The sequence below is a fragment of the Aeromonas sp. WP2-W18-CRE-05 genome (assembly GCF_014168615.1).
GTDB lineage: Bacteria > Pseudomonadota > Gammaproteobacteria > Enterobacterales > Aeromonadaceae > Aeromonas > Aeromonas caviae.
This window is the reverse complement of the sequence record NZ_AP021917.1, coordinates 1,058,277-1,173,619: the sequence shown is the minus strand read 5'-3', so window position 1 is coordinate 1,173,619 and position 115,343 is coordinate 1,058,277. Positions and strand designations below refer to the sequence as shown.

The window sequence follows — 115,343 nt, the reverse complement described above, 5'->3', positions numbered from 1 at the left end:
ACGTCCACGGTGTTGAACACCATGCGGTTGTCGCCATCCAGATTGCCGTTGTAGACCTTCCAGAACTCGTCCACCTGTACATAGGGGTTGGGCTGGGAGAGTTTGTTGTTCTCGTAGCCCAGGCTGAAGTCGAGACGGTTGTTCTCGTTGACCGGGAAGCCGCTGGAGAGACGGAAACCGACGGTGGTGTTCTCGTAGTCCACGATGTTGGCGTCGGCCGCACTGAACTTGTTGTAGTAGAGACGGCCGCCCAGGCTCACCCCGTCCACGGTGAAGTAGGGGTCGTTATAGCTCAGGTCGACGCTCTTGGAGTAGTCGTTGGTGCTGGCGTTGATGCCGATCTTCTTGCCGGTCCCCATGAAGTTGTCCTGCTGCAGACCCGCCTGCAGGCTCAGACCCGACTCGGTGCCGTAGCCGATACCGGCGTTGATGGACCCCGCCGGCTGCTCCTTGACCTTGAAGTCCAGATCGACCTGGTCATCGCTGCCCGGCACCCGCTTGGTGTCCACTTCCGCGGTCTCGAAGAAGCCGAGGCGGTTGAGACGGGTCTTGGACTGCTCGACGTTGTCGGAGGAGAGCCAGGTGCCCTCCATCTGGCGCATCTCGCGACGCAGCACTTCGTCCTTGGTGGTGACGTTGCCGCTGAAGTTGATGTTGCGCACATAGACCCGGGGACCCGGCTCCACGTTGACGATGAGCTCCACTTCCTTGGTCTGGTCGTTGATCTGGGGGAAGGTAACCACTTTCGGATAGGCGTAGCCGTAACGGCCGAGGAACTTGGAGAGCACCTCTTCGGTATGGGTTACCTGGCTGGCGGAGTAGACGCTGCCCGCCTCGATGGGGATGAGGCCCTTCATCTCGCCGCCGCGGTCGATGAGGTCACCCTTGAGCTGGATACCGGAAACCTTGTACTGCTCCCCTTCCTTGACGTTGAGGGTGACGTAAACGCCCTTCTTGTCCGGGGTCATGGAGACCTGGGTGGACTCCTGGGTGAAGCGGATGTAGCCGCGGTCCATGTAGTAGGAGCGCAGCACTTCGATGTCACCGGCCAGTTTCTGCTTCTGGTAGCGCTGATCGCCGGTGAAGTTCCACCAGGGCACGTCGTCCTTGAGGGAGAGCTGGGCCAGCAGCTTCTCTTCCGGGAAGACGTTGTTGCCGACGATGTTGATCTGCTGGATCTTGGCCGCTTCCCCTTCCACGAAGGTGAACTTGAGGTCGACCCGGTTGCGCGGCAGCGGGGTGACGATGGCCTTGACCTTGGCGGAGTACTTGCCCACGCCGTAGTAGAAATCTTCCAGCCCTTTCTCGAGGGAGCTCAGCACGGTGCGATCCAGCGGATCACCCACGCGGATCCCGGAGGATTCCAGGCTCTGGGTCAGTTGCTCTTCCTTGATATCCTTGTTGCCGGAGAACTCGATGCTGGAGATGGTCGGGCGCTCCTTGACCACCACTTGCAGCACCTGACCGTCGCGATAGACCTTGACGTCCTCGAAGTTGCCGGAGGCATAGAGCTTCTTGATGGCGTTCGCCAGGGACACGGAGTCGACGGAATCACCGACCCGCACCGGCAGATTCAACAGGGCGGCACCCAGGGTCACCCGCTGCAGGCCCTCGACCTGAATGTCTTGCACCACAAAAGAGGCCGGGGCAGCCTGAGCCAGGAAGCTGGCCCCCAGCAGGCAACTCAACACCAATGCTTTTTTAACAGCCATTTTGTTCTTATGTGTCCTTGTTGATGCTCTGGCCTCAGAGGCGAGCGAAATCATTAAACAGCGCAATGCCCATCAGTAACATCAGAATGGCGGCGCCTATCCTGAACCCAACTTCCTGAATTTTTTCCGATACCGGCTTGCCGGTGATCGCCTCGATGAGGAAATAGACCAGATGGCCACCATCGAGCACCGGCAGGGGGAACAGGTTGATGATCCCCAGGTTGACGCTGATGAGCGCCAGGAACCCGAGGAAATAGACCAACCCGTAATCGGCGCTGCTGCCGGCCCCCTTGGCGATGGAGATGGGGCCGCTCAGGTTGTCCAAAGAGACGATGCCACCGATCAGCTTGCCTATCATGTCGAAGGTCAGGGTGATCAGGCTCCAGGTCTTCTGGACCCCATGCCACAGGGCTTGCAAAGGCCCATACTGTAACAGAGTTCGATACTCATCCGGTAATGGAACCAGTTGCGGCGACAAGCCCACAAAACCGACCAGCTGGCCCTTCACTTTCTTCCCGTCCGGGGTCAGGGTCAGGGTCATCTCGCTTCCCCCGCGCTCCACCGTCACCTGCAGCGGCTGCGCCGGTGACTGCTGGACACGCTCGACAAACTGGGCCCATTCGGTGATGGCCTCTCCATCGACCCCCTTGATGCGATCCCCTATCTGAAGGCCGGCCTTCTCGCTGGCGCTCGACGGCACCACGGCTTCCACCACGGGCAGCACCTTGCCACCGAGGGGCACTATCCCGAGGCTGCCAATGGGAGACTCCTTGTCGGGGTCAAACTTCCAGCCTGCCAGCTGCAGGGTCTTGTCCACTGCATAGCTGGTGTTGGCCGCCTTGAGCTTGAGCTGGACCGAGTCATCGCCAAGGTGGCTGATGAGGGCGTAGGTGACGCTCTCCCAGTCACCGGTCTCCTCGCCGCCGACGCCGACGATCTCCATGCCTGGCAGGATGCCGGCCTCTGCCACGATGGAGGCGGGACGCACCTCGCCCACCACGGGTTTGACGCTCGGCACCCCTATCATGAACATCAGCCAGAAGGCGAACAGGGCGAACACGAAGTTCGCCATGGGGCCGGCCGCCACGATGGCCATCCGGGCCCAGACGCTCTTGTGGTTGAAGGCCTGCGCCTCCTCCCCCGGTTTGAGTTCATCGACCCGGCCATCCAGCATCTTGACGTAACCGCCAAGGGGGATCAGGGCCAGCACGTATTCGGTGCCATCCTTGCCAAGGCGACGCCAGATGGCCTTGCCAAAGCCGATGGAGAAGCGCTCCACCTTGACGCCGCAACGACGAGCCACCCAGAAGTGGCCAAATTCATGCACCGCCACCAGCAGCCCGAGGGCCACGATGAAGGCGCCGATATTCCACAGAAGCCCGCCCATCAGCCGCGTACCTCGCGGTCATGTCCAGTCCTGCGCTCGAGAGCATGGAGAGGGGCTGGCTGCCACCACAGTCCGTTCATACGGCAAGCTCCTTTATCAGTTGCTGGGCACGGGCTCGAGCCGTACCGTCCAGGGCGATGAGATCCGCCAGAGAGCCGGCAGCACTGCTGCCCAGCTCGGCCATGACGGATTCGTTGACTCTGGCAATATCCATAAATCCGATCCGCTCTGCAAGAAAAGCCGCGACGGCCTCCTCGTTGGCGGCATTGAGGGAGGTGGTCGCCCCCTGCCCCTGCTGGCACGCGCTCATGGCCAGCGCCAGACAGGGATAGCGCTCATAGTCGGGCCGGATAAAGCTGAACTCTCCGACACTGAAGAAATCCAAAGGTTCCACACCGGACTCGATCCGTTCCGGATAGGCCAGAGCGTGGGCAATGGGAGTACACATGTCCGGGTTGCCGAGCTGGGCCAGCACGGAGCCATCCTTGTACTGCACCATGGAGTGAATGACGGACTGGGGGTGGATCACCACCTGGATCTGCTCGGGGGCCGCATTGAACAGCCAGCGCGCCTCGATGTACTCCAGCCCCTTGTTCATCATGGTGGCGGAGTCCACCGAGATCTTGGCCCCCATGGACCAGTTGGGATGGGCAATGGCTTGCGCCGGGGTGACATGATGCAGTTCACCCACATCGGCATAGCGGAAAGGTCCGCCGGAGCCGGTCAGCAGGATCTTGCTGATCCCCGCCCCGGCCAGATCGCAGAAACCGGGCTGGCGCTGCACGTCGACCGGCAGGCACTGGAAGATGGCGTTGTGTTCGCTGTCGATGGGCAGCAGCTCGGCGCCGTGCTCGCGCACCGCCTCCATGAAGAAGGCTCCGGACATCACCAGCGCCTCCTTGTTGGCCAGCAGAATGCGCTTGCCGGCGCGCACGGCAGCCATGGTGGGTGCCAGACCCGCCGCACCGACAATGGCCGCCATCACGCTGTGGGCATCGGGGTGAGCAGCCACGTCGCACAGGGCTGCCTGACCGGACAACACCCGGGTGGTGCTGCCGTGAGCCTTGAGTCGACCGGCCAGATCGCTGGCGGCGGTCTCATCCACCATGACGGCGAAACGGGGAGAGAATTCGAGACAGTCTCGCACCATGGCATCCACGCTGCGGGCTGCAGTCAGCGCCAGCACCTGCCAGCGCCCGGGGTTGTGGCGCAGTACCTTGAGGGTGCTCTGACCGATGGAGCCTGACGCTCCCAGGATCACCAGGTTTTGCATCAAGACTCCTGATTGGGTAACAGACTGATGGAGCGGGACGCTCCCGGGATCATCAGTGCGCGAAACATCAAAACTCCGGACCGAGCAACAGGTAGCTGAGCAGGAAGACGGGCAGCGCCGCCGTCAGGCTGTCGATGCGATCGAGAATGCCCCCATGACCCGGCAACAGGGTGCCGGAATCCTTGATGCCGGCTTCCCGCTTGAACATGCTCTCGGCCAGATCGCCGAGCACGGAGGCCAGCACCGCCAGCAGGGAACAGAGCAGCACGGTGCCCATCTTGGCAGGCACGAAGCCCATGAACCAGGTCACGCCGATGGCCAGCAGGCTGGCGGTAAACAGCCCACCCAGCATGCCTTCGATGGTTTTACCCGGGCTCACGGCCGGCGCCAGCTTGTGTTTGCCGAACGCCTTGCCGAAAAAATACGCGCCAGAATCTGCCGCCCAGACCAGTCCCATCACGAACAGCAGGATCCAGGCCCCCATCATGGGGTCGTGATAGAAGTTGTAACCGCGAATGGCCACCAGGGACCAGAAGAAGGGAACCAGAGTCACCAGACCGAACAGGGATTTGAGCCAGATGGATTCACGCCACAGCCTGGCGCTTTGCGGGTAGCGCAGCACCAGCAGCAGCCCCAGCAGCCACCAGCTGACGGCAGTCCAGAGCACGCCCATCACCAGCGGATGCAGTTGGGGGATCCAGAGTTGCTCCACGGGCACCCAGAACAGGCTGGCCCCCAGCAGCAGACAGAACACCAGCGGCAACCACTGTTGCGGCTGGGCAGTGACGAAGGCACTCCACTCACGGCTGGCCAGCAAAAAGACCAGGGCGGCGAGCAGGGCAAAGAATTTCAACGGCAGAAAAAACAGCGCCCCCAACACCAGGGGTACTAGCAGTAATGCGGTAATAATTCGTTGTTTTAGCAAAAGAAACCTCTCTCTTGGGAGCGGGGTTTAGCCGGTCTGTTGCGCGGCGATCAATTCCCGGATCTGTTCACCCGTACACCCGAAGCGACGCTCGCGAGCAACGAAGGAGGCAACTGCCCCACTGAACTCGGCCTCGTCAAAATCGGGCCACAGGACCGGGGTAAAATAGAGTTCGGCATAGGCGAGCTGCCAAAGGACAAAGTTGCTGATGCGATGATCCCCGCCGGTGCGGATCAACAGATCCACGGGGGGCAGATCAGCCATGCAGACATGACGACCCAATGCCGCCTCATCGACCGCCTCGGCATCCAGTTCACCCGCCGCCACGGCCCGTGCCAGGGTCCGGGCCGCCTGGGCGATGTCCCACTGACCGCCATAGTTGGCGGCGATATTGAGGGTCAATCCCTGATTGTTGGCGGTCAGGGCCTCGGCCTTGGCGATCTTGGCCTGCAGCCGCTCGCTGAAGCGGGCAGTGTCGCCAATCACCCGAAGGCGAATGCCGTTGCTGTGCAACTTGCTCACCTCGCGACCCAGCACCGTCATGAACAACTCCATCAGGGCGTTTACTTCCCCTTCCGGACGGCGCCAGTTCTCGCTGGAAAACGCAAACAGGGTCAGCGCCTCCATCTTGGCACGGGCGGCAAAGGCCACGGCCTCACGCACGGATTTCACGCCCGCCTTGTGCCCGGAAACCCGCATCTTGCCGCGGTTCTGGGCCCAGCGACCATTGCCATCCATGATGATGGCGACGTGACGGGGCAAGGACGAGCTGGCGCTATCGCCTAGCGCTGCCAAAAGCGACATTCATTTCTCCCACAAAGACAAAAGCGCCGTGCAGGGGCACTACACGGCGCTCGTAATATACCTGTCGGAGGCTTAGATTTCCATTAGCTCCTTTTCCTTCACAACCAGGGCGTCATCCACCAGCTTGATGAAGGTATCGGTCAGCTTCTGGATCTCTTCCTGGGCGCGACGGTCGTCGTCTTCGGAGATCTCTTTCTCTTTCAGCAGGGCTTTCAGATCGGCGTTGGCATCGCGACGGATGTTGCGAATGGCAACCCGGGCACCTTCGGCTTCGGCACGGACGATCTTGGTCAGATCACGGCGACGCTCTTCGGTCAGCGGCGGCAGCGGCACGCGCAGAGTCTGGCCGTTGCTGGACGGGTTCAGGCCCAGATCGGAGGTCAGGATGGCTTTTTCCACCGCCTGGATCATGGAGCGATCGAAGATGGAGATGGAGAGAGTACGGGCATCTTCTGCCACCACGTTGGCCAACTGCTTCAGAGGAGTGGCAGCACCGTAATACTCCACCTGGATGCCGTCGAGCAGGCTCGGGTGAGCACGGCCGGTACGGATCTTGGACATCTGGGTCTTCAGCGACTCTACGCTTTTGCCCATGCGGTCCTTGGCGTCGTTTTTAATCTCGTTGATCACAGTGGTTTTCCTTTTGGCGAACGAGCCGACAGGCGGCTCGTATCTATCTTGTTGACTGGCGTAATGGACAAGCGAGCCTGGGGCTCACACTTGCCTTACTTGCTGGCCTGGTGGATCAGGGTACCTTCCGGCTCACCCATGATCACGCGGCGCAGCGCGCCCGGTTTGTTCATGTTGAACACCCGGATCGGCAGATCGTGGTCGCGGGCCAGGGTAAAAGCAGCAAGATCCATCACTTTGAGTTCTTTTTCAAGAACTTCATCATAACTCAGTTCCTGATAGAGCACGGCATCCGGGTTCTTGACCGGGTCATCGGTGAACACGCCATCGACCTTGGTGGCTTTCAGCACGACGTCGGCTTCGATCTCGATACCGCGCAGGCAGGCTGCCGAGTCGGTGGTAAAGAAGGGGTTGCCGGTACCAGCAGAGAAGATCACCACCTTGCCGGCGCGCAGCTGGCTGATGGCTTCGGCCCAGCTGTAGGAGTCGCAGACCCCTTGCAGGGAGATGGCCGACATCAGGCGGGCATTCACATAAGCACGATGCAGGGCATCACGCATGGCCAGGCCGTTCATGACGGTCGCCAGCATGCCCATGTGGTCACCCACCACGCGATTCATGCCTGCCTTGGCAAGGCCGGCACCACGGAACAGGTTGCCGCCACCGATGACCAGACCGACCTGAACACCCAGCTCAACCAGCTCTTTGATCTCTTGGGCCATCCGTTCCAGCACCGCCGGATCAATGCCGAAACCCTCGGATCCTTGCAGGGCTTCACCACTCAACTTCAGAAGAACACGTCTGTATGCAGGCTTGGGATTGGTACTCATGTCACTGATTCCTGGTCATATAAAGACCGCGACATAAGTCGCGGTCTGGGGAAACGGAAAAACCGGTTCGATTAGGCCTTCTGAGCGGCCGCGATCTGGGCTGCTACTTCAGCAGCGAAGTCGGTCTCTTGCTTCTCGATGCCTTCGCCCACTTCGAAACGGGTGAAGGAAACAACGTCAGCGCCTTCTTTCTTCAGCAGCTCGGCAACGGTCATGGAAGGATCTTTCACGAACGGTTGACCAGTCAGGGAAACCTCACCGGTGAACTTCTTCATGCGGCCTTCAACCATCTTCTCGGCGATCTCTTTCGGCTTGCCGGAGTTGATGGCGATGTCGATCTGGATTTCGCGCTCTTTGGCAACGACTTCAGCAGACACGTCTTCCGGTTTGACGAATTGCGGGCTGTTGGCAGCAACGTGCATGGCCAGATCTTTGGCCAGCTCGTCGGTACCGCCAACCAGCTTGGTGATAACACCGATGCGGGAGCCGTGAACGTAGGTGCCCAGGTTGTCACCTTCAACCAGCATCACGCGACGCAGGTTCATGTTCTCACCGATCTTGGCGATCAGGTTGGTGATGGTCAGCTCGACGGACTCGCCGTTGCCGAAATCGGCGGCTTTCAGCGCGTCAACGTCAGCGATTTTCTGGGTAGCAGCGATCTCGACGATCTTCTGACCCATGGCCAGGAAACCGGCATCCTTGGAAACGAAGTCAGTCTCGCAGTTCAGCTCGATCATGACGGCAACGTTGCCTTCGGTACGGGCGAAGATCACACCTTCAGCGGCGATACGGCCAGCTTTCTTGGCGGCCTTGGCCTGACCGGATTTACGCATGTTCTCGATAGCCAGCTCGATATCACCGTTGGCTTCTTCCAGCGCTTTTTTGCAATCCATCATGCCAGCGGCGGTGCGCTCGCGCAGTTCTTTTACCAGGGCGGCAGAAATGTTTGCCATGTCCAGTATCCTCGGTCTTGAATTGACAAGAAACAGGGGCCACAAGGGCCCCTGCTAACCAATTACATCAGCTTGGTTAATAAGGGCTTTTCAGTCCTTATCAATTACTCAGCTTCAACGAAGCCATCTTGTTCGGCTTGAACAACGATGTCCTGCTCGCGGGCTTCCAGAACGGTGTCAGCAGCAGCGTTCAGGTACAGCTGTACGGCACGGATAGCGTCGTCGTTACCCGGGATGACATAGTCAACGCCGTCCGGGTTGGAGTTGGTATCAACGATGGAAACTACCGGGATACCCAGGTTGTTGGCTTCTTTGATAGCGATGTGCTCGTGGTCGGCATCGACAACGAACAGAACGTCAGGCAGGCCGCCCATGTTCTTGATACCACCCAGGCTCTTCTCCAGCTTTTCCATTTCGCGAGTACGCATCAGCGCCTCTTTCTTGGTCAGCTTGTCGAAGGTACCGTCTTCGCTCTGGGTTTCCAGATCTTTCAGGCGCTTGATGGACTGACGAACGGTTTTCCAGTTGGTCAGCATGCCGCCCAGCCAGCGGTGGTTAACATAGAACTGGTCGCAACGCTCAGCGGCTTCTTTGACGGCTTCAGACGCGGCACGCTTGGTACCTACGAACAGTACCTTGCCTTTCTTGGCAGCTACGGAGCTGATGAAGTTCATGGCATCGTCAAACATCGGAACGGTTTTTTCCAGGTTGATGATGTGAACTTTGCTGCGGGCGCCGAAGATGTAGGACTTCATTTTCGGGTTCCAGTAACGAGTCTGGTGACCGAAGTGAACGCCGGCTTGCAGCATGTCGCGCATAGAAACTTTAGCCATTTTATACCTCTGTATTGGGGTTAGGCCTCCACACATCCCATATAACCGACCCGTTAAGGCACCCCGGCATATGTGTCGATGTGTGTGTGTTGTTGAGTAAGGGTGATGGCATGAGGACACGAGTTCCCCATTCCGGCGCGCTTTATACCATAACTTTGGTCATGACACCACCAGCCCGGGTGCTAAAAATGGATCCCGGACCATGGTGCGACCGCCTGATGACGTTGCGATGACGATCACACTGGAAGTAAACGGGGGTTGGGGATAAAATTTCGCCCTGATTGCAAACGCATCTATTTTTCATTACCTGGTTGTTGGGCATCGGCAGGATGCGCAATCAGGCCCCAAGAGAGATCCCATGTCCATTAAAATCAAGACACCGGAAGAGATTGAAAAAATGCGTGTCGCCGGCCAGCTGGCCGCCGACGTGCTGGTCATGATCGCCCCCCACGTCAAGGCGGGCGTCACCACAGACGAACTGAATACCCTCTGCCACGATTACATCGTCGACGTGCAACAGGCCATCCCCGCGCCGCTCAATTACCACGGCTTCCCCAAGTCCATCTGTACTTCGGTGAACGATGTCATCTGCCATGGCATCCCGAACCACAAGAAACTGCGGGAAGGGGACATCATCAATCTGGATATCACCGTCATCAAGGATGGTTATCACGGCGATACCTCCGCCATGTTCATCGTGGGCCAGACCACCCCCCTGCGTCGCCAGCTCTGCAAGGTGGCCCAGGATAGCCTCTATGCCGCCATCAAGCGGGTGCGCCCGGGCATGTGCATCACCGAGATCGGCGCCGTCATCCAGCCCATCGTCGAGCAGGCAGGCTTCTCCGTGGTACGCGACTACTGCGGTCATGGCATCGGTGCCGAGTTCCACGAAGAGCCGCAGATCCTCCACTACCGCAACGGCGGCAAGCTGGAGCTGAAAGCGGGCATGTGCTTCACCATCGAGCCCATGGTCAACAGCAAGAAGTACCACTGCAAGGTCAATCCGAAGGATGGCTGGACCGTCACCACCAAGGACGGCGGCGACTCCGCCCAGTGGGAGCACACCCTGCTGGTGACCGAGGATGGCTGCGAGGTCCTGACCCTGCGCCCCGACGACACTATCGAGCGTTTTATCCGCCACGTTTGACATTCAACCCCGGCCGCGCGCCGGGGTTGCTCTTTACCCGGCCCGACCGAGAGTGTGACATGCCATGGATGCCAGCCTGCTTTCTCCCCATCTGCTCCCAGACGATCAGCTCACCCGTGACAACTGCAAGGAGTACCTGAGCCGCTTTCTCGCCTGGCTGCACGAGCGCTTCGACGCCGGTGACAACATCATCGAACTGGTGGCCACCCGCTCCGAATACATGGACGCGCTGCTGACCAGGCTCTGGCACAAGTTCGGCTTCGACAGGACCGAGCTCACCCTGATCGCGGTAGGCGGCTATGGCCGCGGCGAACTCCATCCCCACTCCGATATCGACCTGCTGATCCTCTACGAAGGAGATGCACTGGACGAGGTGCTGGGGCTTCGCATCGGCGAGTTCATCACCCTCTTGTGGGATCTCAAGCTGGAAGTGGGGCAGTCGGTGCGCAACGTGGCCGAGTGCATCGAGCAGGGCCGCAACGACATCACGGTTGCCACCAACCTCATCGAGGCCCGTTACATCACGGGTCGCCTGGCGGGATTCGAGCAGTTGCAGGCGGCCACCCAGCCCCAGCACTTCTGGCCGAGCGAAGCCTTTTTTCGTGCCAAACGCGAAGAGCAGGCTCTGCGCCACCAGCAGTTTCTCGGCACCGCCTACAAGCTGGAGCCGGATCTCAAGAACAATCCCGGGGGGCTTCGCGACATCCAGACCCTGGCCTGGGTCGCCCGCCGCCACTTCGGCGCCACCACCCTGTTCGAGATGACCAGCCACGGTTTTCTCAACCGGGCCGAGTACCGGGAATTGCTCGACTGCCAGAACTTCCTGTGGAAGGTGCGCTTCGCCCTGCACATGGCCATCAACAAGGGGGATAACCGCCTCTTGTTCGACCGCCAGCGTACCGTGGCCCAGATGCTGGGGTTCGAGGGGGAAGGAAACGGCCCGGTCGAGCAGATGATGAAGCGCTTCTACCAGACGGTGCGGCGGGTGGCCGAGCTCAACGAGATGCTGCTGCAACTGTTTGACGAGGCCATTCTCGGCAACACCGCCATGGACGTGCGCCGCATCAGCGACGAATTCCAGCTGCGCGGCCGCCTCATCGATGCGGTGGACTCCGAGCTGTTCGGCCGGGATCCTGCCGCCATCCTGCGACTCTTCTACCAGATAGCCCAGCACCCGGAGATTGCCGGCATCCACTCCGCCACCTTGCGCCAGTTGCGCGAGGCCAGACGCACCCTCAACTGCTGGCTGCAAGATCTACCCGAGTGCCGCCGTCTCTTCATGGCGCTCCTGCGCCACCCCAACGGCATCGGCCAGCCGCTCACCCTGATGCACAAGTACGGGATCCTCGCGGCCTACCTGCCCCAGTGGAACCTCATCGTCGGCCAGATGCAGTTCGACATGTTCCACGCCTACACGGTGGACGAGCACACCCATCGGCTGCTGCAGAACATCCATCGCTTCCCGAATCCAGCCAGCCGCCAGACTCACCCGCTCTGCCACGAGGTGTTCACCCAGTTGCGCAAGCCCGAGCTGCTCAGCATCGCCGCCCTCTTCCACGACATCGCCAAGGGCAGGCGCGGCGATCACTCCGAACTCGGGGCCGTGGATGCGCTGGAATTTTGCCAGTTGCACGGGCTGGATCGCTACGAGAGCCGACTGGTCGCCTGGCTGGTGCGCCACCATCTGCTGATGTCGGTCACCGCCCAGCGCCGCGACATCTACGACCCGGACGTGGTCACCGACTTCGCCCAGAAGGTGCGGGATGAATTGCACCTCGACCTGCTCTATTGCCTGACCGTGGCCGACATCTGTGCCACCAACGACAGTCTGTGGAACGACTGGAAGGGCACCCTGCTGCGCGAACTCTACTTCGCCACCCAGAAGGCCCTGCGCCAGGGGTTGGAAAACCCGCCGGACATGCGCCTCAAGATCCGTGAAAACCAGCGCCAGGCCAGGCAGATCCTGACCCAGCGCGAGGTGCCACAGGAGGCGGTCACCGCCCTCTGGAACGACTTCAAGGCCGATTACTTCCTGCGCCACAGCCCGGAGCAGATCGCCTGGCACTGCCGCAAGATCATCGCCCACGGTGACAACCCGGCCCCCCTGGTGCTCATCGGCAAGCATCCCATACGGGGCGGTAGCGAGGTGTTCATCTATTGCCGCGATACCCCCAACCTCTTTGCCACCGTGGCCTCGGCACTGGATCAGAAGAACCTCAGCATCCACGACGCCCAGATCATGAATTCGCGCAACGACTACGTGCTCGACACCTTCATCGTGCTGGAACCGAACGGCGAGCCAATCAGCCCCAATCGTACCGCCACCATCAAGAAGGCGCTGGAGAAAGCCCTTCAGGAGCCGGGCAAGCTGGTACTGCGCAGCAAGCCCCTGTCCAGACGCCACCGCCAGTTCAGCGTGCCGACCAGGGTGGTTTTCCTGCCCCACAAGGGGGAAAACCGCCACACCCTGCTGGAGCTGACAGCCCTGGATACCCCGGGCCTGCTGGCCCGTATCGGTGCCGTGTTCCAGCAGTGCGGCCTCTCCCTCCATGCCGCCAAGATCACCACCATCGGTGAGCGGGTGGAGGACTTCTTCAGCCTCACCACCCTGGCCGGAGAGCCGCTGAACCCGGAGGAGCAGCAGGCCCTCGAGGAGAGGCTGGTCAATCAGCTCAACCCCCAGGAACCGCTTGGCGAGAGTGCCTGACACGCTAGGATGAAGCCTCGAAAGAGGCTTTTTGACGTATTGATTCCTCAATCAGAACAAATGGTTGGACCACTCAAGTACAATAAATCGCTCTGATTCTGAAGAAATCGGCGAGAGCCCTTAAAAACGATTGGAAAAGTGTGATACAACAAACAGAATTTTATAAAGGAAACCTGTCATGACCCAGTTGCAACAGACCATCGAAGCGGCCTTCGAGCGCCGTGACTCCATCACCCCCGGCTCCGTCGATGCCGCCACCAAGGCAGCCATTCTGGAAGCCATCGACCTGCTGGACTCCGGCAAAGCCCGGGTTGCCGAGAAGATTGCCGGCGAGTGGGTCGTCCACCAGTGGCTGAAGAAGGCCGTGCTGCTCTCCTTCCGCATCAACGACAACGGCATCATCAAGGGCGACGATGCCCAGTACTACGACAAGGTTCCCCTGAAGTTCTCCAACTACACCGAAGAGCAGTTCAAGGCTGCCGGTGTACGCGTCGTGCCGCCCGCGACCGCGCGCAAAGGCTCCTTCATCGCCCCGAACACAGTGCTGATGCCCTCCTACGTCAACATCGGCGCCTTCGTCGATGAAGGCACCATGGTCGACACCTGGGCCACCGTGGGCTCCTGCGCCCAGATCGGCAAGAATGTGCACCTCTCCGGCGGCGTCGGCATCGGCGGCGTACTGGAGCCACTGCAGGCCAACCCGACCATCATCGAAGACAACTGCTTCATCGGTGCCCGTTCCGAGGTGGTTGAAGGGGTGATCGTCGAGGAGGGCTCCGTCATCTCCATGGGGGTCTTCATCGGCCAGTCCACCCGCATCTATGACCGCGAAACCGGTGAAATCCACTACGGCCGCGTCCCGGCCGGCTCCGTGGTCGTTTCCGGCTCCCTGCCCTCCAAGTGCGGCAAGTACAGCCTCTACGCCGCCGTCATCGTCAAGAAGGTGGATGCCAAGACCCGCGCCAAGGTCGGCATCAACGCCCTGCTGCGCTCCATTGACGAGTAATCCACGCCGATGTCATCAAGGGCACCTCTGGTGCCCTTTTTCATGCCCGCTCTCATGGGTGGGCGCCAACTCCCCCCTGCCCCACCAGCACTGCACACCCCCATGAGACGATACCGCTTATGGCAGTGCTGGCAAGGCGTTCACCCCTCCCCTTGGCTCATTGATTAAAGAAGACCTTTTTGACACCAATTTGAATTTGGCGCGCCTGTCACAGGCAAGGCGTCCGGACTCGGGTAAGATAGAGGGGTCAGGATCGTTTCAAACCAAGGAAGCCCGATGTACGAGAATCTCAAGAGCCTGGGGATCCAGGAACCCACCTCGGTGGACAGCTACACCCTGCGCCAGGAAGCCAACCACGACATCCTCAAGATCTATTTCAAGAAGCAGAAGGGTGAATTCTTCGCCAAGAGCGTCAAATTCAAATACCCTCGCCAGCGCAAGACCATGCTGGTCGACTCGGGGACCCATGAGTACAAGGATGTCACCGAGATCAACGCCAACCTCAAATACGTGGTGGATGAGCTGGACAATCTGACCCAGGGCGGCCAGCCTTCCGCCGATCCGGACATCAAGCAGAAAATACTGCGCGACTTGCGTCATCTGGAAAAAGTGGTGCAGAACAAGATCAGCGAGATAGAACGGGATCTCGAAAAGCTTTAAGCCGGTCTGATGCAGCAAAGGCGCCCAGGGGCGCCTTTTTCATTGGGTCACACCATGCTGGCGCCGTCAGGAAAGCCCCCGCACATGCCCCGCCACCAAACGCAACCCAGCAAAAAGGGAGGCTTGTGCCTCCCTTTTCGGAACTCGGGTATCGGAGCGACAATCAGTTGCTCTTCATCCAGATGTCCATTTCAGTTTTCAGGTTGTCGGACTTGGTGCCGAAGATGGCTTGTACACCGGAACCCGCCACCACCACACCGGCGGCACCCAGCTTCTTCAGACCAGCCTGGTCAACCTTGGCCACATCCTTCACACCGACACGCAGACGGGTGATGCAGGCGTCCAGAGAGGCGATGTTCTCTTTGCCACCGAAGGCGGAGACCAGTGCAGCAGACATCTCGTCCTTGCTTTGACCGGCAGAGGACTCTTGAGCGGCTTCGTCTTCACGACCCGGGGTTTTCAGGTTCATGGCACGGATGACCACGGTGAAGACCACGTAGTAGATGACCGCGTAGACCAGACCCAGACCCACCAGCAGCAGCATGTTGTCGGCACGCGGAGATTGCACCACGAAGTCGATGAAGCCGTTGGAGAAGGTGTGACCGTGAACGACACCCAGCATGTTGGTCAGGACATAGGCCAGACCTGCCAGCAGAGCGTGGATGGCGTACAGTACCGGGGCCACGAACAGGAAGGAGAATTCGATAGGCTCGGTGATACCGGTCAGGAAGGAGGTCAGGGCAGCAGAAGCCATGATACCTACGATCTTGGCGCGGTTTTCCGGCTTGGCGGAGTGCGCAATGGCAAACGCGGCAGCAGGCAGACCGAACATCTTGAACAGGTAGCCACCCGCCAGTTGACCGAAGCCGTTACCGGCAGCACGGGAAGCGTCATCAGCAGTCAGGAAGCAGGTCATGATGCCGTGTACGGTTTCACCGGCGGCGTTGACGCATGTACCAGCCTGATAGAAGAACGGCACGTTCCAGATGTGGTGCAGACCGAACGGGATCAGGGAGCGCTCAACCACGCCGTAGATGCCGAAGGCCAGGACCGGGTTCTGGTTGGCAGCCCAGTCGGAGAAGGCACCGATGGCACCACCAATCGGCGGCCAGATGAAGGAGAGCACGACACCCAGACCGATGGAAACAAAACCGGTGATGATGGGCACGGCGCGCTTGCCAGCGAAGAAGCCGAGGTACTCTGGCAGCTGGATCTTGTAGAAGCGGTTGAACGCCCAGGCAGCCACGCCACCGGCGAGGATACCACCCAGCACACCGGTATCGATCTTCTCGACACCCATCACAGGCGCCATCACAGTCAGGGTGGCGGTCATGATGCCGTAGCCGACGATGGCGGACAGGCCGGAAACACCGTCGTTATTGGTGAAGCCAAGGGCGACGCCCACGGCGAACAGCAGAGCCATCTGGCCGAATACGGAACCACCGGCCTGCTCCATCAGTTGGGAGACGATTTCCGGCAACCAGCTGAAGTGGGCAGCCCCCACCCCCAGCAGAATACCTGCAACGGGCAAGACCGATACGGGCAGCATCAGCGCCTTACCGACCTTTTGCAGATTAGAGAAAGCATTTTTTAACATGTGTGCGCTCCTGAATGGATTTTTTTCCGACAACGACTCAGGGCAGTTTATTGATGACGATGTGCTTCATCCGTCACTGCGCCAAATGCGTTTTCCGGGTTGCTTATTTTGACCAGCAGAATATAACCCAGCGGGGGTGGAAATGCCTCTGTCGGAAACAAGGGAATAATAAATTTGGAGGAGAGATCACAAGATAATAAATAAGCAGAGAGGGGACTATCTTGAATATTATTTCGTATTGTTATAGCTTCGCCGCAAAAAGAAATAAACCACTTCAAAATAAATCACAAAGAAACCAAATAATACTCAACGATACTTACTGTAACCAAATGTAACTTATTGCGGATTTATATTATCCAGTCCGCGAATTCAACTTCGAAGTGCGACACTCGCCTATGCCGCCTGACGGTACTCTTCGAATACCTTGACAGGCTGCCTGAATCCGAGACATTTCCGAGGTCGTAGGTTGAGCCACTGCTCCGCTCTCCTGACATCCTCGTCCGTGACCTCTCTCAGGTCTGTTCCCTTTGGGATAAACTGCCTCAACAGCCCATTGCTGTTCTCGTTCAGACCGCGCTCCCACGAAGAGTAAGGGTGCGCAAAGTAAGTCTCGGCACCCAGCGCTTCCTCTATCGCCTTGTGTTCGGCAAACTCGCCGCCGTTGTCAAAGGTGATGGTATGCACCTGCTCGATGTAGGGCGTTAACATCTCGATTATCGCATCCCGCACCACCCCAGCCTGTTTGCTCGCGACCCGCTTGACCAGATAGAGCCGGCTCTTGCGCTCCACCAGGGTGACCAGTGCACCTGTGCCTTGCTTGCCCAGCACCGTGTCCGCCTCCCAATCACCGAGCCGCTCCCGGCTATCGACGATAGCCGGCCGTTCATCAATAGAGCGGGCTTCCTTGATGGGAGAACGCAGGCTGCTCGCCCCCTTGCGGTAGCGCTTGTGGCCCTGGCGCAGATGGCGGTACAACTGGCCACCCCGGGCTTTGTCGGCGGCCACATGGCGGTATATCCACTCGTGACTCACCATGAGGCCTATCTGCTTGCCCACCGCGCTTATCTGCTCCGGGCTCCACCACCAGGCGAGTGTCAGCTCGACAAACTGGATGACATCGGCAGATAGCCGAGATTTGGCCGCACTGGCCCGTCGGTGGGTGGCGTGCTGATGCGCATTGTCTGGCTGGTAGCCCTGCGGCCCGGCGTTACGACGCAGCTCCCGGTAGAGGGTGGAGCGATGAACGCCAATGGCGCGTGCGGTGGCAAGGATGGACATCCCCTGTGCGCGAAGCACCGATAACTGGTATCGTTGCCCCTCGGTCAACTGCTGATAGCTCATGGTGATACTGCTTTTACTTTGGCGAGCAGAAGGGTACCACCAATCAGCAGTTGGCCACCTCTCGCCATTCATCCATGAGTGTCGCACTTATTATCTGAATTCCCGGTCTACCGATTAAAAAGGCCTCCAACAAGGGAGGCCTCCAATAAATATCGATTTTAATAAACCGAGATATTTAGTTCTTCTGTGAACGTTTCACTGCATCAATAAAGACCGATTTCGCCTTGGTTGAACCGGCACGCTCGGCTTCATTCACGAGTTGCATCGCCTTGTCGATGTCACCGGCCTTCACCGCTTTCTCGATCTGGGCGTTGTAGAAGCTCTCGGTCTCGCTCAGCATGGCGGGAGCCGGTTTGCTCGGCGCTGCGGCAACGGCTGCCGTGGTGGCCGCCGTCGCAGCCACGGCAGTGGTAGCAGGCTTGGCCTGGCTCATCGCCACCTTGTCGGCGTATTCAGGCTTGAACACGGCTTCCAGGCCTTGTCCCTTGGCCATGTCCGTGACCTTTATCTGTACCAGACCCCAGGGCGAATGCGGGATCACGGGGTCCTTGATATCCGGCTCGACCGTGCCGTTGGCACGGGCAAAGGCCTTCGCGGGGTGCAAGATGGTGGTGCTGCCCGCCGTCTCGTTGGCCGGCGCATAGACCACCATATAGGTTTCAGTGGCGGGATTGCCCGGCATGCTGCGGTCCACGAACACACGCCCCTCAATCCTGTCGTTGTCGAGCAGGTGGGCTGGTTGATAGGCAAAGACCGACTCACCCAGCACGCGAGTCACCTTGAACTGGGCATCCAGCATGATCACCTTGGGAACCAGGACCGTCTTGCTGACCTGGGAGGCCAGGGTGATGGCCAGATTGCCGGTATTGGCCGGCAGACGATAAGCGGCAAAATAGCTCATGCCCTCGTCAAACTGATAACTGGGCTGCTTGCCGTCGATGGCCAGCAGCGTCTCGCCTTCCGGCAGGGAGACATAATTGAATTCGTTGAACCCTGTGCAACAACTGGTTGCCTGGGAGAGCACCTGCTTGGCCTGATCGGCATTACTCAGAATGGAGGCGTGCTCCTGCACGGGCACTACCATGCTACCGGAACAACCGGCCAACAGCGCGGTAACCACGGCCGCGATAGACATCTTTACCAGTTTCATTCTTCTTATCTCCATAACCCGGTTGCCAAATCCTGCTAAACAAAACTGCCCCCATAAGGGGGCAGTGACTAACTTAACTGAAGATATTGCTTACCACCAGGCTTCTGCTTGTACGCCGAAGTTCCAAGTGTCATCGGATGTACCACCATTGAACGCATTACCCTTCATATCCTGCTTGTCTTGGGCAAGGTAAGAGGCAAACACGCGGATCTCCGGGCGAGCCCAGAAGCTGGAACCGGCAGACCAGGCCTGCGCCAGAGTCAGCTTGTAACCAGAATCCTCAAGGGAAGAACCATTGGTGGACTTGTTCTTGTCCTTGAAGTAACCGCCTTCAAAGATGGTCTTGTTGAAGTCATCCCACTTGTACATCGGGCGAGCAACGACGGACATGGTTTCCCATTTGTCATTGCCAACCCACATCTCGTTGCCTACCCCATAAACCAGCTGGTGACCCATTTCCCAGGAGTTGCCCATTGGGATCACACCGTGGTTGATGAAGCGGAAACCATCGGCACCATCCTTGGCCTCGGCACCGTACCAGGAGCCGTCACCCCAGAAGGCAAACGCCTTGGAATAGCCTTCGGTACCGTACTGCAGCACTGTCTTGTTGAAGCCACCGAAGATGCCTTGGGTAAGCTCGGCGGTGAGCATGACACCATCTTTGGCATTCTTATACTGAGGATTGGTCGAATCTTTTTGGGCGTCGGATGGATTGGCAATCGCATAATCTACGCCAACTTCCAGTGAACCGTCTTGCCACAGCGGGATGCCGGCATAACGCAGATCCAGCGTGTTGACATTCATTTCATCATTGTATGTCCAACCATCACCCGTACCACTGCGGTCGTTGCGAACCCAAGCAAAGGAAACCTTGCCAGGACCGGCCTGGATGCCTTCGATACCGGCACCGGCACCGGAGATGTTCCAGTAGTAGAAGTCAGATATGTGGACGTCATGGCGTTGGTAGTAGCGCTTACCGGCCCAGAGGGTGGCTTCCGGCGCGAAGCCCAGCAGCCCCTTGGCTTGTACGTTGAACTGACGCAGAGCAAAAGTAGCGTCTTCCTTATTTTCACATCCGTCCAATGTAGAGCCATCGGCAGAGGTGCATTGGAATCGAGACTCAGTGGACTCCCAGTCATTAGACCCATTGGATGTCATTGCAACCATGGAGTCCACATAGAAGGTTTTACCGTCTTTGTTGAAAACCTCAGAACCCAGCTGGATTTCGCCATAGGTATCCGCTTCATTACCCAGACGACCAACTTTCTGTTTTGCATTATCTGACAGACCAGTCTGCATGCTTCCATCCTCGGAAACACCGACACCGGAACGGAAGTAGCCGTGGAAATCAACGGCGAAGGCGGCTTGGGAAGCCAGGGCTGCGGTTACTGCTGCAGCGATCGGGAGCCACTTTGCTTTCATTTTCATTTTCCTTATTCCCGCTGAGAGGAGTGTGATCCTGATATTCAAGTTCTTATCACCGGAAAAACGTTTTGGTGATAACCGAGGTCGATTATAGGTACCCAAATTCCCTGCAAACGTGAGCTGATTCACAAAACGATGACAAATCGCACGCCGCCAACAATCACGGCAACAACAGCTCAGTAAACTTGAGTTTTCTGACCAAAATCTCCAGCAATGAGCAAAAACAAGAAAACAAACACCAAAGAAAGCGCTTTCAAATATTAATTTGCGACGAGAGTTAAGTGATAAATCCGTATCGCAGTAGCAAAAACATGACTGAAATCGCTTTCAATGCGGAACTTTTAATTTTTCAATTTGTCGTGGGTGATGATGAATATGGCCAACCGGTTATCATCATTGGCGAGAAAAATAACCAGACGAAAGAGAGGATATATTTGGGGGCTGAGGCGTGACGCCCCAAAAATAAAACACCCCCGTCAGCACACTCACGGAGGTGAATTTATTCTCGGGGAGAAGGGTCTGGCTACAGTCTATTTTCCCAGGTTTTCAACCAGGCCAGCGCCGCCACTTCAGGCTCATCTTCTACCGTCGCATCGATTTCTAGGTGCACAACCAGTGGCTCGGCAGCCAGCTCCTGCAACAGGGCATCCAGCGTTCGCCCCGCTCCGCAGAAGTGTTCATAGCTGCTGTCTCCCATGGCGATGAGGGCATAGCGCCATCCCTTCATATAAGGAGCACGATCGGCCAGGGCACTGGCAAAGGGCTGCAAATTGGGCGGTATATCCCCCTGCCCCGTGGTGGCGGTCACGATGAGCAGAAAGCGGGAGGCATCGATGTCGGTCAGCGCCGCGTCATCGAAGATCTGGCAGACATGGCCATTGGCTTGCAGGTGATCAGAGAGGGTCTCGGCCACCAGCATGGCAGAGCCGTAGACGGTGCCGACCAGGATGTCGATCTCGGCCATCAGCGACTCCTCAGGGACAGACATTGGGCCCGGCAAGACCGGGATGGGTAGGAAGAGCCCCCCTGAACGGACGGGGGGCACGCGATTGCGCAGGCGATATCTCGTTGAGCCATAAGTCATTCCTCTGACGTACCTGGGCTACAGCATGCCACAGCCCGGTCAGAGGCAACAGATGGAAAGAGGCTCAGGCGCCGTAGTCTTGCTCGCTGGCAGGCCAGCCCAGACGGGCGAACAGACCCAGCACCTCGGGGCCCAGGGGCGCCTGGATCCGCATCGGCACCTTGAGCACCGGATGCTCGAAGCTCAGACGGTGCGCGATGAGCAGCAGGCGGTCGCACCCGTAGTGCTCGCGAAAGAAGCGGTTGTGCCGGCCATCCCCGTGGGTGGTATCACCGACGATGGGGTGGAACAGGTGATCCAGATGGCGGCGCAGCTGGTGCTTGCGCCCCGTCTTGGGAAAGAGGCGGACCAGGCTGTAGCGACTGGTGGGATGCTTCTTGGAGACGGCGAAGGGCAGCTCGACCTGATGCAGACGACGAAACGCGGTCACCGCCTCCTGGGCGGGGCGATCCGGGTCGCTGAAGGCATCGGCAATCTTGTCCAGCTGCTCCTTGAGCGGATAGTCGATGAGCCCCTCTTCGGGGGCCCATCCCCGCACCAGTGCCAGGTACTCCTTGTGGACCTGACGGGCAGCAAAGGCCTCGGTCAGGGTACGGGCCACGGCAGGATCGAGAGCAAACAGCAGCACACCCGAAGTGGGCCTGTCCAGTCGGTGCACGGGGTAGACATGACGACCCCCGATCAGATCACGGGTCATCTGCATGGCGAAACGGGTCTCGGCCTTGTCGAGCCAACTGCGGTGCACCAGGAGACCGGACGGTTTGTTCACCGCCACCAGCCAGTCATCCTGATAGAGCAGAGTCGGCTGCAAGGCATCCGCTGTCCGGGTCTGCTCGTCCATCATTGTTCGACCACTTTGCCGGAGAGCAGCAGATCGAAACGGGCGATCAGACGAAGCAGGGCCTCGACCTCCGCCAGCTCCTCTTTATAGACCTCACTCGCCATGGGATAGAGGGAGACGCTGGTCGGCAGCGGAGCCTGCAGCAACACCAGCTGCTCCATGCGCGGGATCAGCACGAACTGCAGCCACTGATCGAAACTCAGGGTATCGACACAGAACGGCAGCTCGCTTGCCAGCGCCTCGCTCCCCGGATGATCGGCTTGCCAGCGTTCCAGACGTTGCAACTCGGCAGTCAGCTCTCCCAGCAGACCGGCAACCAGCAGATATTGATTCATCTCGCTCACTTCCTCATCGCGGGCCCGGTCTTCGACGGGGCCCCACTCAATACGGCCATCAAAAAGGGGCGCTACTATACACCGACCCCGCAATGGCTGCCATGATGCCGTCACCTTCATCCCCTGCATCACCGCCTCTGGCTATCTGGTGCAGCCCCCTTATAATCGCCCGCATTATCTTCAAGCGGGATCTCTTCATGTCTTCCATCAACACCCTGACCGAGTTTCTGACCCAGGCCGATACCCAGTTCCAGCTGTTCGATCTGGGCCGCCAGGTGCGCCCGCTCCCCAGCGACCTCTTCGTGCGCATCGAGCAGCAGCAGGAGCCCTACCCCTGGCCGTTGCAGCAGCACGCCTGGCTCGGCGTGCACTTCTTCCAGCCCACCGAATCCAGGCACTACCTCTGGTTCCTCAAGTTCGCCCTCGATGAACGCGGCCTGCTCATCTCCAGCGGCCCCAAGCATTTCATGGATCAGGTGGTAGAGACTCTGGGCTACAAGCTCACTGGTGAACTGGACGAAGAGAAGGCCAAGCGTCTGGCGGACAACCCCTACACCTTCCGTCCGGCCGAGGCCAAGATGGCCAGTGTGCACGCCAAACTGGCCCGCCAGCTGGAACAAGCCCCTTCCGCTTACTACGAGGCCCTCTGCCACTATCTGGCGGCGCCGGGGGAAGAGGGGTGGCAGGCCCTGGGACTGCAAGGGTTTGCAGATCTCGCGGAGCGGCTGCAGGTTGAACGCAACCTGGCACTGGTCTGCAAGGCCTTGCCCATGCTGCCGCAGGCCCCTCTTTACGCCCTGTGCCAGAGCCTGGAGAACGCCCCCCTGCCTCCTGCCCTGCAAGGCGCATTGCTGGAGCGCATCGGCAAGGAGCAGGAGTGCGCCGAGCCTGACCCCGAAACCCTGGCCTATCTGTGCCGGGCACTGGCCTCCTGCCCGGGCAACGGACTGCGCACCAACAAGCTGCTGACCCTGCTGCAAACCCGGCCAAGCCCGGCCCTGCTCCTCGCCATCGCTGGCCGCCTCTGGCCCGATCTGAAACACCCCGAACTGCTCGGCCTGTTTCTGGAGCAGCTCGCCCTGCAACCCACCCAGTTCTTCAACCAGGTATTTGCCGAGCTCGTCACGCTACCGGCCTTGCGCAATGATATGCTGGCAAAACTGCGTGACCCCGAACGCAGCGAGGCCCTGGGTCTGGCCATCGGTCGCCTGTTCGCTGCCACCTAGGCCCGGCACGACGGCCCTGTTGCCTGGGGTGAACAGGGCCCCACACACATCACAGAAGGAACCCGCTGATGGGAGAAATGCTTGGGATCTTGCTGCTCGGCCTCGTTGGCTGGGCCTTCTGGCAACAGCGCCGCCAGGCGGAGCTGGCCTGGCAATACATGCGCCGCTACTGCCAGCACCACGACCTGCAACTGCTGTCGCTGGCGCGGACACACCGCGCCCTGGGGCACAAGCCCCTGCGCCTGCTCACCTACTACCAGTTCGAGTTCTCCAGCGACGGAGAGAGCCATTATCAGGGACAGCTCTGCATGCAGGGGCTGCATGTCGCCGGTGTCGAGCTGCCACCCCATCGTCTCCCCTCCTAGATTTGAGAGCACGGGGGCTGGCTATACTCTTCCACAGCCCCCTTCCAAGGAGTACCAACATGGAATTGCTCACCCATGACATGGCCGCCCTGTTTGCCCAGCTGGGGCTGGCCAGTGACGACATCAGCCAGCAGCGTTTTATCCGCGACCATCCCATCGATCGCCATACCCAGTTGCCCGACGCGCCGTTCTGGACGCCTTCCCAGGCAGGCTTTCTGCGCGATGCCCTCAGCCACGACGCCGACTGGGCGGAAGCCATCGACCAGCTGGATGTGATGCTGCGCCAGGGGACCTGATCCCCGCACTCCCGGCGGCCAGCGTTGGGTAGACGCGGAGCCGCCAATCCCCTCCCTCTCGCCACCCACGCCCTTCGCTCCGCTTTCCTGATGGACAGGCTTTGATTAAGCTCTGTGCCACTATCCACCCGCAGCAAGACGGCCGTGCAGGAGCCAAGATGTCAGCCCAAGAGATCATCCAGATAGCCAACGAACTCAGTGCCAGGGGGATCACCCCCTCTACCGCCATGGTCAAGGCCCGCCTCAGCCATCCCGTGCCCATGGCCGAGCTGCTCAAGGTGTTGAGCCAGTGGAAGCAACAACCCCAGCCCGCGTCGACAGCGCCCGCCCCCGCCAGTGCCCCCGAGGCGTCCCCCTTGGCCATGGAAAGCGTCACTCTTCAGCAACTGAGCGAACAGCTCGCCCGGCTGGAGCAGAAGGTCGATCGCCTCACCGACCTGCTGCTCAACCAGAAGCCGGATTGACCCATCGCCATGTATATCCTCGAACTCACCTTTGAGTGCTACCGCGATACGTCCCTCGGGGAGGCCGAACGGGCCATCGTCCACTACCTCGACATGCTGCGCTATCAGGGTCAGATCCTGGGGCGAGAGTTTCCCACCAGCATGCACGAAGGCTATTTCGTCAGCCGGGTGGTCTGCCCGGAGCAGGACAGCCTGCACCCTGACAACCAGAGCGAGCTGGTCGCCCTTGCCGAGCAAGGTCTGCACCAGGCGGGCCTGCTCGCCCCCAAACTCCACCTGCAAGGGGCGGATCTGCTCTCGGACAGCACGGACCCGTGCGCAGAGCAGGGAGAGCGTCCCAGCTGGATGCTGCTCTACACCAGCTTCCTGCACAGTTGCTCTCCCCTGCGCTGTGGCGATCACTTCGCCCCCATCCCGCTCTATCGGCTGCCCGCCGTCGCCAACGGTGACCACAAGCAGATCATCAAGTGGCAGGAAGATTGGGAAGCCTGCGATCAGTTGCAGATGAACGGCTCCATCGCCGAGCACGCCGCCCTGCACGAAATCGGCGAGGTGGGCAGCCGCCTTCATCGCCGAGGCAGCGATCTCGCCAGACGACTGGAGCTCCTGAGCGGCATCCCCACCTTTTACTATCTCTACCGGGTAGGCGGCCTGAGCGCCGCCGAAGAGCGGACTCGCCCCTGCCCTGGCTGTGGTGGCCCATGGGCGCTGGCCGCCCCCCTGCACGAGATCTTCGACTTCAGGTGCGAGCCTTGCAGGCTGGTCTCCAACCTCTCCTGGGACTTCAAAGAGTAGGAGCCTACCGCGCACAATGGCGCATTAAAAAGAGAGGGCCTTGCCAGGTGGCAAGGCCCTCTCTTTTGGGGCATCACTGGGGCAAGGTTTCCAGTCGCGCCAGAAAGGCCGGCAACGAGGGGGCCAGCGTCAGGCGCCGTCCGGTGTCCAGCCACTCCAGCCACACTTGGCCGCTCTCGTTATCGAGGGAGACCAGCGTCATCTCGTTGCGGGTCGTGGCAATGAAGAGTGAAGGGGATCGCTTCAACTTGCGCAGCATCAGCAGGTGGCCAATGAGGTTCTCCTTGAGCAGATCCAGATCGGCGTCGTTCCACGGCAGGATGAGTTCGATGCGCAGCCCCTTGAAAGAGCAGGGCAGAGGGCGGCTGAACCAGTGACCAAACAGGGCGATGGCGCTGGGATGCAGGGTCAGCTCCAGGGCGTTCGCCATGGCCGTGAAGTCGGCTGCCTGCTCCCGCTGGAACGGACGCCAGGCGACCCGCCCCTCCCTGGGTTCATCCAGCTCGCAAGGAGAGCGCCAGTCGGCCTCCCAGTCACACAGGGGCAGCCCCCGCCTTCCTTCGCCATCGCGCTGCCAGCGTAAAAAGAACTGCTCCAGGGCAGACAGGACTTGATCCGACATCGATATTCCCCACAATAGCGGCCTCTGATGGCCGCAAGTACCTGATCGAAAAATCGGGCCATTGCACCATCAAACCCCTTATCAGACAAGCGTGAGCAAACCAGCATGAGCAAACAAGAGAGATACGCCGGCGCCAGTGCGCTGCAAGGCCTGAGCCTGGGGCAGCAGTCCGCCTACATCAGCCAGTACACCCCGAGTCTGCTGCAGCCCGTGCCACGCAGCCTGAACCGCGACGATCTTGGCCTGAGAGGTGAACTGCCCTTCCAGGGGTGCGACGTCTGGACCCTGTATGAACTCTCCTGGCTCAATGCCAAAGGCAAGCCCGTGGTTGCCATCGGGGAGGTCTTTGTGCCGGCCACCAGCCCGAATCTCATCGAGTCCAAGTCGTTCAAGCTTTACCTGAACTCCTTCAACCAGACCCGTTGCGACTCCCTGGAGGCAGTGCAGGCGCTGCTGGCTCAGGACCTGAGTGGCTGCGCTGGTGCCCCGGTGAGCGTCACCCTCTTCACGCTCGACCAGGCCCCCCACCAGATAGCCCAGTTGCCCGGTGAGTGCATCGACAGCCTGGATATCGAGGTGGACAGCTACGAGTTTGACGAGACCCTGCTGCAAGGGGCCGCCGGTCACGAGATCGTGGAGGAGACCCTGCACAGCCACCTGCTCAAGTCCAACTGCCTGGTGACCAGCCAGCCGGACTGGGGATCCGTGGTGATCCACTATCGCGGCCCGCGCCTCGACCGGGAGAAGCTGTTGCGCTACCTCATCTCGTTCCGCCAGCACAACGAGTTCCACGAGCAGTGCATCGAGCGCATCTTTACCGATCTCAAGCACTTCTGCGCCCCGGAACAACTGACCGTCCATGCCCGTTACACCCGCCGCGGCGGCCTGGACATCAACCCCTTCCGCAGCGACTGGGAGCCGGTTCCGGCGAACCTGCGCCTCATTCGCCAGTAATCACCGGCGCCGCCATCCTGCGGGCTGCGGCCCGCTGCGCATCACCTCAGTAAACTCTGGACGGGCGGGGGTGGGCTTGGATAACATGCCTGCACCTCCGTGCCGTTCTTAATCCAATGAATCAACTGTTTTTTCTGGCAATGATGATGTCCTCCCTGTCGGCTCCTGATCTGGATCTGGCCAAGGAGCAGTTGTCCATCGACCTGCAGCAGGCCCAGACCCTGGTGCTGACCGATCCCGCCAGATGTGCCCAGATTGCCACCTCCTTCCTCGAACGCACGGCCAACAATCCCAAGCAGATCATCAGCAACCGTCAGGAGTACGGCTATCGCGAGCCGATGCTGAACTACGGTACCGCCACCCAGACCACGGGCGCCTATCTGCTCAAGGGGGAGTGTCTGCAGCAGCTAGGGCAGTTCGCCCAGGCACAGGAGTCCTTCGAGCAGGGCATCGCCATGGCCGAGAAAGAGCAGCAGTTCGAGCTGCAGGCCCATGGGCTCTATCTGCTGGTTAGAAGCCGCAACCTGCAACAGCATACCCATGGCGCCGCGGCCCCCCTGCTCGACAAACTCGACAAACTGCTGGCCAATCCCGACCTCAAGGAGAGCCAGTTGCAGGTCTACAGCCGCTTGCTGCGCGTCAACGCCAGCATAGAGGAGCGGCAATTCGATCTCGCCAAACAGCAGCTGGCCGAGACCCGCAAATGGGCGGATCACGCCAAACAGCCTCTGGCCAGGGCCTGGACCAGCGCCGTGGGCGGGGATCTCTATCAGGCTCTGGGTCAGCCCCAGCTTGCACTGGGGGAGTACATCGAAGCACAACAGCAAGCCAAGCCCCTGCAGGATCCCCTCTTCCTCGGCCTGCTCTCGAACCAGATGGTCAGCCTCTATCAGGAAGAGCAGGAGCCACAAAAAGCGCTGCAATACGCCAGCGAGGCGGCCAACTATTTTCATGCTCTCGGCAATCCTTCCATGCTGAGCGACGCCCTGATCGTGCTCGCCCGCCTCAACCGGGATCAGGGCGAGATGAACATGGCGCTGGTCTATTTCTTCAATGCCCTCGACCTGCTGGACGAGAGCAGCCACCGTACCCGCATCGCCCATCTCAAGTTCGAGATAGGCAAGACCTACCTGCAGACCGGCAACCTCAACCTGGCGCGAAACTACCTGAACGCCGCACGCCAGTCCCATGAGCTGGGGGATGACAAGGAGTCGCTCATCGACACCCTGCTGTTGCTGGGAGAGCTGCACCTCAAGCAGCAGGAGGCGGGCATCGCCATCCTGCAGTTGGAGAACGCCCTCACCCTGGCCAACCGGATTGGGGACATCCGGCGCCAATTCGAGATCTTCCGCCTGCTCTCCGTCGCCTATGAGCAGAAGGGTTACCTCCAGCAGGCCCTGGAGAGCTACAAGAATTACCACCAGCGCAGCGAACTGGTTCGCCAGCAACAGCTGGCGCTGGAGCAGGAGGCGGTGCGCGACAACTACGCCCAGGTGGAGCGGGTGCAACAGGTCAAGGAGCTGGAGCAGCAACTCGACGTCAGCCAGCACCAGCAGGAGCGATACCTCTGGACCAGCGTCAGCACCGGGCTGCTGCTGGCACTCTTCATCTATCTGTTCTTCACCCTCTGGCTGAAACTGCGGGTCGCGCGCCTTCATGCCAAACAGCTGGGAGAAGCCCTGCTGGTAGAGCCGCGCAGCGGCCTGGCCAACTGGCAGCGACTGATGAGTCGCTGGCCGCGGGAGATGGCCAAGCGCCAGCAAAAATCCGAGCGCTGGTACCTGAGCGAACGCCCCACCAGCGAATTTGACGACAAGCTGCACTACCTGCTGTTCCGGGTTCCCTTCCTGATCAACAGCCTGGAGCAGCACGGCTATCAGGTCAGCCGCGAGATAGAGCAGGCCTTCGGCCGTTACGTCAACGAACTGACTCCGCAGGATGGCCGCATCTACGACCTGCGCGAAGGTCACCTGCTCTATGTGGTGCCCCAGCGCCACGTGGCCCAGTTGCATCAGCTGGCCCAGACCCTGCTCGACACCCTGGCAGCCTTCCCCTGCGAGCACCCGCTGGACAGGCGCATCAGCCTCGGCATCGTCAGTCATCCCTTCCTGCCCAAGGCGGCCATGGCCCTCGATCACCACGGCCTGTTCGATCTCTGCTACCTGGCCCTCTCGGGAGCCATTCAGCTCAGCGAAAAATGCCAGCAGAGCGTCTGGCTTGAGCTGGCTGCCATCGATTGCCAGCAGGCCGCATTTTTTAACGGAGATGTGTGGCAATGCTGCTTGATGGCAATTGACAAGGGACTGGTAAAAGTAAATTCTTCTCATGAAAAGCAATGGGTTAACTGGCTTGCGCTTTCACGGACGAAGGTTGCGGACAATCCGTGACAAAAAGGTACTCAACGGGGTCTTTGATTGGCTTTCTGTTGCTGGACGAAACAAAAACGATAATGACAACAGGGCGACCTGAAGAATGAATGATATGGCTGCCGTAACAGGACAACTGGCAAGACTCAGGGAATCCCTCCAGCAGAAACAGCAGGAGCTTGACGGCATGGCAAGCTTCTCCGATGCCGAACGCACCCGCAGTATCCAGTTCATCGGCAAGTTGATGCAAGCCTGTCGCGGCCACGATCGCGAGCTCGACAACCGGCTCGCCAAGCTCAAGCAGAAACTTGAAGGCAACCCTCCTCTTACCTCCATCGATGCCGATCTGATCGCCATCGAGAAGCTGTTGCAGCAGCACAGCCACACCATGGAAGAGTCCATCAGCCTGACCCGGGCAGCCATCGATCTCGGCAGCAAACAGCTCAAAACCATCAAGGGGTTTCCGGAAGATACCCGCCGCGCCCTCAAGGAGTTTCTCGCCAGCCCGGAGAGTTACGGCATCGGCGATCACCAGAAGAAGGTGATCCGGCTGCTGGAGTTCTACCAGCAGGCGATCAAGATCCAGCTGCTGCCGCGCAAGCCGCTGATCCCCCCTTCGGCGGAGATCCCCACCGAGCTTTCCAGCCCGGCCCCTACCGACTCCTTTGACATCAAGGCACATGCCCAGATTTCAGACGAGTTGCAGCGTCTCATCACCGAGCTCGACTTTGCCGGCGCCGTGGGCGAGAGCCTCGCAGACATCCGCCGCCAGTTGCTCGGGGGCATCACCCCTGCCCTGCTGGCCGAAGTCTGCCTGCAGATCATCGAACTCATCATCGAGGGTACCCGGGAAGAGCGCAAAGCCTCCCAGGCGTTTCTCAGCACCCTGAATGAGAGTCTCTCCTCGGTCCATTACAGCTTTACCGAATCCCTGGATGAAGGGCGGGCGCTGCAAAATGCCACCCATCTCAGCGGACAGGCGCTGGAGCGGGAACTCGCCGCCATCGATCGCGCCATGGCAGCCCATGACTCGCCACAAATACTCAGAGGCGCCATTTCTGGGCATCTGGACACCATCCGCCGGCTGCAGCAGGAGCGGGAGGAGATGGCCAACCGCGAGCGCCACCTGCTCACCCACCTCTCCAACATGGAAGCCAAGCTCAGGTTGATGAAGGACGAGACCGCCGAGTACAAGAAGCGGCTCACCATCCAGAAACACAAGCTCTTCCTCGACAGCCTGACCCAGGTACACAACCGGGCGGCCCTGGACGAGCGGCTCGAGCTCGAATACAAACGCTGGCTACGCTATGGCACCCCCCTGTGCCTGGCCATCATCGACATCGACCACTTCAAGCACATCAATGACAACTACGGCCACATGGCCGGCGACAAGGCATTGAAGGTAGTTGCCAAGGCCCTGCAGAACGCCTTGCGCGACACCGACTTCATCGCCCGCTTTGGCGGTGAGGAGTTCGTGGTCCTGCTGCCAAACATCAATCCGGACAAGTACCAGAAGCCGCTGGAGAACCTGCGTCAGACCATCAAGAGCATCCCGTTCCGCTTTCGCGATGCCAGGGTCGAGATCACCATCTCCATCGGTGCCACCCTGTTTCGGACCGGCGACCATACCACGGATGCGTTCGAGCGTGCCGACAAGGCGCTCTACAGTTCCAAGCACTCCGGCCGGGATCAGGTCAATCTCGCCTGAATCCGCTTTGAGGGGCGGCTAAAAAAGCGGCAAACGCACAGTCCCCCTATTCCCCTGCCCACCCCCTTGCCTCTACTATCGAACCCGAGGGATGCCAAAGCATCCCGTTTTCTCCCCAGGGAAAGCACAACGATAACAAGCGAGTGAAAGGGGAAATTATGATTACACACATCAATCCCGTGGGCAGCATGGACCTGCTGTCCCAGCTCGAGGTGGATCGCCTCAAGCAGACGGCCTCCAGCGATATCTATCAACTGTTTCGCAACTGCTCGCTGGCGGTCCTCAACTCCGGCAGCCATACCGACAGTTCCAAAGAGATACTGGAACGTTTCAAATCCTTCGATATTCACGTGATCCGGCGCGAGCGCGGGGTCAAGCTCGAGCTGTTCAACGCCCCCGAGCACGCCTTCGTCGACGGCGAGATCATCCGCGGCATCCAGGAGCACCTGTTCTCCGTGCTGCGGGACATTCTCTATGTGTCGACCCAGCTCGAGTCCAATCGTCTGGTCAACCTGACCAGCTCCACCCATATCTCCAACGTGGTGTTCGCCATCCTGCGCAACGCCAAGGCGATCCTGCCCGGCGCCGATCCCAACCTGGTGGTCTGCTGGGGCGGCCACTCCATCAACGAAGTGGAATACCAGTACACCCGGGCAGTGGGTAGCGAGCTGGGTCTGCGCGAGCTCAACATCTGTACCGGTTGCGGTCCGGGTGCCATGGAGGGCCCCATGAAAGGGGCCGCCGTCGGCCACGCCAAGCAGCGGGTGCGCAACGGCCGTTACATCGGTCTCACCGAGCCTTCCATCATCGCCGCCGAACCGCCGAACCCCATCGTCAACGAGCTGGTGATCCTGCCGGACATCGAGAAGCGGCTGGAAGCCTTCGTGCGTCTGGGTCACGGCATCATCATCTTCCCGGGCGGGGTCGGAACTGCCGAGGAGCTGCTCTACCTGCTCGGCATCATGATGCACCCGGCCAACGATCGCCAACCCATCCCCATCGTGCTGACCGGCCCGAAAGAGAGCGCCGACTACTTCCGCGCCATCGACGACTTCGTCAAGGCGACCCTGGGGGAAGCCGCCACCAGTCTCTACCGGATCATCATCGGCGATGCGCCCGAGGTGGCCCGCGTGATGAAGGAGGCGATGCCGAAGATCCGCGAATACCGCAAGTCGGTGGGAGATGCCTACTCCTTTAACTGGTCCCTGCGGATCGAGCCCGAGTTCCAGCTGCCGTTCGAGCCGGATCACGCCAGCATGGCCAGCCTGGATCTGCATCGCAACCAGCCGCCCCAGCTGCTGGCAGCCAACCTGCGCCGCGCCTTCTCAGGCATCGTCGCAGGCAACGTCAAGGAAGGGGGCATCAGGGCCATCGAGAAGAAGGGTCCCTTCAAGCTGCACGGCGACAAGGAGCTGATGCACCTGATGGACAGGTTGCTGGAGAGCTTCGTCAAGCAGCAGCGCATGAAGCTGCCGGGCAGCCAGTACGTTCCCTGCTACGAGATAGTCAAATAGCCGGGACACCACAATGCACCGGAGGGGCCCATGGGCCCCTCTTTCATTGACTGGTCTTCTACGGGGTTAGCAGGAGACGCCACCATTGTTACAATGGCACTCCCCGACGCCCGGAGTGCCCCATGCCACACCTGCTCATCATCGATGCCCTCAACCTCATCCGCCGACTGCACGCGGTGCAGAGCCAGCAGGGACTGACCCCGGCCCAGGCCCTGCTCGCCACCCGTGCCAACCTCATCAACACCTGCAAGAAGCTCCTGGCGGCCAGCGAGCCGACCCACGCCATCGCGGTCTTTGACGGTGAGGTCCACAGCTGGCGCAAGACGCTCTATCCCCCCTACAAGGAGGGCCGCACCCCCATGCCGGATGAGCTGAGAGAAGGGCTTGCCGACCTGCAGGACGCCTTCTGGGAGTGCGGTGTGGATGCCCTGCTCTCCCAGACCGACGAGGCGGACGATCTCATCGCCACCCTGGCAAGCGGCATTGCCCAGCACGGCGCCAGCGCCACCATCATCTCCACCGACAAGGGGTTCTGCCAGCTCATCTGCCCGCAGATCCGGGTGCGGGATTACTTCAACAAACGCTGGCTGGATGCCGCCTTCGTCCAGCAGCAGTACGGCGTTACACCGACCCAGCTTGTGGACTTCTGGGCCCTGACCGGTATCGGCGGCTCCAACATCAAGGGGGTGCCCGGCATTGGCCCCAAGACCGCCACCCAGTTGCTGCAGCAATACGGGGACCTGGCTGCCATGCTGGAGGCCTGTGAGCGGGAGGAGGCCACCAGACCCCTGCTCAAGCTGCGCCAGCACCGGGAAGAGGCCCTGCTGGCCCAACGCCTGGTCCGGCTGCAGCACGATATCCCGCTCGGGTTCAACCTGCGGGAGATCCGCTACCCTCCCGTCCCTGATGCCGGGGCGTGATCCCCAGCACACCATTTCCCAAGACAGGCCGTACCTGTTGACATAAATGGGTAAAATGTAAAGAAACATGGAGGATGTGGTGCAAAAATGGTATAAAGCCGACAAATCCTCCCCCTCTGTTCCCTAGAAGTGGATACGCCTCATGTCAAAAAGAAAGATTACCGTCATCCCGGGCGACGGCATCGGCCCCAGCATCATCGAATCCGCCATCCAGATCCTGACCCACGCGGGTTGTGACTTCGACTACGAATACGCAGACGCCGGTCTGGTAGCCCTGGAAAAACATGGCGAGCTGCTGCCCCAGGCCACCCTCGATCTGATCGAGAAGAACAAGGTCAGCCTGAAAGGCCCGCTCACCACTCCGGTCGGCGGCGGCTTCACCTCCATCAACGTCTCCCTGCGCAAGAAGTTCAATCTCTACGCCAACGTGCGCCCCGTCCTCTCCTTCAAGGGCACCAAGAGCCGTTACGACAACATCGACATCATCACGGTGCGCGAGAACACCGAAGGCATGTACTCCGGTGTCGGCCAGAAGCGCAGCGATGACAACCAGAGCGCCGAGGCGATGAGCATCATCACCCGGGAAGGGGCCGAGCGCATCGTCACCTTCGCCTTCGAGCTGGCGCGCCAGGAAGGACGCAAGAAGGTCACCATCATCCACAAGGCCAACATCCTCAAGTCCACCTCCGGCCTGTTCCTGGAAGTGGCCCGTCAGGTCGCGGCCCGCTACCCGGACATCCAGAACGAGGAGATGATCGTCGACGCCGCCTGCATGAACCTGGTGATGTACCCGGAGCGCTTCGATGTGATGGTCACCACCAACCTGTTCGGCGACATTCTCTCGGATCTCTGTGCCGGTCTGGTGGGGGGGCTGGGCATGGCGCCGGGCGCCAACATCGGTGAAGGGGCCGCCATCTTCGAAGCGGTGCACGGCTCTGCGCCGGACATCGCCGGCAAGAACATCGCCAACCCCACCTCGGTGATCCTCGCCTCCATCCAGATGCTGGAATATCTCGGCATGCAGGACAAGGCGGAGCGCATTCGCGAGGCCGTGCGGGCGACCATCGAGTCCGGTGATCGGGTGACCCGTGACCTGGGGGGCACAGCGTCTACCAGCGAATTCACCCAGGCCATCATCGACCGTCTATAAATAGAGTCCAACCATATGATTTTAAAAGGGAGCTTCGGCTCCCTTTGTTTTATGCCAACGCCTCCCTACCTCCCTCGCCAGATGAATACTATGTTGATATGAGGGATAAGGAGATCCACCATGCGTGCTACTTTCATCTTGCTGATTGTCAGCAGCAGTGCCCCGGCATTAGACAGGCCAGTCGACAATGCCTGGTTGACGCCGCCTCCCCAGCACGAGGCGCCAGCCAAGCAAACCTGGCAATCCACCCTGGATACCAACGATCTGCTCAAACAGCCCAAGCCGCTCTCTCTGGGGGTGGATATCACCACCGACAGCAACGGCAATCGGCAGGTCACCCCCTATCAGAAGCTGAACCTCACGGCAGAGAAGAGCGTCAGCCTCTCCTTCGAAAAGCAAAAGCCCAGGATCAAGTTCAACGCTGGCGGCATCAACACCTCGGTCAAGCTTCGCGGGGATGGCGTCAAGATGCAGTTCAACCCCAGTGACAAGACCATTCCCCTGCAAATTGAGCTGAAGATCACCGACGACGAGTCCATGATGCGTCTGGACTACCGATTCTGATGACCCAGACACAAAAAAACCGGACGTCGCCGTCCGGTTTTTTCATGCCCTGTTCCCGATGCTGCTTCAGGACTTGGGTGCCAGCTTGGAGACCCAGAACTTGTTGTAGACGTGCACCGTGATCTCTTCGCGATCGTGATAGAGCTGTTTGGCCTGAATGATGAAGCCGCTGTCGATCTCGGCCAGCAGTCCGCGCAGCACCTCGATGTTGTGCACCGCCTCGGCGTAGCGCTTCTTCATCGGCAGCTTGAGGTTGAACATGGCTTCCTGACAGTCGTTCTCCCTGAACCAGTCGGCCACCATGTGGGTCACTCGCGCCGGTTTGTCCACCATGTCGCACACCAGCCAGTAGGTATTCTTCTTGCTCGGCCGCCACACGAAACCATCGTCACGGATGTGCTTCACCTGGCCTGTGTCCATCAGGGATTGGGCCATCATGCCGTTGTCCACCGCCGTCACCATCATGCCGCGACGCACCAGCTGATAGGTCCAGCCACCCGGGCAGGCGCCAAGATCCACGGCCTTCAGGCCGGAGCACAGGCGCAAGTCCCACTCTTCCTTCGGCACGAAGACGTAGAAGGCCTCTTCCAGCTTGAGGCTGGAGCGGCTCGGGGCATCGGCCGGGAATCGCAGGCGCGGGATCCCCATGTGGAAGGCAGAGTTGTTGAAGGAGTAGGAGTACCCCAGCATCAGGTGGTCATTGGCCAGGAAGAAGGCGTGGAACACGGGACGGTTCGGGGTCTCCTTCTTGGTCAGGATCTCGTTGCTGCGCAGCGCCTGGCGAAGCGGCACGGTGAACTTGCGGCAGAAGGCGGAGAGCTCCTTCGCTTCGTTGGTGTCGGCCGTCTCCACCCGCAGATCCCCGCAGATGGCGTAGCCACTCGCCGCCTCCAGGATGGGAGAGACCCGATCGCTTATTTCCAGATCTTTCAGCTCGTGGGTTACCACCAGCATCTGGCGAATGAAGATGAGCTCGCGGAACGGCAGCTTGCGCGCCAGCAGATCGGCCTGCTCCTCGTCATACAACTCGAAGATCACATAGCCGCTGTCGTCCTTGACCCGGGCAAAGCCGTAGCACTGCATGTTGCCGGCACGCTCGGTGATCTCTGCCGCCGCCTCTTTCTCAAAACCCGGGCGGCAATAAAGCAGCAGATTATTCATTCTTTCCTCCAAGACGACAGCCGGCCCACATCAGAGCCGCCCATCCCAACATAAAACAGAGGCCACCGGCCGGGGTGATGAGCCCCAGCCCCTTGCTGCCAAGCAGCACCATGGCGTAAATACTGCCGGAGAATCCCAGGATCCCCAGCACAAAGACGGCGCCCGCGAAGGTGATCACCTTGCCGCGCACGCCGCACAACCCCAGTACCAGCAGGGCCAGGGCGTGGAAAAACTGGTATTGCACGGCGGTGTTGAACGCCGCCAGCAACGAAGGAGCGATGCCGGTCGCCGCCAGCCCGTGAGCGCCGTAGGCCCCGAGCATGGTGGCCGTCAGGCCGAAGAAGCCCGCCAGCACCAGCCAATGTCGTTGGATCTGCATCTTCTCTCCTTGCACGCTTCTTCTCTCGACCCGCTCGAGATGGTCAGGAGCGGCCCACCGCCGCGATAAAACCCTTGATCCGCTCCGCGGCCAGGCGCAGGTTCTCCTGCTCGCTCATGCCGCTCGCCTTTCTCGGTTTGAAACCATGATCCCCGTCGGTTAGCCAGTGGACCGATACGGCGGGTGAGAAGGGGAAATTGGCCAGCTCGGCGCGGGAACCGAAGGTATCGCGCTCCCCCTGCAGCAGCAGTGTGGGCGTCGTGATCTGCTTGAGCACCTCGCCCCGCCATGCGTCGGGCTTGGCCGGGGGGTGGAAAGGATACCCGAGAACGATCAATCCTGCAGCATCCATCTCGTCGCCCCCCTCGCAAAACAGCTCGGCCGCCATCCTTCCCCCCATGGACTTGCCCGCCAGAAACAGCCGGGGATGGGCAAACTGGCGCACCATCTCGCGCCAGTGAGCCAGCAGCACGGGTTGTCTGTCCGGCGGCCTGCGTTTGCCGTCCTGAGCCCGTTTGGTCATGTAGGGGAAGTTGAAGCGCACCACCTCGATCTCCGGCCCCGCCAGCAGTCGCGACAACTCGGCCAGGAAGCTGTGCTCCATGCCCGCCCCCGCGCCGTGGGCCAGCAGAATGCGAACGGGGGCGTCACTCGCCCCCTCTCTTGTCAGGTCAGTCACCAGGTCAACTCCTCAGGCATCGGCAAGGCGGGCACGCCTGCGGGCCTCTTCCTGCTCCACCAGTTCCAGCATCCAGTCGCGAAAAGCCACTATCTTGCCCTGATCGGATTGCTGCTCCTGACACACCAGATAGAAAGCGTTCTTGCTCACCAGCACCTGTTCGAACGGGCAGATGAGACGACCCGCCTCGATCTCCGGCTGGGCCAGCACGCTGTGGCCGAGCGCCACCCCCTGACCGTGGATCGCCGCCTGGATCACCATGGTGGAGTGGCTGAAGATGGGCCCCTGATTGACATTGGGGGCGTCGATGTCGAGCTGGCGGAACCAGGCCTTCCAGTCGCGCCGGGAGGTGTCGTGCAGCAGGGTGTGACGGGTCAGATCGTCCGGGGTGCGCAGGGGCTTGGGGCCGGTCAGCAACAGGGGCGAGCAGACCGGAATCAGGTACTCGGTGTGCAGTTTGTCCGAACGAAGACCCGGCCAGTTGCCGCGGCCGTAGTAGATGGCCACGTCCACATCGTCGGTCAGCGACCCCTCGTCCATGTCCACCGCCTTGATCCGCACATCGATGTCCGGGTGGCGTTCGCTGAACTTGACCAGGCGGGGCACCAGCCACTGGATGGCGAAGCTCGGCTGCAGGGAGACGGTGAGCGCCCCCTTGGCGCTGCGGGCCAGCAGCTTGTCGGTCGCCTCGGAGATGGAGGCGAAGATGTCCTTGATGTCGAGGAAGTAGCTCTGCCCCTCCTCGGTCAGTAGCAGGGAGCGATTCTTGCGGCGAAACAGCTTGATGCCGAGATACTCCTCCAGCGCCTTGATCTGGTGGCTGATGGCGGCCTGGGTCACGAACAGCTCTTCTGCTGCGCGGGTAAAGCTCAAGTGACGAGCCGCGGCTTCAAACGCTTTCAGTGCATTGAGCGGAGGTAAACGACGAGACATGGAATCGGCCGACGATGAATTTTTCTAATGGGGCGCATTATAAATTGTCGGTTGCGGGTCGACCAGTGAATAAACATAATTCGCCACGCAATTCGTTGTCATATGGCTCACACCTTCTCTTCCATGTTGGTTTACATGTGGTTTTTGTGAGTGAGTCGACAGTGATTGTGGTGTTGTGTTTCTTCCTCTGCGGGAAGAAGGGCTAAATCAGGTCGATTTAACCCAGTCTGTCATCTGAATGTGTTTGGCGCCTCCGGTTGGATGGCGCCTTTTTTCTTATCCTCCCCTACACCCGGAACTGGCCCACCAGTTGCTGCTGCTTGTCCGCCAGTTGCGACAGCTCGCGCCCGTTGTCAGCGGAGGTCGCCGCTTCCGCCCGAATGGTATGGCTCACATCGCGAATGTTGCTGACGTTGCGATTGATCTCGTCCGCTACTCCGCTCTGCTCCTGCGCGGCCCTCGCGATCTGCTCGTTCATCTGGTGGATGGTGCCGACAGCCTGGATGATCTGCTCCAGCACGCTGACCGACTGCTCCACCTTGGTGAGGGTCAGATCCGCCTGGTGATGACCGGTCAGGATCGCCTTCACCACCGCCTCCGTCCCCGACTGCAACTGGCCGATGAGGTTCTGGATCTCGACGATGGCGTTCTGGGTTCGTCCCGCCAGGTTGCGCACCTCGTCGGCGACCACCGCAAAACCGCGCCCCTGCTCACCGGCTCGGGCCGCCTCGATGGCCGCGTTCAGGGCCAGCAGGTTGGTCTGCTCGGCAATCCCCTGGATCACCACCAGGATGTCGTTGATGTTGTCGCTGTTGGCAGAGAGGTGCTCCACCACTGGCTTGGCATCGCTTATCACCGTCATCAGTCTGGACATGGCCTCCTGGGTCTGCGCCACCACGGACTTGCCCTCCTGGGCCGCCGTGTCGGCCTCATCGGCCGCCGCCACCGCCGCATTGGCATTGCCGGCGACCTGCAGGGCGGTAGCGCTCAACTCTTCAAACGCGGTCGCCACCAGATCCACCTCCTGATACTGGGACTGCATGCCGGCGCTGGTACGGGCTGCCCCTTGCGCCGCCAGGGCCGCACTGGCCCGAGTGCCCGCAACGGTGTCGATCACCTGGCTGATGGTGGATTGCAGCTTGTCCAGGAAGTTGTTGAACCACTTGGCCAGCTCGCCTATCTCGTCATCCCTGCGCAGATCGATGCGCTGAGTGAGATCCCCCTCCCCGCTGGCGATGTCCTTGAGGCGTGCCACCACGGCGCGGATGGGCGCCACGATGCGCTGGGCCATCAGCCAGATGCAGAGCAGGGCGAGCGCCGAAATCCCGCCACCTATGGTGAGCTGGGTGGCCACGCTGCGCTGGGCCTGATCCTCAAGCTCCCCTTGCAGTTGCAGGGCCGAGGCGAGCACCACGGCGCGGGGCAGCTCGATATAGATGCCCCACTTGCGATCCGTACCGCGCATGCTGACCGGCACGAAGGTCTGCAACAGTGCGCCATCCGGGCTCCAGCGCGTTACCACATCTCCCTTGGTCAGCCACCCCTTGAGATCCTGCGCCAGCCCTTGCTGCTCCAGCAGATTGCCAAGGGCGACCGGGAACCCTTCCACGCCGGCCACCCGCCCTTCACTGCTGAGCAGGAGCACCTTGCCCTGCCCCTTGTAGAGGGTCCGGCCCATCTCTTCCACCAGGCTCTGCAGGGTCCCCAGGGAGATGTCGACCCCCACCATGCCAAGCAGGGAGCCCTGGTCCAGCAGCGGCACGGTTACCGAGGTCATCAACACCTGCTGGGTCCCCACCTCGTCCACATAGGGTTCGAGCAGACAGAGCGCCTTGCTGCGGATGCTGCAACTGTACCAGTCGTTCTCAAGGCCGCCGTGTCCGGAGGGCTTGTCGTTGGCCAGCATCGCCTCGTCCATCACCTCCAGGTTGACCTTGCCGTCGACCCTGGCCCAATAGCTGGAAAAACGCCCCTTGTCGTTGGCGCCGAGCGCCGTCGACCCCTGATAGTTGTCATCCTCCCCGTCGAGCTGGTTGGGTTCGAATACCGCATAGACACCGAGCAGGTTCGCTGACGACTCCGCCGCATCCTGCAACTGCTGGTTGACGGCATTGCGCAGCGCCTCGGAGTGAACGAAGTTGTCGGCCGCGTTCTTGCGCTGGAACAAGATGCCCTCGGCAAGCAGGGTCGCCCTGAAGTAAGCCTCATCGAGGTAGCTGGTCACCCGGGCTGCCTGGGTCGCCCCCATGGCCTGCATCCAGTTTTCTGCCGCGTGCTGCCCCTCCAGGGTGGTGGAGGTGAGCACCTGCTCCTGCATGCGGGCCGCGTTGAAAAGAGAAGAAGCCACCAGCGCGACGGCACTGGCCAGCAGACAGCAACCGGCGATCAGGGTGATCCGTCCCTGAACAGAAAGAGAACTCATGCCACTATTTCCTAACGTCTACAGATGTGAACACTGTATCGGTTTTGGATACAAAAACTTAACTAAATCAGCAGAGATCCAGGCTTAATTGATTGATTTCACCCGCTCCGGGCAAACCAACGACCAGACCGAGCAGGCGAATGGGCTTTCCTTGAGCCCGTTGCAGTCCCTCGTGCAGCAGATCGTGGAAACGGGCCGCCTGATAACTCCCCTTGCGGTAGACGGTGGTCTGGTGAAAATCGGCAAACTTCAACTTGATCCCCTGCCCCATCAGCATCTCCGCAGGGCAGGCCTTGGCAAAACGCTGCTCCAGCTCGGGAATGAGCCGGCTGAGCACCTGCCAGCAGGCGTCCTCGTCCAGCACGTCGCTGGCGAGCGTCGTCTCCACACCGATGCTCTTGCGCACCCGCCTGGCCTGCACCGGCTGATCGTCATGCCCCCAGATGCGGCCGGCCAGCATCTCCCCGAGCTTGCCGAAACGGGCGATCAGCTCCTCGTTGCCGAGCTGGCGGGCATCTTCGCACGAATACAGCCCGAGGGACTCCAGCCGCTCTGCCGTCTTGCGGCCGATGCCGGGCAACTTGCCAAGGGGGAGCTGGCGCACGAACTCGTCCACCTCCTGGGGGCGGATGACGAACAGGCCATCAGGCTTGCGCTGCTCCGAGGCGAGCTTGGCCAGAAACTTGTTCGGCGCCACACCGGCCGAGGCAGTCAGCCCAAGCTCGGCGCTGATGGCGGCGCGGATCTCCGCCGCCATCAGGGTGGCGCTGCCACCGCAGCGGGGACTCTGGGTCACGTCGAGATAGGCTTCATCGAGGGAGAGCGGCTCCACCTGCTCGGTGTAGCGCAGGAAGATGGCGCGCAACTGGCGCGAAGTTTCTTTGTAGACGGCCATCCGCCCGGGGATCAGCACCAATGGCGGACAGAGCTTTCTGGCCAGGGCGCTCGGCATGGCGGAGCGCACCCCGAAGCGGCGCGCCACGTAGTTGCAGGTGGAGATGACCCCGCGTCGGTCGGCGGCGCCACCAATGGCGAGCGGCACCTCCCTAAGGGCCGGGTTGTCCCGCATCTCCACTGCGGCGAAGAAGCAGTCCATGTCGATGTGAATGATCTTGCGCATGGCCGTGTCTGTTGCTGTGTCGGTGCCGGTCGCGTGGCCACCAGGGGCAAGGCCTGCCGACGACACCACTGTATAGATAACCAGTCGATTGAATCATGCTACCCCACCCCTGTCATTTCTACCAGTCTGCGCGCGGGCGCGGCGGCATAGACTCTCAAGGCCACATCCACACGAGACTCAAGGAGGAGAAGCATGAGCATCATCCGGGCGGGGCTCTGCCTGCTGCTGTTGCCGCTAGCGACCATGGCCAAGGATCACCCGACAGCCGAATGCAGCTGGCTATACAAGCGCATCGAGATACTGGAAACCGCCATCAGGCAGGGGGATGAACTGGGCACCAGGGAGGAGCTGGCAAAGCGAAAGAAAGAGTTCAAGGAAAAGGCATGCAGCCAATATGACTACTGACCCCATGCCACATAAAAAACGAGCCGACCCAGGGGTCGACTCGTTTCGTTGCAAGGCTGCCTTCAGAGCGATATCCGCCGTTAGATGATGCGGTTGTCCACCAGCATCTTGCGACGGGCCTCTTCTTTGGCCATCTTCTTCTTGCGGTTGTCACAAGGCTCGGGGCAGTCGCACTCCTTCTCGATCCCGATGGAACCCAGGCCGCCACAGGAGCCGGAGATGGACTTGCGCTGGAAAATGTAGCCGATGGCCATGGCCACCACGACCATCAGAAACACCCCGAAGGTGATCAGAAAGATCTGCATGTAGTTACCCCTTACTTCTTGACCAGATATGGTTTGAAGGCATCCGAATAGGCCTCTTCGAACCCGTCATCCGTCTTGGTGATGGTGAAGATGGCCAGCCCCCGTTCCTTGGCATAGGCCAGGCTCTTCTCCGGCCCCATGACCATGAACACGGTCGCCAACCCGTCTGCAGTCATGCAGGAGGGGTGGATGACGGTCACCGACACCAGGCGGTGCTGGATGGGCTTGCCCGTCAGCGGATCCATGGTGTGGGAGAAGCGCTTGCCGTCCAGCTCGTAATAGTTGCGGTACTCGCCCGAGGTGGCCACCCCGTTGTCACCGGGCAGAATCACCTCCTGTACGGAACCGGCATTGACGGTCGGCTTCTCGATGGCGACACGCCAGGGATGCCCCTTGCCGTTGACGCCGTTGATGCGCAGCTCGCCGCCGATCTCCACCAGATAGTTGCGCGCCCCCTGGGACTCCAGGTACTCGGCCACCTTGTCTACGCCAAACCCCTTGGCAATGGCGGAGAGATCCACGTAGAGGTCCGGGATGTCCTTTTGCAGGGTATCGGCATCGGCAGAGGTTATCACATGCAGATTGCCAAGGCCCGTCTTCTGCCGGGTCTGGGCGATCAGCTCGTCGGACGGCACCTTGCTCGGTCTGGCATCCGGCCCAAAGCCCCACAGATTGACCAGAGGACCGACGGTGACGTCCAGCGCCCCACGGCTCTCGCGGCCAATGTGAATGGCCTCGGTCACCACCCGCGCGGTATCGCGGGAAACCACCACAGGGGTATTGCTCTTGTGCTGGTTGAAGCGTGACAGCTCGGAATCCGGGCGATAGGTCGACATCTGATCGTTGACCCGCTCCAGCAAGACGTCGACCTCGGCTTGCAGCCTGGCGGCATCCTGAACGGCGCTATCCGCCACCTTGATGGAGTAGTAGGTACCCATGGTGCTGCCGGTGATGTGGATCTCCGGCTTCGATTGGACCGTTTCCTGACCGCACCCAGTCAAGAAAAAGGCTAGCCCGAAGGCTAGCCAGGTCTTTACAACGCTGTGCATGGATTAACCACCGAAGTCATCCAGCAGGATGTTTTCGTCTTCAACACCGAGGTTTTTCAGCATGTTGATGACGGCGGCGTTCATCACGGGAGGCCCGCACATGTAGAACTCGCAATCCTCAGGCGCCTCGTGGTTCTTGAGGTAGTTCTCGAACAACACGTTGTGGATGAAGCCGGTGTAGCCATCCCAGTTGTCTTCCGGTTGCGGATCGGACAGGGCGACGTGCCACTGGAAGTTGTCGTTCTCGGCCTGCAGCATGTCGAAGTCTTCGACATAGAACATCTCGCGCTTGGAACGGGCACCGTACCAGAAGCTCATCTTGCGCTTGGTCTTCAGACGGCGCAGCTGGTCGAAGATGTGGGAGCGCATCGGCGCCATACCCGCACCACCACCGACGAACACCATTTCGGCGTCGGTGTCCTTGGCGAAGAACTCGCCAAACGGACCGGAGATGGTCACCTTGTCACCGGCCTTCAGGCTGAAGATGTAGGAAGACATCTGGCCGGGAGGGGCAGTCCAGTTGCTGGGCGGCGGGGTTGCGATCCGCACGTTCAGCATGATGATGCCGAACTCTTCCGGATAGTTCGCCATGGAGTAGGCACGGATGATCGGCTCGTTGACCTTGGACTCCAGCTCGAAGATCTTGAAGCGATCCCAGTCGCCACGATACTCCTCGGGAATATCGAAGTTCTTGTACTGCACGTGGTGGGCAGGCGCTTCGATCTGGATATAACCACCGGCGCGGAACGGCACGCTCTCGCCATCGGGGATCTGCAGCTTGAGCTCCTTGATGAAGGTGGCCTTGTTGTCATTGGAGATGACGGTACAGTCCCACTTCTTCACGCCGAAGATCTCTTCCGGCAGCTCGATGTCCATGTCGGAGCGCACGGTGACCTGACAGGCCAGACGCTCGCCATGACGGGCTTCGCCCTTGCTGATGTGATCCAGCTCGGTCGGCAGGATGTCGCCGCCGCCGGATTTCACACGCACCTTGCACTGACCACAGGAGCCACCGCCACCACAGGCGGAGGAGACGAAGATACCACTGCCGGCGAGCACGCCAAGCAGCTTGCCACCCGCCGGGCTGGTCACAGCCTTGGCCGGGTCGCCGTTGATGCTGATTGTCACGTCACCGGCGGTCACCAGCTTGGACTTGGCGAACAGAATGACTGCCACCAAGGCCAGCAGGATCACGGTGAACATGACCACACCCAGAATAATTTCCATCTATATTTCCTTTCCGATTACAGGGAAATACCAGAGAAGGACATGAAGCCCAGCGCCATCAGACCCGCGGTGATGAAGGTGATGCCGAGGCCGCGCAGGCCTTCCGGAACATCGGAATATTTCATCTTCTCGCGGATCCCTGCCATCGCGACGATGGCCAGCATCCAGCCTGCACCCGAACCCACGCCATAGACCACGGACTCAACGAAGTTGTAGTCACGCTGCACCATGAAGGAGACGCCACCGAAGATGGCGCAGTTCACTGTGATAAGCGGCAGGAAGATACCGAGGGCGTTGTAGAGGGCCGGGAAGTACTTGTCCAGGGCCATCTCCAGGATCTGTACCAGGGCCGCGATCACCCCGATGAAGGTGATGAAGCTCAGGAAACTCAGATCCAGACCGGATACCAGGGCACCGTCTTTGAGCACGTAGTTGTAGATCAGGTTGTTGGCCGGGACGGCAACGGTCTGAACCACGATAACGGCAATCCCCAGGCCCATGGCGGTCTTGACCTTCTTGGACACCGCCAGGAAGGTACACATCCCCAGGAAGAAGGAGAGCGCCAGGTTCTCGATGAAGATCGAGCGAATCAACAGACTGATATAGTGTTCCATACCTTAATCCTTCGCCTCCACCTGCTTGGGATCCTTGGTGCGCACGCCCCAGATGATCAGACCAATGATGAAGAACGCACTCGGCGGCAGCAGCAGCAGGCCGTTGGGCACATACCAGCCACCATTGTTCACCAGCGGCAGCAGCTCGATGCCGAACCAGGTGCCGGAACCCAGGATCTCGCGCACGGTGGCCACGGTCAGCAGCACGGCGCCATAACCCAGACCGTTGCCGATACCGTCCAGGAAGGAGGGCAGCGGGGCACTCTTCATGGCGTAGGCTTCGGCACGACCCATCACGATACAGTTGGTGATGATGAGGCCGACGAACACCGACAGCTGCTTGGAGATGTCGTAGGCATACGCCTTGAGCACCTGGTCAACCACGATAACCAGCGAGGCAATCACCGCCATCTGGGCGATGATCCGCACGCTGTTAGGGATCTGGTTGCGGATCAGAGAGATGAACAGGTTGGAGAAGGCGGTGACCGCGGTAACGGCCAGCGTCATCACGAACGCCGTCTTCATCTGGCTGGTAACGGCCAGCGCGGAACAGACACCCAGCACCTGCAGTGCGATGGGGTTGTTGCCGAGCACAGGCGTCAACAGCAACTTTTTCATTTCGCTCTTGTCAGCCATTGTTGATTTCTCCTGCACGTACCTTGGCCAGGAAGGGACCGAAGCCCTTGGGGCCCATCCAGAAGTCGAAGGTGTGCTGTACACCATTACCGGTCAGGGTTGCACCAGACAGGCCGTCGATTTCATGCTCGGAACCAGCCGGAGCATGGCCCTTGATCACACGCAGCGCAGGCTGACCGTTCTGGTCGAACAGCTTCTTGCCGACGAACAGCTCGCGCCAGGCCGGGTTCTCGATCTCGCCACCCAGACCCGGGGTTTCACCGTGGTCATAGTAGGTGATGCCCTTGATGGTCTGACCGTCGGCCGCGACCGCTACGAAGGCATACATGGTGGACCACAGACCCTGGCCGTAGATCGGCAGGATGATGTTGTCCACCTTGCCTTCGGCATCTTTCGCGAAGAACACGGGAACCAGCTTGGAGATCTGACGCAGGCCGGCCTTGTCGTCGGCCGGGGCCAGACGGATGCTCTTGGCCGGATCCTTGGCGGCAACCTTGGTGTCGAAGTTGTCGGCGTCGCCGTCAACGAACTCACCGCTGGTCAGATCCACCAGACGCGCTTCAATCTTGTCGCCATAGAGCTGGGCCAGATCACGCTTGGCCACGGCGCTGATGTCGACGCCGGCGACGGACAGGATGTTGCTTTGCTTGTCCAGTGCCTTGTTTTCCAGCTGGGCCGGACGCAGACCCACGGCAGCCACGGAGACCACGATGGAGCAGACCAGACACAGACCGGTCACTACGGCGAGGGTGCCGGTAGTAGAGTCTTTATTAAACGCCACGTGCGATCCTCCGCTTGATGTTCGCCTGCGCCACGAAATGGTCAAACAAGGGGGCAAACAGGTTGGCGAACAGAATGGCCAGCATCATGCCTTCCGGGAAGGCAGGGTTCACTACCCGGATCAGCACCACCATCACGCCGATCAGGGCGCCATACCACCACTTGCCCTTGTTGGTAAAGGCAGCGGAGACGGGGTCGGTCGCCATGAAGGCCATGCCGAACGCGAAGCCACCCAGCACCAGGTGCCAGTGCCACGGCATGCTGAACATGGGGTTGGTATCCGAACCGATGACGTTGAACAGCAGGGAGGTCGCGACCATACCGACCATGACGCCGGCGATGATGCGCCAGGAGGCGATGCGCATGTAGACGATCATGGCTGCGCCGATGAGGATCATCAGGGTGGAAACTTCACCGATGGAACCGGGCAGGTTGCCAAGGAAGGCGTCCATCCAGCTGATGGCTTCACCGGTGGCACCGTTGATCAGCGCCATCTGGCCGCCCTGGGCCCACTGGCTCAGTGCGGTTGCGCCGGAGAAGCCGTCAACGGCAACCCAGACCGCATCGCCGGAGATTTGACCCGGGTAGGCGAAGAACAGGAAGGCACGACCCGCCAGCGCCGGGTTCAGGAAGTTTTTGCCGGTACCACCGAACACTTCCTTGGCCAGCACCACACCGAAGGTGATACCCAGGGCAGCTTGCCACAGGGGCAGCTCGGGCGGCACGATCAGGGCGAACAGGATGGAGGTCACGAAGAAGCCTTCGTTGATCTCGTGCTTGCGCACCATGGCGAACAGCACTTCCCAGAAACCCCCGACGATAAAGACGGTGATGTAGATCGGGAAGAAGTGCGCCGCACCGATCAGCATCTTGCTGCCGATGCCGGCGACGGCCGGATCCAGCGAGGCACCGAACAGGGTGGCCAGGGCGTATTGCCAGGAATCGGCACCGGCCGCGCTGCCCATGTGGGCGATGGCGGCGATGGACTGGTTGCCGACGTTGTACATGCCCCAGAACATGGCCGGGAACACGGCCAGCCACACCATGATCATCATGCGCTTCAGATCGATCGCATCACGGACGTGGGCGGCATTGCGGGTCACGGAACCCGGGGTATAAAACAGGGTGTACGCCGCTTCGAACAGGGCATAGTACTTGGCGTACTTGCCACCCGGCTCGAAGTGATGTTCCATATTTTCAAGAAGTTGCTTGAAACTCATCGCTTAACCTTCCAGTTCGATCTTGGTCAGGCACTCACGCAAGACGGGGCCGTACTCTGTCTTGCCGGGGCAGACGAAGGTACAGAGCGCCAAATCTTCCTCATCCAGCTCCAGGCAGCCGAGCGCCTGCGCGCTGTCGGTGTCACCGGAGATCAGATCCCGCAGCAGCAGGGTCGGCAGGATGTCGAGCGGCATCACGCGCTCATAGTTGCCGATAGGCACCATGGAGCGATCACTACCGTTGGTGGTGGTAGTGAAGTTGATGAGTTTGCCCTTCATCAGGTGAGAGAGGGTGGTACGGGTGATGGAGAACTTGTTGGCACTGGGTTTGACCCAGCCCATGAACTCTTTCTCACGGCCTTCGCCCAGCACGCTCACCTGGTTGTGGAAGCGACCCAGGTAGTCATGGACCCCTTCGGCCTTGGCACCGCTCAGCAGGGAACCGGAGATGATGCGGTTTTCGTCCGCACGCAGCTCGTTGTTGGTCAGCTGGCTGAGGCTGGCACCCAGACGGGTACGCAGCAGACGCGGCTTGATGACGTTCGGGCCAGCCAGGGAGATCACCTTGTCGGTGAAGATCTGGCCGGTGGTGAACAGCTTGCCGTAAGCGATCACGTCCTGATAGTTGATGTGCCACTGCACCTTGTTGGCACCGACCGGATCCAGGAAGTGGATGTGGGTGCCCGGCAGACCGGCGGGATGCGGACCGACGAACACGGCTTCCTTGACCTGGGCCAGGGAGGAGTGCGGCAGGCTGGCTTCGCCCTTGCAGACGTGGACGGTACCATCGGTCAGGCGGGTCAGCACGGCCAGACCGTCGAGGAAGGCCTGGGCCTGTTCCTTGATGATCAGCTCCGCACTGGCGGCCAGCGGGTTGGTGTCCATGGCGGTCACGAAGATGGCGCGCGGGGTGGAACCCACGGCCGGCACCTTGCTGAACGGGCGGGTACGCAGCGCGGTCCATTGGCCTGATGCGACCAGGATCTCCTGCACCTTGCTGCGCTCGAGCTGTGCCAGCTCGGCGGAGGCAAAATGCTCAAAGGTCACCTGCTCGTCGGACCCATCGATGTCGATGACGACGGACTGGAGAACACGCTTGGCACCACGGTTGATCTCAGAAACCACACCGGTGGCAGGGGCCGTGAATTTAACGCCGGGATTCTTCTTATCTTCGAAGAGCTCCTGACCTTTAATGACGCGATCACCTACTTTGACAAACATAGTAGGACGCATCCCCACGAACTCTTCGCCGAGTGTAGCAACACGGGTGATGGCCGGGCCATCGTAGATTACTTGCTCCGGAGCACCCAGCACGGGGATGTCCAGTCCTCTTTTAATTGTAATCATACTCACTTGCACTACCGTTAAGGGAAGACAGGTTGGTTAGCGCCGAGAAATACATCACGACGAGTTGTTGAATGAGCCCGTCAACATCGCGGAAAGCTGTCGAAGAAATAAACAAATCAGCAACATACAGGATCATTCAAAAGCGCCTGAGTTTACCACCTTAGGCGAGTTAGCCGCCACGCCAAATGGGGAAAATCCCCGCCCTATCACAAAATTAACCTTCACTGAATATTTCGCGCACGTCCTTGCAAACCGTGGTTTTAAAGGACTTTTCGCAAAACTAACCATATAGGGGTATTTTTCAGGCGTAAGGAAAAGGATTAGAAAAAATAATGCTACACCCCTCATCCCTGGCGGCACACCATTCGTGATAGCGCTGTTAATGGCCCGAGGAAGGCGCCATCAGAAGGTCCAACGGCTCACGCAAAGGGGGATTTGCTGACGCAACCCGGCGTCTTTGGCGCCTGCTCCCTGGCCTGCCACTCGGATTCGGTATAGGTATGCAGCGCCAATGCATGAATGGCTCCCGCCAGCTCGTCGGCCAGCACCCCGTTCACCTGACGATGGCGACCCAGCAAACGCTGTCCCTCAAACGCCTGGCTCACCACAACTACCTTGAAGTGGCTTTCGGAGCCCGGTGCCACCCTGTGCATGTAGCTCTCATTGATCACTTCCAGGTGGCTCGGGGAGAGCGCGGCGGCCAGCTTGGCCTCTATCTGTTGTTGCATGCTCACGGTAAGGACTCCTCGTTGAATATCCGGCCATTGTAGCCAGGGTTGTGCGCCCGATGCATCAGGTACGAAGGATCCGCTCGCTCTCGCCGCACCGGACTGGTGAATTTCTCCGCCGCCGCTAGAATAGCGCCACTTTCACCGCTGCCGGGCAACACGGGGCAGACGGTCGCCATTCATCAATCACACGTTGGACTCTTGCCTATGCAAACCCTGCTCGACACGGCCCACTGCCGCCTGACCCTGTATCGTTACCCACGGCAGAGCCAGGACCCCCTGCAGGCCTGGGATGCGGCGGACGAGTACCTGATAAGCCACCTTGCCGAATCGCAGCAGGCACCTGACGGCCCCGTCATCATCATGAACGACGGCTTCGGCGCCCTGGCAGGCTACCTGCATGCCCACGCCCCCGTCTGCGTGACCGACTCCCACATCAGCGAGCGGGCCACCCTGGCCAATCTGGCGGAAAACGGGCTGGATCCCCACGCCATAACCCTGCAGGATGCCCTGGCCCCCCTGCCCGATGCCCCCGCCCTGGTGGTGATCAAGGTCTCCAAGTATCAGGCGCTGCTGGAGCAGCAACTGCTTGCCCTGCGCGGGGTCGTCACCCCCGCGACCCGCATCATTGCTGCCGGCAAGGCCAAGGACATCCACACCTCCACCCTCAAGCTGTTCGAAAAGTATCTGGGGGAGACCCGCACCTCGCTCGCCTGGAAGAAGGCACGCCTCATTCATTGCACCCCGGCCGCCGAGCGCCCGTCCCTGACCAGTCCCTTCCCGACCGTCTGGCCGCTGGAAGGCACCGACATGCTCATCCACAACCATGCCAACGTGTTCTCGCGCACGAGCCTGGATATCGGCGCCCGCTTCATGCTGGACAACCTGCCCATCCACAGTGCCCGCAGGGTGATCGATCTGGGATGTGGCAATGGCGTGCTCGGGCTCTCCCTGCTCGCGCGGGACAGCGAGGTGGAGGTGACCTTCATCGACGAATCCCGGATGGCGGTGGCGTCCGCACGGCTCAACGTCGAGCACAACCTGCCCGATGCCCTGCCCCGTGCCCACTTCATGGTCAACAACTGTCTCGATGACGTTCCCGTCGGGGCGGCAGACAGGATCCTCTGCAATCCCCCCTTCCATCAATTGCAGGCAATCACCGATCACATCGCCTGGCAGATGTTCAGCGATGCCCACCGGGTGTTGCCTCAGGGGGGCGAACTCTGGATAGTAGGCAACCGTCATCTGGACTATCACAACAAACTCAAGCGCCTGTTTGGCAACGCACAAGTCGTTGCGTCGAACAGTAAATTCGTTATTTTGAAAGCCATCAAACGCTAAAGATAAAGCTAAAGGAAACCCATGATGAAAAAGTCACTCTTGCTGCTGGCCGCTCTGGTATTGGGCGGTTGTGCTACTCACTGGCCCGAGAGCGCCCTGCTCAACCCGCAAGTCATCCCCTCCAACCAGCAGTACTACTCCGGCAACCGCATCACCATGGAAGGGGTGGACAAACGTGAAGCCGCCTATGTTTTCTCCATCAAGAAAAAAGAGAAGGCCCCTGTGCTGGTGAACAGCAGTCAGCCTCTCAACAGCCTGCTGGCTGAAAAACTGGCGGAAGGGCTGCGCAGCCAGGGCCTGGAAGTGGGCAACAGCGGCACCACCAACCTGACGCTGGCCATCTCCACTGCCGCCGTCACCGTGGAAGAGAAGACCTTCACCTATGTCACCAAGTCCCGCGTCAGCCTGCAGGTGATTGCCGACTTCCAGGGCAGCAAGCTGACCAAGCAGTTCAACATGTCCTCCAGCAAGGAGGGCCCGGGCGAACCGAGCATGGCCGATCTGGAATCCACTCTGAACCAGCAGCTGGGCAGCGTGCTGCAGCAGATCATGGCCGACGAGGCACTGCGCGGTTATCTCAAGGGCCAGCCGAGCTGAGCGAGGACATATAAATGAAGAAACTCTGGTTACTGGTCACCCTGATCGCCCCCCTGGCTTTTGCCGGTCAAAAAGTCCAGATGGAGACCAACCATGGCACCATCGTCGTGGAGCTGGCCCCCAAACAGGCGCCCCAGACCGTGAAGAACTTCCTGCGCTACGTGGCAGACGGCAGCTATGACGGCAGCCTGTTCCACCGAGTGATCCAGAACTTCGTGGTGCAGGGTGGGGGCTACAACCAGCAGTTCCAGCCCCTGCCGACCTTCGATCCCGTGGTCAACGAGTCCAGAGGCGGCCTGCCCAACAAGCGCGGCACTATCGCCATGGCCCGCACCCAGGCGGTCGACAGCGCCACTCGCCAGTTCTATTTCAATCTGGTGGACAACGACAACCTCAACGCCAATGCCGGCGCCGGTTACACCGTGTTCGGCCAGGTCGTGAAGGGGATGGAGGTGCTGGACAAACTGGCCCAGGTCCAGACCGGCTACAGCTCCATCCTGCGTGCCAACGACGTCCCCACCAGCCCCATCATCCTGAAGAAAGTGGTGCTGCTCGCGGACAAATAACGCGGCCCGGATCACATTCCACCGCGTCCCTGAACGGGTCACCGGTCTCTTTTTCTATACTCAGCTCCCCGATGTGTGCCACGCATCGGGGAGCAGAACCAGAAGGAGGAGCCGGTGACCTGTCATGATTACATAACCCAACACGCCGGCCCGCTGGCCCAGGCGGTTCGCCATTTTCTGGCACGTAAGATTCCCTATCAGCAGTTGGAAGACTTGAGTTGGCAGCTCCTCTCCCATTGGCAGGCGCTCTGCGTGATCCCCATGGACAAAACCCCCGCCAACGCACAGGAAGGGGTGTTCTGGCATCTGCTTCACAGCCTGCACCTGTGGGATGAGCAGCACCTCCTCTGTGATGACGCGCTGCGTCTGCAACTCATGGCCTGCGCCAATTTTCTCGCCGACGAGGGCCCCTGCCCGCACCACTGCATCGGCTCGCGCCCCTGAAACCTGCCGCGCGCCACTCGGCTTGCCTTGGCTACGCCTGCCGAACCTGACAAAATGACCCCCTTTTCCCCGAGGAGTCAGGCAGTTGAACAATCTCCGCCCGCCCAGCCACACACCGGGCCGCGCCACCCGCTGGCGAGATGCCCTCGCCGTCTATCTGGAAGCGCGGGTACTCATCCTGTTTGCCATGGGATTCTCCTCCGGCCTGCCTTTGCTGCTGGTCTTTGGCACCCTCTCGTTCTGGCTGCGCGAGGCGGATGTCAGCCTGACCGACATCGGCTACATGAGCTGGGTAGCGCTGGCCTACGGTTTCAAGTGGCTGTGGTCGCCCCTGGTGGATCGGCTGCCCCTGCCCCTGCTGTCACGGCTGCTTGGGCGGCGACGCAGCTGGATGCTGTTCTCCCAGGTGCTGATCGCCCTCTCCCTGGTGGGGATGGCCTATTGCGATCCCAAGACCCAGCTCGCCCAGTTGGCCCTCTTCGCCCTGCTGGTGGCCTTCTCCTCTGCCACCCAGGACATCGTCATCGACGCCTATCGCATCGAATCCGCTCCCGAGCGGCTGCAGGCGGCCATGGCCGCGTCCTATATGACGGGGTATCGACTCGCCATGATCATGGCGGGAGCGGGGGCGCTTGCGCTGGCGGCCTGGCTCGGCAGCAACAGCGGCTATGACTATCGCGGCTGGCAGCTCACCTATCTGCTGATGGGAGGGCTGATGTCTCTTGGCATCCTCACCACCCTGATGAGCCACGAGCCGCAGATCGATCTCAAGAGTCAGGACGAGCAGCAGATGGCGCGCAAGGCCACCCTGCTGGCACGGGGTTGGTCACCCACGCTGGCCGGGCTGGGGGCCTGGACCTACGAGGCCATCTGGTGTCCCTTCGCCGACTTCTTCCGCCGCTACGGCTCCTCGGCCCTGCTGATCCTGGGGCTTATCGCCTGCTATCGCATCTCGGACGTGGTGATGGGGGTGATGTCCAACAGCTTCTATGTGGATCTGCAGTTCAGCAAGACGGAAGTGGCCACCATCACCAAGGTCTATGGCGTCATCATGACGCTGGTGGGGGCCGCGCTCGGGGGCGTGCTGGTGATGCGCTTTGGCACCCTGCGCATCCTGTTCCTCGGCGCCGTGCTGACCGCCAGCACCAACCTGCTGTTCGCTCTCCTCAACGAAGTGGGCCACAACCTGGAGCTGCTGACCCTGATCATCTCGCTGGACAACCTCAGCGCCGGCATCGCCACGGCTGCGTTTGTGACCTATCTCTCGAGTCTCACCAACGTCGCCTTCTCCGCCACCCAGTACGCCCTGTTCAGCTCCATCATGCTGTTGCTGCCCAAGTTGCTGGCGGGGTTTTCCGGTCGGGTAGTGGAGCAGATCGGCTACAGCCACTTCTTCATCGGCACCAGTCTGCTCGGCATTCCGGTGATGATCCTGATCATCATGGTTGCCAAACGAGGCAGCACCTTGTCACCACAAACGCACAAATAGCAAGCGTTTGCGCATTTTAGGGGGTGATTAGATTCACAAATCCTGACAAAGTTCCCTGGTGCTTGTTTATCCGTTGAATTTATTTGGCTAGAATCCCTCCCGCTCCTTGTGGGCAGGCTACGGAAAACCTCAACTAACGCACAAGAGACCAATAAAATGGCCAAATTTACCAAGACTCTGATCGCTGCCGGTCTGCTGGCTGCCTCCGCCACTCCGGCCTTCGCTGCCGACTACAGCGGCGACATCCACAAGAACGACTACAAGTGGTTCCAGTTCAACGTGATGCACACCATCGATCAGCTGCCCTACGCTGAGTCCGAAGGTGGTTACAACGATACCTACTTCGAAATGGAGTTTGGTGGCCGTTCCGGTATCTTCGATCTGTACGGTTACGTCGACGTATTCGACATCTTCCAGAACCGTCACGACGACAAGCACAACCAGGACAACCTGTTCATCAAATTTGCACCGCGCATCTCCATCGATGCCATGACCGGCAAAGATCTCTCCTTCGGCCCGGTGCAGGAAGTCTACATCGCCAACCTGATCAACGTCGGTGGTCCGGATGGTCTGTTTGAAGCCATGACTGGTCTGGGTGCAGACGTCATGGTGCCCTGGTTCGGCAAAATGGGCATGAACCTGTATGCCCGTCACGTCAATGAAGGCGGTGGCGAGCAGGGCTGGAACGGCTATCAGTTCTCCATGAACTGGTTCAAGCCTTTCTACACCTTCTCCAACGGCAGCTTCGTAGCCTATCAGGGTTACCTGGATCACCTGTTTGATGCCAAGGACACTTCCACCGACGGTACCGCCATGTTCAACGGCCTGTACTGGCACTCCGACCGCTACGCCGTCGGTTACGGTCTGAAGTACTTCAACGACATCTACGGCATCCAGAACGGTTCCTACGGTCTGAAGACCACTGGTTTCGGCCACTACTTCTCCGTAACCTACAAGTTCTAATCGAACTCGTCACACGGACACAAAAAACCGGAGCAGCTGCTCCGGTTTTTTTTATGCCCTCATGCTGGCAGTGGGGGGAGAGCCGCGCCCTCCCCGTTCGCCATCAATCGCGGAAGTTCTGGAACTGCATCGGCTGGCCCAGTTCGGCGCCACGCACCAGCGCCATGGTCTCTTGCAGATCGTCGCGCTTCTTGCCGGTGACCCGCACCTCGTCGCCCTGGATGGCGGCCTGCACCTTGATCTTGGAATCCTTGATGAGCTTCACCAGCTTCTTGGCCACTTCCTTGTCGATCCCCTGCTTGAACTTCACGGTCAGGTGGAAACGCTTGCCGGAGTGGACGCTGTCACCCACGTCCATGGAACTGTTCTCGATCTGGCGCTTGAGCAGGGCGCCACGCAGGATCTCGACCATCTGCTTGAGCTGGAAATCGGCGTCGGCTTCCAGCTTCACTTCTTCCTTGTTCAATTCGAAGCTGGCTTCCACACCACGAAAATCGAAACGGGTCGCCAGTTCACGGTTGGCGTTATCAACGGCGTTCAACACCTCGTTCATTTTGACTTCAGAGACAATATCGAATGACGGCATAGCCGGGCTCCTCATGCTGTACTTCAGGTTGTGCTGACAGGTGGGCAAATCTACCAGAAAACGGGCAAATTTGCTGATTTCGATGGGATTGCTCTGCTAGAATCCCCTGCGCACAGGAATGGTGAGACCCGTTAGAACCCGTTCAGGAGCGGTCGCGAGAGGTCCGACACTCGGTGAAGTGCAGCCCAGACACCCGCATGTTCATGCATACATGAGGCTCCCTGGCTGCGCATGAACCTTGAGCACGACCCGGCAACCAGCTCATGCACCGGTTCCAGGTATTCACCAAGCGACATCTTCCCTTATCCCGGGTTGGCGGTTGACAGGATGGCAGCCCTTCCCATGATCGAGCCTCTTCATGCCAAGCGGATTACGCGACAACAACCTGAAAACACGCCGTCACCCTGTCTCTCCCGAGTGGACCTTGCTGGGCTGCGGCGCCCTGGGCGGCGTCTTCGCCTCCCTGTTGACCCAAAGCGGCCAAGCAACCCGCCTCCTGCTGCGCGAGCGCCATCGTGCCACCTTGCACCCCGGCGTCGACTTTACCTCCCTTGAGGGGCATACCCAGCTCCTGGCCATCGAACGCGCCTTCATCGACAAGCCGGGCAGCATCAAACGCCTGCTGGTGATGACGAAGGCGGGGCAGGTGATATCGGCCCTCACTCCCCTGGTCGGGCAACTGGCGGCAGGAGTGCCCATCGTGCTGCTGCACAACGGCATGGGGATCGCCGATCAGGTGGTCGCACTCTTCCCCGACAACCCGGTGATCGCCGGCGTCACCAGCCATGGCGCCATGCAGAGCGGCCACTTCGTGTTCCGCCACACCGGCAAGGGGGAGACCTGGCTGGGCCCAATCAACGAAGCGGCCCGTGCCCATGCTCACCTCGCCGACGAGCTGGCCAGCGCCCTGGGTCAGGCCGGTTGGGATGAGCAGATCCTGACACGTCAGTGGCAGAAACTCGCCGTCAACTGCGCCATCAATCCCCTCACCGCGCTCTACAAGCTCAAGAACGGCGAATTGGCCGGTCCGCGTTTTGCCGATGCCCTGCAGCAAATCTGCGTGGAAGTGGCTGACGTCATGCGGGCCGAAGGTCAGCCTACCGGCAGCGAAGAGCTGCTACGCCGTGTCATGATGGTGGTGGAGCTCACCGCCGACAATTACTCTTCCATGTATCAGGATATGGAACAGGGCCGCGAGACCGAGATCGAGGCCATCACCGGCTTCCTGCTGGGCAAGGCCGCCCTTCACGGTATCGCGGTGCCGGTCAATCAGGGTCTCTATCAGGCCGTCAAAGAGAAGCGCTGAGCAGAGCAGCTGGCAAGCAAGGAGTGCAAGATGAGTGTACTGGTACTGGTGGCCCCCGGGTCGGAAGAGATAGAGACGGTTGCCATCGTCGATACCCTGGTTCGGGGTGGCATCGATGTGGTGCTGGCCTCCTGTTGCCCCACCGGAGCGCGCCAGATCCGCGCCTCTCGCGGGGTGCAACTGGTGGCGGATTGCCATCTCGACGAGCTGACCACCCGTGACTTCGATGCCATGGTCGTGCCGGGCGGTCTGCCCGGCAGCGAAGTGATCCGCGATACCCCCCTCGCCATCGACCTGCTACGGGAGCAGGCAGGCCTCGGCCGCTGGCGCGCCGCCATCTGCGCCGCACCCGCCGTGGTACTGCACCATCACGGCTTGCTGGGGGATGCGAGCACCACCTGCCATCCGGGCTTTCAGGCCCGTCTGCCCGAGACACAATTGAGCACGGCGCGGGTAGTGACCGATGAGGCCCATCGCCTGATCACCAGCCAGGGCCCGGGTACCGCCATCGAGTTCGCTCTCGAGATAATACGGGTACTGCGAGGTGACGAGGCCGCTCACGCGGTGGCCGGTCCCATGATCCTCCCCCCTTCGGTATCGCCATAACCACATCGGGCACTCCGATGAAAGCGACAGAGCCCCCTTGTCAGTGGCAAGGGGGCTCTGCTTTGGAGGCTCAGACGGCATGGAGATGGTCTTCACCTGACAGCTACGATATAAAAAATCAAATCATTGGATGGCCTCATGTACAGGATCTTTAGCTACAACCAATTGAAATAGATAGAAAAAAGGCTTCGTTTGTGATCTGATTTAATCGCAAAAAAAAACCGACACGCCCGAAGCCATGACTATTATCAATGCAACCCAGTACCTCAAGCAACTTCTTAGCTCTTCTGAACTCAACCGGATCGGTAAATTTACCGGTTTTTGTCAGCGACTCCGGGATATCCAGCCTGCGAGACTACTCCCGGCTCTGCTCTCAGGGCTTGGTTGCGACAAGGTGGATGGTATTGCTGGTTTGCATCGCCATTTCAATGCGTTGCAGCTCCATGATACTGACCAAATAGCGTATAAACCCTTTCACAACCAGTTACGCAAGCAGGGTTTTCCCTTGTTCATGCGCGCACTGGTTGAACGAGCCATCGCCTTACGCCTCAAGGAGTGTCTACCGGACGCCCACGGACTGGCAGGCTTTGAGCAGGTACTGCTGCAGGACGGGTCGTCATTCGCGTTACATCCGCAATTGGCAGAACATTTCCCGGGCCGATTCAATAAGCACAGCCCCGCTGCGGTAGAGTGTCATATGACCATGTCCTTGCTGGACCAGTCGCCGATATCGATGAGTATCACGGCGGATACCGAATCGGAGCGCAAGCATCTTCCGGCCGCAAATTCGTTAAATAACAAACTGTTATTGGCGGATGCCGGTTACATCAGCCGCGAGTACTTTGCTGATGTGACCAAAGCCAAAGGAAGCTATCTGGTCAGAGGGAGTCAAAATCTCAATCCCAAAGTACAGGCAGCTTACCGACAGGACGGCAGGGAAATGCCCAAGTTACTCGGAAAAAAGCTCAAGGATATCGATCGGAGAAGCTGCAGAGCCGAGGTTCTGGATCTGGATGTGAGTTCGGGAAAGTATAAATATCGACTCATAAGACGTTGGTTTGCAGAGGAAAAACGGTTCTGTATATGGATGACCAATCTTCCGCGTGAGCGATGGCCAGCCGAGAAGGTGATGGCATTGTATCGTTGCCGTTGGCAGATCGAACTGTTGTTCAAAGAGCTGAAATCACATAACCGGTTGAAGGCGTTCGCGACACGACAAAAAGCGATAGCGGAAGGCTTGATCTGGGCTAGTTTGCTGGCCTTGCTGGTCAAACGTCGGCTGGCGCTGACGCTGATTGGCAGCGCGGAGTTATCGATGCTGAAGATTGCCAAAAACAGCGCGCTTTGGTTAATGCCGATATTGGCGAGCATCATCCATGGTGCGTGGCAGGAAATAACAGAGAAGTTGGAGTGGGCAATGGTGTATTTATCCAAAAACGGCAAAAAGAGTAGGCAGAGAAAATCCAAGCAAAACAACACGTTAGACGGTATTATTAATTCGCTTGCCGCTTAAGGTTCTGTACATGTGGATGGCCTTTTATATATTTTATATCGACACATCTAATCTGCTCTTTGATCAGACCGACAACTTTTTCAAAATCTTCAGATTTACAATATAAATTATCGCTATATGAAATTTTAAATGGCGTTGATTCAAACCTTAATGCTTTCTTTTTATTGGAGATGATTAACGTATAGTCCCAATCTTTTTTAAACATGGTTTCATGCTCTGTTACTTCACTTTTAAAGTCAGTGAAAAATATCGCAAGGAGTGCCATCCCACCAGCCCCCACCAGAGAAAATGGTCCCAATACAGCCACTGCAAATACACAGACCACCACGCCAAGCCAAGCCAAACCACGGACTATCGTATAAGCTACTTCTGGAATAACATCCTGATAAGTGACAATAACGCCTTCTGTTGTAAGACGGTAATGATAGTTTTTATCTGCCATCACTAAATAACGAAAATAAGGGATCATTGCTATAGCAACACCGAATGCTAGATAAGCAAACCCCCAATCAACATCACCTGTAAGTAATACACAACCTACAGCAAATAACGTCATAACTGCAGTGACTAGAAAAATAATAAGCCAAGCAAATGGTGTAGAAACCCGAATATTCCACTCCTGAAGAATTGGGGCCTCACGCACTTTTTTTTGATTGGCATCGAGAATACGTTGTTGCTCTTCCTGTGGTAATAGACGAAAAGGAATCACCTGCTCATTCACATCAACTTCCTCGTTCGACTTATCCATTATTTATTCCCTTGCTTGCCGACCACCAACGCGGGTATTGTACCCAGATCGCCGCAGCAGCTATTCAATGTCACAGGGCCGCCACTACTACTGTTACCCTTGAAAATAAACTCCCGCTGAACCATGCCCCCGAGATACCCCAGTTCCAGTTTGATGGCCGAGTTGGTATCAACCTCCAGCGGCAGGGAATAGACTATGTCCTCCCAGCTCCCGCGATATGTCTCCAGCGTTCTGGGTTGCATGGCGGTCTGATAGCTGGCCAAGTCCTCTTTCGTGTGTACCGGCACCATTTGACCGACCAGAGCCAGAGGTTGGCCGATAACGCTTAGCCCAATGGTCAACCCCCGTAAGACGTTAGCCACCAAGTGTTGAAATTTGATCAACCAGGAAGATGGCTTGCCCCTGATGGATTACAACGGTAGAAATTTCACTACGTAAAAATTGACGACCAGCTCTATTTAACATAGCTGGTCGAATAAAGAATTTAATTTGTTTCGTTAAATCCCAGGGTGACCTTTGATATATTTTACACTTTCAATAAAGATATGAGACTTTATTAAGTTGAGAATAACGTCTATATCCTCGACTCTACAATAAAGTGTACGACTGAACGCAGACTTAAACGGTACAGATTCAAACCGCAATGCTCTATGTCTCTTCGAGATGGTAAAGACGTGTGGCCATTTTTTGTTAAATAGAGTGAATTCCTCACAGACTTCACTCTTAAAGTCAGTGAAAAATACAGCAAAGAGAGCCATGCCACCTGCACCAACCAGTGCTAACGGACCCAATACAGCCACAGCCATCACGCAAACCACCACCCCAAGCCAAGCCAACCCACGGACTATGGTATAGGCCATTTCGGGAATGGTATCTTGATAAGTGGTGATTAAACCTTCTGTCGTTAGCCGATAATGGTAGTGTTTATCCGCCATCACCAAGTAACGTAAATAGAGCGTCATTACTATCGACATACCGATCATCATATAAACAAAAGTCCAATCATTATCTCCAGCAAACCATACCGCCGCACCTCCAAATAGCATCATTGAACCAACGACTATTAATATCATTGGCCATGCAAATGCTGTAGACACCCGGATATCCCATTCATGAAGAGTTTGTGCCTCACGCACCCTTTTCTGATTGGCATCTATTATGCGTTGTTGCTCTTCCTGCGGTAGCTGCTGGAAAAGAGTCTCCTGCTCATTGCCCTCAATAACTTCGTTTTTCTTTTCCATTATTTATTCCCTTGCTTTCCGATTACCAGCGTCAAAAACACCATGGCGGCGAACCAATGTAACAGGACCGATGCTAAGGTTGAGCCAAGAGCAATAAACATGAAAGTCTCTCAGAATGATTATTTTAGCTCATCCAGTGTTCTTGGTACGCCTACATCCAGAGAACTGTGAGGAGCTCTATTTAATGACAATATAGTTTTAAATTCCCTATACTCCCGGCAATTTAATATTGGTAACAAGGATGCCAATATTTTTTTCAATTCGTTTTTATAGCAGTAAAAATTTGCAAAGCCTGAATAACCAAACGGGATGGTTTCGAATTGAACGAAGGCTGCGTTATTGACAACCTTAATCACATTGGCTTTATTTTTATTGAACAATGTATATTCTATATGTTCTTCCTTTTTGAAATCAGTGAAGAAAATTGCAAAAAGAGCCATACCACCAGCACCGACCAAGGATAATGGCCCTAATACGGCTACTGAAATAATACATACAAGCGGGAATTCAGATAATAAGTGCGACACTCATGGATGAATGGCGAGAGGTGGCCAACTGCTGATTGGTGGTACCCTTCTGCTCGCCAAAGTAAAAGCAGTATCACCATGAGCTATCAGCAGTTGACCGAGGGGCAACGATACCAGTTATCGGTGCTTCGCGCACAGGGGATGTCCATCCTTGCCACCGCACGCGCCATTGGCGTTCATCGCTCCACCCTCTACCGGGAGCTGCGTCGTAACGCCGGGCCGCAGGGCTACCAGCCAGACAATGCGCATCAGCACGCCACCCACCGACGGGCCAGTGCGGCCAAATCTCGGCTATCTGCCGATGTCATCCAGTTTGTCGAGCTGACACTCGCCTGGTGGTGGAGCCCGGAGCAGATAAGCGCGGTGGGCAAGCAGATAGGCCTCATGGTGAGTCACGAGTGGATATACCGCCATGTGGCCGCCGACAAAGCCCGGGGTGGCCAGTTGTACCGCCATCTGCGCCAGGGCCACAAGCGCTACCGCAAGGGGGCGAGCAGCCTGCGTTCTCCCATCAAGGAAGCCCGCTCTATTGATGAACGGCCGGCTATCGTCGATAGCCGGGAGCGGCTCGGTGATTGGGAGGCGGACACGGTGCTGGGCAAGCAAGGCACAGGTGCACTGGTCACCCTGGTGGAGCGCAAGAGCCGGCTCTATCTGGTCAAGCGGGTCGCGAGCAAACAGGCTGGGGTGGTGCGGGATGCGATAATCGAGATGTTAACGCCCTACATCGAGCAGGTGCATACCATCACCTTTGACAACGGCGGCGAGTTTGCCGAACACAAGGCGATAGAGGAAGCGCTGGGTGCCGAGACTTACTTTGCGCACCCTTACTCTTCGTGGGAGCGCGGTCTGAACGAGAACAGCAATGGGCTGTTGAGGCAGTTTATCCCAAAGGGAACAGACCTGAGAGAGGTCACGGACGAGGATGTCAGGAGAGCGGAGCAGTGGCTCAACCTACGACCTCGGAAATGTCTCGGATTCAGGCAGCCTGTCAAGGTATTCGAAGAGTACCGTCAGGCGGCATAGGCGAGTGTCGCACTTCGAAGTTGAATTCGCGAAGTACACCCAACCAAGCCAAACCCCTGACTATTTTATAAGCTATATTGGGAATGGAATCTTGATAAATAGCAATAAGACCTTCGCTAGTAAGGCGGTAATGATAATCTTTATCAGCCATTACCAAATAACGAAAATAGAGGGCTAGCCCCCCCATAATAATAAACCCCCAGCCTATAGAGGCCATGTTATCTCCTAACGCTAACCAAGCGCCAATCAAGATCAATATCCCTATTGGTATTGATATGATCAGCCAAGCGTGGGGATTTCTAACTCTAATATTCCACTCATGTAGCGTAGGAGCCTCACGCACCCTTTTTTGATTAGCATCGATAATACGTTGTTGCTCCTCATGCGCTAGAAGATGGAAAGGGGTTTCCTGCTCACCCACCTCGATTGCCTCGTTCACCTTGTCCATTATTTATTTTCCCTATTGCCAACTACCAACGTAGACATTGTGTCTAGTTCGCCGTTGTAGCCATTTAATGTAACAGGACCGCTACTGCTACAGCTGCCCTTGAAAATAAACTCCCGCTGAATCATGCCCCCGAGATAGCCCAGTTCCAGCTTGATGGCCGAATTGGTATCCACACCCAGCGGCAGGGAATAGACCATATCATCCCAACGCCCTCGTAGCGTCTCTATCACCTTGGGTTTCATTGCAGCCAGATAACGGTCCAGCTCCTGTTTGGAGCGCGCGGAGATCATTTGGCCAGCACTGGCAAGTGGTTGCAAAGTGACATTTAACCCTATGGGTTGTCCTCGTAAATGGGCAGGGAGTGAGAGTTCCAACTGTCACTAGGAACGACCTGTGTCCATCCAGCCCTAAGGTGCGGTGCGTACCACAGTCAAACTGCCCCCTGGCTTATTGACCAGCATTTCAAAAGGAACCAGATCATCTACGATAGACTGATTGCACCAGAGTTGATTGAAATCACCACTTTTTTGACACCAATAATTTCTCTATAACTGTCACATCTGACAAAAGTATTACTCGAAGGATTTACTTATTGATCTCATCCATCCTTCTTGGCGTGCCAACATCCAATACACCAACGGGAGCTCTGCGAAGAGATAATTCGCTTTTAAACTCTCTATATTCATTACACCCAAGTTCTTTCATTAAGCTTGATAAGATTTTATATAGTTCACCTTCATTACAATATAAATAAGAGAACTCGAACCAACTGAATGGAATGATATCAAAGCGAATAAGGCTTCTATTTTTCACAACTTTCACAACATATTTTTTATCTTTATTAAAAACCGTGTATTCAACTGATACTTTCTTTTCGAAGTTAGTAAAAAAAACAGCAAAAAGTGCCATGCCACCTGCACCAACCAGTGCTAACGGTCCCAATACAGCCATAGCCATCACGCAAACCACCACCCCAAGCCAAGCCAAGCCACGCACTATGGTGTAGGCCATTTCGGGAATGGCATCTTGATAAGTGGTGATTAAACCTTCTGTCGTTAGCCGATAATGGTAATGCTTATCAGCCATAACCAAATAGCGCAAATAGGGGAACATAATCACCCCCACTATAATAAAAACCCAGCCATTGGATGAACTATTCCATAACATTCCCGCACCGATAAGTATAGGTGTACCGATCAACAAAAATATAAAAACAGGAACAAAAGACTCTCTAACCCTTATTTCCCATTCATGTATCGTCGGTGCCTCGCGTACTCTTTTCTGATTGTTAGTGTTTATTTCATGCTGCTCTTCCTGCGATAGTTGATGAAGAGGGGTTTCCTGCTCACTTACCTCAGCCATTGCATTCACCTTATTCATTATTTATTTCCTTGGTTGCCAACTACCAAAGCCGGCATTTTTTCCAGTTCACCACTACTTGTATCCAATGTGATGGGGCCGTTGTTATTTCCGCTGCCCTTGAAGATAATTTCCCGCTGGACCATACCGCCCATATATCCCAGTTCCAACTTGATGGCACTATTGGTAGCGATACCCAAAGGTAGGGTATAGACCATGTCATCCCAGCGGCCTCGTTGTGTTTCCAGCGTCTTGGGCTGCATCGCAGCCTGATAGCGCGCCAGATCCTCTTTGGAGCGTACCGGCACCATCTGGCCAGCTCTGGCAAGTGGTTGAGAAGTGACATTTAACCCTATTGTTTGCCCTCGCAAATGGGCGGGGAGCGAGAGTTGCAACTGCCACTGGGGGCGACCGGTATCCATCCAGCCCTGAGGCCTGGAGCGAACTACAGTCAGGCTAGCTCCAGGCTTATTGACCAACATTTCAAAGCGAGCCAGTTCGTCTTCCGAGGACCTATTGGCAGGCTGCTTACCCCAGGTAGATTGTAATAACCACTTCTCCAGATCCGAGCGTTTAAAAATATTGAGCAGCACGGTCAACACCAGATAGGCGGCACCTAAATAACTGATCCCAATAGTGCTACACCTTCGCTGTGCCATAGCCATTCCCCGGGAAAGGAGACACGGTATCCATGAAGTGTTTCACTCGGGCCAGCAGGTTTGCCATCCCTCTGCATTGATGATTGCGCGTGATGGTTTCATGTAACTTGTGCCATAGCCGTTCTATGTGATTAACCCAAGGGCTGTAAACTGGCTGGAACACCAGGCAGAACTTGGGATTCTTCTTCAACCATCGCTCGGTCTGTTTGCTTTTGTGAATGATGTAGTTATCGAGGATCAACGTGATGGTTTTGGCTCGTCGGTAGTGGTGGCGCAGCTTTTCCAGCATGGCAATAAACAGCGATGAGTTTTTCTTGATCCCGCTGACGTAAAGTACCCTTCCGTTGCCTGCGTGGAGAACGCCTGCCAGATAATGCTTGGCATTCTGCCCCGGTGTGACAACCCGCTTTTGCTGCGCTCTGAACATCCAGTCGGCTCCTAATTTGGGATTGAGGTCTATATCGACTTCATCCTCATAAAACACCGGATTATCGGCATCACAGCGGGCCAGCGCGGCGTCGATATTCGCCATTTTTTCCTGATAGGCTGGGTCTTTTATCCGCAAGGTCGGCACGGGCCTGCGCCAGACAATGCCCATACGAGGTAACCATCGGCGGAGCGTGGAGGCTGCCACATTTAGCCCTGTTAACCGATTGATTTTTATAGCCAATAGTTCAGTACACCAACGGCTGCGCTGATAACCAAAATCTTGCGGAGAAAACTGCATGAGCAGCACCAGTAAGGTGACAATCTTGGCGATAGGTAAGACTGGGGCACGGCCAGCCGGTAAGGCTTCTAGCGCATCTATGCCTTCATCTCGATACCACCGAAGCCAACGACCGATGGTCGAGCGCGCAGCGCCGGTAAGGTGATGAACATCGGTGATCGTGCGTCCTTCATGTAACAGCAAGATGGCCATCAAGCGACGAGCATGTCCTTTATCACGGGTGGCATGGATGATTTTGTGAATGCGGCGCCGTTGTGGTCGTGGCAGAGGTGGTAGGATAGGCATCAACTCAGTCCTTTGGGTGTGGCTTGTTTTGTTTAGCGACTAATCAGATCGCACAAACTGGACTGAGTTCCCTTCCTCCGGTGATCTACTATTCGGAACAGCTATTTAGCACAAAGAGTCCAACCAGCATCCAGGGCGCAAAGATCGCTGCGATTGATGAGAAACCCAATCCATTCCCCAGCAGATAGAAGAGCTGTGCGCCAAAGATGATTCCTTGCCCCAGCAATACTCCTGCTTTCATCTGCAAGAGCGTCTTTTCCATATCACTTATCAGGGGATCCTTGCTGGCCTGGAAGGTGTCCCACATCTCTGCCCCGGCAGCCACCATTCCCAATCCAGCAAAAGCTAACATCCGCATAGAGAATGACTTAATCAAAGCTCCACTCTTACTTCCCAGCACATCACCATGTACAGGATCTTTAGCTACAACCAATTGAAATAGATAGAAAAAAGGCTTCGTTTGTGATCTGATTTAATCGCAAAAAAAAACCGACACGCCCGAAGCCATGACTATTATCAATGCAACCCAGTACCTCAAGCAACTTCTTAGCTCTTCTGAACTCAACCGGATCGGTAAATTTACCGGTTTTTGTCAGCGACTCCGGGATATCCAGCCTGCGAGACTACTCCCGGCTCTGCTCTCAGGGCTTGGTTGCGACAAGGTGGATGGTATTGCTGGTTTGCATCGCCATTTCAATGCGTTGCAGCTCCATGATACTGACCAAATAGCGTATAAACCCTTTCACAACCAGTTACGCAAGCAGGGTTTTCCCTTGTTCATGCGCGCACTGGTTGAACGAGCCATCGCCTTACGCCTCAAGGAGTGTCTACCGGACGCCCACGGACTGGCAGGCTTTGAGCAGGTACTGCTGCAGGACGGGTCGTCATTCGCGTTACATCCGCAATTGGCAGAACATTTCCCGGGCCGATTCAATAAGCACAGCCCCGCTGCGGTAGAGTGTCATATGACCATGTCCTTGCTGGACCAGTCGCCGATATCGATGAGTATCACGGCGGATACCGAATCGGAGCGCAAGCATCTTCCGGCCGCAAATTCGTTAAATAACAAACTGTTATTGGCGGATGCCGGTTACATCAGCCGCGAGTACTTTGCTGATGTGACCAAAGCCAAAGGAAGCTATCTGGTCAGAGGGAGTCAAAATCTCAATCCCAAAGTACAGGCAGCTTACCGACAGGACGGCAGGGAAATGCCCAAGTTACTCGGAAAAAAGCTCAAGGATATCGATCGGAGAAGCTGCAGAGCCGAGGTTCTGGATCTGGATGTGAGTTCGGGAAAGTATAAATATCGACTCATAAGACGTTGGTTTGCAGAGGAAAAACGGTTCTGTATATGGATGACCAATCTTCCGCGTGAGCGATGGCCAGCCGAGAAGGTGATGGCATTGTATCGTTGCCGTTGGCAGATCGAACTGTTGTTCAAAGAGCTGAAATCACATAACCGGTTGAAGGCGTTCGCGACACGACAAAAAGCGATAGCGGAAGGCTTGATCTGGGCTAGTTTGCTGGCCTTGCTGGTCAAACGTCGGCTGGCGCTGACGCTGATTGGCAGCGCGGAGTTATCGATGCTGAAGATTGCCAAAAACAGCGCGCTTTGGTTAATGCCGATATTGGCGAGCATCATCCATGGTGCGTGGCAGGAAATAACAGAGAAGTTGGAGTGGGCAATGGTGTATTTATCCAAAAACGGCAAAAAGAGTAGGCAGAGAAAATCCAAGCAAAACAACACGTTAGACGGTATTATTAATTCGCTTGCCGCTTAAGGTTCTGTACATGAGCACATCACTAATAGGCAATGATGTCAGTGTTTTACCGTTAATTACTAGAGGTTTTAGCTTCTCCCATGCAGCCCCCTGATAGAGCGCGGCGATGGCATTGCCCGTCCAGGCGAAGGCAGAGCCCAACTGCATATTTGCCCGTTCCCGGCCGATGGACTGGGCGTTTTGCGCCGTCCCTGCGATGACCACAGTCAGATTCCAGAGGTTGAGCAGGGCAACCAGCCCGCCAAAGGTCGCCAGATTGGGAATTCTCTCGTTCATGGCCGTGATGCGTTGATTCACGCCGCTACGCACGCTCGCCAGATAGTCACCAACATATTGTCTGGCTTGTTGCTGGTAGAGATCGCCTTTCAGTTTCACCAGCAGGGGCATTTCGCTGGCAATCAGGGTATCAAGCTGTTGTTGCAAGGTTTTTAGCTGACCGTTGATGGCCTTCACCGTGGTGCTGCGCCCGGGAGGGGGGGAGCTGATAGCCGACATCTCTTTGACAATGATCCAGATCTTCTGCTGGAAGCGGTTGTGGAGCATCCGATAGTCTCGGTTGACCTGCAGCGGCTGGTCGCCGAGCAGGGATTCCAGCAGTACCAGTCTGAGGTTGCCCGCCAGGTTGTTCTTCCAGGCGTGGGGCAAGATGGCTGCCATGATCTGGGCGTGAGCCCCCTTGGCCATGGACTTTCCAGCCATTTTCATGGCTTCAATGACGGCTTCGAGCGTCTGGAACCAGGACTTTTGCTTGAATCTCTCGTCCCCCAATAGCGTCTCCAGATCAGCCGTTCTGCCATAGAGGGCTGTCATATCCCCAGAGGAGGTGCTGAGCCAAGCATTGTCTACCGTCAGCTCGCTCAATCCCTTGTGCAACGCGGCATCAAAGCCATAAGGGGCTAGCGCCAGCAAGTTGTCGCGGCTCTTTTCGCCCAGCAGTTTCTCCAGCGCTTTCTTCCTCTCCTCCGTGTGGCAGCTAAGAGAGAGTACCGGCCCGACCTCGGCAAACAAGGTCTGCAGATAGGCTTGTCCCTTGGGTGTTCTGTTGTCCAGACCAAAGGGCAGCGGATCGGCCTTGAGGCGGGTCACACCGTTGAACAGGTCTTCATGAGCCCGCGTCAGGGCCAGCTCCAGCTCATTGAGTGGCACCTGGTACTGCTTGATAAAGGCATTGAGCCCGCTCCAGTTGACCTCATCCTGGAAGGCGGCGCGCTCTTTCCATTGGGAAACCTGTTTTTGGGATGGATTGAAACCATATTGTTCCCGCAAGATTTTCAGCTTCTCATCAGCCCGTTTCTCCATAGGGGAACTGAACATCGCCATCCCTGGCTCTGCCGTCATGCTCTCCATGTCGGCGAGGTAGCGATCCCCAAGATAATCATCCAGCGCCTCTTCAAAGGCCTGGGTCCTGGCGACATTTCCCCTGACGGAGGCGGGCAACTCCTTCTCGTCGAACCGCACCCTGGCCAGGTTGCGCGTGACCTCCGCCATCATCAGCTTGTGGCTGTTGACCTTGATGGTGGCATCATCTTTCCCCAGCAGAGCTTCGCGCTTGGCGAGCAGTTGATTGACCTTCATGGAAAGGTCGGCAAGATCGGCCAGCGGGTCCTCCAGAGCGACCACCATGGCGCTCTTGGGATCCGGTATGCCCGCCTTGTAGGCAGTCGGCGAACTCGCCGGTTTGTGAGCCAGCAACTTGATCCCCTGCTTGTCCTCTTCGGCAGGCTTGGCAAGAGGGGTAGAAGAGAGCACAAATCCCTTGTTGGACATCCCCAGGTCCGCAACCTTGTCGAGCACATCTGGCAGACCGCAATGAGGGGCCTTCATGGTGCTGGCAAAACTGCCCACTTTCACCTGCCGCATCCAGGTGGTGCGCAAACCGCCGCTCTTTTCCATCTCATGCTTGATGCGCCCCGTCCAGCGCTGGGGAGAATAAGCGAGGGAGAGGGTATGGCTCGCCGGGTAGAGCAGATGCCCCTTGCTTCCCTTGCTCTGGCTGATGAAGGTCGCTCCCTTTATCTCGTACTCATCAAATGTCTTGGTCTTTTCGTCATAGACATAGAGCCAGCCATCGCGCAGTTGGCGCAAGGCATAACCGCTCTCTTTCAACTTGAAAGGCACCACAAAGCCTGCTCCGGCGGGGACTGGGTGAGGCTGCTTTTGTAGCGGGGAGAACGGCTCATCCAGGGCATAACGCACCGGGATGATGGCAATCTTCTTGTTCTTGAGCGGACAGACTCCTGCCGGGCTCTTGCTGTCGGTCGTACTTGCACACTGGGCGGTTTGATTGGGCGTACTCATGCGTCTTGATCCTTGTTGCTCAATGCGGCAGCAAGCTCGGCGGCCTGCTCGATACGTTGCGAAGGGGTCTGAGGCGAACGCTGGGTAATCAACGCCTTGATCCGGGGATGCTCATCTTCATCAAACCAGCCACTACCGAGATACCCCATCACATTGAAAAACAGCAGCAGATCCCGCTTGCTCTCGAATCCCTGGGCATAGGCGTAATCAGCCCAATGGGCAATCCAGGCCATGGGTTCTGGCAGCGTCTGCATGCGAGCCCCAAACCAGGTGTGCATGTGTGCTCTTATCCCATCGAGGGTGTGCAACCAGCTCACCTCTCCCAGACGGCGCCACTGCACGTCGGAAAGTCGCAGGCGATCCCCCATGGGGGACCCCATTCCAGGCGCGGCAACCTTGTGCTGCCACACCTGCTCCTCCCCCTGCCGGGTCGGGATCCAGACTTGAGCCACCCCCTGCCAAAGCCAGGGTTCATCATCCATAAACAGCCGCCACATGGTCTCCGGCATGGCCAGCTTGAGCAAAATTCTGCTGCCATAGGGACTCTCCACCTCGATAAGCCCACGCAGTCGCTCGGCCAACGGCAACAGAGAAAGAGGGGACGATAACAGGTAACCCCATGATGCATCGCGGTTTTGCATAAACCAATCCAGCAAATTGGGCGTTGCACAGACCAGACAGGGGCTCACTTCTCGCAAGCTGTCCCAGGGGGCGTGAAGGTAAACAGGCTGATAGGAAGGCAATGGGTCCTGCTCGAACAACGCGCGCTCCAGCGCGGGAATGCGCGCCCCATCGAGCAACAGATAGAGTTGCTCACCGCTGTTCAGCTCGATGTCGGGACGCTCTGCGACGAAAGCCATGGCCATCAGCCACCACCCTCCTGTCTGGCCAGTTGCTCACAGATCTCGCACACAGGTTCGGCAGACTTGAGCGTCGCAATCTGACGTGCGGGGTCCATGGGAGGTGGTGGCGCCACCACCTCAACCGCACCGGGCTGGATCGGCATCTGGCCACCCCAGCCAGAGCCAGACCCCGGGCTGCCGCCTGAGTTCATCTTGATGGAGCCGCCCGAGAGGGTGACACCGCTCGGGTCGATTTTGACAAAACTCCCCCCCACCTTGAGGGTCAGCTCGGCACCCGCCTCCATCACGATCTTCATGCCCGCCTTGTGGTGTACCTCGCTTCCCGCTTCCACCAGCAGGGATTGCCCCAGCTTCTGGTGCAAGCTGGCATCCACGGTCAGGGAATAGTCGGCCTTGATGTGATCGCGCTTCTCTCCATTGACGGTGAGATGGTCATTGGTCTTGATGCGGGTCACCCGCTCATTGTCGATGTCCCTGTGTTCGTCGTGCTTGATATGCCAGGCGGCATCATTTTCGATAAGCACGTTCAGGTCTTTCTGACCGTGGATATAAACCTCTTCCTGCCCCGCCTGGTCTTCAAAGCGCAGCTCGTTGAAACCCTCCCCCTGGTGGGTCTCGGTGCGCAGCACTGTGCGGGTCTTGTTGGCAGGCAGCTCATACGGCGACCGGTTGGTGGCGTGGAAGGTGCGACCGGTCACGATGGGCTGGTCAGGGTCGCCTTCCAAAAAGGAGACGATGACCTCGTGGCCGATGCGCGGGATGGCCATCATGCCGTACTGACCACCGGCCCAGCCCTGGGAGACTCGCACCCAGCAGGAGCTCTGGTCGTTGGAGCTGCCGTAGCGGTCCCACGGGAATTGCAGCTTCACCCGGCCGTGTTCGTCGCAGTAAATCTCCTCCCCTTCGGGACCCACCACCATGGCGATTTGCGGGCCATCCACCATGGGCCTGTGGGGGGCTTCCGGGCTGCCAATACGGGCCCGCCAGGTGGTGCTGGCTTTCACCACGCCGAACTCATTGTGATAGACGGTGGGGCCACTGCCCCCCTCCTCTTCCAGCGCCTGGGGCTGCAAGCCGGTATGCTGGATGCGCACGACTTGCCAGTCGGTGTTGAGGCTGCCGTTGGGATGTTCGGTGAGTGCAAACGTCTGCCCCGGCTGCAAGGCGGCGTAGTTGGACTTAGCCTGGCCCGCCACGGCATCGCTGCGCAGCGCATCGAGCCGGTGCTGGGCAAAGGCCTTGCCGCTCGGGTCCGCTTTGTAGCGACCCGGATAGTCGAAGTGCTGGTAGGTGTCGCGCTGGTGGGTCAGCTCCGCTCCCACCTTTTTGTGGGAGAGACCGTAGGCCGGGGTCTTGAAGCTGTAGTCCTTGAGCTCCACATCCGAGGGGCGCACCGCCTCCCGGTAGTGGAACTGCCGCACATAGGGGCCTTGCTCAAGGGAACGATTGCCGAGGTTGAAGAAGAGCTCGGGGCCTTGAGTCAATGCCGCCGCGTCGTCGGCAAAGACGATGCGGTGCTTGCCCGCTTCAAACTCGTGGAAGTAGAACATCCCCTCTTCGGCGGCGAGGCGGTTCACAAAGTCGAGGTCGGTTTCCCGGTACTGAACACAGTATTCCCGCTGGGCATGCTCGTTTTTGAGCGCAAAGGCGTAATCGGTGATGCCGTGCTCTTGCAAGAGGATACTGAGGATTTCATCGGGCTTCTGCGCCTGGAAGATGCGGGAGTTGTGGCGAAGCGACAGCCGCCACAGGGCCGGCTGCACCATGAGCTGATAGCGGGTGCGGCGAAAACCGCTGTTACCCTGCGCAAAATCACTGACCACCCCGCACACCCGGCGCTGCGGCTCGCCGTTGTACCAGACCAGCAGCTCGCACGGCTGGTCAAGCACGGCGCCAACGTCGATGTCGGGCTGGGCACTCGCCAGCTCAAGGCGCAGGTTGAATGGCCGATTGAGCGCTTCATCCAGCGCAAACTCGGCCACCACGAAAGAACTCTCGGGCAGAGCCCCCACCTTGACGGTGAATTGTAATCCTGTGCTGTCTGCCATGAGGGCTCCTTAACCTGCCAGTTCGCAGCCCTGGGAGCTGCACGGATGACGTCTGAGATCAGGCGCGTCGCAAGATGGGTCACCATCGCCATCAGCATCGCGAGGGAAGGCACGGTGCAAACTGAGAAGCGCCGCTTTCATCTGACAAGGCAATCGTGGGAGATGGCGCGACCGGCCTTCGTTGTGCTTTGCCATCCAGCCGCCATGCAGCCGGATGGCAAAACACAAAAGCTCCGACCACATCCGGTTGAATGGGTCGGAGAAAGCTTGCACGGGTCTGGTGACGGCTGACACGGCAGTCATCAGGCCCTGGGGTGCACTACAAGGAACAACGGCAATCAATAAATCGGTGATCAGGCCTCGATCGGCGCGCGCCAGTCATCCGCACCAGAGGTACCGGCAACGGTGTGCTCCCAGTCGATCTTGCGGTAGGCCATGGAGACCTGGATCAGCTGGGTGAAGTCGGACTTCGCCGGATCCTGGCAGTGGGGCATCTGGCAGTCGATGTCAACGATGGTGGCATCGGTCAGCACAGTGCTGAAGAAGTGCTCCTGCTTGCCCTCGACGGAGGTGCGGTACCACTTCAGGGTCACTTTCGGCAGCATCTCGCCGGAGGCCAGGGAGTTGTACATCAGCGGCACGGCCTTGTTCAGGGCAACGGTGAACTTGAACGGCTTGTGGACGCGCTGACCCGCCGGCTGACCGGATTGCGGATCGGTCGGCACGGTGACGACGTGCTGGAACTCTTGTACCAGCATCTCGTCTTCGTGGCCCTGCACGAAGATGTTGCCGACGGAATCGGAGGTGAAGGCACCGGCGGTGATGTTGCCCTGGGTTTTACCTTCGATGCTGATATAACATGGGGTTGGCATGGAATTGCTCCTGATGGTTGAACGGTTATGACACTCGCCCGAATCCGTTAGCAGCGTCCATGCCACTCTTTTTACCCATTACATTTCAATCAGTTATAAAAAATCTCCCCATAAGGCAGTACGCTCGGCGCAATAAGTTGTACTTTTCAACACGTTTGACCATCAGTCATTGCACTGGCAGTTCAATATTCTGGTATGCGCGCAATTTTTTGCGCCAATCCGACGGGAACACTACTGTTCGTCCACATTGGCGACGGCGGCCAGCTCTACATTCAACCTCACCACCCCCTGTTTCAGCGCCCAGGAGATCGCCTGGCACTTGCTGCTGGCCCCCAGCTTGGTGACCACATTGTTCAGATGAAAGGTCACCGTGCGCGGGGTGATCCCCAGGATCTGCGCAATATCGCTCGTCTGCTTCCCTTCCGCCGCCCAACGGCACACCTCCAGCTCGCGCAGGCTCAGGGCATCATGAGAGGACTCCCCTACCAGGCAGACTCTCACCACCGCCTCGAAGATATGCATGGATAGCCAGCTGAGAAAAGGCACCGCAGAGAGCCACTGCGCTCTGGTGCGAGGTGTGCTGGTGATCAGGGAGAGCAGGCCCACATGACCGTTGGCCCCGTGCCAGGGAAACGTAATGCCGTCGCGCAATCCCGCCTGCTGCGCGAGCGTCATCACCGCAAGGCGCTCATCGTCACAGACCCCCTGCACCATGAGATCCGCCCACAGGATGGGGGTGCTCTGCTCCATGCCGCGCTGGACGACGGGATCGATGGCAAAGAAGTTGGCCTGGGTATAGGCGTCAACCCACTCCTGAGGACAACCATTGAAGATGGTGACATCCGGTCGCTGTATGGTGCTGGGAGACATCAGGGCCAATCTGAAGTAGTCAAATCCCGCCTGTGTCGTCAACTGGCGCAGCAACGCCACTATGGTGTGCTCATCGTCGGCCTGTTCGAACCGGGAGATGAGATCTAACGCGTAGCTTGTATCCATGTTGTCGAATTGTTTTCAAATGGTGTCGGCATTGTTTTTCATGAAACCCAATGGGAGCTGAATCACGTGCCAACAAATAGAAACGGAACCCGTGAAACCCTGATCTCAGGGCCCGCCACGAGCATCAAGGGGCTCGCTCTCGGCGGGATGGAGGGCATGACGCAGAGCGAAATACCAATAACCAGAACTTAACTGCATTAAAATCACGAGTTTTTGCAAAAAACATCGCAATCATATAACAGCACTCGACGGGGAAGGGATAATAAACTTTCCAGATGAGACCTTGGTCACTGACAGGCCGATCGTTTTGTGTCCCGTCCCCCGTTTCTGGCCCTTTACGGGCTTCCCCGGCCTGGCACCGGCTGTTAACATGCGCCCCTTATGCCTGTTATGTGCTCTGGGGTGGCCGTCACGCCGCCCTGACCCTGCCCTGTGCAGCCTCTGCCGCCTGACTCCGGTTATGCCGACCGGTCGGTTTACCCGGCCACCAACAGCCAATGCAACCCTGTGATCCCCGCCATTTCCCCTGATTTGCGGGCCTGTGGCCATGGACCCTCAACGAGCGAGAAAATCCCCATGCTGGAACGTGCAAGACAAGAGTGGTTCTCCAACATACGGGGCGATCTGCTGTCGGGTATCGTCGTCGCCCTGGCGCTGATCCCGGAGGCCATCGCCTTCTCCATCATTGCGGGCGTCGACCCCAAGGTCGGCCTCTATGCCTCCTTCTGCATCGCCGTGGTCATCGCCTTCGTCGGCGGTCGTCCCGGCATGATTTCCGCCGCCACCGGCGCCATGGCGCTCCTGATGGTGACCCTGGTCAGGGAACATGGCCTGCAGTATCTGCTGGCGGCCACCCTGCTCACCGGCCTCTTCCAGATAGCGGCGGGCTACCTCAGGCTCGGCAGCCTGATGCGATTCGTCTCCCGCTCCGTGGTGACCGGCTTCGTCAACGCCCTGGCCATCCTTATCTTCATGGCCCAGCTGCCCGAACTCACCAACGTCACCTGGCTGGTCTACGCCATGACCGCGGCCGGGCTTGGCATCATCTATCTGTTCCCCCTCGTTCCCGTGGTGGGCAAACTGCTCCCCTCCCCCCTGCTGTGCATCGTCATCCTGACGGCGGTGGCCATCACCCTGGGCATCGACATCCGTACCGTGGGCGACATGGGCGAGCTGCCCGATACCCTGCCGGTCTTCCTCTGGCCCGACGTGCCCCTCAATCTGGAGACCCTGGCCATCATCTTCCCCTACTCAGCGGGGCTGGCGGTGGTGGGACTGCTCGAGTCCATGATGACGGCAACCATCGTCGACGAGATGACCGACACCCCAAGCGATCGCAACCGCGAGTGCAAGGGTCAGGGGATCGCCAACATCGGCGCCGGTCTGCTGGGAGGCATGGCGGGGTGCGCCATGATTGGCCAGTCCGTCATCAACATCAAATCCGGTGGCCGCGGCCGCCTCTCCACCTTCGTGGCGGGGACCCTGCTCATCCTGATGGTGGTCTTCATGGATGAGTGGATCCGTCAGATCCCCATGGCAGCCCTGGTAGCCGTGATGAGCATGGTCTCCATCGGCACGTTTTCCTGGGAGTCGGTACGCAACCTGAAGAGCCACCCCCTCTCCACCAATCTGGTGATGGTGACCACCGTCGCCGTGGTGGTCGCGACCCACAACCTGGCACTCGGGGTTTTCGTGGGGGGGCTGCTCGCCTCCCTCTTCTTCGCCCACAAGGTTGCCCGCGTCATGCTGGTCAAGAGCAACAGCGAGCGCAGCGGCGCCGTGCGTACCTATCTGGTGCGGGGCCAGGTCTTCTTTGCCAGCGCCGAGCAGTTCCTGGCCAGTTTCGATTTCAGGGAGGAAGTGGAGAAGGTGGTCATCGACCTGACGCACGCCCACTTCTGGGACATCACCGCCATCACGGCCCTCGACAAGGTGGTCATCAAGTTCCGCCGCGAGGGGAAAGAGGTGGCGGTCATCGGCCTGAACGACGCCAGTGCCACCCTGGTCGATCGCTTTGCCATCCACGACAAACGCCAGGAGGGAGAGCCCCTGCTGGCCGAGCATTGATCCCGGCGCCCCCATGAGGGCGCTGCCTGCAAGCCATAAAAAAAGCCCGTCTCTCACCATGAGATGGGCTTTTTTTGGGCTGTTGGATCACAGTCAACACACGCGCCTCGGCGCGCCCATCCCGAGCCGATGCGGCAACGCGGGGTCATGACCTGCCGTCAGGGTGCAAGAGGGGCCATGAAAGCAGGAACAGGGTGCCGCCCCGCCCGCCGGGTTGGCAAACAGCACTGCCGCCGTGGGCCTCGGCAATGGCCTTGACCACGGCCAGCCCGAGCCCGCTGCCGCCACTCTTGCGTGAGCGTGACGGATCCCCCCGGCGAAACGCCTCGAAGATATGGGCGGCGACCTCCTCGCTGATGCCAGGCCCTTCGTCTTCCACGCTCAGGATGCACTGGGTGCCCGAACGATGCAGGCGCACGGTCAGCATGCCCGGCATCGCGTGCTTCTGGGCATTTTCCAGCAGCGCCATCAGGGCCTGACGGATGCGAAGTGCATCGCAACAGACACAGAGTTCGGCATCGAGCTCCCGTTTGAGGGTGAAACCGCTCGCAGCCAGAGGGGTGGCAAACGCCTCGAGCACCACTGCAAGCTCATCAGCCAGCCTGACCTCTGTTCGTTGCAACTCCAGGTGGCCGCTGTCGTTGAGGCTCAATACCCGCAAGTCTTCGATCAGGTGGGTCAATCCCTCCACCTGGCGCAACAAACCTTCAAAGAGCGCACGCTCTGGCGGAAATACCCCTTCGGCCAGCCCCTGCAATCGGCCACGCAAGATGGTCACCGGGGTGCGCAATTCGTGGGCGATGGCGGCATTCCAGAACTCCCGCTCGCGGGTCATGCTCTGCAGTCGCTCGGCCATGGTGTTGAAGTCCCGCACCAGTTGCGCCGTCTCCCCGATCGCCTGTTCATCCAGCGGCACGCGCGCATCGAGTTTGCCCTCTGCCACCTCTCGCAGGCTGTTCGCCACCGAATTGAGCGGGGTCAGGATGCGCCGAGAGAGGCGCACCGCCACGTACAGCGCCATCCCCAATGCAATAAGAATGGTCGAGCCGATCCAGATCATCTCGACCCTGGATGGCATCCAGCTCTCGGAGATGCTGCCAGGCACATAGGTCACGGCAATGGCGTAGAACACATAGGTGCCGATCACCGCGAGGCAGATGATGCCGAGTGCCATCAGCCCCAGGGAGCGGATGATCTGCCTGCGCAGGCCGGGTGCCGATCTCACGCATCGCCCCCGAAGCGATAGCCGACGCCCCAGACACTGGCGGGCACCCCCTGGATGCCCTGTGCCTCCAGCTTCTTGCGCAGCTTGCTGATGTGGCTGTCCACCGTGCGCTCCTGGGTATCCCCCTCCGGCAGGCAGTGGGTCAGCAGTTCGGCGCGGCTGAACACCCGCTTGGGTGCCCGCATCAGGGAGGCGAGCAACTTGAACTCGGTCAGGGTCAGATCCAGCATCTGCTGCCCCTCATCGCGGCAAATGCTGGCCTCGTGGCTCTCCAGATCGATCTGGAAGGGGCCGACCCGCAGCACCCGGGCCGTGGTCTGCTTCGCAGCCTGGCTGCGTCTGAGCACCGCCTGTACCCGAGCCACCACTTCGGCCGGGTTGAAGGGTTTGACCACATAGTCATCCGCCCCCATGCGCAGCCCCATCAGCTTGTCGAGGTCCTGATCCAGAGCGGTCAGCATGATCACCGGCGTGTCGCCACGGGCCCGGATCTCGCTGAGCACCTGCCAGCCATCGAGCTGCGGCATCTGCACATCCAGCAACAGGAGATCGGGTTTGCATGTCTGGTGCATGGCCAGGGCTTCGCGGCCATCGGCGGCATGCAGGGTGCGCAATCCGTGGCGTTGCAGGTAAGCGGCGAGGATGTCGGCTATCTCGGCTTCATCCTCTGCAATCAGTACCAGTGACTGGGCCGCCGGGTTGGCGGAAGCAGGAAGATACGACATGGTCGGCCTCGAAAATGGTGGGTTTGAACTTTATCACCGCCTCCATGGATTCTCCACAAAGCCTCGAATCATTCGCAATAGCCCCTCTCCATAATGCCCGCTCGATGTGCTCTCGCGGCAACACCATGCCCGGGAGGCGGTTTAACGAGGTGAATATGATGTTTGTCAAACAGCGGTATGCGGGCGCTTTGCTCGCCGTCATTGCCGCATTCGGATTGGCAGGTTGCGATGGGGTGACGCAAGCGCAAGATGCGCCGACCCTTCCTCAGGTGTCGGTGATGACGCTGGCAGGTCAGGACCTGGTCATCAGCGAGGAGCTGCCCGCCCGGGTGGCTGCGGTGCGCAGCGCCGAGATTCGCGCCCAGATCAGCGGCATCGTGCAGCGCCGCCTGTTCGAGCAGGGCGACGAAATCGGCGCAGGCACCGTGCTGTTCCAGATAAATCCGGCCCCCTTCAAGGCAGATGTCGACAGCGCCGCCGCAGCATTGCAGCGCGCGGAGGCCGTGCTGGCCCGCGCCCGTATCCAGATTGACCGTCTGGTGCCGCTGCTGCGCACCGAGGCCATCAGCCGCCAGACCTATGACGATGCTGTCTCCCAGCGTGATCAGGCGGCCGCCGACGTGGCTCAGGCCAGGGCGACCCTGGCCCGGCACCAGCTGAACCTGCAATTTGCCAGCGTGGAAGCCCCCATCGCCGGGCGCATCGATCAGGCGCTGGTGAGTGAAGGGGCCCTAGTGTCCCCCACCGACGCCACTCCCATGGCCAGGATCCAGCAGATCGATCAGGTCTACGTCGATGTGCGTCAACCGGCCTCTGTGCTGGACACCCTGCGCCAGCAAGCTGGCTCGACGACACCGGAACTGGCGGTGGACATCCTCGGCAGCGACGGCAAGCCGCTCGGCATGCAGGGGCACATCCTCTTCTCCGGCATCGAGGTGGATGCCGGGACCGGTGACGTACTGCTGCGGGTACTGGTGGACAACCCGGAGCGGCGGCTCTTGCCCGGCCTCTACGTACAGGCGCGCATTCCCCGTGCCCGCTATGCCAACGCCCTGAGCGTGCCTCAGCAGGCGGTGGTGCGCACATCGGGCCAGACCAGCGTGTGGGTGGTGGATGGCCAGGGGCAGGCACAACTGGTTCCGGTCAACACCGCTGAACTGGTGAATAGCCAGTACCGCATCACGTCCGGGCTCAACGCCGGACAGCGGGTGGTGATCGAGGGGATCGACCGCCTGACCCCGGGGACGCAAGTCATTGCCCATCCCTGGCAATCCCCCGCAGTCAGCCAGCAGGCTGACGCCGGTAACCGTTGAATCGGAGACATTTCATGCCGCAGTTTTTCATTCATCGCCCGGTGTTTGCCTGGGTGATCGCCCTCTTCATCGTGCTGGCGGGGGTCATCGCCATCCCCAAGCTGCCCATCTCCCGCTATCCCTCGGTGGCGCCGGTTTCGGTGACCCTCTATGCCACCTATCCGGGCGCCACGCCGCAGACCCTGAACGATGCGGTGGTGAGCCTTATCGAGCGCGAGCTGTCTGGGGTGAAGAACCTGCTCTACTTCGAGTCGTCGGTAGATGCCTCCGGCAGCGCGCAGATCACCGCCACCTTCAAGCCGGGCACCGATCCGGAGCTGGCCCAGATGGACGTGCAAAACCGCATCAAGGCGGTCGAGCCTCGCTTGCCACAGGCGGTGCGGCAAACCGGCCTGCAGGTGGAGTCCGCCTCGTCCGGCTTTCTGATGATGGTCGGCATGACTTCACCGGATGGCCGCTTCGATGAGGTCGCGCTGAACGACTACATGGCCCGCAATATCGTGCAGGAGCTGCGCCGCATCGACGGCGTGGGGCGAGTGCAACTGTTTGGCGCCGAGCAGGCCATGCGCATCTGGGTGAATCCGGGCAAGCTCGCCGCCTACGGGTTGACCATCAGCGAGGTGGCGCAGGCCATCGAGCAGCAGAACGTGCAGATTGCACCGGGGCGCCTCGGCGACGAACCCGCCCTGCCTGGCCAGCGACTGACGGTTCCCCTCACGGTAGAGGGGCAACTGACCACTCCCGAGGCGTTCGCCGCCATCGTGCTGCGGGCCGGAAGTGATGGCGCCAAGCTGGTGCTGGGTGACGTGGCCCGGGTCGAGCTGGGGGCGCAATCCTACGCCTTTTCCAACCGCGAGAACGGGGTGGCTGCCACCAGCGCCGCCATCCAGCTCTCCCCCGGCGCCAACGCCGTGCGCACCGCCGATGCGGTGCGCACCCGTCTCGCTCAGCTCGCCCCCACTCTGCCGGCGGGCATGGCCTATTCGATCCCGTTCGACTCGGCCCCCTTCGTCAAGGTCTCCATCGACAAGGTGATCCACACCCTGCTGGAAGCCATGGTGCTGGTGTTCCTGGTGATGTTCCTCTTCCTGCAGAACCTGCGCTACACCCTGATCCCGGCCATCGTCGCCCCCATCGCCCTGCTTGGCACCTTCGCGGTGATGCTGCTGGCCGGCTTTTCCATCAACTCCCTGACCATGTTCGGCATGGTGCTGGCCATCGGCATCATCGTCGACGACGCCATCGTGGTGGTGGAGAACGTCGAGCGCCTGATGGCCACCCAGGGGCTATCGCCCCGAGAGGCGACATCGCGGGCCATGAAGGAGATCAGCGGGGCGGTGATCGGCATCACTCTGGTGCTCACGGCGGTGTTCATCCCCATGGCGTTCGGCAGCGGCTCCGTGGGGGTCATCTACCAGCAGTTCACCCTGTCGATGGCGGTCTCGATCCTGATTTCCGCCTTCCTCGCCCTGACCCTGACGCCGGCGCTCTGCGCCACCCTGCTGCGTCCGGTCAGCCCGAGTCACCATGAGAAGCGCGGTTTCTTCGGCGCCTTCAACCGGGGCGTCGAGCGGCTCACCACAGGCTACGGCGTTCGGGTCACCCGGCTGGTCGGGCGCAGCGGACGCGTGATGGCTACCTTCGCCGCCCTCTGCGCCGTGCTGGCCATTGCGGCCACCCAGCTGCCCTCCTCTTTCCTGCCGGACGAGGATCAGGGCTACTTCATGACTTCCATCCAGTTGCCGACCGGCGCCACCAGCGAGCGCACCCTGGCCGTCATCAAGGAGTTCGAGGCCCATGTGGCCTCTCGCGAGGCGCTCGACACCAATCTGGTGGTGCAAGGCTTCAGCTTCTCCGGCGCCGGCCCCAATGCGGCCATGGCCTTCACCATGCTCAAAGACTGGGACCAGCGTCATGGCGCCACGGCCGCCGAAGAGGCAGAGCTGGCACAGGCCGCCATGGCCAACAGCAAGGAAGGCACAGTGATGAGTCTGCTGCCGCCCGCCATCGACGAACTGGGCACCTCTTCGGGTTTCACGCTCTTCCTGCAAGACAGGGCCAACCAGGGGGAAGCCGCGCTGCTGGCCGCCCAGGCGCAACTGCTGGCACTGGCGGCCCAAAGCGAAGTGGTGAGCGATGTCTATCCCGACAGCCTGCCCCCCGGCCAGAGCATTCACCTCGAGATCAACCGGCAGAAGGCCGAGGCCATGGGACTCTCGTTCACCAGCGTGAGCAGCACCCTGTCGGCGGCGATGGGGTCGCTCTACATCAACGACTTTCCCAACGGCGGGCACATGCAGCAGGTCATCCTGCAGGCCGACGCATCGGCGCGCATGCAGCTCGATGACGTACTCGGCCTGCGGGTGCGCAATGCCAGCGGCGGCATGGTGCCCCTGCGGGAGGTGGTGACGCCGACCTGGCGCCAGTCGCCGCAACAGATGATGCGCTTCGAGGGCTTCCCCGCCGTGCGTCTCTCCGGGAGTGCCGCCCCCGGGGTGTCCAGTGGCGCCGCGATGGCGGAAATGGATCGCCTGGTGGCGCAATTGCCGCCAGGCTTCGCCCTGGCCTGGACGGGACAGTCGCTGCAGGAGCGCCAGTCGGCGGCCGAGGCCCCCCTGCTGATGCTGCTGTCGGCGCTGGTGGTCTTCCTGGTGCTGGCCGCGCTCTACGAGAGCTGGTCCATTCCGCTCTCCGTGATGCTGGTGGTCCCCCTGGGCCTGCTCGGCGCCGTGGCGGCGGTGATGCTGCGCGGCATGCCCAACGACGTCTTCTTCAAGGTGGGCATGATCACCATCATCGGTCTGTCGGCCAAGAACGCCATCCTCATCGTGGAGTTTGCCCGCCAGTTGCACGGCGAAGGGCGCTCGCTGCTTGACGCTGCGGTGACCGCCGCCCGCCTGCGCCTGCGCCCCATCCTGATGACGTCGCTCGCCTTCACCCTCGGCGTGGTGCCGCTGATGCTTGCCAGTGGTGCCAGCGCGGAGACCCAGCATGCCATCGGCACCGGCGTGTTCGGCGGCATGATCAGCGGCACCCTGCTGGCCATCTTCTTCGTGCCGGTCTTTTTTGTCTTCGTCATCGGCACCCAGGCGCGCATTCAGGCCTGGCGGGCACAGCGAGCACAGCACCGATCATGCTGACCGCTGTGCGGGTTTGCTGGCCCTGGGGAGGCGATGATCATGCAATGCATGCCTGGCACCATTCTGCGTTCCTTCGAAGAGGATGAGCGCGCCATGGTGCCGGACCTGTGGTTCATGGCCGATGCTGCGGGGGTGGCCTTATCGCGGGTTACCTCTCCAGGGTTTGTGACCAGCCCTCCGTCGCCGGTGCATCCTTGGTCTTCTCCAAGATGGCGATCTGCTATCTGGCACAGGGGGCTTGCATCATCCAGGGTCGGTGCCGACCCTGCAGGAACCCGGCCTCAACATCGCTCTGACGGCCGACTCCCTTGGCCTCATCGACTGCATGCTGTCTGCCATCACCAGTCAAGGCTGGACACTCCTGGTGCCTGAACCGCTGGAGAGGCCCCCGCAAGGTTGATGACACCCTGGTTCTCATGCAATACACCATGAAATCGAAGTCAATTTAAGTGTTACTCAGAAATCGACACATCGCAATCACCTCAGATACATTGCAGATCTACTCCGAAACTTTCCCTCTGATCGTCAGTCTCAAGAGAAAAATAAAATAAATCATTAAAAACAACATCATAAACTCTTTTCATTTAAAGATAACTCTTTCTTGCACATCCCATCAGCTGGTCGTCAGGACACGTTTTCTGTGATTTGAAACACAAACTTTGATCATCACAGGGGATAAGCATTGCATTGGAAATCGATTTCAAGAAAATGAAGCCAGCATGATTTGTCTTGGCATCGATTGCATAGCGTCTGTTTGAGTCTTGACGGTTCATCGCGGTGGATATTTTTCCCATTGATTGGAGTGGTCAGTATGAATGCATCAAAAAAAGGACTTTTGGCGTCGTTGATCGCCGCTGCCCTGCTTGGCGGGTGTGGTGGGGCCGATAATATCGACTCGAATAGTGGCAACACCGGTGGTAATAACGGTGGCGACAACGGTGGCACCACGCCCCCTGGCGACAGCACCCTGATCCTGTTCGGGGTCGGTGCCAATGGGGGTACAACCCCCAGCATCCAGTCAGAGAAGGACAACTGGAGCTTGCAACCGGTCACCGCTTCTCCCGTCGCCATGACCAGCATCAGCGCCGTGCTCATCAACAATGCCGGTACCGATGACACCGCCGATGTGCAGGTAGCCGGTGACGGAGATGGCACCTTCATGCTCAAATCCGCCACCCCTCTGAACCTGAGCAAATACGCCTCCGGTTTCATCGAGTTCCAGCTGCGGACCAAGAGCAAGGTGCCGGAAGTGCTCAATGCCTCCATCGACAACGAGTATCCCAACCGCAGCAGCCTGCCCATTGCCAGCGCCCTGACCGGTTCCGGCGACTGGGAAACGCTCACGCTGCCCATCAACTGCATGAAGCCCTTCCCCGGTGCCACGGCCATCAACCTCGCCACTGTGGGCACACCGTTCCACCTGGCCACCAAGGAAGCCTTCAACTACGAAATCACCAACATCAAGTACCTGCTCACCACCTCGGCCAAGCCCGTTGTCGACCCGGTCACCTGTGAAGCGCCTGGCGGCGCTACCGACCCGGGCACAGACCCAGGCACCGACCCGGGAACCGATCCCGGTACCGATCCAGGTACCAATCCGGACACAGGCTCCGGCGTCAACAATGCCCCCGCGCTGGTGGCCACCGATGCCGCACTCTACTACTCCGGTGACAAGAGCCAGGCCTTGGACCGCAGCGCCGATTACCCGGCAGCCAGCTTCGGCGGCACCCTGACCGATGAAAACCAGGTCATCACCATGGACCTGCCAGGCAATGGCGCCGCCTTCCTCGGGACCGACAGCACCAATGGGGATCTCTCCGCCTATCAGGACGGCGCCATGCTGCTCGACCTGAAAGTCTCCAGCTACGGTGACTCCCCCAACATCCAGATCCGCATGGACGGTACCGCAGGCCCGGACTTTGGCACCTTCTTCACCATGGACAGCAACATCGTGCCCGATGACGACACCTGGTACCGCTGCATCCTGCCGGTCGCCTCTCTCATTCCGGCGGCCAACACAGGCTCGGTGCAAAAGGCGCTCTACCTGAGCGGGGCCTGGGACTCCATGGCCGGTCTGCGCTTCGCCTTCACCAACGTGGCCCTGAAAACAGCCATCCCGGCAGACTTTGACAGCAATCAGCCCTGCCAGCAGATCAAGTGACAAGGCATTGAATCTTCGAGAAATCGATTGAAAATAATTTTCTACGGATTGGAGCAATAAGATGAAATTGAAGTCACTCGCCTTGTTTGTCGGGGCATGTTGCGGGCTGGCAGTGCCCGCAGTATCGAATGCCGCCGAGAGTTTTGGCTTCCACGGTTATATTCGTGCCGGCTCGATGTTTGACGCCAAGGACAACTTCGCCAAGGCGGGGTACGAATATGAGATGGACAAGACCATGGGGCGCCTGGGCTCCGAGCTGGACAACAGCTGGGAAGCGGGCCTGAACAAGTTGTGGGATCTGGGCAGCAACAAGTCGGTCAACATCCACTTCAAGGTGGAGTCCGATGCCGATGGCCTGCAAACCCGTGCCGCGCCTCGCGAAAGCGGTGTATCAGAAACCTATGTGGAGCTGGGTGGCATCACCCCGACCGGGACCATGTGGGGTGGCCTGCGCTATTACGACCGCGAGAACTACATCTGGACCACCGACTATTTCTACACGGACTACTCGGGAACCGGCGTCGGCATCAAAGCCATGGAGATGGCGGGTGGCAAGTGGGATTTTGCCTATATCAACAGCAACGACACCAGCCACTCCGACCGCGCCAATGGCACTGAAGCCACCATGCACACCCTCCACACCAGCGCCCTCTACGGTGCCTGGGACATGGAGATCGCACTCAAGCAGATGCCCAGCAACGAGTTCACCGGCGACAACAAGCAATATGCGACCAAGGGGGCAGAAGGAACCGTCATCTATTCCCGCGACGACTTCTTCTTCATGCCGGGGGGCTTCTCCAAGTTCATCGCCCAGGCAGGACGTGGGCTGGGTTCAGGGGACTTGCTGGGTGCCAACCTGACCAATACCGCCATGTATCGCAAGGGCTCCCTGTATCAGAAGACACTGCAGGACAAGGCGGATGGCTATAAACCCTACCAGTCCAAGGTGATGGAAGGCGATCAATCCTACCGCCTCTTCCTCTGGGGTGGCTGGTATGGCGCCAATATTCATCTGCTGCCGACCCTCTCCTACCAGTACAACGACTACGAGCTGGGTGGCCATGATTCCTGGTATGCCGCATCTCTGCGCCCGGTATTCCCGATCAATGAGTTCTTCTCCATCCAGACGGAAGTCGGATATGTGAAAAACAACCTGATCATCGACAACGTCGAACGGGGTGGCACCTCTCACAAGGTCAGCATAGTGCCGACCTTCACCGTCAATACCGGCATGGGGCCCTCACCGGAGATCCGCATTCTGACGACCTATGTCGATCACAACAACGAGACCCCCTGGCAGGAAGACCGGGAAGATTTCCTGGTCGGTGTACAGGCGGACATGTGGTGGTAGGTTAGGTCGCGATACTTATCTGCACTATAATCTCGGGTCCCTTGGGGGACCCGCATTGCATACGAGGAAACACGATGAAGGGAACGAAGCAGTGTCTGCCTTTCCTGGTCAGTCTGCTGATGGCCGGATGCGCCGGCATGGGCCCGGAGCATTCGCCAGGATCGGCAGTCTCCGCCCTGCAGCAACAGGTTGAACAAGGTCGGGAACAATTGTCGAACAAGGTGGCGGTCGAGTCGTTCAAGGAACTTCGCTTCCAGTCCCTCGGGCAGGAGAGCCGCTGGGTCGATGTGAGCACCGACAGCCAGGTCTATGCATTTGATTCAGGCAAAAGCTATGTAATGGCCTTCTCGCTGCCCGAAGTCAGCCAGGCGACTCGCGTCAAAATAACCATTCCGGTCGACTATACCGTCTTCCTGCCTAGCATCCTGTTGCTGGACGAGCAATACAACGCCGTTCAAACCATTCCCGGTTCCACATTCAGTTATGACGGTCGTTCGTTAATTTCAGGGCAGAACATTCAGGGGGAATTCACCATTCCAGCCCCCATCGGCAGCGCTCGGGCCGCCTATATGGTGATCTATTCCACGGCGAAGGACATGCAGGGCAGTACCCGGCTCAACCCGGACGATCTCCAGCGCGCCATGCAATATGATCGCACCACGGATGTCGCCCGCCTCATCAATGTGGAAGTGCCTCACTCTGCTACCGGACGCCTATATTTGACGCTGGACGCAGAGCCTGCTGCAAATGCGACGCAGATCGCAAAAACCATATCGCCCGTGATGGTCTCACCCGATAAATCGTTGGGTGAACTGGATTATTATCAGCATATTCGCACTGCCGTTCAGAGCAAAAACTATGAGCAGGCGCTCGCCTGGGTCAAAGCCGCCGAGCAAGCCGGTTTTACCAAGGCAAAAGAGGTCTTTTTTGCCGCCCAGCAGTAGCATTCCCTCCCCTGGCAAGGCGCATCATCGCTTGTCACCACCAGGGGAAACGGGTATCCTAACTTGCTGATTTATTAAGAAGATATTCATATAACACTGGCCATGACCAGGGGTTTTCACAGTCGAGTACGGAGGGGGGATGTCGAAGTCAGCTCAGGAGAAAAAAGCCACTGTCTATGATATCGCCCGCCGAGCCGGTGTCTCGGCAAGCACTGTATCCCGGATATTGAACGGCTCGGCCAAAGTGGCCGCAGATAAACGTCAGGCGGTGGAAGATGCCATTCAGGAATTGAATTTTCGTCCCAACCTGATGGCGCAATATTTGAAAACGGGTCAGTCCATGACCCTGGGTGTTTTGACCCAACATGTGGAGAGTCCATTTTCCAACGAAATGTTGCGGGGTGTTGAACACACTCTTCAGGGCATGGAGTATGTGCCGCTGATTGTCAGCGGTCACTGGAATGCGGAAGAAGAAGTTGAGCGGTTGCGTCTGCTGGTGGCCCGACGGGTTGATGGCCTTATTATTTTGACCGGCCACGTCAATCAGCAAACACTGCTCGAGTTTTCCCAGCAAATACCGATTGTGGCCACAGGTCACAATATCATGACCGAGCGGGTACACTCCTTCAGCATCAATAACCGGCTGGGTGGCTACATGGCGACTCGCTATTTATTGGATCTGGGTCATCGTGACATCGCCCATATCGTCGGTTTACCGGATCATAACGATGCCATCGAGCGTCATCATGGCTATCGCCAGGCCCTGGTGAGCGCAGGTATCGAATATGACCCCTCCCTGGTCATCCAGGGGGATTTCGCCGAGGTCGGCGGGCTCAATGCCGTCAAGAAGCTGGTGGAGAGCGGCCGGAAATTCTCCGCCATCTTCTGCGCCAACGATCAGACCTGTTACGGGGCCATTCTGGGGCTCAAGCAGTGCGGCTTGCGGGTGCCTGAGGATGTCTCTCTCATCGGTTTTGACGACCTACCCTTCTCTACTTATTCCAACCCGCCATTGACCACGGTACGCCAGCCCATCTACGAGATGGGGGTCAAGATGGTCAAGACTCTGTTGGGTTTGATCGAGAACACGGAGCTGAACTCGGACGAACTGCCCGAGTTGAGCATTGTGGTGCGTGATACCACACTGCCGTACAAGGGGTGAACACAGACCGGGGCGGTTCCCTGCGCAGCATCAGATCCCAGCACAGCATCAGCGCAAAGCGGCCTTCGGGCCGTTTTCTTTTGTCAGCCGCCAGCCCAGCGAATGACTTGCCCCTGCTGTGTCCTCCACCTTGACTCTCTGACATAGCACAGACACCACACACAACCTGGCGTCCCTCTTCTGCGGGCCCTCAATCCGGCCTGGCCCCATGACACCAGCCAAAGCCTGGCAATCACAACCCGATGAACCCGGTCGACCTGAATGAAACAAGGCGCCTGAAGGCGCCTTGGGGAGTGTGCAGATCCCTGCGGGAGCGTGGCCACTGTCAAGGCGCTGCGAAGGGGGATTCCGTCCCGGTGGGCGCGCTGGTTGCCAGCGTGGGGAGAGGCTCGTCCGCTTCACACAGACTGGCTCTTCTCGTGGCCGCCTTCTGGGGGGGATACCAGCTTGCCAACCCCTGCTGGATGCGCGCGGCGGCCGCTTCCGGCGTCATGGTGCCGAGCACCACGGATTGCGACACCTCCGCAAGCTCTGTGGTAAGCGATGGCTCACCCCGGGTGAGGAACTGCGCCCCCAGACGCAAGGTGGAATCGCAGGTATCCCGCCAGCCCATCATGGTGCTCGCCACCGGATCCTTGAGCTCGAAGAAGTGATTGGAGAGGGAGAAAAAGCCGGGCACCGAATTGGAGAAACGCTCGGCAAAGTCGGCGCTAGCCATCCACTCCACCAGTTTCAGGGCGGCCTCCTTGTTCGGGCTGGCGGCATTGATGCCGATCCCCATGTCGGTGTGATCGGTGAAATAGCAGGTGTCCCCCTCCCGCGCGACAGGGGGCGGGAAGGCACCAAAATTGACCTTGCCGGTGAACTGGGCAAGCGACCAGGAGCCCGCCACTATCATGGCGGCCTTGCCCGCGGCAAAGTCATCCACCGCCTGTGCTTCGGTGGCATCGGCTGGATGATCCCCTATATAGGGCCGCCAGCTCGCCAGCTCACGAAACGCCGCCACATAAGGGGCATCGGTCACTCGCGCCTGACCGTTGATCAGCGCCAGGCGGCCATCTTCCCCATGCCAGTAATTGGGACCGATATTCTGATAACCAAGCTCGGAGACCACCCAGCTGTCGTGAGCCGCCAGCGCCAGCGGCAGATAGCGGCCATCCTGCTTCACCTTCTCCAGCACGGCGAAGAAGTCGGCACGGGTTCGCGGCGGTGTCAGCCCAAGGGCGTTGAAGATATCGACATTGAAGTAGAAACCCTGGATCACGGAGGCAATGGGCAGGCAGAAGGTCTGGGCCCCGGAGTCGGTCTGCCAGGCGGCCTTGGCAAAGCTCGGGAAGCTCTCCATCCCAGGCAGGTCCGTCAGATCCAGCAGATGCCCCTGCTGGAACAGCCGCAGGGACTGATCATAAGGACGGCAAGTGATGAGATCCCCTGCCTTCCCCGCCGCCAGCCGCTCGGCAAGCTCCCGATCGTAATCCGCCGAGCGCTGCGAATGCAGCTTAAGGGTGATCTCGGGATGGATCGCCTGAAAACGGGGCAGAAACTGCTCCTTCCAGAGCGCCTCGTCATCCACGCGCCAGGTTTCCAGCACCAGCTCCTGGGATACCGCCGCCGTACTCAGCCCCCAGACCAGCAGGGCACTCACAGATTTCCACATCGCCTCTCTCCTACACCTTGAAACGGGCCACCAGACTCTGCTGCTGGCTGGCCAGCCCCGACAACACCTCACCACTGCTCGCCGATACCCGGGACGCCAGCTCGGTCTCGTGAGCCACGTCTGCGATGGCCGCCACGTGCTGGGCCACTCCCTGACTCACCGAAATCTGCTCCGCTGCGGCATAAGCCATGTGATCCGCAATCTCCTTGATGGCCTCCATGCGCGAGGCGATCCCCGCCAGGGCACTTTCGACATCCCGGGTCTGCTGCACACTCTGCTGGGTCTGCTCATGGCTCTGGGCCATCACGCTCGCCACATCGCGGGCGCATCCCTGCAGGTTGTCGATCATCACCTGGATCTCCTGGGTCGCCCCTTGTGAACGGGTAGCCAGCGCCCGCACCTCCTCGGCCACCACGGCAAAGCCCCGCCCGGCCTCCCCGGCACGGGCCGCTTCGATGGCCGCATTGAGGGCCAGCAGGTTGGTCTGTTCAGCCATGCCACGGATCACCTCGAGAATGTTGCCAATGTTGCTGCTGTAGCCTTCGAGCTTGCGGGTGATCGCCATGGCCCCGGCGATGTCGGTCGCCAGTTGCTCGATGCCATCCCGATTGGCCTGCATCAGATGACGTCCGCGCCGGCTCTCGTCATTGGCCTCCCCCACCTCCCGACGAACATGATCGCTCGAGCGCGCCACTTCGGTCGCACTGGTCTCCAGCTCGAAGATGGCGGCCGCCACCTGATCGGTCTGGGCCTTCTGCGCCTGCACCTGCGACATCACCTGCTCGCCGATCTCCGCGGTCTTGCGCGTCTCGCTCACCAGGTACTCAGAGCCGGTCTGGACCTCCATCAGGAGCGTCTTGGTATGGTGGGCCAGCTGGTCGATGGAGTTCGCAACCTCACCAAGCTCGTTCCTGGCGGGGTAGCGAACCCGCAGCGTCATGTCCCCTTGTGCCATCAGACCGAGAACCCGATTGATCCGCACCAGCGGCACCTGGATGCTGCGGGCTGAACTCCAGGCAACAATGAGGGCGATGAGCACGGAACACAGGGCCACCATCACGATCCAGGTGCGGGCGCTGTCAACCGCGACGTCGGCACTCAGCCTGTCCTCCTGCATGCTCTGGTTGCTGATGGCGATAAGCCTGTCCAGGACCTCCCCCAGTTGCTGGCTCTGCGCCTCCTGCTGTTCACGCAAGCCATGGAGTTGCTGGCTGATTTGCTGACGGCGCACCAGGGTGGCAATCAGCCCCTTGTCGCCAAATACCAGTTGGGGAATGCGCGCCACATGGCGGGTGAACCTGGCCTTGACGTCATCGGGGACAACAATCCGCTCCAGACGCTGGTTCGCAATGTCGATGTCTTTGGCCAGCACCCCCTGTAGCGCCACCAGATCCGTGTTGCCGTCGGCACGCAGGATCAGCTTGAGATCCCGTGCAATACCGCTGGTGATGAGCTCCGCCTTGTTCTGCAAAGAGCGCCGACCCGCCGTGTAACGCACCAGCAGGTCTGCCGCCGAACGGTAGTTGTCGTCCAGGTGCAGCAGCTCGCTCCGCATCCGTGCGAGCAACCGTTCCAGCTCGACCGACTCTTCGTGCAGGCTCATCAACTGCTCAGAGAGGGTAAACAGCCGGGGGGCCTGGTCGGTGACCCGGGCGAGTTGCCGCTCACTCTCGGTATCGAGTGTCAGGGCCGCGAATGCCTTGATGTGCTGCTCATAGCGGACCTTGTCATGGGCAACACGCTGACGGGACTCGGGGAACGCCGACGTATCCCGGATGGCGAGATGCGCCAGGCTGTCCCTGTCAGCCATCAGCAACGCGGCGCGCAGCCGGCTGGCGGTCAGGGCCTGAGGCGTCGCCTCCTCGGTCACCTGCTGGAAACGACCGTGAATGGAGGTCGTCTTCAGGTAACTAATGGCCCCGAGCAATAGCAACAGGACCAGCAGCAGCGTAAAGCCCAATCTGATCCGCTGTACGATCGACATCCTTCTCTCCCACCTCTCCCTCCGCATCGGGGCGGAGCCGGTTATCAAGGCACCAGGAGCCCGACAGGCATCCTGGTGCATCTGGCTGACGGCTTATCGGCTCAACCTGCCCTGGCAATCGAGCCTGACCACTTCCCCTGAGGCCCCCAGCAGAGAAGCCGGTACCCAGCGTACGGTCGCCATGTCGATGCGTGCCTGTCCACTGGTGCCCAGGATGAAGGGGGTATTGACCTTCGCGAAGTCCATGCCCTCTTCGAGGCAGCGCAGGGGCAGACTCAGGGTCACCCACTTCTGCGGGGGCAACTGGCGCAAGGCCGGAGCAATCTCGATGGACTTGCCGCAGGGCCAGCCACACTGCAGCCCCAGCGTCATGTCACCCGCTGGCGCCTGCTGCACCCGCAGCGTCACCTGCAGCTCGCTCTCGCCCTTCAGGTAGGTGCGACGATCCGCCCCCTTGACCTGGGTGGTCTGCAACTGGATCGTGGCCCCGGAGTCGATACCCGGCTTGTCCGTCCCGAGGAAGGTGACCGCTCGCGCATCCTGCTGACGCAGGTAGTCGATGGGCTGAACCTTGATGAAGGTCATCTCGGTCACGCTGTTGCCGGAGACTTCAGTCCCCGTCCAGTTGCTGGCATCCCCCATGCGCAGACGGTGTTCTTCACCCGCTTTTGGCCCGAACAGCTCGAGCACCTTGTCAGCGGCGCTCAGTTTGGCGGGGTCGCTCTCGTTGCAGCCGAAGGTACGTTTATCCAGGGTCAGGGTATTGAGGTTGCTGACCCGGGCCGCCACAGGGGAAGGCTTGCCGTAGCTGAGCCCGTAGCCATAGGGGAAGAGCGGTGCGTACTCACCCGATGGATCCTGCTCGAAGGCTGGACGCTGCCAGCCCGGGATGTGGGTGGGCGTGCGATTGATGGTGGTGGCGCACTTGCTGAAGGGCCACGAGAAGGAGAGGCGTCCCTGGAAGTCATGGGCCACCTTGCCCTTGGCATCCCTGAACAGCAGATCGGTGATCCCCTCCCCCTCGGTGCCCGGCAGCCAGGCGGCGACAAAGGCGGAAGAGAGATTGAGCTCCTCATTGACGTAGAGCGGACGTCCGGAGAAAAGCACGGTCACCACGGGGATGCCGGCCGCCTTCAGCCGCTTGAGGGTCAACAGGTCCTCGTGATAGCTGCTCTTGAGATCCCCATAGGCAAGGGTCTTGTTGTCAGGAATGTCGCCGAACCACTCGGCATAGGGATCCTCCCCCATGACCAGGATGGCGACATCGGGCTTGGCTCCCGCAAACTCACCGGATCCCGTGCTCACCTGCACATGATCCGCACCGACGGTGGCGGTCACCGCATCCAGCACGCTCTGGGCACCGGGAAAATCACCGCGCCCGTTTTCGCTGCCTTGCCAGGTCAGGCTCCAGCCCCCCACCTGCTTGCCCAGATCGTTGGCGGCGCTCCCAGTCACCAGCACCCGGCTCTGCCGGCTCAGGGGCAGGATCCTGCCCTCGTTCTTGAGCAGCACCAGCGACTTGCGTACCGCCTCCCGGGCCAGCGCCTTGTGCGTCACGGCACCAAGTTCACCCTGCTTGCCCGCCAGCTCACGGGCCGATGGCATGGGTTTCTCCCACAGCCCGGCCCGCATCTTGACCCGCAGGATACGCGTCACGGCATCGTCGATCCGGCTTATCGGGATCTGCCGGCTCGCCACGCCATCGAGCAGGCTCTGGCGAAACTCCATCCAGTCCTTGCGCGCCGTGACCATGAAGATGTCGACCCCGGCCAGCACCGCAGGCAGGCAGCTCCCCATGGTGCAACCGGCGATCTCGCTGTGACCGTTCCAATCAGAGACGACAAGGCCATCAAAGCCCATCTTGCCCTTGAGCACGTCGGTCAGCAGATAGCGGCTGCCGTGCAGCTTGCCGTTGTACTCTACCCCGTCTTCTGGCAGCACGTCGCGGTTGAGCTCGTTGTGCCAGCTGTTGAACGAAGCCATGACCACCTGGGCACCGGCATCCAGCCCCGAGAAGTAGCCCACCGCGTGCAGGTTGCGCAGGTCCTCTTCCGAATAGAAGTTCTGACCCCGGTCGACCCCGTTCAGGGTACCGCCGTCCCCCACGAAGTGTTTCACGTTCGAGATGACATGGCGCTGGCCGCGCAGATCCGTCGCGGAACCTTGCAGGCCACGCACCATCTCGCCGGCATAGTGATAGACGATGGCGGGATCTTCGGAATAGCCCTCATAGGTCCGGCCCCAGCGATCATCCCTGGGCACCGCCACCGTCGGGGCGAAGGTCCAATCCAGCCCGGTGGCGGCCACTTCCCGCGCCGTCACCTGGCCGATACGGTAGATGAGATCCGGATCCCGCGCCGCCCCCAGGCCGATATTGTGCGGGAAGAGGGTCGCCGCGAAGACGTTGTTGTGGCCGTGCACCGCATCGGTCGCCCACATGAAGGGGATGCGATACCCCCTGCCCTCGAAGCCCGCTTCCGCCGCCTGCCAATAGGTGTCTGCCTGGTGTGCCCAGTCCTGGGCCGACGCGTGTTTGTTGTTGCCGGGCCAACCCCCCCCTCCGTTGAGGACGGAGCCAATCTTGTAGCGCGTCACCTCCACAGGTGTCACTTCACGAAAGTCGGGCTGGATCATCTGGCCCACCTTCTCCTCCAGGGTCATCCGGGAGAGCAGAGCCTGGATCTGGCGCTCCATCCCCTCGTCCCTGGCAATGGCGCTGTGGATCTGCGGCCAGGTGGAAAAATAGGGCATGGTCGACAACTCATCCGCCATCCCGGCACTCCAGATGCCGCACCCCACGAATAGGCAGGTCATAGACCTGGTGAGACCTGTAGTTTTACGCATTTTCCTTATGACTCTCCGGATGTTCTCGTTCATCGCCTGGACTCATCGTTCATGGCGAGTCGTCTTGAAAAACAGTCGAATTTGAAATCGATTGCAAGAATATTAAATGGTAAACAGAAATCTCTTCGTCATTCCAGCAGTATCTTTGTCATGCCATGACAAAGATCCCGCTGAAAGAGAAAATAGTGATGCAACTCACAAACTCGGGGGCGTGTCTCATCAGCAGAATACCCAGGAAGGAACAGAGAGAACAGGTAGACTCATGGCAGGAAGATCAACAAAATAAAATCAAAACAATAATTTAAATGCAGTCAATCACGTTGATTTGCCGCATGAGCTGCCTGGAACGACACCGATATGGCCAAACGACTGGGGAGTCAGAGGAATGTTGAAAGGATTCAATGGAATTCAATTCAAGTGCATGAATATATCAATAAACGAAAATTTGCCGTCTCCATCACATTTCATAAAAGCAAACTTGATCTGCCAAAAAATTTACTGTTACCTGAATCGTGAAATCGATTTCCACTCAAGGATTGTGTGTGAATCTTGACAGTGAAATGCGGGCCGCAGGATGACTCGGTCATTTTCTGCGTGAGTGCGAAAATCGACGCCATTATTTCCGTCTGTGATCAAAGGGGTAACAATGAAAACATCTCGGCTTAGTGCCCTGACGCTTGCCATGTCTTGCGTCATTGGCTTGCATGGCTGCTCCCTGCCCAGTGCAGGAGCATCTGGTTCAGCGACCTCCTCGGCATCTGCCGGACCTGTGGGTGAATTGCTGACCAATGGGGGCTTCCAGGGAACCGATGGATGGTGGACGGCCGGGGGGACCCTGAACGCCGAGAACCAGATGGGCTGTATCACCTTCACCGAATCGGGCTCCAATCCCTGGGATGTCATCCTGGGTCAGTCCAATCTCGGCCTGGTGCAGGGGCAAACCTACAAACTCCATTTCACTGCCATGGCCAAGAGCGACATCAACGTCAAGGCCCTGATCCAGCATGATGGCGCCCCCTACACCAACTACATGGTGCAGGACCTCGCCCTCGGCAGCACGCCCAAACCGTTCGATATCCAGTTCACACCTTCTGCCACTGACGAGAAGACCCAGTTCCAACTTCAGATGGGCACCCAGACACCGACCACTGTCTGTATCAGTGAAGCCACGCTATCGGGCCCCTCCTTGATCAAGAAATCGGAGCTGGGCAGCGTGCGCGTCAACCAGGTCGGCTATCTGAGCAAGGCTCTGAAACGGGCGACCATCGCCACCGACAGCAAGGACGCGCTCCCCTGGACCCTGCGCAATGCCCAGGGTGAGACCATCGCGGAAGGCAAGACCACGCCCTTTGGCCTGAATGCCGCATCCGGCGAGAACGTACAGATTGCCGACTTCAGTCAGGTCACCACCCCGGGCTCCGGCCTGGTACTGGAGGTCGCCGGCCAGAAGAGTCATCCGTTCAGCATCGGCGATGACATCTATCACACCATGAAATTCGATGCCCTCTCCTTCTTCTATCAACAGCGTAGCGGCATCGACATCGAAGCCAAATATGTCCAGCGCCCCGACCTTGCTCGCCCGGCAGGACACAAGCCCGAGAACGTAACCTGCTTCAACAAGCAGGACGCCAAGGGCAACCAGTGGCCTGGCTGTGACTTCACGCTGGATGTGACCGGCGGCTGGTACGACGCCGGCGATCAGGGCAAGTACGTGGTCAACGGGGGGATCTCGGTATGGACCTTGATGAACCTTTATGAACGGGAGCAGCTGGCGAAAGAGGGTGACAAGAGCGCCTTTGCCGACGGCAAGGTCAAGATCCCGGAACAGCACAACGGCTACAACGATCTGCTGGACGAGTCCCGCTGGATGATGGAGTTCTTCCTCGCCATGCAGGTGCCCGAAGGCAAGAAGGCCTGGGTGCCGGTAGGCGATCAGTCCAAGCAGCTCGACAGCCTGAAACTGACCGAGATCGATGCCTCCGGCATGGTATTCCACAAGGTCGCCGACGAAGCCTGGACCGGGATGCCGCTCCCGCCCCACAAGGATCCACAACCCCGTTTCCTGAGCCACCCCAGCACGGCTGCGACTCTGAACCTGGCGGCCACCGCCGCCCAGTCTGCTCGCGTATGGAAAGATCTGGATCCGGCCTTCGCACAGCGCAGCCTGCAGGCAGCAGAACGAGCCTGGAAGGCGGCCAACCGCCATCCGGACGTCTATGCCTATGACAACTTTGTGGGATCCGGTCCCTATGATGACACCAACCTGAAGGACGAATTCTACTGGGCTGCCGCCGAGCTGTTTGCCACCACCGGCAAAGCCGAGTACAAGCAGGCCGTCCAGCAGTCCCCTCTCTATCTGGCCGCCCCCAAGGGGGATCGCAGCGCAAGCGGTGATCTCTACTGGCAGGATCTCAGCAGCGCAGGGACCATCACGCTGGCCATGGTGCCCAACAAACTGGGCAAACAGGAAGTGGAGAAGGCGCGCGCCGCTATCATCGCCGCAGCTGACGGCTACCAGAAGAGCGTGGCGACGGAGGGTTACCTTATCCCCTATCAGGCTACCGAATACCCCTGGGGCTCCAACTCCAACCTGATGAACCGCAGCATCTTCCTCGGGTTGGCCCATGACTTCACGGGAGAGCGCAAATACCTGCAGGCCATGTCCGATGCCATGGACTATGTGCTCGGCCGCAACCCCCTCGACCAGTCCTATGTGTCGGGCTACGGCAGCCGTCCGCTGAAGAATCCGCACCACAGGTTCTGGGCTCACCCCATCGACCCCGCGTCTCCCCTGGTTCCGCCAGGTGTACTCTCGGGCGGGCCGAACTCCATCAACTTCAGCGATCCCGTTGCCTCCACCCTCAAGGGCAAGTGTACCGGCCAGACCTGCTGGAAAGATGAGATTGGTGCCTGGACGCTGAACGAGGTCACCGTCAACTGGAATGCCCCCTTCTTCTGGACGGTCAGCGTACTGGATGAAGGTGGATTGACCCGCTGATCACCCTTCCAATGCTCCGTCCCCGTGACGGAGCATTGTTTTACTCTCCTGCCGTTCTTTCCCAGGACAGCTCCCGCACCTGTCGCCGCCCTCCACTCTACGTTTTCCGTTTCCCTTTTCCGTCATCATTCAGAGGCTGACGGCAGCAGAACCCTCTCTTATCGATCATTTCATTGCATCTGACCGCACCTTCGCAACCCTGCCTTTACATGTCCGTCTCTTGGCCACCTTATTTGCGCATCCACTTGATCCCTCATTTGCCATCAGATTTGCTGACGCCATCTGGGCATCACCGGCTCCCCGCCTCTTCTACAGTGCCCCCCGCGCGAAGAAGGCGGGACAGCAGGATACCCGGCTCCTGAATCGGGTTTCGTGACCCTCAGCGAGAACCACAAGGCAACCCCAGGCTGAGCCCGCCATCTGAGCAAGACACTGTACAGAGCCCCTTAGCCGCCACCATGACCCCCTGCCACCAGGGGGTGAAGGAGCACGGCGATGGGCTCGGTTATCCAGGATTGCTGGCATGGGCGCCGGATCGGCACCATGCAGAAAGCGCCCCCTGCATCATGCAGGGGGGAGGGGCAGCATGAAAACCACGACAGATTTGAAATCGATATTTCAAAATGCCAAGTCGAACAAACATGGCGTAAACCACATCATAAAAACAATTACAATTAACTGATAAATAACGATATTTTATTTTATCGACCTTATATCAGATATCCATCAAGTGATCGCGATCACAATTACAAAACTCGATTTATGAAATCGATTTCCCACTTTGTTGCATCGATCTATAGTGAGCCCAGCTTAATAACTGAGGAATGATCATGAAAAAAATCATGTTGTGCTGCTCTGCCGGGATGTCCACCAGCCTGCTGGTGAAAAAAATGCTGGTAGAAGCCGAAAAACGGGGCCTGGCTGCCGAGATCAAGGCTTTTGGCGCATCGGAGTTCGATGACCAGATGCCCCATTACCAGGTGGTCTTGCTGGGACCGCAGATCAAGTACATGCAACCGGAGTTGCAAGCCAAGGCGGCGGCTCACGGCATCAAGGTACAACCTATCGACATGATGGATTACGGCATGCAGCGCGGCGACAAGGTGCTGGACTACGCCCTCTCCCTGATTGGTTAAGCGTGCTCACAAGGAAGGACACACACTATGAGTTCACTCTATGGGATGCTGGTCAAGTTGATCGAACAACGGATCGGCCCATTGGCAGGAAAACTGGGCCAGCAACGCTATGTTCTGGCCATCCGTGACGGTTTTATTGCCGCACTGCCGTTCATGATCGTCGGCAGCTTCATGCTGGTCTTCATTTTCCCACCCATCTCCAGCGAAACCACCTGGGGCTTTGCCAGAGCCTGGCTCGATTTTTCCAACACCTATCGTGCCGAACTCATGTTGCCCTTCAACATGAGCATGGGGCTGATGACGGTCTTCATTTCGGTGGGCGTCGCATCCAGCCTGGCCAAACAATACTCCCTGGACCCCATCACCACGGGCCTGCTGTCGCTGATGTCGTTCATGCTGGTGGCGGCGCAATATAAAGACGGCACCATCTCCACCCAGTATTTCTCCGGTCAGGGCATCTTTACCGCTCTCATTTGCGCCATCTATTCGACCGAGGTCTATGCCTGGCTCAAGCGCAACAACATCACCATCCGTCTGCCCGAGCAGGTGCCGATGGGAGTGGCGCGCTCCTTCGAGGTGCTGATCCCGGTCCTGGCGATTATCCTGACCCTGCACCCCTTCAACATGCTGCTGCAGGAATCCACTGGCATGATCCTGCCCGAGGCGATCATGTCCATGCTCAAACCGCTGGTGGCGGCTTCCGACAGCCTGCCTGCCGTCTTGCTGGCGGTGCTGTTGTGCCAGATCCTCTGGTTTGCCGGCATCCACGGCACCATGATCGTCACCGGCATCATGAACCCCTTCTGGATGGCAAACCTGGCCAGCAACCAGGCCGCATTGGCCGCCGGCCAAGCTATTCCCCACACCTTCCTGCCCGGTTTCTGGGATCATTTCCTCTTTATCGGCGGCGTGGGCTCCACCTTGCCACTGGCATTCCTGCTGATGCGCAGCCGTGCCGTGCACCTGCGCACCATAGGGCGAATGGGCGTGGTCCCCGGGTTCTTCAACATCAACGAGCCGATCCTGTTTGGTGCTCCCATCATCATGAACCCGGTCTTCTTCCTGCCGTTCATCCTGGTGCCGGTGATCAACGCCATCCTGGCCTGGTTCGCGGTGGATCTGGGTCTGGTTGAGAAGGTCGTGATGCTGACCGCATGGACCACACCGGCCCCCATCGGCGCCTCCTGGGCGACCAACTGGGCCTTCAGTCCGGTCATCATGTGCTTCATCTGCATGGGGATCTCCGCCCTGATGTATTACCCCTTCGTGCGGGCTTACGAACGCACCCTGCTCAAGCAGGAAGCCGAGACGGCTGAAGCGGAAGAAGCCGCCAGATCAGAAAAAGCAGACACAATCACACCGATTCAGAGTCAGGCGTAAGCGCCAGGCGTGCGGGCGCCACGCCGCCTGCACGCCGGTTATCAAGAGGAAACTGCAATGCAATATACATTCCCCGAAGGCTTCTGGTGGGGTAGCGCCTCGTCGGCCGCACAATCGGAAGGGGCTGCCAATGTGGGCGGCAAGGCACCGACCATCTGGGATCACTGGTTCGAGACGGAGCCACACCGTTTCCATGGTCAGGTTGGCCCGGCCAACACCTCCACCTTCTACGATCGTTATCGTGAAGACATCGCATTGATGGAACAGATTGGCCACAACAGCTTCCGCACATCCATCTCCTGGGCCCGGTTGCTGCCGGATGGCCACACCGTCAACCAGGAGGCCGTCGACTTCTACAACAAGGTTATCGATGAGCTGCTGGCCAAGGGGATCAAACCCTTCATCGGCCTGTTCCACTTCGACATGCCGATGTACTGGCAGGAGCAGGGGGGCTGGGAGAGCCGCGAAACCGTGGCGGCCTATGCCGAGTACGCAGCGCTCTGCTTCAAACTGTTCGGTGATCGCGTCGCCTGCTGGATGACCTTCAATGAGCCCGTTGTGGTAGTGGAAGGAGGGTATCTGTATGACTTCCATTACCCGAACCAGATGGACTTCAAACGGGCAGCCCAGGTGGCCTATCACATGATGCTGGCCCACAGTCTGGCGGTGAAGCGTTATCGCACACTCTCCCTGCCCGGCCAGATCGGCATCGTCCTGAACCTGACCCCCTCCTATCCGCGCTCTTCAAACCCGGCAGACTTGAAGGCCTCGTTCATTGCCGACCTGTTCTTCAACCGCGCCTTCCTCGATCCTGCGGTGAAGGGGGTTTATCCCCAGGAGCTGATCGATATCCTGCGCGAGCACGATCAGATGCCCGTGGTGCAAAGCGGCGACTGCGAACTGCTGGCCGCCGGCAAGATCGATCTGCTCGGCATCAACTACTACCAGCCGCGGCGAGTGAAGGCACGCATGACGGCCATCAATCCGGACTCCCCTTTCCTGCCTGACTGGTTCTTCGAGAATTACGAGATGCCAGGCCGCAAAATGAACCCTTATCGCGGCTGGGAAATATATGAGCGCGGTATTTATGACATATTGATCAACCTGCGCGACAACTATGGAAATATCCCAAGCTATATCTCTGAAAATGGTATGGGTGTCGAAGGGGAACACAGATTCATTGGTGAAGATGGTCAGGTAAAAGACGATTATCGTATCGACTTCATTCGCGGCCACCTCCAATGGATTCATACCGCCATTGCCGAAGGAAGTAATTGCCGTGGTTATCACCTGTGGACCTTTATTGACAACTGGTCCTGGATGAATGCCTACAAGAACCGTTATGGATTCATCAGCCTTGATTTGGAAAGCCAGCAGCGCACCGTCAAGAAAAGTGGTGAATGGTTCGCCAACGTCTCTCGTAATAATGGATTTTAAGGAGTCATAAATGATGGATCTTGAAGAAGCAGTCATGGGCATCATCGTCAATGCCGGCCAATCTCGCAGTCTCTGTTTCGAAGCCCTGCGTCAGGCTCGTGCTGGCCAGTTCAGCGAAGCGGATGCCTTGCTGCTCCAGGCCACCGACGCGGGGAAGGCTGCCCATGCCGTACAAACCAAACTGATTGAAGCCGATGAGGGCGAAGGCAAGACCAAGATGACACTGGTCATGGTACATGCCCAGGATCACCTGATGACCTCCATTCTGTGCCGCGAACTGGCCACCGAACTGGTCGAGATCTATCGCCGCCAAGCCAGCTGATTTTAACTCATCGGATCGGGAGTCCGTGCTTTTGCCACCGTTATATACGGTGGCTTTTTTTATTCTGGTTATACCAGCCAGCCGTCATGTCTTTCATACCTTTTTCAGGCAATTTCAAAAATATGAAACTGTCATGACGCGATACCAGTATAAGTTTCAACATCTGTTTATGGCTATTCTGATGCTGCTTGTAGTCATCAATAAAACACTCATTAATAAACACACAGGAATGTGGATAATATGCGTAAACTTGGACTGATGTCAGTATTGCTGATGGCGGGAGGATTATATTCCACTCAGGCATCGGCATGGTGGTGGAGCAATCAGGATTGGCAGGTCTCTGATGGTTGGCGCAATGGCGGGTCAGAATTTGACTGCACCTGGCGTGCCGCCAACGTCTGGATGGAGTCCGGCACGGCCATCCTCCATGCGAAATCCGACAAAGGAAACAAGAGCTGCGCTGAGCTGCGAACCTACAACTACACCCGTAAGGGTCGTTATGAGGTGCAGATGCAGGCAGGATCGGTGCCCGGCACCATCAGCTCCTTCTTTACCTATACCGGAGATGCAGGCACCAGCTCTCACTATGAAGTCGACATCGAGCTGATGGGCGGCACCAACCTGCTCCATACCAACGTCTGGATCCAGGGGCGTCAGTATCCCCAGGACATCGACCTGGGCAAGTACGGTATCTCCATCTGGAACATGGAGCGCTACGCCTTCAACATCGACGAGGCGGGAGTCACCTGGCAGGTCTTCAGCCGCACCCAGAACAAATGGGTGAGCGTGCGCCGCGAGAGCCGCCCCGTCACCAGCTGGATGCAAACGTTTGTGAATAACTGGATCAGCGCCAACCCGAGCTTCCCGCCCAGCTCCTACAACGGCCAGCCCGTCTATGCCAAATACAAGTACGCCAATGTGACGCCCTGGGAGTGATCGCGATGGTCAACTAAATCCGGGCACACGGTGGCATACCCAAAACCGAAGACACAAAAAAGCCCAACTGAATAAATCAGTTGGGCTATATGGATGGCGGAGGAGGTGGGATTTGAACCCACGGATGGTCGCCCATCGCCGGTTTTCAAGACCGGTGCATTCAGCCGCTCTGCCACCCCTCCGCAGCAGTGCGACGCATATTACCCATGCCCCCAGCCCTTGTAAATCCCCACTCCGTTTGTTTGCCCATTTATTGGGCTATCTGGCGCACAAAACCGGCAAAACCGCTGCAAACCGTGCTTTTTCAAGCGGATGGCTTGACTTGAAAACAGACTCACCCACTATAGGGGCCACTACCACATCCCCAGCAAGATGGACTTATGAGAATCAAACATGCCCTGTTCGCCGCCCTGACCGGCGCGACCCTGCTTGTGGCGCCCGTGCAGGCGAGCGAGCTGACCAAGAGCGATGTCGAGCAGATCGTGCGCGACTATCTGGTCAGGAATCCGGAGATCCTGGTCGAGATGTCCAACGCCCTGCGTGCCAAGCAGGAGAGCCAGCAGGCCGAGAACGACAAGACGCTGATAGAAGCCCATGCCAAGCAGCTCTTCGCCAACCAGGATCCCGAGAGCGGCAATCCCAAGGGCAGCCTGACGGTGGTGGAGTTCTTCGACTACAACTGCGGCTACTGCAAGCGCGCTCATCCCCTCATTCAGCAACTGCTCTCTGAGGACAAGGAGATCCGCTACATCTACAAGCAGTTCCCCATCCTGAGCGAAACCTCCTACTACGCCGCCCGCGCGGCGCTGGCGGTGAAGCTCGGCCAGCCCGACAAATACCAGGCCTTCCACGACAAGCTGTACGCCCATCAGGGACCCCTCTCCGACGAAGCCCAGGTGAAAGACGTCGCCAGGGCCGCCGGCGTGGACTGGAGCAAGGTAGAGGCGAAGATCAAGGACGGCAGCATCGATCAGAATCTGGGTACCAACCGGGCGCTGGCCGAAGCCATGGCCATTTCCGGTACCCCGGCCTTCATCATCGGCGATCAGATCCTGCGCGGCGCACCGCGGGATCTGGCCAGCCTCAAGGCCATCATCAAGGATGTACGCGCCGGCAAGAGCATTCAGTAACCCGCGCGTTGTTCATGAAAAAACGCCCCGGCATGCCGGGGCGTTTTGCTATTCAGGCTGCAAACCATCAGGCCTGATGGGCCGTCGCGAGAAGCTGTCAGCAAGGCGAAGAGCAGCGCAGGGACCCGAGTTTATATGAATAAATGAGGTTCCTGAGCAGCCCATGACCCTTGATCACGGCTTCGCAGCAGGGCCATAACCGTTCGGATTCTGGCTTTGCCAGCGCCAGGTATCCACCATCATCTGCTCCAGACCCCGTTCGGCCTGCCAGCCCAGCTCGTCACGGGCCAGAGCAGGTTCAGCCCAGCACTCGGCAATGTCGCCGGGGCGACGGGGCTTGATCTGGTAGGGAATGGCACGGCCACTGGCTGCCTCGAACGCCTTGACCATCTCCAGCACGGAATAGCCCTGACCGGTGCCGAGGTTATAAGTGAAGACGCCGGTATCACTCTTGATGCGGGCCAACGCTTTGAGGTGACCGATGGCGAGATCCACCACGTGGATATAGTCGCGCACCCCGGTGCCGTCCGGCGTCGGGTAGTCGTTGCCAAAGACCCCCAGCTCCTTGAGCTTGCCCACGCCGACCTGACTGATGTAAGGCAGCAGGTTGTTGGGGATGCCGTTGGGATCTTCACCGATGAGGCCGCTCTCGTGAGCCCCCACCGGGTTGAAGTAGCGCAGCAGCACGATGGCCCAGCGAGGATCGGATTTGGAGAGGTCACGCAGGATCTCTTCGACCATCAGCTTGGAGCGGCCATAGGGATTGGTGGCGCTGGTGGGGAAATCTTCCCGCAGCGGTACCGAGGCCGGATCCCCATAGACGGTGGCCGAGGAGCTGAACACCAGCCGGAACACGCCGGCCCTGGCCATCTCTTCGCACAGCACCAGGGTGCCGGTCACGTTGTTCTGATAGTAGGTAAGCGGGATCTGGCCGGATTCCCCCACCGCCTTGAGGCCGGCGAAGTGGATCACGGATGCTATCCTGTGCTCGGCAAACAGCCGCTGCAGGCAGGCTCTGTCCAGAATGTCCCCTTCCACGAAGGTGACCGGCTTGCCGGTGATCCGCTCGACCCGCTTGAGAGACTCGGGGGAAGCGTTGGAGAGGTTGTCCAGTACTACGACCTGCTGCCCGGTACCAAGCAGCTCGACCAGGGTGTGGGAACCGATGTAACCGGCTCCCCCCGTCACCAGAATTGTCATTTTTTATCCCGTACTTTGCTGAAACTGGGGTTGAGTCTACCCGCACGACCCGCCCGGGAAAAGCTCGGGATACCAATGACCCCCGTCAATACTCCAGGCTCACATCCCCTCTGGCGGTGCAGGAACAGGCCAGCGCCACCCCGTTCTCGAGGTCCTGCGCGCTCAGGGTCATCACGCTCTGGCGCTCGATTTCGCCTTGCGTGGTGCAGCGACAGGCGCCGCACACCCCGGCGCGGCAAGCGGCCATCATGGTCTCCCCCGCCCCCTCCAGTGCCGCCAGCAGGGTCTGGCCAGGCAGTATCTTCACCTTCTTGCCGCTCTTTTTGAGGGTCAGCCAGAAGTGGTCGCTATCGGCCGCAACTGGCGCCGCGCCCGATGTAGCAGCAGGCAGGCCGAACGACTCCTGATGCAACTGCCCGGCGGGCAGCCCGAGCCCGGCCAGCATCTCGCTCACCACCGCCATATAGGGGGCGGGCCCGCACAGATAGACATGGCGGCTCAAGAGATCCGGCGCCAATTCCTTGAGCATCCCCGGTGTGAGCCGGCCAACCCAGGGATGAGCCGTTGGCGCCTCTTCCCCTACTTTCTCCAGCACTAAAGCATGGCGCACACCGGCATGAGCCTCGGCCAGTGAAGCCAGTTCCCTCGCGAAGATCACATCCCCAGGGGTTCTGGCGCTGTGAATAAAGCGGATATCGGCGTCCGGTCGCTTGGCGAGCTCGTCCCGCAGCATGGCCCACATGGGGGTGATGCCGGAGCCGGCGCTGAGCAGCAGCGGCCGCTCGCAGGGGAGCGCGGTCAGGTGGAAATCGCCGAAGGGGCCGTCTACCCGGATCTCGTCCCCCACTTGCAGGCTCTGGTGCAGATGGTGAGAGACCAGCCCCACATCCTTGATGGTGACCTGCCAGAAAGGATCCTGCGGGCTGGAGGAGAGGGTGTAGGCGCGGCAGTGAGGCTGGCCGTCAATCATCGTGTGCAGGGTGACGCACTGGCCGGCCAGCACGGAGGGCAGGTCGCCAGCCAGGGGTTCAAATTGCCAGCTCGCCACGTCGTGGGTCTCTGCCCGGCGGGCTATACAGCGCAGGCTCAAAGAGGTGGAGGTCATCGCAAGGCTCCTCTTGCTCGGAAATAGCGTTGAAAAAAGGCGAGCCATCAGGCTCGCCAAAGGCTTACAACATGCTGAGCGTGTAAGGCTGTGTCTTTGCTCAGGCCGCCAGGATCTCGGCGAGATCCGCGTCTGCCGTGGTGGTGCCTTTCAGGCCAAACTGCTCCTCCAGCACCTTGAGCAGGGCCGGGGTGAGGAAGGCCGGGGTGGTCGGGCCGGTGCGGATGTCCTTCACGCCGAGCGCAAGCAGGGTGAGCAAAATGACGATGGCTTTTTGCTCGAACCAGGAGAGCACCAGGGTCAGGGGCAGATCGTTGACGCCGCACTCGAACGCGTCGGCGAGCGCCAGGGCCAGCTGGATGGCGGAGTAGGCATCATTGCACTGACCCACGTCCAGCAGGCGCGGAATGCCGCCGATGTCGCCGAAATCGAGCTTGTTGAACTTGTACTTGCCGCAGCCCAGGGTCAGCAGCAGGCTGTCCTGCGGGATCGCCTTGGCAAACTCGGTGTAGTAGGCGCGCTCGGCACGGTCGCCGTCACATCCCCCCACCAGGAAGAAGTGGCTGATTTCGCCAGCCTTGACCTTGTCGATCACTGCGGGAGCGGCCTGCATCAGGGCGTTGCGGGCAAAACCGATGGTGATGAAGTGCTCGAGCTCAACGTGCTTGAAGCCTTCCAGCGCTTGCGCCTTGGCGATCACGGCAGAGAAATCTTCCCCTTCCAGATGAGTCACGCCCGGCCAGCCGACGATGGAGCGAGTGAAGATGCGATCCGAGTAGTTGCCCACGTTCGGGTCGATGATGCAGTTGGAGGTCATCACCACGGCGCCCGGGAAGTTGGCAAACTCCTTCTGCTGGTTTTGCCAGGCAGAGCCGTAGTTGCCCACCAGGTGCGGGTACTGCTTGAAGAAGGGGTAGGCCAGCGCCGGCAGCATCTCGCCGTGGGTGTAGACGTTGATGCCAGTGCCCCTGGTCTGCTCCAGGATGAGCTTGAGATCCACCATGTCGTGACCGGAGACCAGAATGCACTTGCCCGGAACCGGAGTGACGCGAACCTGGGTCGGCTCGGGGTGGCCGAAGGCGGTGGTTTCACCGAGATCCAGCATCTCCATGATCTTGAAGTTGAGCAGGCCAATGTCCATGGCGCACTTGAACAGCGGATCCAGATCGCTCGGATCCGTACCGAGCCAGCTCATGATGCGATGGAATTCGGCGGCTACCCCGGCATCCTGCTGATCCAGCACCCGGGCGTGTTCCATGTAGGCGGCGGCACCCTTGAGGCCGTAGAGGCAGAGCAGGCGCAGCCCCATGATGTCTTCGTTGACTTCGTTCTTGCCGCGGTTGACCGCGGTCTGCGGCGCCTGGGCCAGCTGGGCCAGCAGATCGGCACCCGGCTCGAAACGGGCGGCAGCGGGCAGTGCATCGGCCTGCACCGCCAGCGGTGCCAGCTTGGCGGCCAGCTGCTGACGATAGCTCAGCGCCTGGTTGACGTAGGCGACGATGCGAGCGGAGTCGAAGTTGACGTTGGTGAGGGTGGCAAAGAACGCCTTGGGCACGAAAGCGTCTATTTCGCTGTCGACGATGCCGTGCTCGCGGGCCGCCAGGGCCCAGGCGCTGAGCCCTTGCAGGGTATAGATCAGCACATCCTGCAGATCAGAAGTTTCAGCCGTCTTGCCGCACATGCCTTGTGCATAGGCGCAGCCGTTGCCTGCCGGGGTACGAATTGTCTGTTCACATTGCACACAAAACATCATGCCTCTCCTAATTGGACATTTCAGTTGTCTGTTTTGTGGCGATTCTATTCCCCTCCTGGAAAACTTAATAGGCATTCAATTTACCAATTAACATTTCATTGATGCAGATCAAATAGAAAAAAGCCGCCCAAATCGGGCGGCAAGCGGGTGGGAAATCAAGGAGAGACAACTCGGGTGTGCAACAACAGGAGCAATGATACGGGCCGGAGCATGGGCAGCCGGCCCCAGGTTCATCAGGCCAGATAGGCGCGCAGCATCCAGACCAGTTTTTCCTGCTGCTGCACATAGTCGGAGAGGATGGACGCAGTCCCTTCATCACCGGCATCGGCGGCCTGACCCAGGATGCGGCGCTGGGCAACCAGCAGTTCGCGGAAGCTCGCCAGCAGGGATTCCACGCAGGCACGACCGTCATGCAGTCCCTTCTGCTCGGGGATGGCGGACACCTGGATGTAGTCGCTGAAGCTGTGCAGGGGCACGCCATCCAGGGTCAGAATGCGTTCGGCCAGGGCATCGACTTTCAGCAGCAGGTCGTTGTAGATCTCTTCGAATTTCAGGTGCAGCTCGAAGAACTGGTTGCCGCGGATGTTCCAGTGGAAGCCACGGACGTTCATGTAGAGGATCTGGTAGCTGGCCAGCAGCTTGTTGAGCTCGGCGGCCAGGGCTTGTGATTGCACGGTATCAAGACCAATGGGGCTCTTCATGATTCACCTCCAGGTGGTAAGCATTATCGGGAACGGAGCCAGCTTATCCAGAAGCAGACTCAAAGGACAATCGTCTGTACCTTGCCGATCCATAGCCAATGGCTATCGTCGGCAAAAATGCACCGGCTTTCATTGCTCAAGCCGTTCGATATAGAGGATCACCTCGCCGAGGTGAATGCCGAACTTGCTGATCTTCGCGCGGTTGATCAGGCGATCGTCGTCCAGCAGATACATCCAGTCATCAAAGCTCACCCTCACCACGCTCTCATCCGGCAGTGCCAGATCGAGTTGATAACGCCAATTGAGGGCAAAGCCCTCTGTCTTGCCTACCGCCTCCCCCACCACGTCTGAAGCCGTGCCGCGCCAGTGGCCATCCGCCCCCTTGCTCAAAAACCAGGTGCGGGTCTGCCGACGGCCATCATCGAAGTAAAACTGCTCGAACAGCTCCCCCTTGCCCTCTCGCCAGTGCCCCTGCATCTCGACCCGAAAGCGACTGGTCACTTCGCCGCTGCGGTCCGTCACCAGGCCGTGGGCCACCAGCTTGCCATTGAAGAAACGGGCGAGATCCCAGCCCGGCCGGGAGCCGCGATAATCGTCAAGACCCGCGCCGCAACCAGAAAGCCACAGCAGGGGCAGCAACCAGGCAAGACGCCACCAGGAAGAGAACTTCATGGAATACTCCATCAGGATTGGCCGCGCAGGCGGCGGGTCAGAGCGGGATCCCGGCTGTCGTCAGTCAGCCAGATAGCAAGAAACGCGGGGGCGAAGGCGGGATCATCAAGAGAGCCAAGGAGGCGATCTCGCAACCAGAAGTGGCCCGAGCCTTGCTCGTCCACATAAAAAACCAGCTTGTCGCCGGGGGCGACATCCGGCCAGAGCGTGGCCAGTCGAGCCAGCCAGCGTTGGCGCTCACTCTCGCTGCCAAGGCCGAGCCGCTGCCACTCGGCGGCGGTCGCCTCCAGCAAATCCTGGCGCTCGATGGCCCTCGCGTAGGTAATGCTGAGGGCCTGCGGGTAGCGCCCCGGCTGATAGCGACCGCTCTCGCTGTAGAGGGTGGCGTCATAGAGCTTGAACCAGAGCCAGCGCATCTCCCCCTGTCCCACGGTACGCAGCCCCTGCCAGGGGGCGGCAACGCTCTGGGCGGTCGCAAACAGTGGCAGGCTCAAGGCCGCCAGCAGCAGGCTAGTTCCACCCCATGTGCCAACGGGCGGGATCCTCCAGTTCATGCCAGTCCATCTCCTGTTCCTGCAGGGTGTTGATATCCTGCATCACCACGCTCGCCAGATGCCCCTGGGCATCGCGCTGGCAGGCCACCACCAGGTAGAAACGATCGGCCAGCTCGCACTGGCCATCCCTGGTCCACTTGGAAAACAACAAGGTGTCGGTCGAAAAGGTGTTCATCTCGTCTCACCCTCCAGCTTGACCGTTACCCATAGGAGTACGGGTAACCACCACATCCAGATCACCGCCAGCAGCACTGCGCTTGTCCAGATGCCCCAGGGTAAGTTTACTGCCCCCATGGCGGCCCCCGCCATATAGGAGGAGCCCCCCCCCACCATGCCGAACAGCCCCTGTTGCCAGCGCGGCAAGGGGCGAAGCCAGGGAAGGCCGTGGGAGAGGGTCAGGGCGAAACCGCACCAGAGCAGCAACAGCCAGAGCGGAAAACCGGACGGAAAGTGAAACAGGCCGAGGCGCCAGAGCAGGATGTCGAGCAGGCAGCCTGCCAGGGCGACCGGGATGAGGCGCCAGTCCTGCCCGCGGCGGGGGGAGAAGATGAAATGGAGCAGCAGCATCCCGAGCAGCGGGCCCGGTTGCTGCCATCTCACCGCCAGCAACCAGTAGAGGTTGAATCCCAGCAGGTGGGCCCACTGCCACATGATCAGCGACCGTGTGCCGGCAAGTCCCCGGACCAGCCATGGGGCCCCGGCTTGGCGGCCTCCAGTTGCACCAAGCTGATGGCCCGCTCCCAGAATCCCCCTTCACAGTAGGCGAAATAGAAGTGCCAGAGCCGGATGAAATCCTGGCTGTAACCGAGCTTGGGCAGCTCCGGGGCCAGCGCCAGGAAGCGTTCGCACCAGTGGGCCAGGGTACGGGCATAGTGGTGGCCGTGATCGTGCAGCCGTACCAGCTGCATGTCGGTCTCCCGCGCCAGCAGACCCGCCATCTGGGAGACGCAGGGCAGGCAGCCTCCCGGGAAGATGTAGCGCTGGATGAAGTCCACCCCGCGCAGATACTGGGCGTGACGCTGATCGGCGATGGTGATGGCCTGGATCAGCAGGCGTCCGCCGGGCTTGAGCAGGCGCGACAACTGGCGGAAATAGTCGGGCAGGAAGGCGTGCCCCACCGCCTCGATCATCTCGATGGAGACCAGCTTGTCATAGCGTCCCTCCAGCTTGCGGTAATCCTCCAGCAGCAAGGTGATGCGATCCCCCAGCCCCTCCCGCTCGATCCACGCCTTGGCATAGTCGTGCTGGGCCCGGGAGATGGTAGTGGTGGTGACCCGGCAGCCGTAGTGACGGGCCGCATAGACGGCGAGACCGCCCCAGCCGGTGCCTATCTCCAGCAGGTGGTCATCCGGCCCAAGCTCAAGCCGCTCACAGATGGTGCGCAGCTTGGCCTGCTGCCCCTCCTCCAGGGTGGCATCCGGGTGGGGATAGATGGCGCTCGAATACTGCATGTGATCGTCGAGAAAGCCCTGATAGAGGGTGTTGCCAAGGTCATAGTGGGCGGCGATGTTGGCGCGCGAACCGGTCAGGGTATTGCGATTGAACCAGTGGCGCACCTTGTTGAACGGGAAGCTGAGCCAGCCGAGGCGCCGTTCCAGGGCGTCGAGCAGCGGCAGATTGCGGGCCAGCAAGCGCACCAGTGCCACCGGCTCCGGGCTGGTCCAGAGACCCTCCACCCAGGTCTCTCCTGCGGCGATGCTGCCCCCCAGCAGCAGGCGGCGATAAAACGCCGGATCCTGCACCACCAGCTCGGCATGCAGGTCGCTGCCCGCCTTGCCGAAACGGTGGCACTCGCTGCCGTCGTGGAGCACCAGCTGGCCCTGCTCAAGGCGCGCCAGCAATTTGAGCAGCAGTTGCTTGGCCCCCTTGTCGATGAAAGAGGCAGAGAGGGTTGATTGAGCAAGTTCCATTAGCGGCTCTCCGAATGGGTCAAGAGTGGGGTCGTTCGGTTGGGATGAACCCGCACCATGGGCTGCTGACAACACCAGGAAGCGGAATTAAACGGGTGTGTCAGCGTCACGGGCGGCTCTCCGGATGGGTGAAGACGGGGGTGCGTTTGATAAAAAGGCGCAGGGCCTGCCAGTAGATCCCGAGCAGCACCTTCAGGGTCATCCAGGGCCAGCGAGCCAGCAGCGCCGCCAGCCCGCTGCGGCACCAGGGCGCGCGGCGCAGGGCCAGGGTGGCGTCAAACAGCTTGCTCTCACCGGATACGGGGTGACTCTCGATATGGATCAGCGCCTCCTCTTTCGGTGCCCGGATGCGCCAGTGGTAGCGCATCCCCAGTCCCATGAAGGGGGAGACATGAAAATCCTTGTCATGGGGGGAGAGCGCCGCCAGATCCAGCAGGTAGTAGTGGCGCTCGTTCCAGGGGGTATTGGAGACCTCCGCCAGCAGGTAGCGGGTCTCCCCCGCCCGATCGCAGAAGTAGAAATTGACCGGGCTGAAATAAAACCCGAGGCAGCGCACGTTGCCAAGGAGCAGCACCCGCCCGCCGGGCTCCGCGTCCCCCCCAAGGGCCGCCACCTTGTCCCAGACCGCCTGCTTGAGGGGCCCTTCGCTGCCCCGCAGATAGTCCTCGCGGCGAAACGAGAGCAGTCCGGCCCGCTCCACGGCAAACCAGCGCCCCTGCTCAAGCCCGGGCAGTTCGTCCAGATCCAGCCCCAGCATGAAGAGGCTGTATGAAAAAGCATGGGCCCTGGGGGCGAAGCGGCGATGGCGCACCGAGCCTTGCCAGATGGCGCTGATCCCCTCCCCCATTCCCTCGTCCCCTTGCGTCAAGGCTGCGGCGCCGCTCATAACTCGGCCCCGAAGCGTCTGGCCACGTCCAGGGCGCTGCGCACCCCGTCCTCGTGAAAACCGTTGTACCAGTAAGCCCCGCAGAAGTAGGTGCGCTGATGGCCACAGATCTCGCCTCGTCGCTGCTGGGCGGCGATGGAGCCCTGATTGAATACCGGATGATGATAGACGAAACGGCGCAACACCTTGCTCTCGTCCACCCGTCCACGGGGATTGAGGCTGACGCAGAAGGGCGCTGGGGAGCTCACCCCCTGCAGGATGTTCATGTTGTAGCTCACCAGGGGGCGCGCCCCGTCATCCTCACCGAGCTGGTAGTTCCAGCTCGCCCACGCCTTGCGGCGCATCGGCAGGCAGGAGGCGTCGGTGTGCAGCCAGACGTCGTTGGCCTGATAGGGCATGTTCCCGAGGATGGCCCTCTCTCCGTCGCTCGCATCCGCCAGCAGGGCCAGGGCCTGATCGCTGTGACAGGCGAAGATCACCTCGTCAAAATGGGCCTCCTGCCCCTGGCTGGTGACCACGACGCCATCCGCCACCCGGCGCACCGCCTCCACCGGGGTAGCGAGGCGGATGCGCGACTGCCAGCCCGCCGTGAGCGGCCCTATGTACTCTCGCGAGCCACCCGGGATCACATACCACTGGGGACGGTTCGCCACCTCCAGCAGCCCGTGGTTGGCGAAAAACCGCAGGAAGAAGCTCAAGGGGAAGGCACGCATGTCCGCCAGGGTAGAGGACCAGATGGCCGCCCCCATGGGCAGGATGTAGTGGCGGGCGA

The 115,343-nt window shown here is 59.3% G+C and carries 109 protein-coding genes and 1 tRNA gene (2 of these 110 cut by a window edge); 45 read left to right on the top strand and 65 right to left on the bottom strand.

The genetic code is table 11. The annotated features are described in order from the left end of the window. From bamA to rpsB, 9 genes are all read right to left on the bottom strand, one after another. Positions 1-1,712, bottom strand: the 5' portion of a protein-coding gene (bamA, locus tag H7R73_RS05815; RefSeq protein ID WP_103255025.1) for an outer membrane protein assembly factor BamA. Its footprint begins 712 nt before the window's first position; the window shows 1,712 of its 2,424 coding nt (coding positions 1-1,712); the start codon lies at positions 1,710-1,712; its stop codon lies beyond the left edge, outside the window. A 34-nt stretch (positions 1,713-1,746) separates the two neighbouring features. Then, positions 1,747-3,099, bottom strand: coding sequence for a sigma E protease regulator RseP (gene rseP / locus H7R73_RS05810; RefSeq protein WP_039039430.1), 1,353 nt, complete (start codon positions 3,097-3,099; stop codon positions 1,747-1,749). Between the two features lie 76 nt (positions 3,100-3,175). Further along, positions 3,176-4,372: a 1-deoxy-D-xylulose-5-phosphate reductoisomerase gene (gene ispC, locus H7R73_RS05805; protein ID WP_103260647.1), complete on the bottom strand. Its 1,197-nt coding sequence runs from the start codon at positions 4,370-4,372 to the stop codon at positions 3,176-3,178. A 67-nt stretch (positions 4,373-4,439) separates the two neighbouring features. Further along, entirely contained in the window at positions 4,440-5,297 is an 858-nt protein-coding gene (locus H7R73_RS05800; protein ID WP_039039428.1) for a phosphatidate cytidylyltransferase, read from the bottom strand. Positions 5,298-5,324: 27 nt separating this feature from the next. Further along, positions 5,325-6,101, bottom strand: coding sequence for a polyprenyl diphosphate synthase (uppS, locus tag H7R73_RS05795; protein WP_039039427.1), 777 nt, complete (start codon positions 6,099-6,101; stop codon positions 5,325-5,327). 72 nt (positions 6,102-6,173) lie between these two features. Further along, positions 6,174-6,731 carry a ribosome recycling factor gene (gene frr, locus H7R73_RS05790; protein ID WP_010673406.1) on the bottom strand — a complete coding sequence of 186 codons (558 nt, stop codon included), beginning with the start codon at positions 6,729-6,731 and terminating at the stop codon, positions 6,174-6,176. Positions 6,732-6,826: 95 nt separating this feature from the next. Then, positions 6,827-7,561, bottom strand: a complete 735-nt coding sequence (gene pyrH, locus H7R73_RS05785) for a UMP kinase (protein WP_010673405.1) — start codon at positions 7,559-7,561, stop codon at positions 6,827-6,829. A 71-nt stretch (positions 7,562-7,632) separates the two neighbouring features. Continuing rightward, a complete protein-coding gene (tsf, locus tag H7R73_RS05780; RefSeq protein ID WP_010673404.1) occupies positions 7,633-8,514 on the bottom strand; it encodes a translation elongation factor Ts in 882 nt (293 codons plus the stop codon). 104 nt (positions 8,515-8,618) lie between these two features. After that, positions 8,619-9,347, bottom strand: coding sequence for a 30S ribosomal protein S2 (gene rpsB / locus H7R73_RS05775; RefSeq protein ID WP_010673403.1), 729 nt, complete (start codon positions 9,345-9,347; stop codon positions 8,619-8,621). Between the two features lie 358 nt (positions 9,348-9,705). On the opposite strand from rpsB, the gene map reads away from it, so the two are divergent. From map to H7R73_RS05755, 4 genes are all read left to right on the top strand, one after another. Next, positions 9,706-10,494 (top strand): type I methionyl aminopeptidase, encoded by a 789-nt coding sequence (gene map, locus H7R73_RS05770; RefSeq protein ID WP_010673402.1) that lies wholly within the window; start codon positions 9,706-9,708, stop codon positions 10,492-10,494. Positions 10,495-10,558: 64 nt separating this feature from the next. Then, entirely contained in the window at positions 10,559-13,201 is a 2,643-nt protein-coding gene (gene glnD / locus H7R73_RS05765; RefSeq protein ID WP_103260648.1) for a bifunctional uridylyltransferase/uridylyl-removing protein GlnD, read from the top strand. 178 nt (positions 13,202-13,379) lie between these two features. Then, positions 13,380-14,207, top strand: a complete 828-nt coding sequence (gene dapD, locus H7R73_RS05760) for a 2,3,4,5-tetrahydropyridine-2,6-dicarboxylate N-succinyltransferase (protein ID WP_010673400.1) — start codon at positions 13,380-13,382, stop codon at positions 14,205-14,207. Positions 14,208-14,483: 276 nt separating this feature from the next. Then, positions 14,484-14,867 carry a DUF3461 family protein gene (locus H7R73_RS05755; RefSeq protein ID WP_039039426.1) on the top strand — a complete coding sequence of 128 codons (384 nt, stop codon included), beginning with the start codon at positions 14,484-14,486 and terminating at the stop codon, positions 14,865-14,867. A gap of 163 nt (positions 14,868-15,030) precedes the next feature. Here H7R73_RS05755 and ptsG read toward each other — a convergent pair whose 3' ends face one another. The 4 genes from ptsG to H7R73_RS05735 form a co-directional block, all read right to left on the bottom strand. Next, a complete protein-coding gene (gene ptsG / locus H7R73_RS05750; protein WP_010673398.1) occupies positions 15,031-16,464 on the bottom strand; it encodes a PTS glucose transporter subunit IIBC in 1,434 nt (477 codons plus the stop codon). A gap of 393 nt (positions 16,465-16,857) precedes the next feature. Further along, entirely contained in the window at positions 16,858-17,805 is a 948-nt protein-coding gene (locus H7R73_RS05745; RefSeq protein ID WP_019706001.1) for an IS30-like element ISAs2 family transposase, read from the bottom strand. Positions 17,806-17,980: 175 nt separating this feature from the next. Beyond that, complete coding sequence (locus tag H7R73_RS05740; protein WP_182951558.1) at positions 17,981-18,955, bottom strand: MalM family protein; 975 nt, start codon at positions 18,953-18,955, stop codon at positions 17,981-17,983. Positions 18,956-19,045: 90 nt separating this feature from the next. Next, positions 19,046-20,377, bottom strand: coding sequence for a maltoporin (locus tag H7R73_RS05735; RefSeq protein ID WP_029313934.1), 1,332 nt, complete (start codon positions 20,375-20,377; stop codon positions 19,046-19,048). Positions 20,378-20,691: 314 nt separating this feature from the next. Between H7R73_RS05735 and H7R73_RS05730 the strand changes: the two genes are divergently transcribed. Further along, entirely contained in the window at positions 20,692-20,832 is a 141-nt protein-coding gene (locus tag H7R73_RS05730) for a hypothetical protein (protein WP_158657348.1), read from the top strand. 71 nt (positions 20,833-20,903) lie between these two features. Here H7R73_RS05730 and H7R73_RS05725 read toward each other — a convergent pair whose 3' ends face one another. The 3 genes from H7R73_RS05725 to H7R73_RS05715 all read right to left on the bottom strand — a co-directional run bounded on the left by H7R73_RS05725 (position 20,904) and on the right by H7R73_RS05715 (position 22,640). After that, positions 20,904-21,344: a flavodoxin gene (locus H7R73_RS05725; protein WP_041214685.1), complete on the bottom strand. Its 441-nt coding sequence runs from the start codon at positions 21,342-21,344 to the stop codon at positions 20,904-20,906. Positions 21,345-21,528: 184 nt separating this feature from the next. Then, positions 21,529-22,305, bottom strand: a complete 777-nt coding sequence (gene truC / locus H7R73_RS05720) for a tRNA pseudouridine(65) synthase TruC (RefSeq protein ID WP_324046314.1) — start codon at positions 22,303-22,305, stop codon at positions 21,529-21,531. Next, on the bottom strand, positions 22,305-22,640 hold the full coding sequence (locus H7R73_RS05715; protein ID WP_010673392.1) for a YqcC family protein: 336 nt from the start codon (positions 22,638-22,640) through the stop codon (positions 22,305-22,307). Before H7R73_RS05715 ends, truC begins: the two co-directional genes overlap by 1 nt. A gap of 197 nt (positions 22,641-22,837) precedes the next feature. Here H7R73_RS05715 and H7R73_RS05710 point away from each other — a divergent pair, with 197 nt between their 5' ends. The 5 genes from H7R73_RS05710 (at position 22,838) to H7R73_RS05690 (ending at position 25,786) form a co-directional block, all read left to right on the top strand. Beyond that, the gene (locus H7R73_RS05710; protein ID WP_103260650.1) at positions 22,838-23,866 is read left to right on the top strand and encodes a DUF3549 family protein; all 1,029 of its coding nucleotides are present in this window, start codon (positions 22,838-22,840) and stop codon (positions 23,864-23,866) included. 68 nt (positions 23,867-23,934) lie between these two features. After that, positions 23,935-24,231, top strand: coding sequence for a DUF3301 domain-containing protein (locus H7R73_RS05705; protein WP_039039421.1), 297 nt, complete (start codon positions 23,935-23,937; stop codon positions 24,229-24,231). A gap of 59 nt (positions 24,232-24,290) precedes the next feature. Next, positions 24,291-24,527 carry a DUF2789 domain-containing protein gene (locus H7R73_RS05700; RefSeq protein ID WP_039039420.1) on the top strand — a complete coding sequence of 79 codons (237 nt, stop codon included), beginning with the start codon at positions 24,291-24,293 and terminating at the stop codon, positions 24,525-24,527. Positions 24,528-24,685: 158 nt separating this feature from the next. Then, positions 24,686-24,991 (top strand): DNA-binding protein, encoded by a 306-nt coding sequence (locus tag H7R73_RS05695; RefSeq protein WP_103260651.1) that lies wholly within the window; start codon positions 24,686-24,688, stop codon positions 24,989-24,991. A 9-nt stretch (positions 24,992-25,000) separates the two neighbouring features. Next, entirely contained in the window at positions 25,001-25,786 is a 786-nt protein-coding gene (locus H7R73_RS05690; protein WP_103260652.1) for a Zn-ribbon-containing protein, read from the top strand. A 73-nt stretch (positions 25,787-25,859) separates the two neighbouring features. On the opposite strand, the gene syd is transcribed toward H7R73_RS05690, so the two are convergent. Further along, the gene (gene syd / locus H7R73_RS05685) at positions 25,860-26,408 is read right to left on the bottom strand and encodes a SecY-interacting protein (RefSeq protein WP_039040699.1); all 549 of its coding nucleotides are present in this window, start codon (positions 26,406-26,408) and stop codon (positions 25,860-25,862) included. Positions 26,409-26,513: 105 nt separating this feature from the next. Here syd and queF point away from each other — a divergent pair, with 105 nt between their 5' ends. The 7 genes from queF (at position 26,514) to H7R73_RS05650 (ending at position 35,584) form a co-directional block, all read left to right on the top strand. After that, the gene (gene queF, locus H7R73_RS05680; protein WP_103260653.1) at positions 26,514-27,362 is read left to right on the top strand and encodes an NADPH-dependent 7-cyano-7-deazaguanine reductase QueF; all 849 of its coding nucleotides are present in this window, start codon (positions 26,514-26,516) and stop codon (positions 27,360-27,362) included. Positions 27,363-27,478: 116 nt separating this feature from the next. Then, entirely contained in the window at positions 27,479-29,749 is a 2,271-nt protein-coding gene (locus tag H7R73_RS05675) for a hypothetical protein (protein ID WP_103260654.1), read from the top strand. A gap of 85 nt (positions 29,750-29,834) precedes the next feature. Continuing rightward, positions 29,835-31,436: a GGDEF domain-containing protein gene (locus H7R73_RS05670; RefSeq protein WP_103260655.1), complete on the top strand. Its 1,602-nt coding sequence runs from the start codon at positions 29,835-29,837 to the stop codon at positions 31,434-31,436. A 158-nt stretch (positions 31,437-31,594) separates the two neighbouring features. Beyond that, positions 31,595-32,950, top strand: coding sequence for a nucleotide 5'-monophosphate nucleosidase PpnN (gene ppnN / locus H7R73_RS05665; RefSeq protein ID WP_010673382.1), 1,356 nt, complete (start codon positions 31,595-31,597; stop codon positions 32,948-32,950). A 122-nt stretch (positions 32,951-33,072) separates the two neighbouring features. Further along, positions 33,073-33,870, top strand: a complete 798-nt coding sequence (gene xni / locus H7R73_RS05660) for a flap endonuclease Xni (protein WP_042015872.1) — start codon at positions 33,073-33,075, stop codon at positions 33,868-33,870. A 142-nt stretch (positions 33,871-34,012) separates the two neighbouring features. After that, entirely contained in the window at positions 34,013-35,020 is a 1,008-nt protein-coding gene (locus H7R73_RS05655) for an isocitrate dehydrogenase (protein ID WP_103260656.1), read from the top strand. 120 nt (positions 35,021-35,140) lie between these two features. Further along, positions 35,141-35,584, top strand: coding sequence for a hypothetical protein (locus H7R73_RS05650; RefSeq protein ID WP_103260657.1), 444 nt, complete (start codon positions 35,141-35,143; stop codon positions 35,582-35,584). Between the two features lie 66 nt (positions 35,585-35,650). Here the strand turns inward: H7R73_RS05650 and rlmM are convergent, their stop codons facing one another. The 6 genes from rlmM to dinB form a co-directional block, all read right to left on the bottom strand. Beyond that, positions 35,651-36,745, bottom strand: a complete 1,095-nt coding sequence (rlmM, locus tag H7R73_RS05645) for a 23S rRNA (cytidine(2498)-2'-O)-methyltransferase RlmM (protein WP_041211280.1) — start codon at positions 36,743-36,745, stop codon at positions 35,651-35,653. Beyond that, positions 36,738-37,124, bottom strand: a complete 387-nt coding sequence (locus H7R73_RS05640) for a DUF423 domain-containing protein (protein WP_010673377.1) — start codon at positions 37,122-37,124, stop codon at positions 36,738-36,740. Before H7R73_RS05640 ends, rlmM begins: the two co-directional genes overlap by 8 nt. A gap of 43 nt (positions 37,125-37,167) precedes the next feature. Next, positions 37,168-37,803 (bottom strand): alpha/beta fold hydrolase, encoded by a 636-nt coding sequence (locus tag H7R73_RS05635; RefSeq protein ID WP_103260658.1) that lies wholly within the window; start codon positions 37,801-37,803, stop codon positions 37,168-37,170. 12 nt (positions 37,804-37,815) lie between these two features. Next, positions 37,816-38,736, bottom strand: a complete 921-nt coding sequence (locus tag H7R73_RS05630; RefSeq protein ID WP_029313926.1) for a transcriptional regulator GcvA — start codon at positions 38,734-38,736, stop codon at positions 37,816-37,818. Positions 38,737-39,022: 286 nt separating this feature from the next. Then, the gene (locus H7R73_RS05625) at positions 39,023-41,158 is read right to left on the bottom strand and encodes a methyl-accepting chemotaxis protein (protein WP_042015878.1); all 2,136 of its coding nucleotides are present in this window, start codon (positions 41,156-41,158) and stop codon (positions 39,023-39,025) included. Positions 41,159-41,225: 67 nt separating this feature from the next. Further along, complete coding sequence (dinB, locus tag H7R73_RS05620; RefSeq protein WP_010673373.1) at positions 41,226-42,278, bottom strand: DNA polymerase IV; 1,053 nt, start codon at positions 42,276-42,278, stop codon at positions 41,226-41,228. A 192-nt stretch (positions 42,279-42,470) separates the two neighbouring features. On the opposite strand from dinB, the gene H7R73_RS05615 reads away from it, so the two are divergent. After that, positions 42,471-42,683, top strand: a complete 213-nt coding sequence (locus tag H7R73_RS05615; protein WP_041214674.1) for a hypothetical protein — start codon at positions 42,471-42,473, stop codon at positions 42,681-42,683. An 80-nt stretch (positions 42,684-42,763) separates the two neighbouring features. Here the strand turns inward: H7R73_RS05615 and nqrM are convergent, their stop codons facing one another. The 9 genes from nqrM to H7R73_RS05570 all read right to left on the bottom strand — a co-directional run bounded on the left by nqrM (position 42,764) and on the right by H7R73_RS05570 (position 50,589). After that, on the bottom strand, positions 42,764-42,988 hold the full coding sequence (nqrM, locus tag H7R73_RS05610) for a (Na+)-NQR maturation NqrM (RefSeq protein ID WP_010673371.1): 225 nt from the start codon (positions 42,986-42,988) through the stop codon (positions 42,764-42,766). A gap of 11 nt (positions 42,989-42,999) precedes the next feature. Then, the gene (locus tag H7R73_RS05605; protein ID WP_103260659.1) at positions 43,000-44,037 is read right to left on the bottom strand and encodes an FAD:protein FMN transferase; all 1,038 of its coding nucleotides are present in this window, start codon (positions 44,035-44,037) and stop codon (positions 43,000-43,002) included. 3 nt (positions 44,038-44,040) lie between these two features. Further along, positions 44,041-45,264 carry an NADH:ubiquinone reductase (Na(+)-transporting) subunit F gene (gene nqrF / locus H7R73_RS05600; RefSeq protein ID WP_010673369.1) on the bottom strand — a complete coding sequence of 408 codons (1,224 nt, stop codon included), beginning with the start codon at positions 45,262-45,264 and terminating at the stop codon, positions 44,041-44,043. Between the two features lie 17 nt (positions 45,265-45,281). Beyond that, positions 45,282-45,878, bottom strand: coding sequence for an NADH:ubiquinone reductase (Na(+)-transporting) subunit E (gene nqrE, locus H7R73_RS05595; protein WP_005303538.1), 597 nt, complete (start codon positions 45,876-45,878; stop codon positions 45,282-45,284). Positions 45,879-45,881: 3 nt separating this feature from the next. Continuing rightward, complete coding sequence (locus tag H7R73_RS05590; protein WP_005303545.1) at positions 45,882-46,514, bottom strand: NADH:ubiquinone reductase (Na(+)-transporting) subunit D; 633 nt, start codon at positions 46,512-46,514, stop codon at positions 45,882-45,884. Further along, entirely contained in the window at positions 46,507-47,295 is a 789-nt protein-coding gene (locus tag H7R73_RS05585) for a Na(+)-translocating NADH-quinone reductase subunit C (protein ID WP_029313922.1), read from the bottom strand. Before H7R73_RS05585 ends, H7R73_RS05590 begins: the two co-directional genes overlap by 8 nt. Next, positions 47,285-48,514, bottom strand: coding sequence for an NADH:ubiquinone reductase (Na(+)-transporting) subunit B (locus H7R73_RS05580; RefSeq protein WP_010673367.1), 1,230 nt, complete (start codon positions 48,512-48,514; stop codon positions 47,285-47,287). Before H7R73_RS05580 ends, H7R73_RS05585 begins: the two co-directional genes overlap by 11 nt. 3 nt (positions 48,515-48,517) lie before the next feature. Further along, entirely contained in the window at positions 48,518-49,861 is a 1,344-nt protein-coding gene (locus H7R73_RS05575; protein ID WP_029313920.1) for a Na(+)-translocating NADH-quinone reductase subunit A, read from the bottom strand. A gap of 419 nt (positions 49,862-50,280) precedes the next feature. Further along, positions 50,281-50,589 carry a BolA family protein gene (locus tag H7R73_RS05570; RefSeq protein ID WP_010673364.1) on the bottom strand — a complete coding sequence of 103 codons (309 nt, stop codon included), beginning with the start codon at positions 50,587-50,589 and terminating at the stop codon, positions 50,281-50,283. Between the two features lie 207 nt (positions 50,590-50,796). Between H7R73_RS05570 and H7R73_RS05565 the strand changes: the two genes are divergently transcribed. The 6 genes from H7R73_RS05565 to H7R73_RS05540 all read left to right on the top strand — a co-directional run bounded on the left by H7R73_RS05565 (position 50,797) and on the right by H7R73_RS05540 (position 55,989). Then, entirely contained in the window at positions 50,797-51,930 is a 1,134-nt protein-coding gene (locus H7R73_RS05565; protein WP_010673363.1) for a methyltransferase, read from the top strand. A 24-nt stretch (positions 51,931-51,954) separates the two neighbouring features. Then, complete coding sequence (locus H7R73_RS05560; RefSeq protein WP_039040711.1) at positions 51,955-52,527, top strand: YajG family lipoprotein; 573 nt, start codon at positions 51,955-51,957, stop codon at positions 52,525-52,527. Between the two features lie 14 nt (positions 52,528-52,541). Next, positions 52,542-53,093, top strand: coding sequence for a peptidylprolyl isomerase (locus H7R73_RS05555; protein ID WP_010673361.1), 552 nt, complete (start codon positions 52,542-52,544; stop codon positions 53,091-53,093). Between the two features lie 114 nt (positions 53,094-53,207). Beyond that, positions 53,208-53,537 carry a hypothetical protein gene (locus H7R73_RS05550; RefSeq protein WP_103260660.1) on the top strand — a complete coding sequence of 110 codons (330 nt, stop codon included), beginning with the start codon at positions 53,208-53,210 and terminating at the stop codon, positions 53,535-53,537. Between the two features lie 85 nt (positions 53,538-53,622). After that, positions 53,623-55,026: an AmpG family muropeptide MFS transporter gene (locus tag H7R73_RS05545; protein WP_048208191.1), complete on the top strand. Its 1,404-nt coding sequence runs from the start codon at positions 53,623-53,625 to the stop codon at positions 55,024-55,026. Between the two features lie 156 nt (positions 55,027-55,182). Continuing rightward, the gene (locus H7R73_RS05540; RefSeq protein ID WP_039040713.1) at positions 55,183-55,989 is read left to right on the top strand and encodes a nucleoside-specific channel-forming Tsx family protein; all 807 of its coding nucleotides are present in this window, start codon (positions 55,183-55,185) and stop codon (positions 55,987-55,989) included. A 103-nt stretch (positions 55,990-56,092) separates the two neighbouring features. Here the strand turns inward: H7R73_RS05540 and H7R73_RS05535 are convergent, their stop codons facing one another. Then, positions 56,093-56,575, bottom strand: a complete 483-nt coding sequence (locus H7R73_RS05535) for a YajQ family cyclic di-GMP-binding protein (protein ID WP_010673357.1) — start codon at positions 56,573-56,575, stop codon at positions 56,093-56,095. A 358-nt stretch (positions 56,576-56,933) separates the two neighbouring features. Here H7R73_RS05535 and H7R73_RS05530 point away from each other — a divergent pair, with 358 nt between their 5' ends. From H7R73_RS05530 to H7R73_RS05520, 3 genes are all read left to right on the top strand, one after another. Then, on the top strand, positions 56,934-57,881 hold the full coding sequence (locus H7R73_RS05530) for a ketopantoate reductase family protein (protein ID WP_039040714.1): 948 nt from the start codon (positions 56,934-56,936) through the stop codon (positions 57,879-57,881). Between the two features lie 30 nt (positions 57,882-57,911). Then, positions 57,912-58,487: a DJ-1 family glyoxalase III gene (locus H7R73_RS05525; RefSeq protein ID WP_103260661.1), complete on the top strand. Its 576-nt coding sequence runs from the start codon at positions 57,912-57,914 to the stop codon at positions 58,485-58,487. Positions 58,488-58,725: 238 nt separating this feature from the next. Continuing rightward, positions 58,726-60,000, top strand: coding sequence for an IS4-like element ISApu2 family transposase (locus tag H7R73_RS05520; protein WP_011191341.1), 1,275 nt, complete (start codon positions 58,726-58,728; stop codon positions 59,998-60,000). Here H7R73_RS05520 and H7R73_RS05515 read toward each other — a convergent pair. The 4 genes from H7R73_RS05515 to H7R73_RS05500 all read right to left on the bottom strand — a co-directional run bounded on the left by H7R73_RS05515 (position 59,981) and on the right by H7R73_RS05500 (position 62,516). After that, complete coding sequence (locus H7R73_RS05515) at positions 59,981-60,748, bottom strand: hypothetical protein (RefSeq protein WP_182951557.1); 768 nt, start codon at positions 60,746-60,748, stop codon at positions 59,981-59,983. The two genes, H7R73_RS05520 and H7R73_RS05515, sit on opposite strands and share 20 nt — an antisense overlap. Further along, entirely contained in the window at positions 60,748-61,011 is a 264-nt protein-coding gene (locus tag H7R73_RS05510; protein ID WP_158657349.1) for a hypothetical protein, read from the bottom strand. The genes H7R73_RS05515 and H7R73_RS05510 overlap by 1 nt, the downstream gene beginning before the upstream one ends. 234 nt (positions 61,012-61,245) lie before the next feature. Then, a complete protein-coding gene (locus H7R73_RS05505; RefSeq protein WP_103260664.1) occupies positions 61,246-61,989 on the bottom strand; it encodes a hypothetical protein in 744 nt (247 codons plus the stop codon). Positions 61,990-62,108: 119 nt separating this feature from the next. Then, entirely contained in the window at positions 62,109-62,516 is a 408-nt protein-coding gene (locus H7R73_RS05500) for a hypothetical protein (RefSeq protein ID WP_182951556.1), read from the bottom strand. Positions 62,517-62,594: 78 nt separating this feature from the next. Here H7R73_RS05500 and H7R73_RS05495 point away from each other — a divergent pair, with 78 nt between their 5' ends. After that, the gene (locus H7R73_RS05495) at positions 62,595-63,542 is read left to right on the top strand and encodes an IS30-like element ISAs2 family transposase (RefSeq protein WP_019706001.1); all 948 of its coding nucleotides are present in this window, start codon (positions 62,595-62,597) and stop codon (positions 63,540-63,542) included. On the opposite strand, the gene H7R73_RS05490 is transcribed toward H7R73_RS05495, so the two are convergent. The 6 genes from H7R73_RS05490 to H7R73_RS05465 all read right to left on the bottom strand — a co-directional run bounded on the left by H7R73_RS05490 (position 63,508) and on the right by H7R73_RS05465 (position 67,396). Beyond that, positions 63,508-63,990, bottom strand: a complete 483-nt coding sequence (locus H7R73_RS05490) for a hypothetical protein (RefSeq protein ID WP_182951555.1) — start codon at positions 63,988-63,990, stop codon at positions 63,508-63,510. The genes H7R73_RS05495 and H7R73_RS05490 overlap by 35 nt on opposite strands. Then, a complete protein-coding gene (locus H7R73_RS05485; RefSeq protein ID WP_145983735.1) occupies positions 63,990-64,307 on the bottom strand; it encodes a hypothetical protein in 318 nt (105 codons plus the stop codon). The genes H7R73_RS05490 and H7R73_RS05485 overlap by 1 nt, the downstream gene beginning before the upstream one ends. 268 nt (positions 64,308-64,575) lie before the next feature. Then, positions 64,576-65,370, bottom strand: a complete 795-nt coding sequence (locus H7R73_RS05480; RefSeq protein WP_103260666.1) for a hypothetical protein — start codon at positions 65,368-65,370, stop codon at positions 64,576-64,578. Beyond that, complete coding sequence (locus H7R73_RS05475) at positions 65,370-66,008, bottom strand: hypothetical protein (protein WP_182951554.1); 639 nt, start codon at positions 66,006-66,008, stop codon at positions 65,370-65,372. Before H7R73_RS05475 ends, H7R73_RS05480 begins: the two co-directional genes overlap by 1 nt. Then, positions 65,989-67,020 carry an IS630-like element ISAhy2 family transposase gene (locus H7R73_RS05470; RefSeq protein ID WP_001809438.1) on the bottom strand — a complete coding sequence of 344 codons (1,032 nt, stop codon included), beginning with the start codon at positions 67,018-67,020 and terminating at the stop codon, positions 65,989-65,991. The genes H7R73_RS05475 and H7R73_RS05470 overlap by 20 nt, the downstream gene beginning before the upstream one ends. A gap of 88 nt (positions 67,021-67,108) precedes the next feature. After that, a complete protein-coding gene (locus H7R73_RS05465; protein WP_182951553.1) occupies positions 67,109-67,396 on the bottom strand; it encodes a hypothetical protein in 288 nt (95 codons plus the stop codon). Positions 67,397-67,526: 130 nt separating this feature from the next. Between H7R73_RS05465 and H7R73_RS05460 the strand changes: the two genes are divergently transcribed. Then, positions 67,527-68,801: an IS4-like element ISApu2 family transposase gene (locus tag H7R73_RS05460; protein WP_011191341.1), complete on the top strand. Its 1,275-nt coding sequence runs from the start codon at positions 67,527-67,529 to the stop codon at positions 68,799-68,801. Here the strand turns inward: H7R73_RS05460 and H7R73_RS05455 are convergent. From H7R73_RS05455 to H7R73_RS05445, 3 genes are read right to left on the bottom strand one after another with little or no spacing between them, the layout of a single operon-like run. Continuing rightward, positions 68,769-71,099, bottom strand: coding sequence for a toxin VasX (locus H7R73_RS05455; RefSeq protein WP_182951552.1), 2,331 nt, complete (start codon positions 71,097-71,099; stop codon positions 68,769-68,771). The two genes, H7R73_RS05460 and H7R73_RS05455, sit on opposite strands and share 33 nt — an antisense overlap. After that, positions 71,096-71,965, bottom strand: a complete 870-nt coding sequence (locus H7R73_RS05450; RefSeq protein WP_103260668.1) for a DUF4123 domain-containing protein — start codon at positions 71,963-71,965, stop codon at positions 71,096-71,098. The genes H7R73_RS05455 and H7R73_RS05450 overlap by 4 nt, the downstream gene beginning before the upstream one ends. Then, a complete protein-coding gene (locus H7R73_RS05445; protein WP_103260669.1) occupies positions 71,965-74,010 on the bottom strand; it encodes a type VI secretion system Vgr family protein in 2,046 nt (681 codons plus the stop codon). The genes H7R73_RS05450 and H7R73_RS05445 overlap by 1 nt, the downstream gene beginning before the upstream one ends. Before the next feature lie 45 nt (positions 74,011-74,055). On the opposite strand from H7R73_RS05445, the gene H7R73_RS05440 reads away from it, so the two are divergent. Further along, entirely contained in the window at positions 74,056-74,301 is a 246-nt protein-coding gene (locus H7R73_RS05440) for a hypothetical protein (protein WP_041211262.1), read from the top strand. 62 nt (positions 74,302-74,363) lie between these two features. Here H7R73_RS05440 and hcp1 read toward each other — a convergent pair whose 3' ends face one another. Beyond that, the gene (gene hcp1, locus H7R73_RS05435) at positions 74,364-74,882 is read right to left on the bottom strand and encodes a type VI secretion system effector Hcp1 (RefSeq protein ID WP_005332563.1); all 519 of its coding nucleotides are present in this window, start codon (positions 74,880-74,882) and stop codon (positions 74,364-74,366) included. Positions 74,883-75,113: 231 nt separating this feature from the next. Next, positions 75,114-75,878 (bottom strand): LuxR family transcriptional regulator, encoded by a 765-nt coding sequence (locus H7R73_RS05430; RefSeq protein WP_041214665.1) that lies wholly within the window; start codon positions 75,876-75,878, stop codon positions 75,114-75,116. A gap of 576 nt (positions 75,879-76,454) precedes the next feature. Between H7R73_RS05430 and H7R73_RS05425 the strand changes: the two genes are divergently transcribed. Further along, entirely contained in the window at positions 76,455-77,945 is a 1,491-nt protein-coding gene (locus H7R73_RS05425) for a SulP family inorganic anion transporter (RefSeq protein ID WP_103260670.1), read from the top strand. Between the two features lie 145 nt (positions 77,946-78,090). Here H7R73_RS05425 and H7R73_RS05420 read toward each other — a convergent pair whose 3' ends face one another. Together H7R73_RS05420 and H7R73_RS05415 are read right to left on the bottom strand one after the other, a co-directional pair. Next, on the bottom strand, positions 78,091-79,170 hold the full coding sequence (locus H7R73_RS05420; RefSeq protein WP_103260671.1) for an ATP-binding protein: 1,080 nt from the start codon (positions 79,168-79,170) through the stop codon (positions 78,091-78,093). Beyond that, positions 79,167-79,895, bottom strand: coding sequence for a response regulator (locus H7R73_RS05415; protein ID WP_048208200.1), 729 nt, complete (start codon positions 79,893-79,895; stop codon positions 79,167-79,169). Before H7R73_RS05415 ends, H7R73_RS05420 begins: the two co-directional genes overlap by 4 nt. Before the next feature lie 155 nt (positions 79,896-80,050). Here H7R73_RS05415 and H7R73_RS05410 point away from each other — a divergent pair, with 155 nt between their 5' ends. From H7R73_RS05410 to H7R73_RS05380, 7 genes are all read left to right on the top strand, one after another. Beyond that, on the top strand, positions 80,051-81,208 hold the full coding sequence (locus H7R73_RS05410) for an efflux RND transporter periplasmic adaptor subunit (protein ID WP_182951551.1): 1,158 nt from the start codon (positions 80,051-80,053) through the stop codon (positions 81,206-81,208). 14 nt (positions 81,209-81,222) lie between these two features. Next, a complete protein-coding gene (locus tag H7R73_RS05405) occupies positions 81,223-84,348 on the top strand; it encodes a multidrug efflux RND transporter permease subunit (RefSeq protein ID WP_103260673.1) in 3,126 nt (1,041 codons plus the stop codon). 238 nt (positions 84,349-84,586) lie between these two features. Continuing rightward, positions 84,587-84,748: a hypothetical protein gene (locus H7R73_RS05400; RefSeq protein ID WP_182951550.1), complete on the top strand. Its 162-nt coding sequence runs from the start codon at positions 84,587-84,589 to the stop codon at positions 84,746-84,748. Positions 84,749-85,183: 435 nt separating this feature from the next. Beyond that, positions 85,184-86,509: a putative glycoside hydrolase gene (locus H7R73_RS05395; protein ID WP_158657352.1), complete on the top strand. Its 1,326-nt coding sequence runs from the start codon at positions 85,184-85,186 to the stop codon at positions 86,507-86,509. A 61-nt stretch (positions 86,510-86,570) separates the two neighbouring features. Then, positions 86,571-87,860 carry a carbohydrate porin gene (locus H7R73_RS05390; RefSeq protein WP_039041336.1) on the top strand — a complete coding sequence of 430 codons (1,290 nt, stop codon included), beginning with the start codon at positions 86,571-86,573 and terminating at the stop codon, positions 87,858-87,860. 74 nt (positions 87,861-87,934) lie between these two features. Next, the gene (locus tag H7R73_RS05385) at positions 87,935-88,804 is read left to right on the top strand and encodes a MalM family protein (protein WP_039041337.1); all 870 of its coding nucleotides are present in this window, start codon (positions 87,935-87,937) and stop codon (positions 88,802-88,804) included. Between the two features lie 139 nt (positions 88,805-88,943). Beyond that, positions 88,944-89,966 carry a LacI family DNA-binding transcriptional regulator gene (locus tag H7R73_RS05380; RefSeq protein ID WP_041201452.1) on the top strand — a complete coding sequence of 341 codons (1,023 nt, stop codon included), beginning with the start codon at positions 88,944-88,946 and terminating at the stop codon, positions 89,964-89,966. A 325-nt stretch (positions 89,967-90,291) separates the two neighbouring features. Here the strand turns inward: H7R73_RS05380 and H7R73_RS05375 are convergent, their stop codons facing one another. The 3 genes from H7R73_RS05375 to H7R73_RS05365 all read right to left on the bottom strand — a co-directional run bounded on the left by H7R73_RS05375 (position 90,292) and on the right by H7R73_RS05365 (position 96,379). Beyond that, positions 90,292-91,623, bottom strand: a complete 1,332-nt coding sequence (locus H7R73_RS05375) for an ABC transporter substrate-binding protein (protein WP_182951549.1) — start codon at positions 91,621-91,623, stop codon at positions 90,292-90,294. 10 nt (positions 91,624-91,633) lie between these two features. Then, on the bottom strand, positions 91,634-93,607 hold the full coding sequence (locus H7R73_RS05370) for a methyl-accepting chemotaxis protein (RefSeq protein WP_158657353.1): 1,974 nt from the start codon (positions 93,605-93,607) through the stop codon (positions 91,634-91,636). A 93-nt stretch (positions 93,608-93,700) separates the two neighbouring features. Beyond that, positions 93,701-96,379, bottom strand: coding sequence for a glycoside hydrolase family 3 protein (locus H7R73_RS05365; protein WP_103260677.1), 2,679 nt, complete (start codon positions 96,377-96,379; stop codon positions 93,701-93,703). 841 nt (positions 96,380-97,220) lie between these two features. Here H7R73_RS05365 and H7R73_RS05360 point away from each other — a divergent pair. The 6 genes from H7R73_RS05360 (at position 97,221) to H7R73_RS05335 (ending at position 104,660) form a co-directional block, all read left to right on the top strand. Beyond that, positions 97,221-99,449 (top strand): glycoside hydrolase family 9 protein, encoded by a 2,229-nt coding sequence (locus H7R73_RS05360; protein ID WP_232092743.1) that lies wholly within the window; start codon positions 97,221-97,223, stop codon positions 99,447-99,449. Between the two features lie 830 nt (positions 99,450-100,279). Then, complete coding sequence (locus H7R73_RS05355; RefSeq protein WP_010673339.1) at positions 100,280-100,585, top strand: PTS sugar transporter subunit IIB; 306 nt, start codon at positions 100,280-100,282, stop codon at positions 100,583-100,585. Between the two features lie 27 nt (positions 100,586-100,612). After that, positions 100,613-101,965, top strand: a complete 1,353-nt coding sequence (locus H7R73_RS05350) for a PTS sugar transporter subunit IIC (protein ID WP_103260679.1) — start codon at positions 100,613-100,615, stop codon at positions 101,963-101,965. A gap of 57 nt (positions 101,966-102,022) precedes the next feature. Next, on the top strand, positions 102,023-103,402 hold the full coding sequence (locus tag H7R73_RS05345; RefSeq protein WP_010673337.1) for a glycoside hydrolase family 1 protein: 1,380 nt from the start codon (positions 102,023-102,025) through the stop codon (positions 103,400-103,402). Positions 103,403-103,412: 10 nt separating this feature from the next. Beyond that, on the top strand, positions 103,413-103,724 hold the full coding sequence (locus H7R73_RS05340; protein ID WP_010673336.1) for a PTS lactose/cellobiose transporter subunit IIA: 312 nt from the start codon (positions 103,413-103,415) through the stop codon (positions 103,722-103,724). Between the two features lie 240 nt (positions 103,725-103,964). After that, positions 103,965-104,660, top strand: a complete 696-nt coding sequence (locus H7R73_RS05335; protein ID WP_080560416.1) for a family 16 glycosylhydrolase — start codon at positions 103,965-103,967, stop codon at positions 104,658-104,660. A gap of 94 nt (positions 104,661-104,754) precedes the next feature. Here H7R73_RS05335 and H7R73_RS05330 read toward each other — a convergent pair. Then, a tRNA-Ser gene (locus H7R73_RS05330) sits at positions 104,755-104,842 on the bottom strand. 198 nt (positions 104,843-105,040) lie between these two features. Here H7R73_RS05330 and H7R73_RS05325 point away from each other — a divergent pair. Next, positions 105,041-105,790 carry a DsbA family protein gene (locus H7R73_RS05325; protein WP_103260680.1) on the top strand — a complete coding sequence of 250 codons (750 nt, stop codon included), beginning with the start codon at positions 105,041-105,043 and terminating at the stop codon, positions 105,788-105,790. A 174-nt stretch (positions 105,791-105,964) separates the two neighbouring features. On the opposite strand, the gene galE is transcribed toward H7R73_RS05325, so the two are convergent. The 11 genes from galE to H7R73_RS05270 form a co-directional block, all read right to left on the bottom strand. After that, a complete protein-coding gene (gene galE, locus H7R73_RS05320) occupies positions 105,965-106,990 on the bottom strand; it encodes a UDP-glucose 4-epimerase GalE (protein ID WP_042017704.1) in 1,026 nt (341 codons plus the stop codon). 85 nt (positions 106,991-107,075) lie between these two features. Next, on the bottom strand, positions 107,076-108,095 hold the full coding sequence (locus tag H7R73_RS05315) for a hybrid-cluster NAD(P)-dependent oxidoreductase (protein ID WP_103260681.1): 1,020 nt from the start codon (positions 108,093-108,095) through the stop codon (positions 107,076-107,078). A 100-nt stretch (positions 108,096-108,195) separates the two neighbouring features. Next, the gene (hcp, locus tag H7R73_RS05310) at positions 108,196-109,845 is read right to left on the bottom strand and encodes a hydroxylamine reductase (protein ID WP_103260682.1); all 1,650 of its coding nucleotides are present in this window, start codon (positions 109,843-109,845) and stop codon (positions 108,196-108,198) included. Positions 109,846-110,081: 236 nt separating this feature from the next. Beyond that, positions 110,082-110,549, bottom strand: coding sequence for a Dps family protein (locus H7R73_RS05305; RefSeq protein ID WP_010673329.1), 468 nt, complete (start codon positions 110,547-110,549; stop codon positions 110,082-110,084). A gap of 129 nt (positions 110,550-110,678) precedes the next feature. Continuing rightward, positions 110,679-111,221, bottom strand: coding sequence for a DUF3833 domain-containing protein (locus H7R73_RS05300; RefSeq protein WP_080768134.1), 543 nt, complete (start codon positions 111,219-111,221; stop codon positions 110,679-110,681). A gap of 11 nt (positions 111,222-111,232) precedes the next feature. Continuing rightward, positions 111,233-111,775 (bottom strand): chalcone isomerase family protein, encoded by a 543-nt coding sequence (locus H7R73_RS05295; RefSeq protein WP_042864293.1) that lies wholly within the window; start codon positions 111,773-111,775, stop codon positions 111,233-111,235. After that, positions 111,732-111,950, bottom strand: a complete 219-nt coding sequence (locus tag H7R73_RS05290; RefSeq protein ID WP_042880015.1) for a TIGR02450 family Trp-rich protein — start codon at positions 111,948-111,950, stop codon at positions 111,732-111,734. Before H7R73_RS05290 ends, H7R73_RS05295 begins: the two co-directional genes overlap by 44 nt. After that, on the bottom strand, positions 111,947-112,426 hold the full coding sequence (locus H7R73_RS05285; protein ID WP_103260683.1) for a DUF2878 domain-containing protein: 480 nt from the start codon (positions 112,424-112,426) through the stop codon (positions 111,947-111,949). The genes H7R73_RS05290 and H7R73_RS05285 overlap by 4 nt, the downstream gene beginning before the upstream one ends. Positions 112,427-112,428: 2 nt before the next feature. Then, positions 112,429-113,685, bottom strand: coding sequence for an SAM-dependent methyltransferase (locus H7R73_RS05280; protein WP_039041352.1), 1,257 nt, complete (start codon positions 113,683-113,685; stop codon positions 112,429-112,431). Positions 113,686-113,791: 106 nt separating this feature from the next. Beyond that, positions 113,792-114,571 carry a DUF1365 domain-containing protein gene (locus H7R73_RS05275; RefSeq protein WP_103260684.1) on the bottom strand — a complete coding sequence of 260 codons (780 nt, stop codon included), beginning with the start codon at positions 114,569-114,571 and terminating at the stop codon, positions 113,792-113,794. Then, on the bottom strand, positions 114,568-115,343 hold the 3' portion of the coding sequence (locus H7R73_RS05270) for an NAD(P)/FAD-dependent oxidoreductase (protein ID WP_182951548.1). It continues 484 nt past the right edge of the window; the window shows 776 of its 1,260 coding nt (coding positions 485-1,260); its start codon lies off the right edge, out of view; its stop codon occupies positions 114,568-114,570. Before H7R73_RS05270 ends, H7R73_RS05275 begins: the two co-directional genes overlap by 4 nt.

Coding starts and splice junctions, on each gene's coding strand:
- map (WP_010673402.1), top strand. CDS start 9,706: ATGTCCATTAAAATCAAGACACCGGAAGAGATTGAAAAAATGCGTGTC.
- H7R73_RS05710 (WP_103260650.1), top strand. CDS start 22,838: ATGTCTTCCATCAACACCCTGACCGAGTTTCTGACCCAGGCCGATACC.
- H7R73_RS05335 (WP_080560416.1), top strand. CDS start 103,965: ATGCGTAAACTTGGACTGATGTCAGTATTGCTGATGGCGGGAGGATTA.
- H7R73_RS05555 (WP_010673361.1), top strand. CDS start 52,542: ATGAAGAAACTCTGGTTACTGGTCACCCTGATCGCCCCCCTGGCTTTT.
- nqrE (WP_005303538.1), bottom strand. CDS start 45,878: ATGGAACACTATATCAGTCTGTTGATTCGCTCGATCTTCATCGAGAAC.
- ppnN (WP_010673382.1), top strand. CDS start 31,595: ATGATTACACACATCAATCCCGTGGGCAGCATGGACCTGCTGTCCCAG.
- H7R73_RS05675 (WP_103260654.1), top strand. CDS start 27,479: ATGAATCAACTGTTTTTTCTGGCAATGATGATGTCCTCCCTGTCGGCT.
- H7R73_RS05280 (WP_039041352.1), bottom strand. CDS start 113,685: ATGGAACTTGCTCAATCAACCCTCTCTGCCTCTTTCATCGACAAGGGG.
- H7R73_RS05445 (WP_103260669.1), bottom strand. CDS start 74,010: ATGGCAGACAGCACAGGATTACAATTCACCGTCAAGGTGGGGGCTCTG.
- H7R73_RS05715 (WP_010673392.1), bottom strand. CDS start 22,640: ATGAATCAATATCTGCTGGTTGCCGGTCTGCTGGGAGAGCTGACTGCC.
- H7R73_RS05300 (WP_080768134.1), bottom strand. CDS start 111,221: ATGAAGTTCTCTTCCTGGTGGCGTCTTGCCTGGTTGCTGCCCCTGCTG.
- H7R73_RS05345 (WP_010673337.1), top strand. CDS start 102,023: ATGCAATATACATTCCCCGAAGGCTTCTGGTGGGGTAGCGCCTCGTCG.
- nqrF (WP_010673369.1), bottom strand. CDS start 45,264: ATGGAAATTATTCTGGGTGTGGTCATGTTCACCGTGATCCTGCTGGCC.
- H7R73_RS05525 (WP_103260661.1), top strand. CDS start 57,912: ATGAGTGTACTGGTACTGGTGGCCCCCGGGTCGGAAGAGATAGAGACG.
- H7R73_RS05430 (WP_041214665.1), bottom strand. CDS start 75,878: ATGGATACAAGCTACGCGTTAGATCTCATCTCCCGGTTCGAACAGGCC.
- H7R73_RS05615 (WP_041214674.1), top strand. CDS start 42,471: ATGAGCATCATCCGGGCGGGGCTCTGCCTGCTGCTGTTGCCGCTAGCG.
- H7R73_RS05735 (WP_029313934.1), bottom strand. CDS start 20,377: ATGAAAGCAAAGTGGCTCCCGATCGCTGCAGCAGTAACCGCAGCCCTG.
- H7R73_RS05700 (WP_039039420.1), top strand. CDS start 24,291: ATGGAATTGCTCACCCATGACATGGCCGCCCTGTTTGCCCAGCTGGGG.
- H7R73_RS05745 (WP_019706001.1), bottom strand. CDS start 17,805: ATGAGCTATCAGCAGTTGACCGAGGGGCAACGATACCAGTTATCGGTG.
- H7R73_RS05380 (WP_041201452.1), top strand. CDS start 88,944: ATGTCGAAGTCAGCTCAGGAGAAAAAAGCCACTGTCTATGATATCGCC.
- H7R73_RS05455 (WP_182951552.1), bottom strand. CDS start 71,099: ATGAGTACGCCCAATCAAACCGCCCAGTGTGCAAGTACGACCGACAGC.
- queF (WP_103260653.1), top strand. CDS start 26,514: ATGAGCAAACAAGAGAGATACGCCGGCGCCAGTGCGCTGCAAGGCCTG.
- H7R73_RS05565 (WP_010673363.1), top strand. CDS start 50,797: ATGCAAACCCTGCTCGACACGGCCCACTGCCGCCTGACCCTGTATCGT.
- H7R73_RS05305 (WP_010673329.1), bottom strand. CDS start 110,549: ATGAAGAGCCCCATTGGTCTTGATACCGTGCAATCACAAGCCCTGGCC.
- H7R73_RS05630 (WP_029313926.1), bottom strand. CDS start 38,736: ATGTCTCGTCGTTTACCTCCGCTCAATGCACTGAAAGCGTTTGAAGCC.
- H7R73_RS05695 (WP_103260651.1), top strand. CDS start 24,686: ATGTCAGCCCAAGAGATCATCCAGATAGCCAACGAACTCAGTGCCAGG.
- H7R73_RS05670 (WP_103260655.1), top strand. CDS start 29,835: ATGAATGATATGGCTGCCGTAACAGGACAACTGGCAAGACTCAGGGAA.
- syd (WP_039040699.1), bottom strand. CDS start 26,408: ATGTCGGATCAAGTCCTGTCTGCCCTGGAGCAGTTCTTTTTACGCTGG.
- H7R73_RS05705 (WP_039039421.1), top strand. CDS start 23,935: ATGGGAGAAATGCTTGGGATCTTGCTGCTCGGCCTCGTTGGCTGGGCC.
- H7R73_RS05285 (WP_103260683.1), bottom strand. CDS start 112,426: ATGTGGCAGTGGGCCCACCTGCTGGGATTCAACCTCTACTGGTTGCTG.
- H7R73_RS05275 (WP_103260684.1), bottom strand. CDS start 114,571: ATGAGCGGCGCCGCAGCCTTGACGCAAGGGGACGAGGGAATGGGGGAG.
- H7R73_RS05725 (WP_041214685.1), bottom strand. CDS start 21,344: ATGGCCGAGATCGACATCCTGGTCGGCACCGTCTACGGCTCTGCCATG.
- glnD (WP_103260648.1), top strand. CDS start 10,559: ATGGATGCCAGCCTGCTTTCTCCCCATCTGCTCCCAGACGATCAGCTC.
- H7R73_RS05370 (WP_158657353.1), bottom strand. CDS start 93,607: ATGTCGATCGTACAGCGGATCAGATTGGGCTTTACGCTGCTGCTGGTC.
- rlmM (WP_041211280.1), bottom strand. CDS start 36,745: ATGAATAATCTGCTGCTTTATTGCCGCCCGGGTTTTGAGAAAGAGGCG.
- H7R73_RS05540 (WP_039040713.1), top strand. CDS start 55,183: ATGGCCAAATTTACCAAGACTCTGATCGCTGCCGGTCTGCTGGCTGCC.
- H7R73_RS05325 (WP_103260680.1), top strand. CDS start 105,041: ATGAGAATCAAACATGCCCTGTTCGCCGCCCTGACCGGCGCGACCCTG.
- H7R73_RS05365 (WP_103260677.1), bottom strand. CDS start 96,379: ATGGCGGATGAGTTGTCGACCATGCCCTATTTTTCCACCTGGCCGCAG.
- H7R73_RS05755 (WP_039039426.1), top strand. CDS start 14,484: ATGTACGAGAATCTCAAGAGCCTGGGGATCCAGGAACCCACCTCGGTG.
- H7R73_RS05490 (WP_182951555.1), bottom strand. CDS start 63,990: ATGGACAAGGTGAACGAGGCAATCGAGGTGGGTGAGCAGGAAACCCCT.
- H7R73_RS05535 (WP_010673357.1), bottom strand. CDS start 56,575: ATGCCGTCATTCGATATTGTCTCTGAAGTCAAAATGAACGAGGTGTTG.
- uppS (WP_039039427.1), bottom strand. CDS start 6,101: ATGTCGCTTTTGGCAGCGCTAGGCGATAGCGCCAGCTCGTCCTTGCCC.
- H7R73_RS05480 (WP_103260666.1), bottom strand. CDS start 65,370: ATGAATAAGGTGAATGCAATGGCTGAGGTAAGTGAGCAGGAAACCCCT.
- H7R73_RS05650 (WP_103260657.1), top strand. CDS start 35,141: ATGCGTGCTACTTTCATCTTGCTGATTGTCAGCAGCAGTGCCCCGGCA.
- H7R73_RS05640 (WP_010673377.1), bottom strand. CDS start 37,124: ATGCAGATCCAACGACATTGGCTGGTGCTGGCGGGCTTCTTCGGCCTG.
- ptsG (WP_010673398.1), bottom strand. CDS start 16,464: ATGTTAAAAAATGCTTTCTCTAATCTGCAAAAGGTCGGTAAGGCGCTG.
- H7R73_RS05575 (WP_029313920.1), bottom strand. CDS start 49,861: ATGATTACAATTAAAAGAGGACTGGACATCCCCGTGCTGGGTGCTCCG.
- ispC (WP_103260647.1), bottom strand. CDS start 4,372: ATGCAAAACCTGGTGATCCTGGGAGCGTCAGGCTCCATCGGTCAGAGC.
- H7R73_RS05560 (WP_039040711.1), top strand. CDS start 51,955: ATGAAAAAGTCACTCTTGCTGCTGGCCGCTCTGGTATTGGGCGGTTGT.
- H7R73_RS05405 (WP_103260673.1), top strand. CDS start 81,223: ATGCCGCAGTTTTTCATTCATCGCCCGGTGTTTGCCTGGGTGATCGCC.
- H7R73_RS05375 (WP_182951549.1), bottom strand. CDS start 91,623: ATGTGGAAATCTGTGAGTGCCCTGCTGGTCTGGGGGCTGAGTACGGCG.
- hcp1 (WP_005332563.1), bottom strand. CDS start 74,882: ATGCCAACCCCATGTTATATCAGCATCGAAGGTAAAACCCAGGGCAAC.
- H7R73_RS05580 (WP_010673367.1), bottom strand. CDS start 48,514: ATGAGTTTCAAGCAACTTCTTGAAAATATGGAACATCACTTCGAGCCG.
- H7R73_RS05625 (WP_042015878.1), bottom strand. CDS start 41,158: ATGAGTTCTCTTTCTGTTCAGGGACGGATCACCCTGATCGCCGGTTGC.
- H7R73_RS05355 (WP_010673339.1), top strand. CDS start 100,280: ATGAAAAAAATCATGTTGTGCTGCTCTGCCGGGATGTCCACCAGCCTG.
- H7R73_RS05605 (WP_103260659.1), bottom strand. CDS start 44,037: ATGCACAGCGTTGTAAAGACCTGGCTAGCCTTCGGGCTAGCCTTTTTC.
- H7R73_RS05530 (WP_039040714.1), top strand. CDS start 56,934: ATGCCAAGCGGATTACGCGACAACAACCTGAAAACACGCCGTCACCCT.
- H7R73_RS05655 (WP_103260656.1), top strand. CDS start 34,013: ATGTCAAAAAGAAAGATTACCGTCATCCCGGGCGACGGCATCGGCCCC.
- H7R73_RS05690 (WP_103260652.1), top strand. CDS start 25,001: ATGTATATCCTCGAACTCACCTTTGAGTGCTACCGCGATACGTCCCTC.
- H7R73_RS05390 (WP_039041336.1), top strand. CDS start 86,571: ATGAAATTGAAGTCACTCGCCTTGTTTGTCGGGGCATGTTGCGGGCTG.
- H7R73_RS05740 (WP_182951558.1), bottom strand. CDS start 18,955: ATGAAACTGGTAAAGATGTCTATCGCGGCCGTGGTTACCGCGCTGTTG.
- tsf (WP_010673404.1), bottom strand. CDS start 8,514: ATGGCAAACATTTCTGCCGCCCTGGTAAAAGAACTGCGCGAGCGCACC.
- H7R73_RS05295 (WP_042864293.1), bottom strand. CDS start 111,775: ATGAACTGGAGGATCCCGCCCGTTGGCACATGGGGTGGAACTAGCCTG.
- H7R73_RS05590 (WP_005303545.1), bottom strand. CDS start 46,514: ATGGCTGACAAGAGCGAAATGAAAAAGTTGCTGTTGACGCCTGTGCTC.
- H7R73_RS05290 (WP_042880015.1), bottom strand. CDS start 111,950: ATGAACACCTTTTCGACCGACACCTTGTTGTTTTCCAAGTGGACCAGG.
- H7R73_RS05410 (WP_182951551.1), top strand. CDS start 80,051: ATGATGTTTGTCAAACAGCGGTATGCGGGCGCTTTGCTCGCCGTCATT.
- rseP (WP_039039430.1), bottom strand. CDS start 3,099: ATGGGCGGGCTTCTGTGGAATATCGGCGCCTTCATCGTGGCCCTCGGG.
- rpsB (WP_010673403.1), bottom strand. CDS start 9,347: ATGGCTAAAGTTTCTATGCGCGACATGCTGCAAGCCGGCGTTCACTTC.
- H7R73_RS05475 (WP_182951554.1), bottom strand. CDS start 66,008: ATGGCACAGCGAAGGTGTAGCACTATTGGGATCAGTTATTTAGGTGCC.
- H7R73_RS05350 (WP_103260679.1), top strand. CDS start 100,613: ATGAGTTCACTCTATGGGATGCTGGTCAAGTTGATCGAACAACGGATC.
- H7R73_RS05425 (WP_103260670.1), top strand. CDS start 76,455: ATGCTGGAACGTGCAAGACAAGAGTGGTTCTCCAACATACGGGGCGAT.
- H7R73_RS05470 (WP_001809438.1), bottom strand. CDS start 67,020: ATGCCTATCCTACCACCTCTGCCACGACCACAACGGCGCCGCATTCAC.
- H7R73_RS05450 (WP_103260668.1), bottom strand. CDS start 71,965: ATGGCCATGGCTTTCGTCGCAGAGCGTCCCGACATCGAGCTGAACAGC.
- truC (WP_324046314.1), bottom strand. CDS start 22,305: ATGGACGAGCAGACCCGGACAGCGGATGCCTTGCAGCCGACTCTGCTC.
- galE (WP_042017704.1), bottom strand. CDS start 106,990: ATGACAATTCTGGTGACGGGGGGAGCCGGTTACATCGGTTCCCACACC.
- H7R73_RS05495 (WP_019706001.1), top strand. CDS start 62,595: ATGAGCTATCAGCAGTTGACCGAGGGGCAACGATACCAGTTATCGGTG.
- H7R73_RS05440 (WP_041211262.1), top strand. CDS start 74,056: ATGACGTCTGAGATCAGGCGCGTCGCAAGATGGGTCACCATCGCCATC.
- pyrH (WP_010673405.1), bottom strand. CDS start 7,561: ATGAGTACCAATCCCAAGCCTGCATACAGACGTGTTCTTCTGAAGTTG.
- nqrM (WP_010673371.1), bottom strand. CDS start 42,988: ATGCAGATCTTTCTGATCACCTTCGGGGTGTTTCTGATGGTCGTGGTG.
- H7R73_RS05315 (WP_103260681.1), bottom strand. CDS start 108,095: ATGACCTCCACCTCTTTGAGCCTGCGCTGTATAGCCCGCCGGGCAGAG.
- H7R73_RS05385 (WP_039041337.1), top strand. CDS start 87,935: ATGAAGGGAACGAAGCAGTGTCTGCCTTTCCTGGTCAGTCTGCTGATG.
- hcp (WP_103260682.1), bottom strand. CDS start 109,845: ATGTTTTGTGTGCAATGTGAACAGACAATTCGTACCCCGGCAGGCAAC.
- dapD (WP_010673400.1), top strand. CDS start 13,380: ATGACCCAGTTGCAACAGACCATCGAAGCGGCCTTCGAGCGCCGTGAC.
- H7R73_RS05460 (WP_011191341.1), top strand. CDS start 67,527: ATGACTATTATCAATGCAACCCAGTACCTCAAGCAACTTCTTAGCTCT.
- xni (WP_042015872.1), top strand. CDS start 33,073: ATGCCACACCTGCTCATCATCGATGCCCTCAACCTCATCCGCCGACTG.
- H7R73_RS05505 (WP_103260664.1), bottom strand. CDS start 61,989: ATGGAAAAGAAAAACGAAGTTATTGAGGGCAATGAGCAGGAGACTCTT.
- H7R73_RS05415 (WP_048208200.1), bottom strand. CDS start 79,895: ATGTCGTATCTTCCTGCTTCCGCCAACCCGGCGGCCCAGTCACTGGTA.
- H7R73_RS05570 (WP_010673364.1), bottom strand. CDS start 50,589: ATGCAACAACAGATAGAGGCCAAGCTGGCCGCCGCGCTCTCCCCGAGC.
- H7R73_RS05340 (WP_010673336.1), top strand. CDS start 103,413: ATGATGGATCTTGAAGAAGCAGTCATGGGCATCATCGTCAATGCCGGC.
- H7R73_RS05730 (WP_158657348.1), top strand. CDS start 20,692: ATGACTGAAATCGCTTTCAATGCGGAACTTTTAATTTTTCAATTTGTC.
- dinB (WP_010673373.1), bottom strand. CDS start 42,278: ATGCGCAAGATCATTCACATCGACATGGACTGCTTCTTCGCCGCAGTG.
- H7R73_RS05520 (WP_011191341.1), top strand. CDS start 58,726: ATGACTATTATCAATGCAACCCAGTACCTCAAGCAACTTCTTAGCTCT.
- H7R73_RS05515 (WP_182951557.1), bottom strand. CDS start 60,748: ATGGATAAGTCGAACGAGGAAGTTGATGTGAATGAGCAGGTGATTCCT.